Genomic DNA, 112,797 nt, shown 5'->3' with positions numbered 1-112,797 from the left:
CGAATCGGACGCGCGCCCTCGCGGCGCTGGTCGCGGCGGCCGGCGCGGCCCTCCCCGCCGCCCCCGCCCGCGCGGCGGTCCCCGGCATCACCGGTCCCTCCTTCCACCTCGTCGCCAGCGCCGACTTCGTGAGCCAGCCCGACGGCGCCTCGATCTACGCCTTCGGCTACGGCTGCGACGGCGCGCCCGCGGGCTTCCTGCCGGCGCGCCCGAACGGCGCCCAGGGCCCCGCCCCCACCTGCCCGCAGACCATGCAGCTGCCCGGGCCGACGCTCATCGTCACCCAGGGACAGTCGGTGACGGTGACGCTGCGGAACGCCCTGCCCCCGGCCGCCGGCAACACCTCGATCGTCTTCCCCGGCTTCCAGGTGACGAGCGCCGGCGGCGTGGCCGGGCTGCTGGCCCAGGAGGCGCCGGGCGGCGGGACGGTGACCTACACCTTCGTGGCGAGCACGCCGGGCACGCACGCGTACCACAGCGGCACCCAGGCCGACCTGCAGATCGAGATGGGGCTCTACGGGGCGATCGTGGTGCTCCCGGCGACGCCGCCCGGCGGCTGCGTCCGCGGGCCGTTCTCGCTCGCGCCCGCCGCGTACGGCCACGCCGCCACCTGCTACGACCGCGAGTACCTGTTCCAGCTGAGCGAGCTCGACTCGCGGATCCACGACCAGGCGCTGGCGCAGGTGCAGGCCTGCCCGGTGGGGCCGTGCCCCGCGATCCAGGCCGTCACCGAGCCCTACCACCCCAACTACTTCCTCCTGAACGGCCGCTCGCTGCCGGACGACATGGACACGCCCTACGCGGCCGGCTACCCGCACCAGCCCTACAACGCCAACCCGCACATGCACCCGGGCGAGAAGGTGCTGATGCGGATGGTGGGCCAGGGGCGCTGGCAGCACCCGTTCCACTTCCACGGCAACCACGCCCGCGTGCTGGCGCGCGACGGCAACCTCCTCCTGAGCGCCGCCGACGGCACCTCGCTCGCCGGCCCGCTGCTCTTCACCACGCCCACCGTCTCCGGCCAGACGCAGGACCAGATCTTCACCTGGACCGGCAAGGGGCTGAACTGGGACGTCTACAACCACCGCGCCGGGGACGGCAGCCGCTGCATCCCCGACGCCTCCGGCTACCACGCGATCAAGACCGACCCGAACGCCGGCGAGTGGTGCGCCGATCACCTGAAGCCCATCCCGGTGACGCCGCCCGATCCGACCATCGTCGCCATCGGCCAGTGGTACGGCGGGACGCCCTACCTCGGCATCCAGAGCACCGGCTCCTTCACCGGCACCAACGAGCCGCCCGGCACGCTGAACCAGAACCCGCAGGCCGGCTACGCGTACATGTGGCACTCGCACAACGAGCGCGAGATCACGACGAACGACGTCTTCCCGGGCGGCATCATGTCGATGCTGCTCATCGACCCGCCCGCCTGGTTCATCGACGAGACGCTCTAGCGCCCTTCGGCCGAGGAGATTCCCATGCTGCGCAGCCTCCCTCGTGGTGTGAGCCGGGCGGCCCTCGCGGGCGCCGCGGCGATGCTGGTCACAGGCGTCTCGTGTGAGCGGTCCGGGACCCGGAGCTCCCAGGCGACGCCGCTCGCGGCGACGGCGAAGGCCGCCGCGCGCCTCACCGTCGCCAACGTGAACGGCACGGCCATCGCGCTCACCGCGCGCCGGATGACCACCGGCCTGCGCGACGGCACCCCGGCGCCGATGTGGGGCTACTGCGCCACCGGCTCGTGCGGCACCGACTGGGCGCCGGGCCCGACCATCGTCGCCGCCGCCGGCGACTCGCTCCAGATCACGCTCACCAACGAGCTCCCGGTCCCGACCTCCTTCGTGATCCTGGGCCAGCTCGGCGGCGGCGTCGGCGCGCCGCAGATGATGGACGGCCCGGTCCACTCCGGCCAGGCCTTCACCACCTTCCCCGGCAACGCCCCCGCCCCGGCGCCCTTCGTGCCGCCCGCGCAGGGGCAGCGCGTGCGCTCCTTCGGCGCCGAGGTGGCGGCCGCGAGCACGGCCACGCTCACCTGGCCGAGCCTGCGCCCGGGCACCTACCTCTACGAGACCGGCACGCTCCCCTCGCTCCAGGTGCCGATGGGGCTCTACGGCGTGCTGGTGGTCACCGCGGGGCCGGGCCTCGCCTACCCCGGCGCCGCCTACGACGCCGACGCCGCGCTGCTCTTCAGCGAGCTCGACCCGGTGCAGAACGCCGCGGTGGACGCGGCGGCGCAGGCGAGGACCGACGTGAACCTCCGGTTCGACGACCCCACCTGCAAGCCCAGCTGCTACCCGGCGGCGGTCAACTACGCCCCCACCTACTTCATGATCAACGGGGCGTCGTTCGACCGGACCGCGCCCGGCAAGTCGGCCTTCTCCCTCGCGAGCGGCGCCGCGTACTCGAGCGGCAACGCCCTGCTGCGGCTCCTCAACGCCGGCTCCCGCACCCACGTGCCGGCCGTGGTGGGGCTCCCCATGTCGCTCCTCGCCGAGGACGGCAACCCGGCCCCGGGCCTGCCCAAGGTGCAGAACGAGGTGCTCCTCACCGCCGGCAAGACCTTCGACGTCCTCGTGAAGCCGGCGGCGAGCGCCGACGGCAAGTCGTTCGCCCCCGCCACCTACCCCGTCTTCGACCGGCAGCTCAGCCTCAGCACCGCCAACCACCCCGACGGCGGCATGCAGGGGTTCCTGCTCGTGAACCAGGCCGGCGCCGTCGCCGCCGCGGGCGGGCTCACCATCCCGGGCACGCCGGGCAACCTGCCGGTGGCGATCACCCCGGCCGCCAACCCGGACGCCTTCAAGGTGCCCTACAACACCGCCATCTCCGGGAACGTCACCGCCAACGACGTCGGCGTCTCGCGCGTCGCGCTGGTGACCGGCTCGGGCCCGAGCCACGGCGTGCTGACACTGAACGCCGACGGCAGCTTCCAGTACGCGCCCGCCCCCGGCTACAGCGGGACCGACGGCTTCACCTACTTCGGCAACGGCGTCGCCACGCTCACCGCGGCGGTGACCCTGACCGTCGGCGCGAAGGGCGCCGCCCCCACCGCCAACGCCGACGCCTACACGAGCGCCCTCCTCGGCCGCTTCACCACCCCGCGCCCCGGCGTGCTCGCCAACGACGTCGATCCGGGCGGCTACGCCCTCACCGCCGGCGGCGTCACCGGCAGCACCTGCGGCACGGTCTCGCTCGCCGCCGACGGCTCCTTCACCGCCACCGGCAGCGGCGCCTCGTGCAGCTTCTCCTACGTCGCCACCAACTCGCAGGGGACGCCGAGCGCCCCCGCGACCGTCACCGTCACCTTCGGCGCGCCGGGCAGCGTGGCCGGCCTGCCGGTGACCGTGGCCGACGCCTCGACCGGCGCGGCCCTCGGCGACTACCGCTGGACGATGCAGGAGGACCTCACCTTCCAGCACGACACCAGCGCCACCCCCGCCCTCTCCACCCGCACGCTGGCGACGAGCTTCCACCGCAGCCACATGACGGTGGTGGCGACCGGCTGCGTCGGCCCGACGAGCTGCGGCAGCGGCCAGTCGGTCCTCGACCCCGCCAGCGGGACGCGCCACGTGGTCACCGACGCCGAGGCGCTCGCGAAGCAGGCGACGCCGGACCAGGCGGCCCTCGATCCGACGAAGCGCTACTACCTCTCGATCCTCCCCGGCGACGGCAGCCCTCCCGGCCACACCATGGGCGGCGCGCAGGTGCGGTTCGTGAATGGCAAGTGGGCGGCGCTCAAGGTGAAGCTCCAGGCGACCCCGCTGCCCACCGCGCAGATGAGCATCTACGTCTACGAGGACTCCTCCCCCACCAACGGCCAGGACGAGCCGACCGAGAGCGGCCTCGGCGGCTTCAACATCATCCTCAACGACCCCGCCGGGCGCACCGGCGACGTCGCCGGCCAGCAGACCTACGACGCCTTCAACATGCCGCTCTCGAACGCGCTGCTCGGCCGCCCCGGCTGCCCGGACGACCAGAACCGGGCCACCAACGGCACCGGCACGAGCGCGACCGGCAACCTGGTCGGCGTGGTCTACACCTGCCCCAACCCGCCGCCCGGCTACACCGGCGACCCCGCGGTCTACGCCCTCGCCGGCCACGCCCTCATCAAGAACCTCACCCCGGCCCGCTACGACGTCATCGCCCACCCCGGCGCGGCGCGCGAGGGGGCGGGCGAGGTCTGGTGGCAGACCGAGACGCTCGAGGGCACCCAGGCGCAGGACGCCTTCGTGGGCGTGAACGAGCCGGTCTACTTCCAGGAGTTCGGCCCGCCCGGCCCGCACGTCACCATCGGCTTCGTGAACCCGGCCCACGTGGCGAGCTACGCCGCGGCGAACGGCTTCCAGGGCACGGGCGTCGTCACCGGCAAGGTGACGAACCAGCACATGTCCCGCCCCTCCGACGTCACGCTCTGGGACTCGGGCTCCTACGACCTCCTCGCCTCCACCACCTGCCAGGTGGTGCTCAACTCGCAGGGCGGGAACGGCCCGGCGGTCGCCGCCGCCCAGTGCGACCCCGACGGCAACTTCAGCCTCGCGGGCGTGCCGGCCGGTAGCTACGACCTGGCCGTCTTCGACCAGTGGCTCGACCAGATCATCCAGAACGTCGCGGTCACGGTGCCGCCGAACACCACCACCGTCGCGCTCGGGAACATCCCGGTGCTGAGCTGGTTCACGCAGTACGACCAGAACATCTTCATGGACGCGAACGGCAACGGCCGCTTCGACGCCGGCGAGCAGGGCATCTCGAACGTGCCGCTCACGGTCCGCTACCGCAACGGCGCCCCCTCGAACGCCACGCTGACCGACAGCAACGGCAACGGGCTCCTGGCCGAGCTCTTCCCGCTCTTCAACTGGTACGTCGCCGAGGCGGACACGACCCGCTTCAAGCAGACCGGCGTGCACATCTACGTGGACGGCGGCGGCAAGCCCGACGCCTCCGGCCCGGGCGCCGGCCTCTGGACGTCCACCTACGCCTACGCGCCCGACGGCACGTCCGAGCGGGTGGAGCAGCCCGGCGCGCTCAGCTACGGCCTCCAGGGCTTCATCAGCCAGCGCTCGCGCGTCGAGTGGGGCCGCGCTCCCTACGCCGTGGGCGAGAACGGCGGCATCCAGGGGACGGTCGTCTACTCCTCCACCCGCCCGTTCGACGACATGCGGTTCAACGTGCAGACCATCTGGGAGCCGCTCGTCCCGCGCGTCACCGTGAACCTCTACGCGAAGCAGACCCTCGCCGACGGCTCCGAGACGCTGGCGCTCGTGGACACCACCCGGACCACGAGCTGGGACGACTACGTGAACCTGGTGCAGGGCGCGAACGGCCAGCAGTACCTGCTCGGCTCGGACGGCCTGCTGCGCGTCCCCGCCACCGGCGCGGTCGCGCCCGCCGCCGCCTACCCGGCCGGCGCGCAGGTCAACCTCCAGTGCCCCGGCCAGAGCCCCACCGATCCCTTCACGCAGTACACGCTCGGCGGCACCGACCGGAAGCGCTGCTACGACGGCTGGCACTCCTGGAACCAGGTGCAGGCGGCGCCGTACGACGGCCGCTACACCTTCCCGAGCGCCGCCTACGTCGCCGCCCACCCGCTCACCGCGGCGCAGAAGGCCGCCGGCCAGACGCTGGTGAGCCTGCCGCCGGGGACCTACGTGGTCGAGGCGGTCACGCCGCCCGGCTACGAGGTGGTGAAGGAGGAGGACAAGAACATCCTCATCGGCGACACCTTCGTCGCCCCGGCCACCCAGCAGTTCGGCGCGCTGGCGAGCATCTTCATCCTCCCCGACCAGGCCACGCTCGGTAACGCCAACCCGAACAACCCCGGCACCGGCGACCCCGGCTTCCAGAGCGATCCCACCACCAACCTGGGGTCCTTCACGGTGAGCAACGCCGCCACCTTCCCGGAGTGCGTCGGCAGCCTCCACCGCGTGCCCGACTACCTGAGCCTCTTCCCGCAGGCGCAGCAGGTGGCGCCCTTCGCCGGGATGGACCGCCCGCTCTGCGACCGCAAGAAGGTGGTGCTGAACGATCAGATGCAGTCGAGCGCCAACTTCTTCGTCTTCACCGAGGTGCCGGTGGCCTCGAACAACACCGGCATCATCCTCGACGACGCCACCTCCGAGTTCAACGCGTTCGCGCCCGACTTCGGCGAGAAGGCCTCCGTGCCCTTCGTGCCGGTGTCGATCAAGGACTTCACCGGGAACGAGATCGCCCGCACCTACAGCGACCAGTGGGGCGCCTACAACATGATGACCCCCTCGAGCTGGCTCGTGAACCCGCCGACGCCCTCCGGCTACGGCCCGAACATGCTCGTCACCTGCATCAACGACCCGGGCCCCATCGCCGACCCGGCGACCGGGAAGATGATCACCGACCCGAGCTACAACCCGGCCTACAGCAACTTCTGCTACACGAACCCGTACATGCCGGGGCAGACGACCTACCTCGACACGCCGGTCGTCCCCATCGCCGCCTTCGCCGCCGGGTACAACCCCGCCGACTGCGCCTACCCCGACGCCACCCCGGCCGTCCTCCGCGTGGACGGGAGCAGCGGCTTCGGGCCCTGGGTCCCGGCCGCCGGCGGCACGCTCACCATCCTCGCGCTCGGCGACCAGCGGGTCCCGAACCCGGCCTACGCCGGCCCCTTCGCGACGGGCGGGCTCGCGAGCCAGGCCACCGTGACGCGCCACTACGGCTTCGGGAGCGCGCGCGGCCAGCTCAGGATCGGCGCCCGCGACCTCACCGCCAGCGTCAGCGCCTGGAGCGACGGCGCCATCACCGTCCGCGTCCCCGCGGGCACGCCCACGGGCGAGCTCTCCATCACCACCGCCGCCGGCAAGTCCACCGTGGACGCGGTCACCGTCACCGTGGGCGGCCGCGCGCCGACCTACGTGAGCGCCGCCGCCGGGCAGACCATCCAGGACGCCATCGACCTGGCGCGCCCGGGCGACCTCATCCTGGTGGACGCCGGCACGTACAACGAGCTGGTCATCATGTGGAAGCCGGTGCGGCTGCAGGGCGTCGGCGCCGCCTCGGTGGTCATCAACGCCGCCAAGTACCCGACCTCCAAGCTCGACCAGTGGCGCCCCCGCATCAACCAGCTCTTCAACGTGGACCCGATCACCGGCAACCAGCTCGGCCCGGCGCAGGTGGACCCGCTCCCGACCCAGGAGATCACGGGCGGCGTGGTGCTCCTCGAGCCGACCGTGCTCGGCAGCGAGGAGGGCGCCGGCGTCACCGTGCTCGCGAAGAACCTGCCGGCGAGCGACTGCGGGTCGGCCGGGACGGTCGGCTCGGAGAGCAACTTCCTCTGCGCCCCCTCCCGCATCGACGGCCTGAGCGTCACGGGCGGGGACGCCGGCGGCGGCGTGTACGTGAACGGCTGGGCCCACGGGCTCGAGATCGCGAACGACCGGATCTACGGCAACGCCGGCGCCTTCAACGGCGGCGTGCGGGTGGGCGTCCCCTACCTGGAGCTCGAGGCCCTGCCGAGCGACGCGGCCGGCCGGGTGCTCCTGCACAACCAGCGGATCGCCGGCTTCGGCTACGACGTGGGGGTCCGCATCCACCACAACGCCATCACCAAGAACGGCACGGTCGAGGGCCCGAACGGCTTCGGCGGCGCGGGCGGCGGCGTCTCGATCTGCACCGGCACCGACGGCTACAGCCTGGACCACAACTTCATCTGCGGGAACTACAGCGCCTCGGACGGCGGCGGCGTGGGCCACCTCGGGTTCAGCCAGGGCGGCGTCATCGCCAACAACCAGATCCTCTTCAACCAGAGCTTCCAGCAGACCGGCGCCACGCACGGCGGCGGCATCTTCGTGGGCGGCGAGCCGCCGGTGGCCGGGACGGTCTCGCTCGGCGCGGGCGACCTGACCATCGACGCCAACCTCATCCGCGGCAACCTCGCAGAGGGCGGCCAGGGCGGCGGCCTCCGGCTGCAGCAGGTCAACGGCGCCGACGTGACCGCCTTCCCCCAGCCGGCGCGCTGGCACCGGGTCACGGTCACCAACAACCTCATCGTGGACAACATCGCCGCCTGGGCCGGCGGCGGGATCTCGCTCGCCGACACCGTGCGCGCCTTCGTGGACAACGACACCATCGCCGGCAACGACAGCACCGGCACCGCCGGCGTGGTGCTCGCGGGCGGCGTGCCGCTCCCGGCGGCCACCACCGGCACCGCGGGCGTGGGCCGCCCCGGCCCCTCCGGCATCGTCTCCGAGCCCACCAGCCCGGCGCTGCTGGCCCAGTTCGCGACGAGCGGCCTGCGGAGCTCGAACGCCATCTCGCAGCCGGAGCTGTTCAACGACGTCATCTGGCGCAACCGGTCGTTCTTCTACTCGGGCGACGGCCGGCTCTGCGTCGGCAACAGCCTCGCCGACGTGCGCGCCGGGTGCACCGTCCTGGCCGACCAGGCGACGAGCGGCCAGTGCCCGGCGGGCGCGAAGTACTGGGATCTGGGCGTCCTCGGCGACGCCGCCGCGGCCACGCCCGGCACGCGCCGGCTGGCGCCGTCCTTCGCGGTGCTCACCAGCACGGCCGGCTACGCCGGGAGCGGGAACACCTCCGGCGACCCGCGCCTCGTGACCCCGTACTGCAACGGCGCGCGGGCCGCCCCCGAGCTCCCGAGCGTCATCGACCCGCCGAACGTGAAGAACCTGCAGGTGGCCGCCACCGTGGACGAGGGGAACAACTACGTCACCCTCCGCTTCGGGCCGCTCTACCTCGCGAGCCCGGTGACCGGGACCGCGTTCGGCGACTACCACCTCTCCGGGACCGCCTCCTCGGCCTACAACGCCGGGACCGCGAACGGGTCCGTGCCCAACCACGACTACGACGGCCAGCCCAGGCCGCTCGCCGGCGCCTACGACATCGGGGCCGACGAGTACCAGGGCGCGGCGCCGCTCGTCGCCGCGGCGAACCGGGCGGCGGGGGTGGTCCGGTGAGCGCCGGCGGCGCGGCGGGGCTGGCGGGGCTCCTCCTCCTGCTCGCGGCCCCGACCGCGGGCGCCGGGGCCCCGGCCCGCTCCGGCGGGGCGGGGGCGCTGCCCGGGTCCTCGTCGGCGACCGGCGCCGCCGCGGCCTGGCGCGCCCGCCGCGGCCGGCAGCTCCAGCGCAGCTGGGGCGTGGACGTGGTCGGCGTCCGGCGGGTCGCCTCCGGCTCCATGCTGCGCTTCGACTACCGGGTGGTGGACCCGGCGCGGGCGGCGGCCCTCACCGACCGGCGGACGCGGCCGTTCCTCATCGACGAGGCCACCCGGACCGCGCTCGCGGTGCCGGCGATGGAGAAGGTGGGCGAGCTGCGGCAGGTCGCGCCGCTCGAGCGCCACCGCACCTACTTCATGATCTTCGGGAACCCGGGCGGCCTGGTGAAGCGGGGCGGCCGCGTCACCCTCGCCGTGGGCGACCTGCGGGCGGAAGGGCTGGTCGTGGAGTAGCGCCGCGGGCCGGCCGGCGCCGCGCCCGCGGGACACGCAGACGGAGCACATCGGGAGCCACTCACCATGCCAGGACGCCTCTCGCAGCACCTTCACCCCGCCGCCGCGCTCGTCCGCCTCGCCGCCCCGCTCGCGCTCCTCGCCGCGGGCTGCCACCTCTCACGGGACGAGCGGGAGGCGGCCACCATCGCCGAGCGGAACGCCGCCGCGCGCGGCGGGCTCGCCGCCTGGCGCAAGGTCCGCGCGCTCTCGATCTCGGGACGGCTCGAGGCCGGCAGGCCGCGGGACCCGGCGCGCCTCGCGAGGTCCTACCTGCCGTCGCAGGCCCGGCTCGAGCCCGGCGCGAGGCGCGCGCTGGCGCGGCGGGGGGACCCGGAGCGGCAGGTCCAGCTCCCCTTCGCGATGGAGCTGAAGCGGCCACGCATGTCGCGCGTCGAGGTGAAGTTCCAGGGCCAGACGGCGGTGCAGGTCTTCGACGGCACCCGGGGCTTCAAGCTGCGCCCGTTCCTCGGCCGCCGCGAGGTCGAGCCCTTCACCGCCGAGGAGCTGCGCGTCGCCTCGCAGCAGTCGGAGCTCGAGGGGCCGCTCCTCGACTACGAGGCGCAGGGCAGCCGGGTGCGGCTCGTGGGCACCGAGCCCGTGGACGGGCGGGACGCCTACAAGCTCGCGGTGACCTCGCGCGACGGCGAGGTGCGGCACGTCTGGGTGGACGCGAAGAGCTACCTCGACGTGAAGGTCGAGGGGAGCCGGCGGATCGACGGCAAGGTGCGGCCGGTCTTCACGTACCTGCGCGACTACCGCGCCGTGGACGGGCTGCTCTTCCCGATGGCCCTCGAGACGACCGTGGAGGGCGCGCCCGGGTCCGAGAAGCTCACCGTGGAGCGCGTGGCGGTGAACCCGGAGCTCGACGACGCCCGCTTCGCCAAGGCCGATTGACCCGAACCCCCGAGGTGCCTGCCATGAGCCGCTCCGCGCATCCCCTCTTCTTCTCCGCCCTCGTCGCCGCTGCCCTGGCTCTCCCGGCCCGCGCCGCCCGCGGGGAGGACGGGGCCGAGCCTCCCTGCCACCACGGCGGGTCCCAGGAGCTGAAGCGGGCCCGGCGCTCCACCGCCGACTACGTCCTGCCGCGCGTGCCGCTCGTCCGCGACGACGGCAAAGTGGTCACGCTGCCCGAGGAGCTCGACGATGGCCGGCCGGTGGTCCTCGACTTCGTCTTCACCACCTGCACCACCATCTGTCCGGTGATGAGCCGGACCTTCGCCCAGCTCCAGCAGGCGCTCGGGCGCGACCGCGACCGCGTGCACCTGGTGTCGATCTCCATCGACCCGGAGCAGGACACCCCCGAGCGGCTGCGCGCCTATGGCAAGAGGATGGGGGCCGGCCCGCAGTGGCGGCTCTACACCGGCACGGTCGAGGCGAGCGTCGCCGCCCAGCGGGCCTTCGACGCCTGGCGCGGTGACAAGATGGACCACACGCCGGCCACCTTCCTGCGGGCGGGTCCGGGGCGGCGCTGGGTGCGCCTCGACGGCTTCGCCACGGCCGAGGAGCTGGCGCGGGAGCTGCGGGAGCTCCTCGCGGCGCGGTGAGCGATGCGGCCGCCGACCTCCCCCGCGGCCCGGCGCGGCCCCGGCGCGAGGCCGGGGCTCCTCGCCCTGCTCGCGGCGGCCGGCCTCCTCGCGCCCGCGGCGGCCGGCGCCCGCCCCGCCGCGCCTGCGCCCGCCTCGCCCGGCGCCGGCGAGCGCATCTACCGCGAGGGGCTGCTGCCCTCGGGCCGGCCGGTGCGCGGCGCGCGGGAGGGCGGCGGCGGCGTGGAGGGCGCGCTCGCGGCCTGCGCCACCTGCCACCGGCGGAGCGGCCTCGGGAGCTGGGAGGGGCAGACCGTCATCCCGCCCATCCTCGGCCGCTATCTCTTCCGGCCCGGCGCGCGGAACGTGGACGACCTCGACCTCCCGCACGTGCAGGGTTACGTGGCGCGGCGGGGCGCCTACACCGACGCCACGCTGGCCCGCGCCATCCGCGAGGGCAAGGATCGCGAGGGCCGGCCGCTCGGCTACCTCATGCCGCGCTACGCGCTCGACGACGCCAGCATGGCCTCGCTCATCGCGTATCTGAAGCAGCTCGGCGCCGCGCCCGAGCCGGGGGTGACGCGCGACACGCTCCACTTCGCCACCATCGTCACGCCCGACGCCGACCCGGTGGCGCGCCAGGGGATGCTCGACGTCCTGCGCCAGTTCTTCCACGACAAGAACGCCGGCTACCGCGGCGCCACCCCGCCCATGCAGTCGTCGCGCGGGATCATGTACCGGGTGAACCGCAAGTGGCAGCTCCACGTCTGGGAGCTGTCGGGGTCGCCCGACAGCTGGGAGGCGCAGCTCCACGAGCGGCTCGCCGCGGAGCCGGTGCTCGCCGTGATCTCGGGGCTGGGCGGCCGGACCTGGGCCCCCGTGCACCGGTTCTGCGAGCGGGCCGCCCTCCCCTGCCTGTTGCCCAACGTGGACCTGCCGGTGGTCGCGGAGGGGGACTTCTACCCGGTCTACTTCTCGAAGGGCGTGCTGCTCGAGGCCGCGCTCCTCTCGCGCGAGCTGGCGCGGGAGCAGGAGCGGGCGGCGGTGCGGCGGCTCGTGCAGGTGGTCCGGCCCGGCGACGTGGGCGAGGAGGCCGCCGCGGCGCTCGCGAAGGCGGCGCCGCCGGGGCTCGCCTCGGTGACGCGGACGGTCGGTGCGGGCGAGCCCCGGGCCGCGCTCGCGGCGGCGCTCACCGGCCTCGGGCCGGGCGACGCGGTGGTGCTCTGGCTCCGCCCCGGCGACGTCGCGGCGCTCCCCGCCGATCCCGGCCCCGTCGCCGCCGTGTACGCCTCCGGCCGGATGGGCGGCCTGGAGCGGGCGCCGCTCCCCCCCGCCTGGCGCGCCCGGGCGCGGCTCGCCTACCCGTTCGACCTGCCCGAGGAGCGGCGGGTGCGCATGAGCTTCCCGCTCGGCTGGTTCCAGGTGCGGCGCCTGCCGGTGGTGGCCGAGCGCGTCCAGACCGACACCTGGCTCGCCTGCGCCATCCTCTCCGAGACCCTCGGGCACATGCTCGACAGCTTCGTGCGCGACTACCTCGTGGAGCGGATGGAGGCGCTCCTCAGCCACCGGCTGGTGAACGGCTACTACCCGCGCCTCGGCCTCGCGCCGGGGCAGCGCTTCGCCTCGAAGGGCGGCCAGGTGGTCCGGTTCGCGCAGGGCGCCGGGACGCGGGTGGTCTCGGAGGGCGGGTGGGCGGTGCCGTGAGGCGGGGCCGCGTCGCTGGGCTGGGCGGCGGCCGGGTGCAGCGCCCGCCCCCTAGAACCGGTGCACGAACAGCCCGCTCCGCAGCTTCGGCTCGAACCAGGTGCTCTTGGGCGGCATGAGCAGCCCGGCGTCGGAGACCGCGATGAGCTGCTCGATGCGGGTCGGGAAGAGGTGGATGGCCATCGACCAGCCCTCCTCCTTCACCCGCCGCTCGAGCTCGCCGGCGCCGCGGATGCCGCCCACGAAGTCCACGTTCTTGTCGCGCCGGGGATCGGCGATCCCGAAGATGGGCGCGAGGAGCTGGTCCTGCACGATGGAGCAGTCGAGCGAGGCGACCGGGTCCTTGGCGTCGTAGCTGCCGGGGCGGACCCGGGCGCGGTACCAGCGCCCCTCGACGAAGAGCCCGAAGGAGAGCGGCGCCTCGGGCGCCGGCGACGACGCGGGCGCCACGTCCATCACCTTGCCCACCTCGGCGAGGAGCTCGGCCGGCGCGCGGCCGCGCGCGTCCTTCACGAGCCGGTTGTAGGCCAGGATCTGCATCTGGTCGTGCGGGAAGACCACGGCGAGGAAGGCGCCGTGCTCTCCCGGCTGGCCGGCCCGCTGCGCGTGCACGCGGGCGGCGGCGGCGGAGCGGTGGTGGCCGTCGGCCACGTAGAGCGCCGGCACCTCGCGGAAGAGCGCCTCGAGCCGCGCTCCGGCCTGCTCCGGCACCACCCAGAGCTGGTGGGCCACCCCGTCCTTCGTGACGAGGTCGTACTCCGGCGCGGCGCGCTTCACCTCCTCGACCAGCGCGTCGATCTCGCCCCTGGCGCGATAGGTGAGGAACACCGGCTCGTCGTGCGCGCCGAGCACGTCGATGTGATGGGTGCGGTCGTCCTCCTTGTCGGCGCGCGTCTTCTCGTGCTTCTTGATGACGTCGTCCACGTACTCCTGCACCGACGCGCAGGCGACGAGCCCGGTCTGGCGGTGCGCGCCCATCCGCTGCGCGTAGACGTAGAAGCGCGGCGCCGGGTCCTCGCGGAGCACCCCGCGGGCCAGGAGCTCCTCCAGGTTCTCCTTCCCCTTGGCGTAGACCCGCTCGTCGTGCTCGTCGGTCCCCTCGGGGAGATCGATCTCCGGGCGCGACACCCGCAGGTAGCTGTCGGGGTTGCCGGCGGCGAGGGCGCGGGCCTCGGCGGTGTTGATGACGTCGTAGGGCGGCGCGGCGACGCGCTCGGCGTTCTGGGGAGCGGGGCGGAGGGCGCGGAACGGGCGGAGGGTGGCCATCACGTTCTCCTACACCAACGCCCGGCCCGGCGCGACGCCCCCGGACGCCCCGCATCGGCTAGGATGCCGCGGCTTGGACGCGACCTCCTCGCCGCTGCCCCCGGTCCCCCACGCCTCGCCGGCGCGGGCCCGGCTCGCGCTCGCCGGCGGGCTCCTCGCCCTCCTCGCGGCCGCGGCCGCGCTGCAGGCCTGGACGCCCATCCCCTGGGACGCCGACACCGCCTACCACGTCGCCGTGGCCCGGCTCATCCGGGCGCAGGGGCTCCTGCACGCCTTCCCCTGGACGCCCTTCAGCTGGCTGGCGCGCCACTACGCCGACAAGGAGCTGCTCTTCCACCTGCTGCTCGTCCCGCTCTCCGGGCTCGACTGGGTGACGGACGCCAAGGTGGTGGGCGCGCTCTGCGGCTTCGCCGCCCTCTCCTCGCTCTACCTCGTGCTCCGGGCGGAGCGGGTGCGGCTCGGCGCCGTCTGGGCGCTCGCCGCGCTCGCCTCCTCGGGCTACTTCGCGATGCGGCTCGGGCTGGTCCGGCCGCACCTGCTCTCGATGGCGCTCGCGCCCGCGGTCACCTGGGCGGCGGCGCGCCGTCGGCACGGGCTCCTCTTCGCGGCCTGCGTCGCCTACCCGCTCGCCTACACCGCCTGGCACACCGCCCTCGGGCTCGTGGCGCTGGCCGAGCTCGCCCGCGTCGCCGCCGGGCAGCGGCCGCGCTGGGGCGCCCCGCTCGCCGCCGCGGGCGGGCTCGCGGTCGGGCTGCTCGTCCACCCGAACTTCCCCGCCATCCTGTCCTTCTTCTGGATCCAGAACTTCCAGATCCTGATGGGCACCGCCTGGACGGGCATGGCCGGCGTGGAGCTCGGCACCGAGTACCTGCCCTTCACGCCGGCCGAGGCGCTCCGCTTCGCCCTCCTCCCGGGCCTGGCGGCGCTCGCGGGCGCGGCGCTCGCCTGGCGGGAGCGGCGCGAGGGCTGGGTGCCGCTCGCCTTCGCGCTCCCGGCCCTCGCCTTCGGCGCGCTCACCTTCCGCACCCAGCGCTTCGTCGAGTACTTCGTGCCGTTCTCCTTCGCGGCGCTGGCGCTCGCGCTGCGCGGCCGCGGCGGGCGCGCCCTCCCGGCGGCGGCGCTCGGGATCGCGCTCGCCTTCACCGGCCTCGTCGGCCGCGGGCCGCTCGAGCTGATGCGGCTGCGCCTGCGGGACTTCTCGCCGGAGGTGGAGGCGCACCTGCGCGCCCGCATCCCCGAGGGCGCCCAGGTCTTCGCCTGCGACTGGCTCACCACCGGCGAGCTCATGCTGGCCCTGCCGGAGCGGCGCTTCCTCGTGGCGCTCGACCCGGTGCTGTTCCTGAAGAACGATCCGGAGCGCTACCGGCTCTGGTGGCAGCTCGACCACCAGCCCCCGCCGCACCCGGCCCTCGCCATCCGCGAGGGCTTCGGGGCCGACTTCGTGGTCTGCGACACCGGCCACCCCGCCTTCTGGCCGCTCTTCGACGCGCTACAGGCCGACCCCGGCGCGCGGCTCCTGCACCGGAGCCCGCTCTGGATCGGCTGGGATCTGCGCCCCGGCCCCGCGCCGGCCCCGAACGGTCCTTGACGCTCCGTGTCGAGTGGGCCAAGGGAAGCCCCGGAGGGAGAGCCATGCTTCCGTCGCGCACCCACGCGGCGCGCCTCGCCGCCCTGGCGGCGCTGGCGCTCGCCGCCTGCCGCTCCACCGGCGCGCCCGACCCGGCGCGGGCCGGCGCCGCCCCGGCCTGGGAGCGCGACAACCCGCTCCGGCCGCTCCCGGCGGCCCCGCTCGGCATCGAGGTGGACTGGAAGGCCGGCCAGGTGACGGTCACCCCGGAGAAGGTCCGGCTCGGCCGCTGGCTCTTCTACGACCCGCGCCTCAGCGCCGACGGCACCGTCTCCTGCGCCACCTGCCACAAGCCCGAGCACGCCTTCTCCGAGACCACGCCCCACTCCACCGGCATCGCCGGCAAGACCGGCACGCGCAAGTCGCCGAGCTTCGTGAACGGCGCCTTCCCCGTCTACCCCCGGTACTTCTGGGACGGCCGCGCCGCCTCGCTCCAGGAGCAGGCCAAGGGGCCGATGGTGAACCCGGTGGAGATGGGCCGGCCCTCGCACGACGAGGTGGTCGCGACCGTCTCGCGCATCGGGGGCTACCGGCGCTACTTCGCCGAGGCGTTCGGGGACGAGCGGATCACCCTCGACCGCGTGGTCGACGCGCTCGCGGCCTACGAGGCGACGCGGCTCTCGGGCAACTCCGCCTTCGACCGGTTCGACGCCGGCGACGAGGCGGCGCTGACGCCCTCGGCGCGGCGGGGGCTCGCGATCTTCTTCTCCTACGGCCGCTGCAACCAGTGCCACCTCGGCCAGAACTTCACCGACGGCAGGTTCCACAACCTGGGCGTGGGCTGGAAGGATCCCGGGCCGGGCCGGCCGGCGCTGGAGGGGTTCGCCGACCGGGGCCGCTACGAGGTGACCCACGACCCGCGCGACCTCGGTGCCTTCAAGACCCCCACCCTGCGCGACTGCTCGAGGCACGCGCCCTACATGCACGACGGGTCGATGGCCACGCTGCGCGAGGTGATGTTCCACTACGCCCGCGGCGGGACCCCGAACCCCGGGCTCGACGAGGCGATCTTCCGCTTCCCGCTCTCGGAGCGCGACGCCGACGACCTCGTCGCGTTCATGGAGGCGCTCGACGGCGAGGGGTACGCCGACGCGGCCCCGGCGCACCTGCCGCAGTGACTGTCAGGGGGAGGATCGATACTCCTCTCCGTGACGCGCTACCTCGTCCTCGACCTCGAGACGGTGCCCGACGAAGCGCTGGTGCGCGCGGTGGACGGCGAGCCGGAGCGGCCCTACGCCGAGCAGGTCCGGCGCATCGTGGCCGACCGGCGGGCGCGCGGCGGCCGGAGCGACTTCTTGCCCCTGCCCTTCCACCGCCCGGTGGCGGCCTGCACGCTCGAGGCGGTGGAGCGGGACGGCGTCCTCGAGGTGCGGGACCTCGCCTGCTGGACCGACCGGCGCGGCGGCGCGGGCGAGCGGGCCTTCCTCGAGGAGCTCTGGGCGCGGCTCGCGGGCGCGACCACGGTCACCTTCCACGGGCGGGGCTTCGATCTCCCGGTGCTGGAGCTCCGCTCGCTCAAGCTCGGCGTTCCGGCCCCGGCCTACTTCCGCGAGGCGCGCGGCGAGGGCGCCGCCGGTCACGTGGACCTGCTCGAGCGGCTCAACTGCGACGGGGCGGCCACCTCGGCCCCGCTCGACCTCTACGCCAAGCTGGTGGGGCTCCCCGGCAAGTCGGGGGTCGGGGGCGCGGACGTGCAGGGGCTCTACGCCGCCGGCGCCCACGGCCGCATCGGCGCCTACTGCATGACCGACGTCCTGCAGACCTGGCTCATCTACCTGCGCCACCGGCTCGTGGACGGCACGCTCGCGCCGGAGGGCTACGAGCGGAGCGTGGCGCAGGCGCGCGACGCCGTCCCCCGGCTGGCCGCGGCGCGGCTCGCGCCGGAGGAGCGGGCGCTGGTGCTGGAGTTCCTGGAGCGCTGCGCGCCCTTCTTCGGCGAGGAGCCGGAGCGGGCGGCGCGGGTCGGCTGAGCGCCCCCTCCCCGGCCCTCCCCCGCTTCGCGGGAGAGGGTGACCCCGCGATTCCTCACGCAGTGCTGGCGAGATGACCCGCGGCACTCCCTCCCCGCCCGCGCGGGGAGGGCGGGGGAGGGGCGGCCACGCGGACCTGGCTTACTTCGCCTTCTTGGCCGACCGGCGCCGCTTGAGGCCGAGGTTGCGGTTCCGCTTGGCGGCGGTGCGCTTGAGCTTGCTGCGGTTCGAGACCTTCTTCTTGCTGCGGTTGGTGCGCTGGACGGCCATTGGGGTTTCTCCTGAAAGTTTCCTGAGGTGGCGCGCAGTCTAGTCAGGCCGCGCGCCGCGTCAACCGCGCCCGCTACTCGAGCCAGTCCCGGTCCTTGAGCTTCTTCGGCAGGTACTCCTCGGTGATGAAGCTGATCCCGCGGCGCGACAGCGCCTCGAGCTCGTACTTCATCCCCGAGCTCACCATCTCGGCGATCTCGCGCTGCCACTTCGCGTGCTTGAACCAGGGGTACGCGAGCATCTGCTTCGCCCGGGCGTTGTCCCCGTCGTCCATCTTGATGGCCACGTTGTCGGGCAGCTTGTACTTCTGCTTGTCGAACGACGAGAGCCCCACGAAGCGCGCGTCCGGCACCGCCATCCGCATCGACTCGTAGGCCAGGTTGATGGAGCCCTGCTTCATCACCGAGTAGATGTAGAAGCCCCAGGGATCGTTGTCGACGAGCACGTAGACCGGCAGCTTCAGCTCCGAGTGGAGTCGCTGCACGAGGCGCCGCACCCCGCGCGGCGGCTGGCCTCCGCCCTGGAGGATGATGCACCGCTCCCGCTTCCAGAACTTGTCCTCGTTGAAGCGGGTCCAGACCGCGTCCTTCTCGATGAGCAGGATGTACTTCGCCTCGTGGCGGACGAACTGGATGATGTTCTCCTCCACGATGGAGGGCACCGCCCAGCCGCCCGAGCCCATGCGGCGCAGGTCGATGGTGTCGCCCGAGTCGCGGATGGTGATGGGGCCGACCATCGAGCCCTTGCGCGAGGCGAAGAGGTGCAGCTCCTCGCGCAGCGAGTCGAGCGCCACCTCGAGGTCCTCGATGATGGGGTCCGACTCGTCCTGCTCCTCGAAGGTGTTCTGCTTCGTGTCGCCGATGGTGTGCTTCGTGACGTAGTACAGGTCACGGATGCTGGTGGTCTTGCCGGACTCGACGAGCTCCTTGCAGGCGTCCGAGACCAGGAACGTCTGCATGAACTTCTTGGCCATCGAGACGTTGAAGAAGTAGCGCTTCTGCCGCTGGTTCCCGAGCTCGACGAGCCGCTTCTTCTCGCTCCACCTCACGTTGGCGAGGCTGCGGATGGGGATCTCGACGAAGGGGTTGTTGCCCCCCTTCACCGTCCGCATCACCGCCTCCGCCAGCTTCTCGATCTTGGCGGCGGTCTGCTTCGAGACTGCGTCCATGCGTGCCATGCCTTACTCCGCCTCCTCGTCGCTGCGCCGGCGCGGGCGCCTGCTCGTCTTCTCGCTGGCCTCCTCGAGCTCGCGGTCCTGCTCCTCGAGCTCGGTGGCCGTCACCTCGCGCGCCACCTTCACCAGGTCGCGCTTGATGGGCAGCGGGCTCTTGCCGGTGATCTTGCCGAGCGCCTGCGCCACCTCCTCGATGTAGAGCTCGAACAGGCTGCGCCGCTTGGCCTCGTAGTCGGCGTGCTGCCGCTTGCGGATGTGGGCCGCCAGCTTGCGGCCGCACTCCTGCGCCGCGAGCTGGATCTCCCGGATGATCTCCGGGTAGTGCGCCACCGCCTCCTTCGACTCGCTCGTGAACGGCACCCAGACGCTGGCGATGTGGACGAGCAGCGCCATCGGCCCGACCGGCAGCGAGTTCTTGGGCTGCGACAGGAGGTAGTTGCGCCAGTCGGTCTTCACCACCGCCTCGGTGACCCCGCAGGCGCCGCGCTGGAAGAGCAGCGGCACGCGGTTCGCGAAGCGGAAGAGCTCGATCGACTTGTCGGCCGGCCAGCTGCCGCCGTAGGCGAGCCCCACCTCCACCTGGAAGGGGTTGCCGCGGTAGACCTTGGGCGGCCGGGTCACGGTGGCGATGAAGTAGTTGTGCCCCTTGATCTTCTCGACCCCCTCCTCCGGCGGCGCGTCGGGGACGAGCGGCGCCTCGGCCCTGGCCTGCTTCTCCTTCTTGGAGGCCTTCTTCTTGGCCGCCTGGTCGAGGTCGAGCTGCTGGTCCTCCTCCGGCCCCTCGGTCTCGATGACCGAGAGGAAGGAGACGAGCCCCTTCTTCATGAGGGCGTCGCCGATGGGCGAGAGGCAGTTGGTGGGCGGCGCCATGATCTTCGTCGCCTGGATCGCCTTCTGGAGCCCCTCGGCCAGATCGCGGTCCTCGGCGAGGTCGCGCGGCCGCACCTTCTTCTTCCAGCCGGTGCGCTTCAGGATCTCGTCCGCCACCATGGGCGAGACGCGGCTGAACGCGCTCGTGAGGAAGCCCTTCACGTCGTGGCTCTTCGACTCGGCCGCCATGAGCATCAGCGAGCCGAGCTCCACGCCGTGCGGGTGCGGCTTGATCTCGGCCGCCTCCTTGGGGAGCTCGTCGGTGGCCCGGGGGAAGCTGAGCCGCTGCTGCTTCGGCCGGACGTAGTGGACGGTGGCGTGCGGGTTCGCGAGCGCGGTGTGCTCGACGTAGCGGTTCACGAACCGCTGCCCCTGCTGCCAGTTGGCGACGATCTCGAGCTCGACCCGGGTGCCGTGCTCCTGGTGCCACTCGGCGAGCTTGTCGTCGCGGGTGACCACCGGGTTGTTCTTCCGGGTGTCGATCTGGATCTCGAAGTAGTGGGTCGGCTTGCCCTTCCCGGTGCGGCTCGTGACCGCGATGGGCTGCCCGGTGGTGAGCTGGCCGTACATGGCGGCCGCGCTGATGCCGATGCCCTGCTGGCCGCGGCTCTGCTTCAGCCGGTGGAACTTGGAGCCGTAGAGCAGCTTCCCGAAGATCTTGGGGGCCTGCTCCTTCACGATGCCCGGGCCGTTGTCCTCGATCACCACCCGGAAGCGCCCCTCGCCCTTGGTGAGCTCCGAGTCCGCCTTCCCGGCCTGCTCGAACCCGAGGTCGTGCACCTCGATGGTGATCTCCGGGAGGATGCCGGCCTCCTCGCAGGCGTCGAGCGAGTTGTCCACCGCCTCCTTGATGGTGGTGAGGAGCGCCTTCGACGGGTTGTCGAAGCCGAGCAGGTGCCGGTTCTTGGTGAAGAACTCGGAGATCGAGATCTCGCGCTGCTTCGACGCCATCTGCTCGGCGGTGGCGCGCCGCTTCTGCCTCGGCGCCGGGGCCGGCGCGGCCTCCACCGCCGGCTCCTCCACCACCTCGGCCGCCGCATTCCGGGGCGAGCGGGCCACCGGGACGACCACCTTCTCGGACGCCCGCTTCCGCGTTCCGCCGCCCCCCGGGACCAGCTCGAGCTGCCCCGGGAGCACGTCGTCGCCCCGCCCCGCCACCCGCTCCGCCTTGGACCTCTTCACGCCCATCTCCCACCTCTGCGATATCGCGGTCTCGCATCTAGCACGGAAGGGCCAACCGCGCGAGATCGCGGGCCTCCTTTCGCCGTGTGACGGGCGCGTGACGGCCGGCGCGCCGCCTGGCCGCCGGTTGGCGTTTGACCCGGCCCCCTGGCTGGTTATGTTGCGCGCATGGCCTGGGACGAAGCGACTGCAGTCCGCGGCATGCCCCGCTCGATGGGGGTCGGCCGCAACTACTTCAAGACGGCGCTGCTGATGAGCTTCCTCATCGCGCTGCTCGCCATCGGCGGGTACGCGTTCGGCGGCGGGGGCGGGATGCTGCTCTTCGGCGGCATCGGGCTCGTCTTCAACTTCGTCTCCTACTGGTTCTCCGACCGCATCGCGCTCATGATGCACCGGGCGCAGGAGGCCACCCGCGAGCAGCTCCCCGACGTGTACGAGATCGTGGAGCGGCTCACGCGCAAGGCCGGCATGCCCATGCCGCGCATCTACGTCATCCCCTCGATGACCCCGAACGCCTTCGCCACGGGCCGGAACCCGTCGCACGCGGCGGTGGCGGTCACCGAGGGCATCCTGCGGCTCCTCGACAAGCGGCAGCTCGAGGGCGTGCTCGCGCACGAGCTCTCCCACGTCCGCAACCGCGACATCCTCATCTCCACCATCGCCGCCGCGGTGGCCGGCCTCATCTCCTCGCTCGGCTACGCGGTGCGCTGGGGCGCCATGCTCGGCGGGATGCGCCGCGACGACGACCGCGGCGGCAGCATGTTCGAGATGCTCGCCTGGGCCATCCTGGCGCCGCTCGTGGCCATGGTGATCCAGCTCGCCGTCTCCCGCTCCCGCGAGTACGGCGCCGACGCCTCGGGCGCCGAGCTGGTGGGGGACCCGGAGCCGCTCGCCGAGGCGCTTCTCGCGCTCGAGCGCGGCAACGAGGTGCAGCCCTACGAGTACGGCGGCCCGGCCACCGCGCACCTCTTCATCGTGAACCCGTTCCACGGCATGGGCGCGAGCATCATGAACCTGCTCTCGACCCACCCGCCGATCGAGGAGCGGGTGCGCCGGCTGCGCGAGATGCGCCGCGGCGTCCGCTACGCGTAGCGGCGCGGTCCGCTAGGGCAGGAAGCGGGCCCGCTCGTCCGGGCCCGGCAGCGCGCAGGCCGCCGGCCCGAGCCGGTGCCGGTGCGCCGCGACGAGCCGGTAGCCGGCGTCGGCGAGCGGCCGGGGCGCGAGCCGCAGCGCCCGGCCGGCGAGCGCCCACCCGCCGCCGAGGGCGCCGAGGGCGCGGGCGATCGCGGCGCTCCGCTCGTGCACCGCCGCCGCGCCGCCAGGGCCGACCTCGACGAGCAGCACGGTCTCGAGTTCGCGCGGGGCCACCCCGAGCGCCCGCGCGGTCTCGCCCTGCAGCGGCGCGAACCGGAGCCGGCCGCGGGGATCGCGCGCCAGCAGCCACCGCACCGACCGCCGGCAGAGGCCGCACTCGCCGTCATACAGCACGAGCCGCGTCCCCTGGGGGAGCGCGGCTCGGAGCGCCTCGGGCACCGACGGCCCGGCCAAGGTTCACCCGCCGGCCGCTAGATGCTGCAGCTCGTCGAGCCCGACGCGGCCACCACCTGCACGGTGCCGGCCGAGATGAAGTTGCCGGCCTTGTCGCCGATGATCTGCACGTCGTAGGCGCCCGGCGCCGGGACGTTGCCGATGATGCTGCAGGTCACGCTGTTGAACTGGAAGCCGCAGGAGCCGGTCTCGGCGCAGCTGCGGGTCTCGTCGCACGTGTAGAAGGTGGTGTTCACCTCGAGCGCGCTCCCGTTGAACTCCGCCTGGCAGTGCGGGTTGGTGTCCGCGCAGGACGGGCAGAGCTGCACGTGCAGCGTCGCCTGCGCGCCGGTCTGGAGCGTGCAGGACTGGATGGTCTTGTTGGCCGGCGGCGCGGGCTCGGTGACCGGCCCGGAGCAGCTCGCGGCCTCGCTGCCGCACCCCGCGAGCGAGAGCGCCCCCACCACGGCGAAGAAAGCGATGACCTTGTTCATGTCGTCCGTTCCCCTTCCCGCTGTACTACCACTTCGGCCCGTCCCCGTTCCGACGAACCCGGCCCGGCCGGCATTCACCCGCCGCGCGCCGGCTGGACCGGGATTCTCTCACCGCCGGCCGGCGACGCGCCGGCCCTGGGAGGGGCGAGCGGCGCCGAGGGGAGAGGTGCCGCCCCGGCCGCCTCCGGTCCGCCGGCCCCGCAGGTCGCGAAATGTAGGCCTTTTCCCGCATCCGGGCTTTCCTTGCCACGCGCGGGGGCGGAGCGCTAAGGCTGGAAAGGGACCGGCTTCAGAGGGGAGCGACGCCAGCATGTTCGACCTCGAGAACGTGGCGGTGATCGGGGCGGGGACGATGGGGCACGGCATCGCCCAGGTCGCCTCGCTGGCCGGCTTCTCCGTCCGGCTCTGCGACGAGCGGCAGGAGGCGCTCGACGGGGCGGTCGCCCGCATCCGCGACGGCGTCGAGCGGGCGCTCGAGAAGGGGCGCCTCACCCCGGCGGAGAAGCAGCGGACCCTCGACGGCATCCTCGTCACCACCGATCTCGAGGAGGCGGTCACCAGCGCCGACCTCGTCGTCGAGGCCGTCCCGGAGGACCTCGCGCTGAAGCGGGCCCTCCTCGCGCGCGTCGCCGGCCTCTGCCGCGCCTCGGCGCTCATCGCGAGCAACACCAGCTCCATCGCCATCGCCGACCTCTCGGCCGGCCTCCCGCAGCCGGGCCGCTTCCTCGGGCTCCACTTCTTCAACCCGGTGCCGGTGATGGAGCTCCTCGAGATCGTGCGCGCGCCGGACACCGCCGCCCACGCCGTCGAGGCCGCCCGCGCCTTCGCCGCGCGGCTCGGCAAGACCGCCATCGAGGTGCGGGACTCGCCGGGGTTCGCCACGAGCCGGCTCGGCGTGGCGCTCGGGCTCGAGGCGATGCGCCTCCTCGAGGAGGGGGTCGCCAGCGCCGCCGACATCGACCGGGCGATGGAGCTCGGCTACCGCCACCCGATGGGCCCGCTGCGGCTCACCGACCTCGTCGGCCTCGACGTCCGCCTCGCCATCGCCGAGTACCTCCACCAGAAGCTCGGGAGCGCCCGCTTCGAGCCCCCCGCGATCCTGCGACGCCTCGTGGCCGAGGGGAAGCTCGGCAAGAAGTCGGGACGGGGGTTCTACGAATGGTGATCCGGGTGGACGTCCTGCCGCTGCTGCTCGAGGCCCGGCGCGTCTTCGTCGCCGAGGTGATGGGCGGCTTCTTCGGGCAGGCCCAGCTCGGACGCTGGTGGCTCCCCTGCGATCTCCTCCGCGAGGGCGAGCAGCCGCGCGAGGCGGCGGCGCGCGTCCTCGCCGGGCAGCTCGGCCTGGAGCTCGAGGACGTGCAGGTGGTCGGCACCCGCCAGCACCAGGTCGGCCCGGACTGGCACCTCGCGCTGGTCCTGGCGGGCGCGGTCTCGGGCGGCGAGCCGGAGCCCCACCCGCCCCTCTCCGGCTACTCGGCCCGGCCCGTGGGCGAGCTGCCCGACCAGACCGGGTTCTACCACCGGGACGAGATCGCGCTCCTGGCGAGCCGGTACGAGAAGCTGCGCGGCTGAGCCGCCCGCCGCCCGCGGACCCGCGACGCGCATCGACACGGCGGGTGAACGCGTCGGGCCCGCGAGAGTCGTGCGTCCCGCCCCGCCCGGCGCTAGAGCCAGGGAATGACCGCCCCGCTGCTCGCCATCCTCCTCGGCGCCTCCCCGCTCAAGGCCGGCGACAAGGCCCCCGACTTCACGCTGCCCGACACCGAAGGGCGGCCGGTCACGCTCTCGAAGCTGCTCGCCGAGGGGCCGGTCATCCTGGCGTTCTACGTGAAGGACTTCACCCCCGGCTGACGGCGCGAGCTCTCGGCGTACCGGGACCGGTACGCGGACGTCGCGACGAAGGGCGCGCAGGTGGTGGGCATCTCCACCGACTCGATCGAGAACCAGAAGAAGTTCAAGGAGGAGCTGAAGCTCCCGTACCCGCTCCTCTCGGACGACGGCGGCAAGGTGGCGAGGCAGTACGGCGGCACCATCCCGGTGGTCGGGCTCGCCAACCGCGCCACCTACGTCGTGGCGCAGGACGGGATGGTCAAGGAGGTGCGCAGCGGGTCGGACGCCATCGACCCCGCGGGCGCGATCACCTCCTGCCCGATGCGGGGGCGCTGAGAGAGCGGCGTCGGGGGCCGCTGGCCGCCCCTCCCCCGCCCTCCCCGCCCGGCGGGGAGGGAGCGCCGCGCGATCCTGCGGGGACCGAGCGCCGCGCGATCCGGCGGGGAGGGAGCGCCGCGCGCTCAGGCTGCGGCTCGAGGTCCCGACCGGCCCACCCCGCGCCCCTCTTCCCCTCTCCCGCGCAGCGGGGGAGGGACAGGGAGGGGGCGCGCCGGCCGGGCCAAACGCCCCGTCCAGTGACGACGTTCCTCCGCATGGAGGAGCGAACGCGATGAGAGCCGTCGTCTGGAAGGGGCCGGGCAAGGTCTCGGTCGACAAGGTGGACGATCCCCGGATCGAGAGCGCGACCGACGTGCTGGTGCGCATCAGCACCGCCGGGATCTGCGGGAGCGACCTGCACATGTACGAGGGGCGCACCGCGGCCAAGCCCGGCGTGGTGATGGGCCACGAGAACATGGGGGTGATCGAGGAGGTCGGGAGCGCGGTCCAGCAGCTGCAGAAGGGCGACCGGGTGGTCCTCCCCTTCAACGTCTCCTGCGGCACCTGCTTCAACTGCGCCCGCGGCTACAGCAACGCCTGCCTCGTCACCAACGACGAGGCGGCCGGCGCGGCGTACGGGTACGTGGGGATGGGACCCTACCGCGGCGGGCAGGCCGAGCTCTTGCGCGTGCCCTGGGGCGAGGCCAACTGCATCAAGCTGCCGGGCACGCCGGGCGACGAGCTGGAGGACGACTTCCTCCTCCTCTCCGACATCTTCCCCACCGGCTACCACGCCGCCGAGCTCGCGAACGTGAAGCCGGGCACCACCGTCGCCATCTTCGGCGCCGGACCGGTCGGGCTCCTCGCCGCGTACAGCGCCATGATCCGCGGCGCGGCCGAGGTGTACGTGGTGGACGCCGTCCCGGAGCGGCTCGAGAAGGCGCAGCGGATCGGCGCCATCCCCATCGACTTCACCAAGGGGCCGCCGGCGGAGCAGATCCGGAACATCCGCATGCAGAACCCGCTCGTGCGCGGCGCCATGCGGCGGGGCGAGGAGAAGATGGCCGGCGTCATGTGCGGCATCGACGCCGTCGGCTACCAGGCGAAGGACTTCGAGGACCCGAGCAAGGAGTCCCCGATGTCCCTCACCGAGCAGCTCGTGGACATCATCAACCCGACCGGACACCTCGGCTTCATCGGCGTGTTCCTGCCGCAGGACCCCGGCGCCAAGGGGCGCGCCGCGCAGAACGGCGAGTTCCAGCTGCCCTGGGGTCAGCTCTGGCAGAAGGGGATCCAGCTCGGGATGGGGCAGACGCCGGTGCGGGCCTACAGCCTGCTCCTGCGCGACCTCATCATCGCGGGCCGCGCCCGGCCGAGCTTCATCGTCTCGCGCCGCATCCCGCTCAGCGAGGCGCCGGACGCCTACCAGAAGTTCGACCGCCGCGAGCCGGGGTACACCAAGGTGCTCATCAAGCCGGGCCTCGCGGCGGGCGCGGGCGCGGCGGCGAGCTGAACGCGCCACCGCGCCGGGCGCTCGCCGGTCAGCAGGGCGCGCCCCGCTCGACGGGCAGCCCGTCCTCGACCACCACGCGCGTGACCGTCGCCTCGCCCCCGGCGCAGCCGAGCCGCTCGCCTTCCTTCCAGTGGGCCCGGCGAACGTAGCCCAGGCCGATGCGCCCCTCCGGCGCGTCGGCGGCGCTCGTCACCTGCCCCACCTCCTGCCCGTCCGCGGTGAGCGGCGCGCCGGCCGCGGCGCCGGGCGGGAGGGCGAGGGCCACGAGGCCGCGCTGCAGGTGGCCGCGGACGGTGGCGCGGATCACGATCTCCTGCCCCTGGTAGCAGCCCTTGCCGAAGTGGATCGCGGCGCGCGTGAGCCCCGCCTCCATCGGCAGCCGCTTGCCGTCGAGCTCCGCGCCCCAGCGCGCCACGCCGGCGGCGACGCGCAGCACCTCGAGGTCGGCCTCGTCGAGCGCCGCCGCCCCGCCCTCGAGGAGCGCGGCCCGGAGCCGCTCCGCCGCCTCGGGCGGGACGAGGAGGTCCAGGGCCGGGGCGCCGCGGCGGGGCTCGGCGATGGCCGGCGCCTCCGGGGCGAGCGCGCGCGCCCGCTCCACGCCGGACGGCCCGAGCGCGGTCAGCACCCGGAAGGCCTCCGAGGCGTCCTCCACCACCACGTCGTCCATGATCACGAACTTCTCGAGGTGGGCCCGCGCCCCCGCGAGCGCGGCCGGATCCACCGCGAGCAGGAGCGCCTCCGGGAGCACGAGGAGGAAGCCCTCCGCGACGAGGTGCCCCTTGGCCTCGAGGACGGCGGTGTAGGCCGACTGGCCGGGCCGGAGCGAGGCGACGTCCTGCGTCAGCATCCGGTGCAGGTAGTCCTGGCGGTCCTGGCCGGTGAAGCGGAGCACCCCGCGCCGGGAGATCGGGGCGACGGCGGCGCAGGCGCGAGCGGCGGCGAGCTTCTCGGTGAGCGTCATGGCGAAAGGCATCCTAGTCCGGTCCCGGCCCCGCCGCGGCGGGATCGAGCCGCGCGAGGGCGAAGCGGGCCGCCGCGCGAACCCCCTCGAACGGGCTCGCGAGGAGCGGGCGCAGGAGCGGCACGCGCCGGGCGTCGCCCGCCTGCGCCGCGGCGAGGGCGGCGTTGCGCACGAGCCCCTCGTAGCGGGCCCGCGCGAGCGAGGTCCCGTAGAAGCGGGCCCGGTACTCCTCCTCCGTGAGCCGCAGCACCGCGTCGAGGTCGAGGGCCGCCCGCCCCTCGCGCGGCAGGAGCTCCGGGTCGCAGCGCTCGCCGGCGGCCAGGTTCCAGGGGCAGACCGTCTGGCAGTCGTCGCAGCCGAAGCCCCAGGGGCCGAGCCGCGCGGCCACCTCGGCGGGCACGTCGCCGCGCCGCTCGATGGTCCAGAACGAGAGGCAGCGGCGCGCGTCCACGAACCCCGGCTCCGGGATGGCGCCGGTGGGGCAGGCGTCGAGGCAGGCGGCGCAGGAGCCGCAGCGCTCCGGGTGCGGAGCGTCGGGCTCGAGCTCGCGGTCGATGATGAGCGCGGCCAGGAGCACCCAGCTCCCGAGATCGGTGGTGAGCAGGCAGCCGTTCTTCCCCACCCACCCGATCCCGGCGCGGGCCGCCCAGGCCTTCTCCATGATCGGGCCGAGGTCGGCGCCGGCGAAGGTGCGCGCCTCCGGGTCCCGCTCGGCGAGCCGCGCGCGGAAGGCCTTGAGCTTCTTCTTGAGGACCGCGTGGTAGTCGCGGCCGCGGGCGTAGCGCGCCACCCGCCCGAAGCCCTCCTCCGGCCCGACGAGGCCCGGCACGGCGTAGCCGACCGCGAGCGCCACCACGCTCCGCGCGCCGGGGAGGAGCTTCGCCGGGTCGAGCCGCACCTCGCGCTGCGCGCCGAGCCAGGCCATGTCGGCCTGCCAGCCGTGCGCCAGGAAGCGGTCGAGCGGCCGGGGATCGAGCGGATCGGCGCGGGCGACGCCCACCTTGTGGAAGCCGCACTCGAGCGCGGCCCGCTTCACGAAGGCGGCGTCGAGCGCGGCCAAGCTCAGTGCTCCCACCCAGGCATCTAGGCGGCCTCCGCGCCCGGCCGCTTCTTCTTCGCGGCGAGCCGCTGCTCGGGCCGCACCAGCCGGCGCATGACGAGCTCCGCGATCCAGCCGGCGAGCGAGCCGACGATGGCGCCGAGGACCACGCCGCCCACCGCCGGCCCGACGGCGCCGCTCGGCGTGGCGTTGAAGGCGACCAGGAGCCCGAACGAGAGGGACATGCCGGAGGCCACCGCGGTGTTGCCCTTGAGCCCGAAGCGCGCGTCGGCCGCGGCGGCGAGGAGGAGCGCCGCCGCGCAGAGCGCGAGCAGGAGGCCGTGCGGCAGGAGGTCGCGGTAGCCCGCCACCAGGAGCGGCCCCGCGAGCTGGCCGTTGAGCCGCGTGAGCTTCAGCTCGCGCGTGCCGGGCGGGATGGAGGCCTCGAACCAGTCGGCGGTGTGGTCGTGCGCGACCCGGGCGCGCCCGCTCCGGCCCACGCGCGCGGTGCTGAAGGTGCGCTCGAGCTTGCCGTCCACCGGCTCGGCGGCGCCGGAGATGCCGAAGCTCACCTGCGGCTCGCCGCCCTGGCGCAGCGGGCCGGCGACGAGCAGCCGCGCCTTCCCGGAGAAGCCGTCCGGCAGCGCCATCGCGTCGCCCTCTCGCGCGAGCTCGCCCCGGAAGAGCGGCTCCCCGGGCGCCACCGCCGAGAGGGCCGGCCAGGCGGTGAGGACGAGCGTCGCGAGCGCGGCCGCGGCGACGAGCCCGCGCGCGAGCGAGGAGTGCCCGCCCTCGCCGAGCGGGCGCAGCATGAAGAAGGCCGCCGCGAAGGGCGCCGCCACCACCACCACCGCTCCGGTCGCCTGCTCCGAGAGGACGCCCGCGAAGGAGAGCAGCCCCGCGATGACGGCGATCGCGAGCGCGGCGAGCGGCAGGATCCAGCTCGTGAGCGCCTCCTCGAGCCAGTAGGCCAGGGGCGAGGGTCCGGTGGGGTCGGCCATGTCGAGGTTCTCCAGGGAGGGCGGGGGCCCGAAAAGGCGGGCGAGAATAGCGGCTCGCGGCAGGAAATTCGACAGGATCGATATCGCCCATATCCTGGGTTGACCATGGCGAGACGGCTCGACCTGCACGACTGGAACGACCTCCCGAACACCTCCCGCGCCGGCCAGAGCTGGGCGCTCGTGGAGGGGGACTGCATCGCCGCGCTCGAGCGCCTGCCGCCTCGCTCGGTGGATCTGATCTTCGCCGACCCCCCGTACATGCTCTCCAACGGCGGCACCACCTGCCAGGGTGGCAAGCGGGTGAGCGTCAACAAGGGCGAGTGGGACGCGTCGCGCGGCCTCGAGGGCGACCTCGACTTCCACACCCGCTGGCTCGCCGCCTGCCGCCGCGCGCTCAAGCCCTCGGGGACCATCTGGATCTCCGGCACCCAGCACGTGATCTTCGGGGTCGGGTACGCCATGCAGCGGCTCGGCTTCCACCTGCTCAACACCGTCACCTGGTACAAGCCGAACGCCTCGCCCAACCTCGCCTGCCGCTTCTTCACGCACTCGACCGAGCTCCTGCTCTGGGCGAGCCCGATGAAGTCGAAGCCGCTCGCCCACCGCTTCAACTACCGGGACATGAAGGCCGAGAACGGCGGCAAGCAGATGCGCGACCTCTGGTCGATCTGCGAGCGGCCGGAGCCCGAGGGCGAGCAGGTGGTCTGGGGCATCCCCACGCCCGGCCCGCGCGAGAAGCTGCACGGCCGCCACCCGACGCAGAAGCCGGTGGCGCTGCTCGAGCGCGTGGTGGCCGCGAGCGCCGCGCCGGGCGACCTGGTCCTCGACCCGTTCTGCGGCTCCGGCACCACCGGCGTCGCCGCGGTCCGCGCCGGCTGCCGCTTCCTCGGGCTCGAGATGGACCCCAGGTACCTCGACCTGGCGGCGCGGCGCCTCACCGCCGTCGAGGCGGGCGACGAGACGCTCGGCGCGCTGCCCCGGCCGGCGCTCGCCGTCGCCGGCAGCGACTTGCGGCCGTAAGGCTCGCGCGCGCCCCGCGGTCCTCCGGAGCGGCCCCGAGGCGCCCGGCCCGTGAACCTCCTCCCTCTCCCGCTCCGCGGGGGAGGAACAGGGAGGGGGCAGCCCTGCTGCCCGGGCCGGTTCGCCCTACCTTGTCCGCGTGACCGGATCTTCCCTGGGCTCGCTCGCGCCGCTCCTCGCCATCGCGGTGGCGCTCTTCGGGACGCTCCTCGTCTTCGCGGCCCGCTGCGCGCTCCTCGGTCGCCCCCACACCCCGGCCGTCGAGTCGCGCGGGCCGTCGCCGTTCGGCAAGTGGCTCCAGGAGTGGTGGATCTGGCTCTTCGATCCGCTGGTGCGCCTCTGCGTGCGGGCCGGCGTCGGCCCCGACGCCATCACGGCGTCGAGCGCGGTGGTGGTGGCGGTCGCCGCGGTGCTCCTCGCCACCGGCGACCTGCCCACCGGCGGCTGGATCTACCTCTTCGGCGCGAGCCTCGATCTCGTGGACGGTCGCGTGGCGCGCGCCACCGGCCGCGCGACCCGCGCCGGCGCGTTCCTCGACTCCACGCTCGACCGCGTCGCCGAGCTGCTCGCGTTCGGCGGGCTCGCGGTCCACTTCCGCGGCTCGCAGATCCTCTACGCGGCGCTGGCGGCCGCGTTCGCCTCGGTGCTCGTCTCCTACGCGCGGGCCCGCGGCGAGTCGCTCGGCGCCGGGGAGGCGGCACGGGTGGGCGGGATGCAGCGGCCGGAGCGGATCGCCTTCACCGGCCTCGCCTGCGTGCTCTCGCCCCTCGCCGAGGCGTGGGCCGGCCCGGGCGGTGCCCGCACCTTCGTGGGCGCGGCGCTCACGGCCGTGGCGGTGCTCTCCGCCGGCACCGCCCTGCGGCGCGCGGTGAGCATCCACGGCGCGCTGTCCGCGCTGGAGCGGACCGACCGGGGAGGCTCGCGCGCCCCCACGCTGAGGCTGGTCGAGCGGCGCGACGCCCGCTACGGTCCGTGAAGGCCTGCACCCCTTTTCGGGCTGGTCCGCCCGAAGGTCGCATGCTAAGCCAACCAGGGTGAGAGGCCCGCCTGCGCGACACGAGGAGCCGAAGGAACAGCTTCCCGCGGTGGAGGGAATCATCGCCGATGCGGTCGAGCTGAAGATCAACGACCGGGTCGTCTATCCCAACCAGGGCGTCTGCCGGATCACCGGCCGCTCCACCAAGGACATCGCCGGCCAGCACCTCGAGTTCGTCGAGATGGCGCGCGAGGAGGACGGCGCCGTCGTGATGGTGCCGCGGGGCAAGGTGCCCTCCATCGGCCTGCGCCGGGTCGCCTCGAGCGACCAGATCGAGGGCGTCTTCCACTACCTCGCCGCCCAGTACGACGACCCGGAGCTCGACTGGAAGGTCCGCCACCGCGACAACGCCGACCGGCTCATCGCGGGCGGCGTGCTCGGCGTGGCCGAGGTGGTGAAGGGGCTCCACGCGCTCTCGCGCATCCGCCCGCTCCCGACCAAGGAGCGCGAGCAGTACGACAACGCGCGCCACCTGCTCGTCCACGAGGTGGCCGTGTCGCTCAACGTGGAGCCGACGCTCGCCGAGGACTACCTCGACTACGCGCTGATGCCGCCCGCCGGCACCGTGTTCAAGCTCAAGCCGCCACCCAAGCCGGTGGTGCTCCCGGTCCGCCCGCGCCACAAGGTCGTCCGGACCGACGCCGAGGACGAGGCGCTCGATCTCGGGGAGCTGGGCATCCCGGGGCTCGAGGACATCCCGGAGCCCGAGGGGCTGGGCGGCGCCGGCGTGCCCGACGAGGAGGCGAAGGAGGGCGCGGCCGACGCCGAGGAGCCCGCCGAGGCGGAGGACGAGGCGGACGAGGACGAGGAGGCGGCGGAGAAGGCCGTCGCCCCTCCCCGCCCGGCGCCGAAGCCGGCCAGGGCCGCCGCCGCCAAGGCGACGCCCACCAAGGCGACGCCCGCCAAGGCTGCGCCCGCGAAGAAGGCGCCCCCGCCGAAGAAGCCGGCGCCCAAGGCGCGCGAGGAGAAGCCGGAGAAGAAGCCGGCGCCCACCGCGAAGAAGGCGGCCGCGAAGCCCGAGAAGAAGGCGGCGTCCCCCGCGAAGAAGCTCGCCCCGAAGAAGACCGCGCCCAAGCCGGAGAAGAAGCCGGCCAAGGCGGCCAAGGGGAAGAAGAAGTGATCCGCATCGTCACCCTCGAGCCGTACGACCCCGAGGACCTCGCCGCGCTCTCGCGGACGCTGTTCCAGGCCTACGGGCTCGGGACCGAGCACGCCGGCTCGAAGCCGCTGCCGGCCGAGGCCGAGACCAACGACGGGCGGTACGACGCCGCGCGGATCCTGTCGGAGGTCGAGCCCATCAAGACCTTCGCCGACGACAAGGTGCTCTACCTCACGAGCGCGCCGATCCGCGTGAAGCCAGGCCCGCTGGGCGAGCCGCCGAGCTGGTGCTACGCCGTGTTCGGCGGCGACCGGGCCGTGCTCTCGACCGGCCGCATCCCCGCGCGCGGCGCCACCGAGGCGTCGATCGAGGACTACCGGCAGCGCCTGGCGCGCGAGGCGATCCACTCGGTCGGTCACCTGTGGGAGCTGCACCACTGCTACGACCCGCGCTGCGCGATGCACCCGTCGTGGTCGCCGAACCTCCCGGAGCACCCGGAGCAGCACCTCTGCACCTTCTGCCGCGAGAAGAGCGAGCGGCGGATCCGGATGTCGAAGACGTAGGGCCGTGAGGTGGCCCGCCGCCGCCTTCGCGCTCCTCGTCGGCGCGCTCGGCGCGCACGGGCTCTGGTTCCAGGCCACCATCCCCCGCCGTCTCCCCACCGAGGCCGACTGGCGCGCCGTCGCCGCTGCGGTCGCGCGCGAGGGCGCGCCGGGCGACGCGGCGGCGCTCGCGCCCTGGTGGGCGGAGCGGGGGCGGCTCTACCTCCCCGAGCGGCTGCCGGTGCTGGCGCTCCCCGGGTACGAAGGGGAAGACCTCGCGGGCGTCCGCCGGGTGTTCCTGGTGGAGCTCCCGGAGGCGCCGCGGTGGGACGGGCGCGAGGCGCGGGAGCTGCGCGCGCGCGGCGAGGTCGCGGGAGCGCCGCGGCGGTTCGGGGCCCTGCGGCTCACGCGCGTGGACCTGCGCGAGCCGCTCCTGCCGCTCGCCTTCCTGCCCGACCTGCTCGAGGGGGCGGAGGTGACGCTGGGCGGCCGGCCCTGCCCGGCGGGCGGCGCGGGCGGCTTCCGCTGCCCGGGACCACCCTGGCTCCGGGTGGCCGCGGAGACCCGCGAGATCGCGCTCCGGCCGCGCGCCTGCATCCTGGCGCACCCGGCGGCGGGGGCGCCGCTGCGGATCCGCTTCCCTCGCGTGCGACTGGGGCGGGCGCTCCGAGGGCACGTCGGCATCATCGGCGAGGCCGCGTACGACGGCGCCGCGCCGGTGCGGCTCGAGGTCGCCGTCGCGGGGAGGCCGCTCGGGGCCGCAGAGGCGTCGCCGCGCCGGCTCGGCTGGCAGGGCTTCTCGTTCGACACCGCGGGGCTCGCGGGCCGGGAGGCGGCGGTCGCGTTCACCGTGACGAGCGCCGACCCGGCGCGGCGCTGGTTCTGCTTCGACGCGATGACGGTGGGGGCGCGGTGAGCCGCCCGGAGCCCATGGCCGCCCCTCCCCTGCCCTCCCCGCCCGAGCGGGGAGGGAGAGCCGCTCGGTGCTCCTCGGCGCTGCCCACCTCGCGCCCCTCTTCCCCTCTCCCGCGGAGCGGGGGAGGGACAGGGAGGGGGCGCTCGCCATGAGGCGGCTCGCGCTTCCGCTCGCCTGGGCCGCCCTCACCATTGCGGTCGCCTGGACCACCGCGCCGGCGGTCGGCTTCTCGCGCGACGAGGGGATCTACTTCGTCGCCGCCGAGTCCTACGCGAGCTGGTGGCGCGGCGCGCTGGCGCACCCCTCGGGCGCGCTCGGGCGCATCGACGCGCGCTACGCGGTGAACCACGAGCACCCCGCCCTCGCGAAGGGGCTCTTCGGGCTCACGCACGCGGTCCTCACGGATGGGCTCGGCGTGGCGAGCCACGCCCAGGGCTTCCGCGCCGGCGCCTTCCTCTTCGGCGCCCTGCTCTCATTCCTGCTCGCCCGGGCCGGCGGCGAGCTCGCAGGGTGGCCGGGGGCGCTCCTCGCGCCCGCGCTCTTCTGGTGCGCCCCGCGCCACTTCTACCACCTGCACCCGGCCGTCTTCGACCTCGCCATCGCCGCGCTCTGGTTCGCGGTGGTGGAGGCCTACCGGTGGTCGCTCCGGGGCGGCTGGCGGCGCGCGCTCGTCCCGGCGCTCGCGTTCGGCGCCGCGCTCGGGGTGAAGCACAACGCCTGGTTCCTCCCGCCGCTGCTCCTCGCGCACTGGGTCGCGCTCCGGCTGCTCGACCGCGAGCGCGCGCCGCCCTTCCCTCGCGCGATCCCGCTCATGGTGCTCCTCGGGCCGGCGGTCTTCGTCCTCACCTGGCCCTGGCTCTGGCACGACACCCTGGCCCGCGCGCAGGCGTACCTGGCGTTCCACCTGCACCACGAGAACTACGCCTGGCTCTACTTCGGGACGCTCCTGCGCGAGCCGCCCTTCCCCGTCGCCTATCCGTTCGTGGTCACCGCGCTCACCGTGCCCGGGGCCGTGCTCGCGACCTACGTCGGCGGCCTCGCCCAGGCCGCCTGGCGCGCCGCGCGCGGCGCCGGCGACTGCTCGCTCGAGCTCCTCCTGGCCCTGAACGCGCTCTTCCCCATGGCGCTCATCGCGTGGCCCACCGTGCCGCACTTCGGCGGCGTGAAGCACTGGCTCCCGGCGATGCCCTTCCTGGCGCTGCTCGGGGCGCGGGCGCTCGCGGAGGCCGGGCGGGCGCTCGCGCCGCGGAGGGCCGCGCTCGCCACCCTCTCGCTCGCCGCGCTGGCGCTGGCGCCCGCCGCCTGGTCGGTGGCGCGCCAGCACCCCTTCGGCACCGCCTCCTACGGCGATCTCGCCGGCGGCCCGCCCGGCGCGGCCAGCCTCGGCCTGCAGCGCCAGTTCTGGGGCGACGACGTCCGCGCCGTGCTCCCGGCCGTGAACGCCCACGCCGCGCCCGGCGCGCGGATCTGGTGGCAGGAGGCGACCTCGCTCGACGTGCGCGCGTACCGGCGCGAAGGCCTCTTGCGGCCCGACCTCCGGGAGGCGGAGGGGCCGGAGGACGCCGACCTCTCGCTCTGGCAGCACCACCGCGAGTTCATGGACAAGCAGTTCCGCACCTGGACCGAGCTCGGCACGCGCCGGCCGGTCGCAGGCGCCTGGCTCGAGGAGGTGCCGCTCGTCGAGGTCTACGCGCGCGAGGGCGCCTGGCGCTGAGCGGGCGGAGCCGGGCGGCCCTACTCGCTCGGCGCCTGGACGTCCACCGTCTCCGGCTTCTCCACCGCCGGGAGCCGCTGCTCGAGCTCCCGGCTCGGGTGCCGGGTCCGCTCAACCGGCTCCACGTTCACCGGCCGGTGCTCGCGCGCCGAGCGGAGCACCGCCTCGATGACCCGCACGTCGGCGAGCCCCTCCCACCCGGACGGCTCCGGCTCGCGGTCGCGCAGGATGCAGTCGGAGAAGTGGAGCAGCTCCGGCGCGAACTGGTCCTTCTGCCGGTAGGGCTTGCGCGAGGTCTTCTTCTCGCCGAGAGAGAGGTAGCGGACGAGCTCGCCCACGTACTCGTACGCCGGATCGAGGTGCAGCTCGCCCTGGGTGCAGACGAGCCGGTAGTTCCCCGTGGCCGCCGCGCCGAAGCTGCAGGTGAACGCCGCGAGCCGCTCCTCGGGGAACCGGAGCAGCGCCGACCAGGCCTCGTGCACGCCCTCGAAGCGCCGGATCCGAGCCGGCCGCCGCCATCGCCATCACCTCGACCGGCTCGGCGCGGAAGAGGTAGCGGGCGGCGTTGATGCAGTAGACGCCCAGGTCCCAGATGGCGCCGCCGCCCAGCTCCGCCTCGATGCGGACGTTCCCCGGCTTCACCTGGTAGCTGAAGGTGGAGCTGAAGAAGCGCGGCGTGCCGATGCGGCCCGACCAGGCGACCTGCTGCGCCTCGAGGTTGGCCGGCTCGAAGTGGAGCCGGTAGGCCACCATCAGCTTCACGTCGCTCTCCTCGGCGGCGCGGATCATCTCGAGGCACTGCGCCTCGCTCGTGGCCATGGGCTTCTCGGTGAGCACGTGGACGCCGGCCCGGGCGGCGCGGACGGCGCAGTCGTGGTGCATGCCGTTGGGCAAGGCCAGGTAGACCGCGTCCACGTCCTCACGCGCCAGCACCTCGTCGAGATCCTCGTACCGGAACGCCGGGGCGCCGTACTGCTTCCCGAGCGCCTGCCGCTTCTTGGAGTCGCCCGACACCAGCGCGGCGAGGCGCGAGTTGGCGCGCGCGTGCTGGAAGGCCGGCAGGACCGCCACCTGGGCGATGTGCCCGAGCCCCACCACCGCGTACCCCACGCTCCGCTGCTCCCGCCGGCTCCCCGTCCTCGTCGCGCTCGCCAAGGGCCACCTCCGCGGTCACTTTCCGCACGGCGGCGCGGGGCCGCAACGCCGCCGGCCCGCGCTGCGAACGCCCGCCGCCGGGCCCCTCCCCGGGCCCCCGCCGCCGCCCGCTCGGCCGCCCTCCCGGCGCGTTCGTGGGCGAACGGCTCACGTTGAGGTAAGGTCCGCGCCATGAGAAACGAACCGGGCGATCACCGCATCGCCCTCTTCATCGACTTCGAGAACCTCGTCACCCGCACCGGGCTCGCGCCAGAGAAGTTCGACATCCAGCCCGCGCTCGACCTCCTCCTCGAGAAGGGGAAGGTCGTCTACCGGCGCGCCTACTGCGACTGGAGCCGGTTCGGCGGGGCGAAGCAGAACCTGCACGACCGCGGCGTGGAGCTCATCGAGGTGCCCCCGTCCACGCGCGCCGGCAAGAACGGCGCCGACATGCGGCTCGTCATCGACGCCCTCGAGCTCGCCTACCTGCGCGAGCACATCGACATCTTCGCCATCGCCTCCGGCGACTCCGACTTCTGCCCGCTCGCGTACAAGCTCCGCGAGAACGGCCGGTACGTCATCGGGCTCGCCGTGAAGGAGGCCACGAGCCCCCTCTTCGTGAAGGCCTGCGACGAGTTCGTCTACCTCCGCCCGCCCGAGCGGCAGCGGCGCCAGGGCGAGAAGAAGGAGCAGCCCAAGGCGAAGCCGCAGGAGATCCCCGAGATCGCCCGCGAGGCCGTGTCGTCGATCCTCGGCCGCGCCACCGGGCCCGTGAACCCCTCGGCCATCAAGGAGGCGATCGTCCGCAAGGAGCCCGACTTCGACGAGCGCGAGCACGGCTTCTCGAGCTTCACCCGCCTCCTCGAGGCGATGGAGAAGGAGGGGCTGCTCAAGGTCGAGGTGGGTCAGAAGGGGCAGCGGTACGTGAGCGCGGTGTAGGCGCCGGGGGCTGAGCCCCAGACGCCTCGCCGGGCGCTGAGCCCACCTGGCGTCCCTGGGCGCGTGCTCCCCGTTCCCGCGTGCGCCGCGGGCTTGGCAGGTGAGCCGCGACCGGCGGGCGCCCTCGCGGCCACCCCCTCCCCGCTCGGGCAGGGAGGGCTGGGGAGGGGCGGCCAGGAGTCCCCGCTGCCTCTACCGCTCGGAGTGGATGTCCTTCCGCAGCTTGCTCTTCCCCTTCCGCCCCTTCTTCCGGGCCTTGTCCCGGTGGGACGCGGCCGAGTCCTTCGCGTCCTCGACCCTGTCGCCCAGGTCCTCGCCCCCTGGCTTGTGCTGCCGTACCGCTTTGCGGGTGTCGTGCTCCGCCTGATCGGCGGAATCCTTCAGGTCTCCCCCTGCCGCTGGCAGCGCAAGCGAGAGGCCGAGCAGCAAGCAGAGCGAGCGGACGAGTCGCTTGTGGTTCACGCGGTCTTCCCCCTCCCTGAAACTTAGGCACCCGCTCGCCGCGCTTGACGTGTCCCCCCCGGGCGTTACATGAAGGGCAGGTTCGTCATGGGGGCGAACTGGCTTCGACGGAGGATGGAAGGCGCAGGGTGCGAGCCGTGGTTGGTCACGAGGCCACGTAAAAACGGGACCAAGCAGAAACGCGAACGAGCCCATGGCTCTCGCGGCCTAAAAACAGGCCGTGCGTTCCCCCGCAAGCGCCGGGTAGCGGGTGTGGACGTCAGCTCCGGCTGGTCTGAAGCGGGAAGCGAACCGCCTTGCTTCGGACGAGATCAAAGGGCGAGGACGTGAACGGTTGCAGGCCCGGAGGTTGCCGTTCACGTATCCACTCCGGGATACGCTCGTAGGACCTTTCGCTAGAAGTCTTTCGGACCCGGGTTCGATTCCCGGCGCCTCCACTCAAAAGCCCGCGGGAACGCGGGCTTTCTCTTTTCTGGCCGCGAGCAGGTCCCTGACGAACTTCGTGAGGGCGCGTTTTAGGAGCACGCGGGGGCATCGTCATCAGTGCCGCAACCCGCGGCCCTGCACCCACAGTGCCCCTTGGCTGAACCCATGTTCGCTTGAGGCTGGTCGCCCGACTGCGGGTGGCACGCCGGAGCGTCAACGGCCATCTGGAGAATGGCTGCGACCTCTTTCCTCTCCTCCGAAGAGAGGGACATAACAACACGCGCGTTGTCCCCGAGCATTCGCTTGGCAAGGTTCGGCGCGAGCTGAAGGAACGAAGGGCCCTTCGTCCCCAGCCACACGTAATGATCGAACGTCACGATCTTGCCGCGCCATCCCCGGCCGCCGGTCCAAGACTTGGGACCGATCCCGATCCACAGAACCTTGCCGTCCAAGCTGTGAGAAATCGGCTCTCGGCCTACGCCCCCGACACCGACCACAGCGTCGTAGTCCCTATCGCGCACCTCGCCCATGCAGTCCTGCCTGCCCCACGCGGGCACTGAGGCCGACTCGTCGGACTCGGGCTGAGGATCACCGGGGTGAGTCATCTTGTAGATGAGCGGCTGCAGCACACGGGTGTCCATAGATCCACCTCCCCTTCGACGACCGTCAATTATTCCCAGCTAGGCATGGTGTGGAAGCGCGGCGACACCGACCCTGGGAAGCAGGGTCACTCGCCTACATCGAGGGCCCGGGCCTCGGAAGTAGGCAGCGAAGTTGACGCTGCTGGAGGTGCCGGAGCCCTCTGTCGAATGCCGATGGCGCTTACGAGCGCGGCGCCACCGCTAATGCCGGTTGCGGCCGCGAACAGTACCAGCATCCCGCTGCGCTCAAGATCTGAGAGCTGCTCAAGAGAATGGCCCGGAACACCCTGCAGGCAAAAGGCGAGATAGCGAAGCGAAAGCCCGATCCCAACTACAGCGATCACCGCCATCCCGGCGCGACCGATCAGAGCCTGAACCGCCACGTCCCCACCAGTTCGGGACCAGTGCCGGAGTGACACGACAAGGAGCAGGACGATAGCAACGAGGGAGAAGAGGCGGACGCTGATCCAGGCCTCGATCATCTCTCCGAGTCTTGCCGGGAGGTCAGGCATCGTTCGTCCGCTTCGCCACTTCGCCAGCGCCTGCGCCAAGCGTGGCGCCCACAACGGCGCCCCAGGGCCCCAGCAGCGCGCCAAGTGCCCCACCGATCAAGAGCCCCGCCCAGACGGAACCGTTCGAAGGCCCTGAGGCGGCGACGTGCCCGCTCTCGTCGCAGAAGAAGCTTCCGTCGGGCCGCACTACAACCCAGCGGTGCGTTCCGTCGTCCTGCTCCAAGACGTAAATGGGATAGCCGTCTGCGCTTTGCTTGACCGGTCCCGGAAGGTAATGTGACACGGACGGAAGGTACCACCGACAGACTCATGATCAAGCGGCTCTTATTCGGGAGGGTAGCTCCGTACTCCCATGGCGCATCACAGACTGTCAGTCGTCCCATACCCTGCTAAGCTGCAGCCCGCTTAGCTCACCAGCTCTTTGGGGACAGCTCGCACATGGTGAACGGTCTCGTGATGTGGGACGGCACCGCATGGCAGAAGCGGATTCAGATGCTTCTCAGCTTGCGGTATCAACCCGGCGCATATCAGCCGGTTCCGGACCGCCACAAGGGCGACTGCGGCATCGAGGGGTTCTCGTCAGACGGGAACGCCTACCAGTGCTTCGCTGCGCAGGAGCCGCTCTCCACCGTGGCCCTTTACCAGAAGCAGCGTGGGAAGATCACGACCGACATCAACAAGTTCATCAACAACAAGCAGCGCCTGACCAATGTGCTTGGCTCGGTCGCAGTAGAGTTTTGGATTCTCCTTGTACCGCGCTTCGAAAGCGCGAAGCTACTTGAACACGCCACCGCGAAGTCGCTCCAAGTACGGGCGGCAGGACTACCGTATGCGCATCCACAGTTCACGGTTCGCGTGGCCACGGAAGAACTGTTCGCAAAGGAAGCCGCGGCTCTCGCGTGCGCCGGAGCCCTCAAGCTTAATCTTCCTCACGAGGAGCCTGAAGCAACGTTTCTCGGCAAGTGGTCCCAAGAACATGTCGGGCTGATCAACAATATGGAGACCAAGATCAAGAAGCTCCCGACGGTGGCCACGCCCGAGAAGCAACTTGCGCTCCGCGACTTCTTGATTAAGCGCTATCTATCTGGACAGAACGTTCTAGAGCTAATGCGCGAACGCTACAGCGAGCTGTATGCGCTAGTGGCTGAAGCTAAGCGTAGGCGCGAGATTTTTTTGGCGGGTGAGACCTTGGTTACCGCCGCTCCCGCCGACCAGACCCTCGCGAGACAACGTGAGCTGTTCCTCACGGAGCTGCATGATTCGGTCGGCAACGTTGTGCATGATCAGGCCGAGGCGCTGACCTGGGAGGCCATCGCTGATTGGCTGATGAGGTGTCCGCTTGACTTCTAGACCATCTCCATTTTCGCTGGACGATTCCGGCATCAGGGTGCCGTTCACGTTCCGGAGCCGACCGACTCCGGTGCCCACGGACCTCCGGCCGATTTGGCGCATTTGCCTTGCTCTGCTCGTCCTCGAGAAGAGTTGTCGGGGAGGAGCTGCTTCCTTACCCCAACTGCACCTGCTCAACTGGGCGGTCAGGAGCGAGGACTCGCGCGAGCGCTTTCGCGCCATTCGAGCCCGCAAACTGAGCCCGAAGGACATGGTTGTGCGGTTCGACCCGACACTGAACCGCGCGATGGAGTACGCGGTCGCCGAGGGGTTGGTCGAGCGCATGTCAGAGGCGCGGGTAAAGATAACTGACAAGGGGCGCAAGCTTGCGCGCGACATCGACCGCAGCACCGATTGTCTCGCGGCTGAGCGAGCCTTCCTCGATGAAATAGGGAAGTCGGTGACGGACAAGTTTGTGCGTGAGTTGCTTATCCAAGGGGCGCGAGGATGAGCCTACACCTTCGACATTTGAGATTGCGGGCGACTACGCCGGATGGCGTATTCGGAACCGACATTTCGTTCACTCCCGGACTGTTCATTCTTCGTGCCGATAACACAAGCGGCAAGTCAACATGCCTGCAAGCCATCATCTATGCCCTTGGGCTTGAAGGGATGTGGGGACCGAAGCACGACGTCCCCTTGCCGCACGCCATGACCGCCAAAGTCTCGGACGGCCATTCTGAGCACCCCGTCATCGAGTCTGAGGTGCTTCTGGAAATCGAGAACGGGCGTGGTGAAGTCCTAACAGTAAAGCGGCCCGTCAAGAGCATTACGTCGTTAAATCTCATCTCAACATGGAACGCCCCACTTCTCACGGTCCCAGGCTCGTCCGGCGCCCAGACGGATTACTTTGTCCGCGAGAAGGGCGCAGCAGTTCGAGGCGTCGGATTTCATCACATGCTGGCCCGCTTCATCGGGTGGACTCTTCCAAGTGTTGCTCGTTATGCGGGCGGAGAGTCGCCGTTATACCTGGAATGCATCTTCCCGATGCTGTTCGTGGAGCAACGGCGGGGTTGGACGCTTGCCATTCGCTACCCCACGCACCTCGGTATCCGCGAGGTGGGGCGACACGTGGTCGACTTCCTTCTCAAACTGGACGTTGAACGCATTGACGCTGAGAAGCGACGGTTGCGGGAGCTGGAAAGAGACCTAGTAACACGCTGGCAGAAGGCCGCAGGAGAAGTTGGAACAGCCGCAGGCATGATCGGAGCTGTGGTCGAGAGCCTTCCGACGCAACCGACTACCTCCTGGCCACCCGCCGCTCTGCCGACGCTTGTAGTCCATCGCAACGACACTTGGGTGCGGGTGGACGATGTTATCCAAGCCGATGAGGAACTGCTTCAGCGGCTCGCCGCTGGGCCGGTGCCGACGGTTCGTGAAGATGCGCCTGCACTGGCTGCGAAGCTAAAGGATCTTGAAGATGCGCTCGCCCAACTTGATGCGGTCGCATCCGGCGCCGTCGAAGACGTAGAAACCGAAACCGCCGAGCTTCAGTCGGTTCGTTCTCGCATCAGTTCTATAGACAAGGAGTTGCAGCGAAACCGCGATGCGCTGAAGTTGTCCAAGTTGGGCTCGGTGCAGGCCCTCGCACTGTCGGGTCATTCATGTCCCACTTGCCAGCAGGCGGTCTCCGACGACCTGCTTCCCCAGGTACTGAAGCATGAATCCATGCCGCTTGCCGAAAACATCGCCTTCCTTGATGAACAGCGAAAGCTTGCTTCGTTAGTTGCGGCGGATTCGGAAGCCATACTGCGTGGGAAGCAGCGTGAGCTCACGATCATACGCGAGCGAGCGGATGCGCTGCGCTCCGAGATACGCGCGGTGCGTACGACGTTGACCTCCAACGAACAATCGCCTTCCGTCGCCGCTATCGAACAGCGGCTCCGTATCGAGGAGCGGGTTGCACGGTATCGCCGAGCTATCGACGAAGTGTCGATTTTGATCGCAGGATTCGAGGAGCTTGTAGCTGAGTACAAACACCTTCTTTCCGCTCGCGCCGAGCTGCCGAAGGAAGCCCTGTCTCATCGCGACCAGGCTAAGCTTGGATTATGGGAACAGCGGTTTGTGGAATACTGCGAACGGTTCGGACTAAAGAGTGTGGAGCCGCGCTCGCTCAACATTTCCCGCGAAACATATCGTCCTGTACACGAGGGCTTCGATCTAGACTTTGTTCGCAGCGAAAAGCCAAAAGAGATGGAACTGGAATTTGACTTTTCTGCGAGTGACACCATTCGAGCGGTCTGGGCGTACCTGCTCGGAATGATGTCCGTAGACCACACGTTCACTACGAACTACCCTAGGCTTCTCGTCTTTGACGAACCACGGCAACAGAGCACTGCAAGCGAGAGCCTTGGAGAGTTTCTCAAGATCGCGGCGCAGCAGGCTCAAGGCGGCAGGCAGGTTCTCGTAGCTACAAGCGAGACACTGCCTGATCTGGAGCCAATGCTGAAAGGCGTTCCGCACTCGCTCCTGTCGTTCGAAGGTAGAATTCTAAAACGTGTTCCGTCGTAACTCGGCGCACCAATGTCCGTACACTCGCGCAAGCACCTGAACGCGCCGCACATGGCGCAAGCAGGTCGACACGCGAAGCAGTGACGGGGCCTCTCGCCGTAGGCTCTGCACCCGCCGCTCGGCCAACCAGTGCCGCCGGACGCTGCGCCGCCGGAACGCCCTCGCCTGCCCGCCCGCAGGACAGGCTTCCTTGCGCCGCGACCCCGCACGGGTCCAGCGCGTAACGCCGAACGGCGCCGCCCGAACTAGCAGAGTAGCTATTTCGGGAGACGACCATGAGGAAGCGCAAGGGACTGCTGGGCGTCTGGTTTGGTGTGGTCTGGCTGGCCTGGCCCGCCGCCAGCCTCGCAGCCGGGAACGGGCCGGGGGGCGTCGAACAGGAGCACACGAGCATGCGGAGCTACGTGAAGCCCTCCGACGCCCAGCTCCGGGAGCGGCTCACGCCCGAGCAGTACCGGGTGACGCGGCAGGAAGGTACGGAGCCGGCGTTCCGGAACGCCTACTGGAACGAGCACCGCGCCGGGATCTACGTCGACGTGGTCTCGGGCGAGCCGCTCTTCAGCTCCCTCGACAAGTTCGACTCCGGCACCGGCTGGCCGAGCTTCACTCGCCCGCTCGAGCCTGACGCGCTCACCACCCGGAGCGATCGCCAGTTCCTCATGACGCGAACGGAGGTCCGCTCCCGGCTCGCCGACTCCCACCTCGGCCACGTCTTCGATGACGGGCCTCCGCCGACCGGGTTGCGCTTCTGCATCAACTCCGCGGCCCTCCGGTTCGTCCCCGCGGAGCGGCTCGCGCAGGAGGGGTACGGGCAGTATGCGCGGCTGTTCGAGGCGACCGCCCAGGGCGGGAGGGTCCACCCGTGAAGGCCGCGCTCGTGGTGGGAGCTCTCGCGCTCGCCGGCGCGGCGCGGCTCTGGATTCCCGCGTTGGCTGGCCCTGCCAAAGGCATGGGAGGCGACATGATCGGCAATCCGAGCGTCGGGAAGCGGCCGGGGCACGTCGGACACGGGACGCCGCTGGCGGCGGCAGCGGGGAACGAGCTCGCCATCTTCTCCCAGGGGTGCTTCTGGGGCGTCGAGGAGCGGTTCCGCAGGGTCCCTGGCGTGGTGGCCACGGCGGTCGGCTACACCGGAGGGAAGGAGCGGGACCCGAGCTACGAGGCGGTGAGCGCCCACCTGACCGGCCACGCCGAGTCGGTCCTGGTCGAGTTCGACCCGCGCAAGGTGACCTACGCCAACCTGCTCGAGGCCTTCTGGGAGACGCACGACCCGACGAGCGGCGACCGTCAGGGACCGGACCGCGGGCACCAGTACCGCTCGGCGATCTTCACCTTCGGCCCCGAGCAGCAGGCCGCGGCGCTCGCCTCCCGCGACGCGCAGCAGGCGCGGCTGATGGACCGGATCACGACCGAGATCGCCCCGGCAGGCCCATTCTGGCTCGCCGAGGACTACCACCAGCAGTGGGACGAGAAGCACGGGTCCCGGTCATGCCCGCTGCCTCATCGGCCACGAGCGAAGTCGTGAATCCAAGGGAGGAGCAGATGGGTGACGTGGTCTACAGGTCGGAGGCCAGGATCGAGCGGGTCGCGGGTCCGCTCCGGCGCGCATTCCTGCCCGGCGAGAAGGAACCGGTGGCGTTCGGGGTGCACGGCGCCATCGCCGAGCACTATGGGCGGGCGCCCGGGACCTACGATCCGCACGCGACGACGATCGACTACGTCGTCGCTGCGACGGCCGGTTGACTGACGGGCACCTTCGGAGGCGCGCTGGAGGCGCGCCAGATCCCGGCGGGGGAAGGAAAGCTGGTCGGCGTGGCGACCGGCGAGGTCGAGCTCGAGGGCAAGGTGCTCGTGCTCCGGCGTATCCACGTGCGACTGGAGTTGCACGCCGGGGCGGAGCATCACGAGACCGCCCGGCGCGTGCACGGGTTCTTCGCCGACTCCTGCCCGCTCTACCGCAGCCTGAAACCCGCCATCGGCATCACCACGGAGCTCGTCCTCTCCGGCTGATCGCGCATCAAGCGCTTGCCGTGCGCGGCGCTCGCGTGACGACGCTCGCGACCGCGACGGCGAGGAGGACCCCGCCCACGTGAAAGGCCAGCAGGTGCGGGGTGTACGCATGTGCGGCGCACGTCACCTGGAGCGCCGCGTCGCCCGCCAGCGCCCCGGCCGCCGCTGCGACCACGAGCGCGGAGCGCGCCGGCGACGTGGCGCCGCCGCGGGCGACCAGCCAGGCTGCCAATACGACGACCGCCGCCGACGCGAGCTCCGTCGCGACGCACTCGAGCCCGATCGATGGAACGAGCGGGCCCGCCCCTCCGGAGAGGGCCGCGGCGGTCCCCGAAGCGGCCACGGCGATGACCGTGGCGAGCAGCGGCTTCCTGCTCGCCGCCAGGGCGACGACGAGGGCGAGCGCCCACATCGCGGCCGCGAGCGCCCAGTCGGCCGGGGACTGCGCGCGCGTCCGCGCGAACCCCACGAAGATCAGAGCCGAGATGCAGACCGCCCCGACGGACCCGCCGAGGCGCCGCCACGACTCGCGCCGGCGCGCGTTACGGACCTCGCGGGATACCCGCTCCAGGGCTCCCGCCGGCAGCGGCTCGGGCTCCAGCTCCGCCAGGAGCACCTGCAGCCGCCCCGCCTCGCGCAGCGCACGCTCGCACCCGGGACAGCCGCGCGCGTGGGACGTCGCCGAGACCAGCTCGGGGTCGTCCGGGAGGAGCGCGGCGAGGCCCGGCGCGTCGGCGCGGATGCGATCGCACTCGGCGCTCATCGCTCCTCCTCGACCAGGTATGCGAGCAGCTTCCGCAGGGCCGCATAGGCCCGGAAGGCGCGCACCCGGGCCGCTCCCTCGGAGATGCCGAGGACCCCGCCGATCTGCGCGAAGCTCATCCCCTCGAACCGGTGCAGGTGGACGAGCACGCGCTGTGGCTCCGGGAGCGCGTCGAGCGCCTCGCGGACCCGCGCCGAACGCTCCTGCGTCGCCGCGGCGTCGGCCGGATCCTCGCGGGGGTCGCGGGCGCTGGCGACCTCCTCGTCCAGCTCCGCCTCGGCGCGCCCGTGCCTTCGCAGCCAGTCGACCCGCACCCGGGCGGCGATCGTGAAGGCCCACGGGCGCACCGCCTCTCCGCGGCGCCAGCGGCCGCGGGCCGCGTGGATCTTGAGGAAGGTCGTCTGCAAGAGATCCTCGGCGACGGTGCCTCGCCCCATCGAGCGCACGAAGAACGCATGGATCGAGGGGCCGAGCGAGCGAAAGAGGCGCTCGAACGCCTCCACGTCACCCTCGACGTAGGCCTCCATGAGGCCCTCCTCGTCTGCCTCTCGCCGCATCCGCGAGGAGGTTACCTCGACGCGAGCCCCCGGACCCATGCCGTCGCCCCTGCTTCCTGTCCCCAAGCTCGACCGAAGCGACACCGTGGATACGCCCGCCGTCCCCCTCCTGCACGAAGATGACCGCGCGATCGGCACCCTGCGCTCCGGGGAGCTTGACGCGACCCGAGAACGACCCGCTTCCCGAACCGACCGCCGAGACGGCGCGCGCGATGGCGACGTGCTCGAGCCTGCGCCCCGCGTTCTCGCCGCGCTCCACCAGACTGACCGCCCGATCCTGGACGAGCGCGACGAGCACCTGGGCCTGGATTCCGGCCGGCCAGCGCGCCGCCACCTCCAGCTCCGTCCCGGCGCCCGGCACGACGCGCGCCGACACTTCGCCCCCCGGCTCGCGCGCGGCGGTCTCGATGGCGGCTCGCGCGCCCTCTTCCTTGCTCCCGACGAGGTGGACCGCACCGCCGATCACCAGCTGCGGCGTGTAGACGCCTCCCGACGGGAGCCGGCGCGCGTAAGCCTCCTGCCGCCGCGTGAAGGCCCTGGAAGAGAAGGGATCGCGCCATCCGAGCCCGTCCCAGTAGTCCACGTGCTCCGAGAGCGCGATGATCCGCACACCGGCGATCGGCTGGTCGCGAAGCAGGCGGCTCAGGGCAGCGTCTGCCGGCGGACAGGACGAGCACCCTTCCGAGGTGAAGAGCTCGACGAGCACCGGCACGCGCGTGGTGTCCGCCGCTCCGACGGTGCCGGCCAGCGACGCCGCGACCGCGGCGACCAGCCCCTTCCAGGCCAGGCGCCCTGCGCGAGGAGCAGGACGGGTCTGGGTGCCGCTCATGCCGAGGTCGCGCATACAGTCGAGTACGCGGAGAGGAGCGCGCCGTTACAGCATCCTTCGTCCCGGGGGTCCGAAGAGGAGCACCGATGAACAAGGGTCGGCTCGAGGCGTTCAGCGACGGCGTGATCGCCATCCTCATCACGATCATGGTCCTCGAGCTCAAGATTCCACGCGGCGCCGAGCTCGAGGCGCTGCGGCCGCTCCTGCCGGAGTTCCTGACCTACGCTCTGAGCTTCGTCATGCTCGGGATCTACTGGAACAACCATCACCACATGCTTCACGCAGCGTCGCGCATCAACGGCAAGATCCTGTGGGCGAACCTGCACCTGCTGTTCTGGCTCTCGCTGGTGCCCTTCGTGACCGGGTGGATGGGGGAGAACCATTTCGCGCCGCTGCCGACGGCCGCGTACGGTGTCGTGCTGCTCCTGTCCGGGCTCGCGTACGTGATCCTGCAGGCGGCGCTCATCGCCGACCAGGGAAGGGACTCCCGGCTGGCCGCGGCGGTGGGCAGGGACCTGAAGGGCAAGCTGTCCGCCGCAATGTACGCGGTCGCCATACCCTTGGCCTTCGTCCACGCGCGGATCTCGGACGCGATCTACGTGATCGTGGCGCTCATGTGGCTCATCCCTGACAGGAGGATCGAGTTGCAATTCTAGGAGATGCCTTCATCGAAGCAGGGATCGGTACGCGAGGTTCAAGGGAAGGGTCCACCACATCCCGACCGGTGAGCGCCGCAGTCGCCGCGAGAGGCGGGCCAGCGAGTAGAAGCGCTGATTTACCCGCGGGAAGCCGGCCAGCAGCTCCTCGCACTCTGAGATCTTCGTTGACTGTCGGACGCGCTCGCCCAGGCAACGGGCGTCCAGTCCGGCCCAGGCCGTCAGGGCTTCGCCGCGAGAACAGCTTCCGGTGTGCGACGGAAGCTGATGGCGAGTCGGTTGTACGCATTCATCAGGCTGATTGCCATGGTCAGGTCGGCCAGCTCCTTCTCACCGAAGACGGAGGCGGCAGCCCGGAAGGCTTCATCCGGAACGCCAGTCTCTGCCACCCGCGTCACCGACTCCGCCCATGCCAGTGCTGCCTGTTCACGAGCACTGAACAGATTGCCGGCCTCACGCCATGCCTGGACGAGCGCCAGCTTCTCGATGCTCATCCCCTTCTTGACGAGGTCGCGGGTATGCATGTCGAGGCAAAAGGCGCATCCGTTGATCTGGCTGACGCGCAGGTAGACCAGCTCGACCAACCCCTCGTGAAGCCCGGACTGCATGATGTACGCATAGACACCGCCGAACGCCTTCACTCCGCCCGGCGCAACCTTCGTGTAATCCAGTCTCTCGCTCATCTCAGAACCTCTGATTTCATCGTGATGTACAGCCATCCGCCCGGCTACAGCGACCGCGGTGGACGATGCGCTCGCGGACCCGCCGACTCACGGGATCGAGACGGAAAGGGTTTCCTTGGCGAGCACCGATCGATCGTCCACGGCCGGACGTTCGGCAAATCGGTCCAACGCGTAGGAGAGACGCGCCTTCACCGTGTACTTCCCGGGCGCCAGCGCCGGTTCCCAGTTCAGAACCCGCTCTTCGCCCGCCCGGATGTTGGCCTCATGGGGCCCCTGTGCGTCGCCCCGAGCCAGAGCAGCGCCGGCGGCGCCGAGCTTCTCGTCCTGCTGGAGAAATGCCTTGTCATCGGGGCGATCCCCCTTGAACGGAGCGAACATCCATTCCTTGCCGCCGATGGAATTCCCCTTCATGTCCAGCACTTCCACGCGCAGATAGACCGCACGCCGGGCCATCCCAGTCGGCACCGAGTGCCCCGCACCGATGTTGCTCACATGGAAGGAGAGCTTGCGCGACCCCACCTGCTCACGCACGACAGTCAGGCTCAGCGACCCCAGGTGGCGCTGACGAGAGCAGCCGCCCGTCCAGAGATGCCGCGCGACGGCCCGCGGCGGGACATCGAAGCCCTCGGCTCTCTTACGCAGTGTGCGCGGCATGTGACAGTCCTGACACTGCTGCTTCCCCAGCCCAGGCTGGAAGTAGTCCCGCTGCCACTCCAGGAAGGTCTGCATCTCCTTCCCAACGATGCGCTCACCCGTCTCGTAGAAGCCGTGGCACTGGGCGCACAGTGCCGAGCTCTGCAATGCCGGGTCGACGACGGTTCCGTGCGGAGCGTTCACGTCGCGCACGGCTCGAATCCCTCCGTCCTTCGTGAGGTGACACCCCGCGCAGGTGAGGGCACCCTTCGTGGCGTGTCCCGCGTGAGGGGGCGCCTTGCCCGCCAGATCCATGCCCGGAATCTCGAACGACCTCGGAGAGTGACAGCCGTTGCAGGAGGGGGTCGCTTCCGCGCTCACGCCTGCTATCGGGGACCCGCTCCCGGCGTGGGCGCTGCGGGAAGAGGAGACATCGGCCGGCTTGCCGGGAGTGACTGCCGGGCTCGGTGAGGGCCGAGCCGCGTGCGTATCGCCGCCGACTCCGAACATGTACTCGCGATAGATGGCACCGTGACACTCGCCGCACGCTTCCGGCGGAGTCGCGGTTCCCAGGGGGAACGTGACCGCCGGCGCGGGCTCACCGGTCTTCGCGCCCGACCGCTCGCCCTGCCTGGCGCCGCGCGCCGCCAGCGAGCTGCGCGGGTCCTCGAGTGCGCTTCCACCAGCGGTGCTGCCGCGAGTGGCCTTCGCTGCAAGAAGCGCGACGAGCAGGGCCGCGCCGGAGATCAGCCTGATGTGAACGATCATCCTTCCCTTCTTTGCGTTTGGGACCTTCGTGTCCTGTCGGTGGCCGCCGGCGGAGCCGACGGGTGCTCACCAGCACGCGTCGGACTATGCGATCATCGAGGTTCACGAAACAGAACCAGAAACGCGTCTTCCCGATGTACCAGCAGGCACGCATCGAGGGTCCGGTGCGACCACCCCGCTGCGGGCGAAGTGTCCAGCGCTCGTGCCCACGCCCTCCCGCACGGTTGGCGGCCGGGCACAGGTAGACGCGCTCGGCCGCCAGCTGTGACTCTGGGATGGATCAGGATGCCGATCCGTTACGTCGGGCCAGAATCCCCGCTTGTTGGTGTACGAGGGACATGTCGAAGACTTTGAATCTGCAGTTGGACCGGGCGTCGAAGACGTCTTTGGCGGAACAGATCCGCCGTGGCATCACCGCTGCCATCGACGGCGGCGTGCTCGCTCCAGGCGCAAGGCTGCCCTCCTGGCTCGACCTCGCAGCGCAACTGGGCGTGGCACGGGGCACCGTCAAGACGGCTTACGAGCGGTTGGTCGATGAGCAGCTGATCACGGCGTCACGCTCGGGCGGCACCAGGGTCGCCCATCGTCCCGCGAAGCGCGCAAGGCCCGAGCCGTCTGCAGGAACAGATCTGTTGCCTGCGCTCTACCAGGATGTTCTTTCTGGGCCGGCCATCTTCCAGAATGGCGTTCCCGCACCCGACTGCTTCCCGGTAGCGCTCTTCGCTCGGCTGCGCGCTCAGGCCGCGCGCGCCGAGGTAGTCGCTCCCGCGATCTATCCTGATCCTCGCGGCGAGCTCGAGCTCAAGTCCGAGATTGCGGCGCATCTGGCGCTGGCGCGGGGCATCGAGTGCCGTCCATCCCAGATATTCGTCGCGGCAGGCTTCTCCGGCGCGCTCGGCGTCACGCTCAGGGTACTGAGACCCGAAGGGCAAACTGCCTGGGTGGAGAATCCGGGGTTTCCGCCAAGCCGCAGAGCGCTCGAGATCGCCCAGATCTCCCCGGTTCCGATCCCCGTTGACGAAGACGGCCTCGACGTCTCCTACGGCTTGAAGCACGCGCCTGATGCCGCCGTGGCGCTCGTGACACCGGGGCAACAAGCTCCACTCGGTGGGACCCTGTCGCTCGCTCGTAGGATTGAGCTCATCGAATGGGCAACGCGCACGAGTGCGTGGATCATCGAGGATGACTACCTCGGCGAGCTTCAGCTGAAGCGACGTGCTGCCCCCAGCCTGGCATCACTGGACAGTGCCGGACGCGTCATCCATATCGGTTCGTTCAGCAAGACGATCAGCCCTACGCTTCGACTGGGCTTCGTCGTCGTGCCCGCCGCGCTGGTTGCGCAGTATTCCGAGGCAGTAGCGTGTCTCGCCCCTGCCCCCGGACCCGCTGTGCAGCTGGCAACTGCCGAGTTCATCCGGGACGGACATTACATGCGACATCTGCGCCGCATGAAGCGCGTGTACGCGGGCCGGAGCGATGCCCTGCGTGCGCAGCTGGAGGCCAAGGGGCTTTCCGCGCACCCGGCTGGCCTCGCACAGCTGCTCCCGCTGCCCGACGGCGCGCGCGATGACGTCATCGCCCGGGAAGCATTCGCCCATGGGTTGGCGCCTTCTCCACTTTCGACGTGGTTCAGTCCTGGCGGCAATCAACGCTCGGGGCTCATTCTCGGCGTCGCCACGGCTGTCGAGGACCAGCTTCCCGCGGCTTGCGATCGTCTGCATCAGCTGATCCGCAAGTTCTCCTGAGGCGGGGTGCGGGGCACGGCAACCGGCGTCGCGCGCGCCACCGGCTACTGGGAGACGTCGCTGACCGCGGAGGACTTCCGCCGCGCTCTTACGAGCTCGGCCTGAAGCCGCGCTGAGCGGGCGGCGCAAGCCGCCTCCGCCGTCACGTCGTGCCTGAGCTTCGAGCCTTCCTCGCGGAGCTCGCGCGACCGGCCCTCGCCGCATCGACCGGTCCACCGCCGTACTGCTTCAGCTTCCGCTTCAGCGTGGCGAGCCCGATCCCGAGGTTGGCGGCGGCGTGGGTCCGGTTGCCGCCCACGCTCTCGACGGCGGCGAGGATGTACTCGCGCTCGACGTCCTCGAGCGGCCGAGTCGGTCCCGATGGTCGCGCGCGGGGCATGGCCGCCCGCAGCTCCTCGGGAAGATCCTCCACCTCGACGCGGGTCCCCTGGCAGAGCGCCACCGCGTGCTCGACGGCGTTCTGGAGCTCCCGCACGTTCCCGGGCCACTCGTGGCGCAGGAGCTGATCGGCGGCGCGGGGGCTGAACCCGGTGACCTTCCGTCCCATTCGTCGCGCCGTGTCGGCCAGGAACACGCGGGCGAGCGGCAGCACGTCGTCGGGGCGGTCGCGGAGCGGCGGAACGCGCAGCTCGATGACCCGCAGGCGGTAATAGAGATCCTGGCGAAACCGCTGTGCGGCCACCTCGTCGGCGAGGTTCCGGTTCGTGGCCGCCACGATGCGGACGTCGACCGGCCGGGGCCGGTTCTCCCCCACTCGCCGGACCTCGCGTTCCTGGAGCGCCCGGAGCAGCTTCACCTGCATGCCGGTCGAGATCTCCCCGATCTCGTCGAGGAACAGGGTCCCGCCGTTCGCCGCCTCGAAGAGACCGGCACGCTCCCGGTCCGCCCCGGTGAAGGCACCTCGGGCGTGGCCGAAGAGCTCGCTCTCGAGCAGCGTCTCGGTGACCGCCCCGCAGTTCACGGCCACGAAGGGCCGGGGCGCTCGCGGCGACTCCTCGTGGATGAGGCGCGCCAGCCGCTCCTTCCCGACGCCGCTCTCGCCGGTGATGAGCGCGGTCGACTCCACCTTGGCGACCCGCAACGCGAGATCGAGCACGCGCCGCATCGGCTCGCTCCGAACCACGATCCCGGCGCGATCCTCGGCGCCGGGCGCGATCCGGGCCAGCTCCCGCCGGCGCGCCTCGAGACTCCGCTCCGCGGCGCGCAACGCCGCCGTCGCGCCCTCGAGCGCCGCGTCCACCCACTCCTTGCCGTAGGCCGCGAGCTGCGGGGCCACCTCCGGCCCCCACTCCTGCTTGAAGCGCCCGACGAGGTGACAGGCCGGGTCACCCTTGCCGCGGCAACGATCCTCGATGCAGTACACCTCGCGCCCGTTGGCGAACGACAGATACCCGCTCGCGAACCCCGCGAGCGTCCAGCACACGGGCTCATCCGAGCGGCCGACGTGCAGCAGGTGCTGCTCCGCCTCGTAGGACTCGTGCCAGATGGACTCGACGAACGGCTGCGGCGAGAGCGCCGAGCCCGGCGCGGGCTGCTCGATCACCACGGACCCGTTGAGCATGTGGAGACGGCCGCCCGCGACGCGCCACTCGTGCTCGTCCTGCCACGGGAACCCGGAGCGCATGCCCTCGGCGGTCCGCCACCCGTGTGCGTACCCGAACCTGGTCAGGATGCCCCGGGCGGCGGCGAGGCCGACGCTGTCGATGAGCTCCTTCCGGAGGAGCCCGAGGGCCACGGCGTCGAGGATGAGCGCCCGCTCACCGCCGAAGCGGATGATGCCGCCTCTCGGCTCGAAGCTGAGCAACTCGCGAAGGTCGAGGTCCTCTGCCCGCATGCGCTCCTCCAGGAATCGGTTCACCGGCCTGATCGAACTGAGCTGGGCCGTATCATAATGAGCTGGTTCCCGTTGCGCTGCCCCGAGCGGTCTGCCGTGATTTCGCGAGGTTACCCGGCGCTGCCACCTGGCCTCCGCGATGCAATCCCCATCGCCAGGACGAACCCACACTGGAGAACGAACATGGCGAACGAGAGCTGGCAGGTGGATGGCGCGCACTCCTCGGTGAACCTCACCGTGCGGCACATGGTGATCTCGAAGGTGCGGGGGCACTTCGCGAAGTGGAACGCGAAGCTGGCGCTCGACACGGCGGACCTCGCCCGCTCGTCGGTCGAGGTCGACATCGAGGCGGCGAGCATCGACACCGGAGTCGCCGACCGCGACAACCACCTCCGCTCTCCCGACTTCCTCGACGCCCAGAAGTACCCGGCGCTGCGCTACAAGAGCCGCCGCGTCGAGGCCATCTCGCCCGAGCGCCTGCGCGTCATCGGCGACCTGACCATCCGCGACGTCACCCGCGAGGTCCCGCTCGAGGTCGAGTACGGGGGCCAGGGCAAGGACCCGTGGGGCAACCAGCGCGTCGGCTTCACTGCGACCGCCTCGCTCAACCGCAAGGACTTCGGCCTCACCTGGAACCAGGCGCTCGAGACGGGCGGCGTGCTCGTCGCGGACCGCGTCGACGTCGAGATCGAGCTGCAGGCCATCCGGCAGGCCGCCGCGCAGGTGGGGTAGCGGAGCCGCCGATGACCCTCTGCCCCCCGCTCCGGCGCCTCTCGGCCGAGCACGCGCGCTGGCTCGCGGAGGTCGCGGGCTGGGCGAGCGCCGGGCAGGAGGACCGCACCTCGAGGCTGCTGGCGCTCTGGGACCTCGAGGTGCTCCCACACTGCCGCGCCGAGGAGGAGGTCCTCCTCCCCGAGCTCGCCGGGCGACTCTCGGAAGCCGACGCCGCCATCGTGTTCACGCTCAGCGACCACGTGGCGCTCCGGCGCCTCGCTCGCGAGCTCCGGGAGGCGCGCGGCGCCGCGCGGGCAGAGGCGCTCGCAGCCATGGAGAGGAAGCTCGTGGAGCACGCGCGCTTCGAGGAAGCGACCCTGTTCCCCGCCGTCCAGGAGGCCCTCGGCTGCGACCGCATCGCCGGGCTCGCGCCCGACCTCGCCGCCGCCGCCGAAGCCTCGAGACCACGGCCGACCTCGTCGGCCGCCCTGGCAGCATCCCACACAAGGAAAGGAAGGAAGTCATGAACCAGCTGAACCGCCTCACGCTCGTCACCGGCGCGGCCCTCCTCGGCGCGCTCCTCGCAGCGGCGCCCGCGCGCGCCGCGGAGAACAAGTGGCCCGGCACCAACGTCGGGGAGCCCACCCCGAAGCCGAAGGGAGTCCCCGCCGTGCTCGCGAAGAACCTCGCGAACTTCGACGACCTCGACTTCCGCGTCTACACCGGCCAGCAGTGGCAGGACCTGCACAGGAGCCACACCAAGGACGTGGTCGTGCACTGGCCCGACGGTCACACGACCAAGGGCATCGAGAAGCACATCGAGGACCTGAAGTACATGTGGACCTTCGCCCCGGACAACCGGATCAAGGAGCACCCGGTGCGCTTCGGCACCCAGGACGGCGAGTGGACGGCCGTCACCGGCTGGCTCGAGGGGACCTTCACGAAGCCGATGGTCCTCGCCGACGGGAAGACCATCCCGCCTACGGGCAAGGCCTACCGCATCCCGATGGCGACCATCGGCCACTGGAACAAGGATGGGATCATGTTCGAGGAGTACCTGTTCTGGGACAACGGGGAGTTCATGAAGCAGATCGGCCTGGCCCAGTAGCAGCGGATCGGCCGCGGCACCACCTTCGCGTAGCAGGAGGACGAACATGTCGGATCGCTCGACCAGGCCCGGGGAACCGGCGCGCATGCCCGTCCTGTTCATCGGACACGGCTCGCCGATGAACGCGATCGAGGACAACGTCTGGAGCCGGCGCTTCCGCGCGCTCGCGAAGGAGCTGCCGCGGCCGAAGGCCATCCTCGCGGTGTCCGCCCACTGGTACGTCGAGGGCACCTTCACGACCGCCGGCGAGCGGCCCGAGACGATCCACGACTTCGGCGGCTTCCCGGAGCCGTTGTACCAGGTCCAGTATCCGGCTCCCGGCGACGTCGCGCTCGCGAGGCGCGCGGCGGCCCTCCTCGCCGGGCGCGGAGCCTCGCTCACCACGGGCTGGGGGCTCGACCACGGCACGTGGAGCGTGCTCGTGCATCTCCGGCCGGCGGCCGACGTCCCGGTGGTCCAGCTCAGCATCGACGCGCGCCTCGAACCGGCGGAGCATCTCGCCCTCGGCCGCGCGCTCGCGCCGCTTCGCGACGAGGGCGTGCTCGTGCTCGGCAGCGGGAACATCGTCCACAACCTGCGGCACGCGTTCACGGCGCACGCTCGAGGCGAGACGGCCACGCCGGAGTGGGCCCGCACGTTCGACGAGGAGATCGCCTCCGCGCTGTCGCGCCTCGACGGCGACGCCCTCGTCCGCCTCCTCGACACGGACGAGGGGCGGATGTCGGCGCCGACCCCCGACCACTTCCTGCCCCTGCTCTACGTCGCCGGGGCGAGCGCGGAGACCGACGCGGTGCGCTTCCCCATCGAGGGGTTCGACTGGGGCTCGCTCTCGATGCGGGCCGCGCTCCTGGGATGACGTCGCCAGCACGCCAGCTACTGCGGAGCTCGCGCGCCGGCCCAGGAGCGGTCCCCGGTGGCTCGGCGCCTTTCAACCGCCATCCGCAGCGCGCTCACGGCCGCCGCGAGCATGCCCGCGTCGTCGACGAGGAGGATCTTCAAGGCGCGCTCGCCATCCGCTCTCGCGAGTCGAGGGACGCGAGCAGCGAGAGGAGCCGATCCGGGCCGCAGCGGCGGGCGAGCAGCGCGGGGGCGCGTCCGCGCGCGCGAAGCCAGCGCCGCGCGAGCCCGACGGCGGCGTGACTGTTCACGTCCGTGACGACCACCACCGCGTCGCAACGATCGACGAGGGATGCCAGCGCCGCCCGGCGGCGGCCGTGGACGAGCCCGTCGTGGAACTCGAGCTCGTGCCCGCGCGCGGCGGCGGCCCGAGCGAGGTGGCGCTCTGCGCGCTGTAGTCCGCCAACGATCCCGATCCGCATCGCTCGCCTCTCGCCGTCCAGAAAGCCCCGGGCGCCGGTCACTCGGTGCAAGGGGAGGCGCCCACCTCCAGCCCCAGGGACATGCACGTCCCGCGACCATCGGATGCATATCCGTTATAACGGACGTCCGTCAAGCCACGGGACTGGAATGCGCGGCCTCCGGCAGATGATCTGCTTTCGCGGACACCATGCCGGCTTACCGGACAGCCGTCACACCCGTCCTCAATAGCCCGCCAGACCGCGACCTTTAATTCCAAACGACCATCTGTATTGACGGACGTTCGTCCGTCATGCAGGATGTTTCTCGAACATGCCCTCCACTGCTCGCCCTGGCACCGGGCGCCGCGCCGCGGCGTCCCGCCCGACCGTTCGCCGTCGCCGACCGCGACCCGACCCCGCCGCCGCGCTGAAGGCGGAGCTCTCGGCCTACGCTCGCGCTCACGGCGCGAGCGTGATCGGCTTCGCCCCCGTGACGCGCTGGGCCGACGCCGGCGAGGTCCCTCCGCCCTACCGTCCCGACGCGATCTGGCCGCGCGCCCGCACTGTCGTGACGTTCGGCGCGCCGATGCTCCTGCCGCTCGTGGACTCGACACCGTCGATTCACCACCAGGAGCTCTACGACACGGTGAACCGGCTGCTCGACGATCTCGCCTACCGCCTCTCGGTGTGGCTGCTCGACCGCGGCCACGGCGCGGTGAACCTCGCGCGCGATGGCTACGGCAGCCTTGAGGCGCTGCTGAAGGAGCGGTTCGGCGCGTTCAGCCACGTGATGGCCGGGAAGTACGCGGGGCTCGGCACGCTCGGCGTCTCGCACAACCTCGTCACGCCGGAGTACGGCCCGCGCCTCCGGCTCGCCTCCGTCTTCACCGACGTCGCGCTGCCGGGTGACCCGCTTCTCGACGAGGACGTCTGCAACGGCTGCGGCGTCTGCGTCCGGCTCTGCCCCGCCAGCGCGCTCGCACCGCGCAAGGACGCGCTCCTCGCCGAGCTCGACAAGGACGCCTGCACGCGTCACCACATCGTCCTGCGCGACGAGAAGCGCTGGCCGTGCGGCGTGTGCATCAAGGTCTGCCCGATCGGCCGCGACCGCGCCGTCTTCGGCGGCCTGAAGACGAAGGACTACCTGGGCGAGAGGGCCGCGCTCGCCGCCGACCCGGGCGATCCGCGCTACGCCGGCCTCGTCCACCTCCGGCGCCACGGCTCGCTCGGCGACTGCCTCTCCTGAGGACCGCGCGAATGATCCGGATCTCCCACGCATCGAAGCGGTACTCCGGCGGCCTCGTCCTCGCGCTCGACCGCGTGGATCTCCAGGTCGCGAAGGGCGAGTTCCTCGCGCTCCTCGGCCCGAGCGGCTGCGGGAAATCGACGCTCCTCCACGCGATCGCCGGGCTCGTCCCGGTGAACGGCACGATCGCGGTGAGCGGCGCGCGGGTGGAAGGCCCCGGCCTCGAGCGCGCGATCGTCTTCCAGGACTACGCCCTCTTCCCCTGGCGCACGGTGCTCGACAACGTGGCCTTCGGCCTCGAGGTCCGCGGCGTACCGGCCCGCGACCGCGCGCAGCGCGCCCGGGAGCACCTCGCGCTCGTCGGCCTCGAGGAGTTCGCGGAGCGCTACCCGGCGCAGCTCTCTGGCGGCATGAAGCAGCGCGTCGCCATCGCCCGCGCGCTCGCGTGCGACCCGGACGTGCTGCTCCTCGACGAGCCGTTCGCGGCCCTCGACGCGCAGACGCGCGAGACGCTCCAGGCCGAGCTCCTCGGGATCTGGGAGCGCACAGGCAAGACGATCGTCTTCGTGACGCACGCCATCGAGGAGGCGGTCTTCCTCGCGCAGCGGGTCGCGGTGTTCACCGCCCGGCCCGGGCGCATCAAGGAGATAGTCCCCGTGGACCTGCCGCCAGACCGGGCCGGGCGCGACGTGCGCGGGACGCCCGAGTTCGCCGCGATACGCCACCGGCTCTGGGTGAGCCTGTCCGACGAGGTGCGCCGCGCGAGCCAGGAGCAGCGCGCCCACCCGGGCGCGCCCGCGCCGGGCGACGTTCGCCCGGGCATCCTGGGCGCGCTTCACCGGGTCCTGCGCCGGGGGCTCGCGTGAGGACGCTCGCCCTCCGCCTGTCCGCCGCGCTCGCGGTCCTCGCCCTGTGGGAGGCGCTCCCCCGTCTCGGGATCGTGAACCCGAGCTTCCTCACGCCGGCGTCCGAGGTGCTCGCGGTCCTCCGTGACCTCGCGACGAGCGGCGAGCTCGCCCGGCACGCCGCCGTGAGCCTTCGCCGCATCGCCGCCGGGCTCGCCGCCGCGATCGCCCTCGGCGTGCCGGTGGGCCTCGCGCTCGGCTCGTCCCGCACGTTCGAGCACGCCTTCGACGGCCCCTTGCAGGCCGGGCGCCAGGTGTCGGCGATCGCGCTCTTCCCGGTGTTCATCCTCTTCTTCGGCATCGGCGAGCTCTCGAAGGTCGTCATCATCTTCTGGGCCTCGATCTGGCCGGTGCTGCTGAACACCGTCGCCGGCGTGAAGGGCGTCGATCCGGTGCTGGTGAAGTCCGCGCGCTCGATGAGCGCCCGTGGCTGGAGCCTCTTCCGCAAGGTCATCCTGCCGGCGGCGGCGCCGTCCATCTTCACCGGGGTCCGGCTCGGCGCGGCATACGCGTTCATGGTGCTCGTGGCGGCCGAGATGATCGGCGCCAACGCCGGCCTGGGCTTCCTGGTCCTGAACTCGCAGGAGACGTTCGCGATCCCGCGGATGTACGCCGCCATCGTCGCGCTCGCCACGTTCGGGCTCGCGGTGAACGGCCTGCTCCGGGTCGCCGAGCGTCACACCACGTCCTGGCGCGACGCCGCCGGGAGCTGACACGCCCGGCGCGCGACGCCGGGCCTCGACGCGCCTCCGCCGAGGCGCCACAAGACTGGAGGGATCGTGAACAAGCTGCTCGCGCTCGTCCTGCTCGCCGCCGGCCCGTCGCTCGCCGCCGCGGAGACGTTCAAGGTGAAGTACCCCAACATCCAGTGGTTCGACCCGGTCTACGTCGCCGACGAGAAGGGCTGGTTCAAGGAGGAGGGGCTCGAGATCCAGTGGGTCGGCGAGGTCCCCGCCGCCCAGCTCGTCCCGGCGGTCGCCGCCGGCTCGGTGGACTTCGCGAACCGGCACACGCCGCTCGTCCTCACCGCGAACGCGGGCGGCGCGAAGCTGAAGATCGTCGCCGCCGGCGCGCGGACCACGCCGGAGCGGCCGCACATGAAGTACCTCGCGCTCCCGGACAGCCCGATCCGCTCGGTGAAGGACTTCAAGGGGAAGAAGATCGCCATCAACAGCTTCGGCGCGTGCTCCGAGTACGTGCTGAAGGAGCACCTCCGCCGGAACGGCCTCGATCGAGACGTGCAGTTCGTCGTGATCCCGGATCCGAACCAGGAGCAGGCGCTGAAGCAGAAGCTCATCGACGTGAGCGTCGTGCACTCGCCCTTCTACGAGAAGGTCACGAAGACCGGCGAGGCGCGCGAGCTCTTCAACGACTCCGTCGTCGATGACGGGCTCTCGGGGATGCTGCCGTACTTCACGAACGAGAAGTTCCTCGCCGCGCACCCCGACATCGTCCGCAAGTTCGTGAAGGTGCTGGTGCGCGCCGCGGACTGGACGAATGCCCACCACGACGAGGCGGGCCAGATCTTCGCGAAGCGCCGCGGCCTCGATCCGCGCTACGCCGGGAGCTGGGAGTACTACGAGCACGGCCTCGTCCCGGGCGACGCGCAGGTGCAGTGGTGGATCGACCTCCTCGTCCGCGAGGGCAAGCTGAAGCGGGGCCAGATCCAGGCGAAGGACGTCTACACGAACGCGTACAATCCGTACGCGGTCGCCGCGCGGCGCTGACCATGCGCTCCGCTCGCGCCGGCCACCGGGCGGCGCGCGTCCTCCTCGCCTTCCTCGTGGCATGCTCGGCCGCGCGCGCCGCCGCATCCTGCTGCGTGTTCGAGGACCCGCTCGTCGCGATCTCCGACGCCTCCGCCCGCGGAGGCGATCTCCGCGTCGGCCTCGACGTGGAGACGCTCTCCTCACGCGCCGCGATGGCCGGGATGGGGCACCTGGAGGAGGTCCGGCAGCGCACGCTCCGCCTCACCGCGAGCTACGGCCTGCTCGACCGCGTGAACGTCGTCCTCGCCGTGCCGTTCGCCTCGCGGGAGTGGAACGCCGAGAACGTCTCGTCCCACGCGACCGGCCTGGGCGACCTCGAGGCGGGCGTCCGCGTCGCGGTCTGGCGCCGGGTTGACTTCGTCCCCCACCCGACGCTCTGGGGCGTGCCGCGCGCCCAGGCGCTCGCGCTGTCCGCTGGCACGAGCCTGCCCACCGGCGAGAGTGACCTCCGCCGAGGCGGCGTGCGGCTCGACGAGCACGCGCAGCTCGGCACCGGCGGGTACGGGCCGTACCTGGGCGCGCTCTACCGACTCCAGCAGGATCCGTGGGAGCTCGTCGCGTCCGCGAGCGCACGCGTCCGCACCGTGAACGCACACGGCTACCAGTACGCACGCGGCCTCCTCGCCGGCGCCGAGGTCCAGCGCCGCGTCGGCGAGCGCTTCTCGTTGGGCGGGGGCCTCGACGTGCGGTGGGCGAGCGCGGACCGGCAGGATGGCGTCGCCGTGGAGAACAGCGGTGGGGTGCTCCTCTCCGGGATCGTGAGCGCGTCCGTGCGCATCACGGACCGCGCGTCGCTCCGGCTGCGCGCCGCGGCGCCCATCGCGTCCCGGCTGGATGGCGACCAGCGCCCGCAGCTCTCTACTTCCGCCGGCGTACAGCTCGACCTGTGACGTGCCCCCCGGCCGTCCTCTCGCAGCGCCCCGGCTGGCGGGCGCCGGACGCTTCCTGGTGCGCCGGGCGGTCGCCACGGCTAGCACCTCATCGTCTGGTATCCCCTGCTTCACGCCGAAACGGAGGACGACCCGATGGCCCAGAACACGATCTTCCTCTGGTACGACAAGGACGCCGAGGCCGCGGCCCGCTTCTACACCCAGACCTTCCCGGACAGCGCCATGGGTCGAATCGTCCGCGCGCCTGGCGACTACCCGAGCGGCAAGAGGGGCGACGTGCTGGTGGTCGAGTTCACCCTGGTCGGGGTGCACTGCGCCGGCCTGAACGGCGGGCCCGCGTTCGAGCACGACCAGGCGTTCTCGTTCCAGATCGCGACCGACGATCAGGCGGAGACCGATCGCTACTGGAACGCGATCGTCGGCAACGGCGGCGAGGAGAGCGCGTGCGGCTGGTGCAAGGACCGGTGGGGCCTCTACTGGCAGATCACGCCGCGGATCCTGACCGAGGCGCTCGCGGCCGGGGGCGAGGAGGCGCGGCGCGCCTTCGAGGCGATGATGCCGATGAAGAAGATCGACGTCGCCGCCATCGAGGCGGCGCGGCGCGGCTGAAGCGCTCACGTCCCCCGGTCTCCGCCAGGCGGACCCGCCTGGCGCGCGAGGCCCGGGGCTGCCCGCTGCGCGACGATGCTCTCCGCCGCGGCCACGACGGCCTCGTGCGGGTCGCGCGCCGTCCAGCCGAGCACGCGGCGCGCCTTCTCGTTCGAGGTCCTCTTCGCGTACCCGAGATCGGGGGCGATCGCCCGGAACCGCGCGGAGAAGAGCGCGCCGAGCCGCACCACGAGATCCGGGATCGCGCGCGTCGGCACGCGCTTCGCCGCCTCGCCGAGCTCCGCGCGGATGGTCGCGCCGATCTCCTTCATCGCGATCGCCGGCCCGTTCGAGAGCAGGAACCGCTCGCCGGCGGCGCCGGCGGCCTTCATCGCGAGGACGTGCGCGGCGGCCACGTCTCGCACGTCGACGATCGGGATGAACAGGCGCGGGAACCCGGGCATCTTGCCGTCCAGCATCATCGCGACGATGTGGTTCGCGCCGGAGATGTCCCTCCCCATGACCGGCCCCATCACGGCGACGGGGAGCATCGTGGCGAGCTCCATCGTTCCGCCCTCCCTCGCCATGAAGTCCCACGCCGCGCGCTCGGCGAGGGTCTTGCTCCTGCCGTAGGCATCGACCCCGGGGCCGTCGAGGACGGTCCAGTCCTCCTCGGCGAAGGTGTGGTCGCCGTGCGGATGCCCCCAGCTCACGGCATGGAACGCGGACGTGAGCACCACCCGCTTCACGCCCGCGTCGCGCGCCGCCCGCAGCACGCGCAGCGTCCCCTCGCGGGCGGGGACGATCAGGTCGTCCGGGTCCTCGACGTGCCCGGGCCGGACCGGGGAGGCCACGTGGAGCACGAAGTCGATGCCGGCCACGGCCTCGTCCCAGCCATCGTCGCGGGTGAGGTCCGCCGGGGCGAAGCGGAGGTGGTCACCGTTCACCAGGCCCGCCTCGTCGAGCACCGCGCGCACGGCGCCCTCCTTCGCGAGGGCTCGCACGGTGGTGCGGACGAGATGGCCCTGCTCGAGCAGCTGCAGGATGCAGTGCCCGGCGATGAACCCGGATCCGCCGGTCACGAGGACGCGGGCGGGGGTGACGTGGGAGGCTCCTTCGTGGCTCATGCTCGCTCCTCGTCCTCGACGTCGCGAGGACGGCGCTTCGGGGTGGGTGTCCTCAGGCCCGGCCCTGCTGCGCGCGCCAGCGCAGCGGCGTGGTCCGCTCCCAGGCGCGGAAGGCCCGGGCGAACGAGTTCGGCTCGACGAAGCCGAGCAGCATCGAGATGGCGACCGGGTCGAGCTCGGTGTTGGCGAGCAGCCGCGTCGCCGTGGTGCGCCTCACGGTGGCGAGCTGCTCGTGGAAGCTGGTCCCGCTTCCCTCGAGCCGGCGCTGGAGCGTCCTTGCGCTGGCCGCGAGCCGGCGCGCCACGCCCGCGAGGCTGGCCCGGCGCCCTTCGCTGAGCTGCCTGGCGATCGCCACCCGCACCTCGCCGACCAGGGCGGGGAACCCCTCCCCGGAGCGGAGCCGCCTCTCGAGCCCCGCGACGATGCGCGCGAAGGCGCCTCCGTCGGCGGTCACGAACGGCACGTCGAGCGCGCCGCGCTCGAACACCAGCGCGTCGTGCGGCGCGGCGAAGACGACGGGACAGCCGAAGTGGCGCTGCAGGAGCGCGCGATCCCTGGGCCGTCGCGCCAGCTCGAGTCGCACCGGCTGGACGCGACCCGCCGTCCCGCGCGACGCCAGCTCGCGCAGCGCGGCGGTGGTCGTGTCCACGAGCAGCCGCGGCACCTCGCGCGTCGCCTGGAGCCAGCGGTAGCGCACGATCGCGTCGTCGCCTTCGAGCTCCAGCTCCACGCGCTCGGGGCAGGTCAGCCGCTTGTAGCGCGCGAGGGCCGCGACGGCGCCGCGGAGGTCGGGCGCGTGCAGCGCGACCGTCGAGCCCACCCCGTAGCCGCGGGCGAGCCCTTCCGCCCCGAGGCGGAGCCCCGCGGCCGGGTCGCCGATCAGGTCCTCCGCCGCCGCCCAGAGGCGGAAGAACTCGTCCGTGCGGAACGCCGCCGACGGCGCCACGCCGGCCCGCTCGCACAGGCGCTCCAGGGAGGGGATGCCCGCCCGCGCGAAGACGCGCGGCGAGATCGCGAACGTGTCGGGTGCCGACATGCCGCGATGATAGGCAGCGCGGGCGCCGCCCAACAAATCCGATCACGCCAAACGTACGCGGGTCCGCTTCCCGCGCTCGGCGGGAGGCCGGCCCGTCGGCGCGGTCACGACGCCGGGCTGCGCCGGCCACGGCCCGCCGCCCGAGCCGTGCGAGGCGCCCGCCGCGCCGCCGCTCCCTGCTCCGCGACGACCCCGCGGAGCTCGCCGAGCGCCGCGCGAAGGTGGTGCGCGAAGTCGCGGCGCCCCGCGTCCTCGAGCCAGCGCTCGAACCCGACCTTGAAGATGGCGATGCCCGCCTCGGCGGTCAGGCTGGCGCCCGGCTCGCGCACGCCCCGGGCCCGGAGCGCCGCGGCGATCGCCGCGCCGAGGGAGGTGAGCTTCATCACCTCGCGCTCGCGGAGCTCGGCGTTGGCCTGGATGAGCGCGTGGCGCACGCGCGCCCCCTCGCGCCGCTCCTCGAAGACCGCGCCGGCGGCGGCGAGCGCGGCGACCACGGCCTCGAGCGGCGCAGCGTCGGCCGGGGCGGCTGCGATGCCCTCCACGATCGAGCGCTCGAGGAGGGGGGCTCCCCAGAAGAGCACCTCCCGCTTGTCGGCGAAGTAGCGGAAGAAGGTGCGCTCGGTGAGCCCGGCGCGGGCGGCGATCTCCGCGACCGTGGTCTCGGCGAAGCCGTGCTCCCGGTAGAGGTTCATCGCGGCCTGCTCCAGGCGGCCCCGGGCGTCTCCCTGCCATCGACCCATGCGGTCATCCTAGCTGATTGCAGTCCCTGACATCGCCTGTTATACCGATGACAGCAACTGACATCAGCCGCACTTCGGGAGGTCACATGCGTGTCTTCGTCACCGGCGCGTCCGGGTTCATCGGCTCCGCCGTGGTTCCGCAGCTCCTGTCGGCGGGCCACCAGGTCCTGGGGCTCGCCCGCTCCGACGGCTCGGCCCAGGGCGTGGCGGCGATGGGCGCCGCGGTGCACCGGGGCGACCTGAACGACCTCGAGAGCCTGCGGGCGGGAGCGGCCCAGTGCGAGGGCGTCGTCCACCTGGGGTTCATCCACGACTTCGACCACTTCGCGGCCTCGGTCGAGACGGATCGGCGGGCGATCGAGGCCATGGGCGCGGTCCTCGAGGGCTCGGGCCGGCCCCTCGTGATCGCCTCGGGGACCGCGGGGTTGGCGCCGGGCCGGGTCGCGACCGAGGACACCCCCTTCGCGCCCGGCACGCACCCCCGCTTCGCGACGGCGGTCGCGGCCCTCGGGCTCGCAGAGCGCGGCGTGCGGGTGTCGATCCTGCGCCTCCCGCCCACCGTCCACGGCCCCGGCGATCGCCACGGCTTCGTGCGGAGGCTCGTCGAGATCGCCCGCGCGAAGGGCGCCTCGGGCTACGTCGGCGATGGGTCGAACCGGTGGAACGCGGTCCACCGGCTCGATGCCGCGCGCCTCTTCGTGCTCGCGGTCGAGAAGGCCGCCCCGGGCTCGATCCTCCACGCGGTCGCGGACGAGGGCGTGCCGGCCCGCACCATCGCGGAGCTCATCGGCGAGAAGCTCGGCCTGCCGGCGGTCTCGATCCCGCCCGACGGCGCGGCGGCCCACTTCGGCTGGCTCGGGATGTTCTTCGCGATCGACCAGCCGGCCTCGAGCGCGCTCACCCGCGAGCGCATGGGCTGGACGCCGACCCACCCCGGGTTGGTCGAGGACCTCGAGGCGGGCCACTACTTCGACTGAGCGCGCCCCACGTCGGGGGACCGGCCGAGCCCCGCGTCGAACCCCCAGGTCAGGCCGGCCCGCAGCTCGGTCGCCGAGACGCCGCCCTCGCGCGCGACGCGGAGCCCGGCGTCGAGCGAGACGCCGTCCCGCAGGCGCCAGATCGCGCCGGCGAGGCCGGAGACGACGGTCGGCTCGTCGCGCTCGCCCTGCACGCGCACCTCCGCAACCGGGCGGAGCGCCCAGGCGTCGTGCACCTCGAAGATGGCGCCGCCCGCGAGGCCGGGCCGGTGCGCGCGCGTCCACGTGGCGGCGCCGTTCAGGTGGACGGTGAGCTCGGGCCAGCGCCGGGAGGCGATGACCGCCAGCTCGGCGCCGACGCCCCCGTCCGTCGCGGGCAGCAGCGCGCTCAGCTCCGACGCGACGCTCACGCCGGCCTGCTCCTGCAGGCTCCCCTCCCGCAGCACGGTCTTGAAGGAGAGCGCGACGTCGTCCACCCGGGAGCGAGGCCCGTCGATCCGGTCGCCGAGCTGGATCACCTGGCGGCCCTCGAGCACGAGCTCGGCCCGCCCGGTGACCCCGAGGTTCAGCACCGCGCTCGGCGCCACCAGCGTCCGGCTCGGGCCGTCCTTCTCGAACCCCACGGGCCCGAGCTCGAGCTCCACCTCCCCCTTCGCCGCGACCGCGGCGTCGGTACCGTCGAACGGCCGGTAGGCGAGCGCGGGGAGCGGGCAGAGGACCACCACCGCGAGGGCTGCCGGGAGCAGCCCTCGCGGGAACAGGCCGGAGACCCCGCTCATCCCTAGCGCGCCTTCACCTGGACCGGGAGGGTGGCGCGAGAGATCTCGCGCTGGTCGCCCTGGAAGCCGCGATCGTTGTAGCGGTTCAGGTCGTACGTCATCACCGCCTCGACCGTGTAGCTGCCGCCCTCGACGTCGGGCGCCCAGGTGAGCACCCGCTCCTCGCCGGCGCGGATGGGCGCCTCGTGCGGTCCCTGCTCGTCGGCCTGCGTCGCGGCGATCCGGTCCGGGCGCGCCGCGTCCTCCTTCAGGAACGCGCGGTCGTCGGGGCGCGGGCCGTACCAGGGCGCGATGAGCCACTCGCGCGACGCCACCTGCTCCCCCTTCGCGTCGAGCGCCCGGGCCACGAGCCAGATGCCACGCCGGTTCGAGCCGGTGGGCACCGAGTGACCGGCGCCGACGTTGACGAGGTGCAGCTCGACATCGGACCGGTCCGCCCGCGGCTGGACGAGCACCATCGAGAGCGCGCTCCCGAGCCGCTGGCCGGAGTGGCCGCCGGTCCAGAGGTGCCGCGCGACCGCGCGCACGGGGCCGGCCCCGTCCTCGGCCACCTTCCGCAGCGTGCGCGGCATGTGGCAGTCCTGGCACTGCTGCTTCCCGAGCCCGGGCTTGAAGAAGTCCTCACGCCACTCGAGGTAGGTCTGCGTCTGCTTGCCGGCGACGCGCTTCCCCATCGCGTGGCAGTAGGCGCACATCTCCGAGCTCTGCATCCGCTCGTCGGCGACCGTCTGGTGCGGCGCCTGCACCGCGTGCGGACCGCGGATCCGGCCGTCGGTCCCGAGGTGGCAGGCAGCGCAGGTGATGCCCTCGCCCTGCGCCTCGGCGCGCGGCGCGGGCTTCGCGATCTCGGCGGTGGCGCGGTCGGGGATCGAGAACGGCTGCGGGAAGTGGCACACGTTGCACTTCTTCCCCTCCTCCTCCGCCTCGCGCGCGTGGACCGGCCAGGGATCGACGCCGGCCGCGGCGTGCGCGCTCGCCGACACGGAGGTGCCGGCGGGCAGCTGGAGCACCGGGTCGCCCTTCGCGCGGAGCGTCTGGCCGGGGTACCTCATGTCGCTCCCGAAGCCGCCCGCGTACTCGCGATGGATCGCCTGGTGACAGGCGCCGCACTCGGCCGAGGGCGTGGCGGTGCCCTTCGGGAAGTCCTTCGACGGCGTGATCTTCTCGGCCAGCGTGGGGACCGGCGGCGGGGTGGGCTTCTGCTGCGGCGCCTGCGCGGCGGCGCTCGACGCGGCGAGGAGCGCGGCCACGGCGGCGGTCAAGGCTCGGTGTTGCATGCGGGGGCTCTCCGGGTTCGGCGAGTGGTGGCGTCCATCGATCGACGGCCGAGAGCATGCCCGCACCTCGCGCGGACGCGTCCTGACGTCTTCCTGACGCCCCCGTCAGGATCGGGCGCGGGGCGCGCGCTATACTTCGCGTCGTGCCCGGCGACGCCCGATCCAGGATCCTCATCGTGGAGGACGAGGCCAAGGTGGCGCGAGCGCTCGCCGACGGGCTCGCGGCGGAGCGCTTCGAGACGCGCGTCGCGGCCACCGGCGAGGAGGGGTTCTTCCTCGTCACCGGCGAGGCGTTCGACCTCGTGCTGCTCGACCTCATGCTCCCGAACCGCGGCGGCCTCGAGATCCTGGCGGCGCTGCGCGCGCGCGGCCTGCGGACGCCGGTGCTGGTCCTCACCGCCAAGGACACCGTGGAGGACCGCGTGGCCGGGCTCGACGCCGGCGCGGACGACTACCTCGTGAAGCCGTTCGCGTTCCCGGAGCTCCTCGCGCGCATCCGGGCGCTGCTCCGCCGCGGGCGGCTGGACCCGGCCGCGAAGCTCCGCCACGACGACCTCGCGCTCGACCCCCTGCGCCGCGCGGCGTCCCGCGGCGGCGCGCCGCTCGAGCTCACGGCGAAGGAGTTCGAGATCCTCGAGTACCTGCTCCGGCACCAGGGCCGCGTGGTGTCGCGCGAGATGCTGGCGCGCGACGTCTGGAAGGTCACCGCGCGCGCGACGCCGCTCGACAACGTGATCGACGTGACCATCGCGCGGCTGCGGCGGAAGGTGGACGACCCGTTCCCGCGAAAGCTCGTCCACACCATCCGCGGGGTGGGGTTCCTGCTCGGCGGCGAGCCGTGAAGCTGCGCCCGGGCAGCGTCCGCACGCGCCTCGCGCTCTGGCACGCGGGCGCCCTCACTCTCATCGTCTGCGGCTTCTCCGCGGCCGTGTTCCTGATCGCCCGCGCGCAGCTCCTCCGCGACCTCGACGCCAGCCTGGCCCGGGACGTGGCGACCATCGAGCGGACCTACCGGCAGGCCGACTACGACCTAATCGAGGTGGAGACCCGGGCCGGGGTCGAGCTGTTCGAGGTGACCCGCGACGGGCGCGTGCTCTACCGGACCGCGGGCTGGAGCCGGCTCGAGCTCGACCCGGCGGCGTCCGCCGGCGCGGGGCCGGCCACCTGGCGGACGGCGGACGGGCGCTCGTATCGGGTCGCGACCCGCTCGTGGGACGGGCTGCGGATCTCCGCCGCGGTGGACGACTCGGCGACCCGGAGCGCGCTGGACCGGCTCGCGCTCATCCTCGCGCTCGGCATCCCGTGCGCGGCCCTGGCCGCGCTCGGCGGCGGGCTCGTGCTCGCGGGCCGGGTGCTCGCGCCGGTGGGCGCGATGGCGAAGCACGCCCGGCGCATCAGCGCGGAGTCCCTCGACGACCGACTGCCGGTGGAGGATCCTCGCGACGAGTTCGGCCGGCTCGCCAGCGTGTTCAACGACACGCTCGGCCGCATCCAGGACGCCTTCGAGCGCCAGCGCCGGTTCACCGCCGACGCGTCCCACGAGCTGCGCACCCCGCTCACCGCGATGCGCAGCGTCGGCGAGGTGGCCCTCCAGCGAGGGCACGGCGCCGCGGACTACCGCGAGGTGATCGGCAGCATGCTCGAGGAGGCGGACCGGCTGACCGCGCTCGTGGAGGGGCTGCTCACGCTGGCCCGGGCCGACTCGGGCCGGATCCCCGCCACCCGCGAGCGGGTGGACCTCGGCGCGCTCGCGAGCGGGGTGGTGGAGCACCTCCGGGTCCTCGCCGAGGAGAAGGGTCAGGCGCTGACGCTCGACTGCCCCGCCGGCGTCGCCGCGCGCTGCGATCCGGCGCTCGTCCGTCAGGCGCTCGTGAACCTCCTCGACAACGCGATCAAGTACACGCCGGCCGGGGGCGCCATCCGGGTCGGCGCGGCGCTCCTGCCGTCGGGCGAGGCGGGGCTCCAGGTGAAGGACGACGGCCCGGGGATCGCCGCCGCCCACCTCGAGCGGATCTTCGACCGCTTCTATCGCGTGGACCCCGCGCGCTCGAAGCAGGAGGGCGGCATCGGCCTCGGGCTCGCGATCGCGCGCTCCGTGGCCCTCGCGGGCGGCGGGCGCATCGAGGTGGAGAGCGCGCCGGGGAGCGGGAGCCTCTTCCGCGTCGTGCTGCCCGCGGCGTGAGGGCGAGCAGGTCCGCCTCGCGGGCCGTTGATGTCCGTCCCGTCGAGGGACCCCCACGCGCCGCTTGCCCGCGCCCCCCCGTCCGGCTATTCGGGACGCGTGGATCGTGCCCGCTAGCGCCTGAGTCGCCGCGTGTCCCCGCCGAACGGCAGGTGACGCGCCCGTCCGGAACCCGCCCCGCCCACCGTGGGGCGCGGTTCCCGTTCGTCACTCGCGCTCTCGAGGTACGTCGTGGTCCATCCCGAGCTCATCGGCTTCGGTCCCTTCTTCTCTTCCCAGCTCTCGCTGGAGGAGCTCCAGTCCTCCCTCGTCGGTCGCGCGGTCGCGGATCGCGGCCGCGGCCTCCTCGTCCTGTTCCCGGACGGCGCCCACCCGGTCGTCCTCCCGGGCCGGCTGCGCGCCGAGGGCGTGCTCCCGGTGGTGGGCGACTTCGTCGTCGCGACCCCCGGGCCCGATCGCACCGTCACGCGCGTCCTCGAGCGCCGCACCTGGCTCTCCCGGAACGTCGCCGGCAGCGCCACGGCGGAGCAGGTGCTCGCCGCCAACGTGGACGTCGTCTTCGTCGTGCAGGGGCTCGACGAGGGCCCGAGCCCGCGCCGCCTGGAGCGGACGCTCGCCGCGGTGCACGCGGGCGGCGCGGAGCCGGTGATCGTCCTCACCAGCCCGACCGGACCGAGGACCTCGCCGGCGCGCTCGACCTGGCCCGCGCCGCCGCGCCCGCCGCCGCGGTCGAGGTCGCGTCCGGGCTCACGGGCGAGGGGGTCGCCGCGCTCGCGGCCCGCCTGAGCCCGGGCCGGACCGGCGTCCTCGTGGGCCCCTCCGGCGCGGGGAAGTCCACGCTCACCAACGCGCTCCTCGGCCGGGCGGCGCAGCGCACCGCGCCGGTGCGGGCCTCCGACGAACGCGGCGTCCACACGACCTCGGGCCGCGAGCTCTTCCCGCTCCCCGGCGGCGGTGCGCTGGTGGACGGTCCGGGGATCCGCGAGCTGCGGCTCTGGGACGCGAGCGGGCTCGACGCCACGTTCGAGGACCTCTCCGCGCTCGCGGCGCGCTGCCGGTTCCGGGACTGCTCGCACGGGGCCGAGCCGGGGTGCGCCGTCCGGGAGGCGATCGCGGGCGGCCGCATCGACCCGGCGCGCGTCGAGAGCCACCGCAAGCTCGCGCTCGAGCTCGCGCGGCAGGCGAAGCGGCGCGAGGGGGGCGCGGCGCGGGCGGAGCGCGAGCGGTGGAAGGCGGTGTCGAAGGAGCTGCGCCGGCTCTCGCGCGAGCGGCGGCGCTGAGCCGTGCCATCCGCCTTCGCTCACAGCAGCTACGGTGGGCTTGCGCGGCCGGACGTGGCCGACTATGACTGAGTACCTACTCACGCACCGACCGCCGATGGCCCGCCCGCTCAGCGACGAAAAGCGCAGCGCCCTCCTCGACGCCGCGATCGACCTCTTCTCCGAGAACGGGATCGACGCGACGCCGACGGCGGCCATCTCGAAGGCGGCGGGCGTCGCCGAGGGCTCGCTCTTCACCTACTTCCGCTCCAAGGACGGCCTCGTCAACGCCCTCTATCTCGAGCTCAAGGCCGAGCTCGCGCAGGTGCTCATGCAGGGGCTCCCGCGCCAGGGCTCGATCGCCAAGAAGCTGGAGCACCTCTGGAATCGCCACCTCGCGTGGTGCACCGGATCCCCGAAGAAGCTGCGGACCCTCGAACGGCTGCTCCTCTCGAATCGCCTGGACGACACATCGAGAGCGCAAGGCGCCGAGCCCTTCCGCGAGCTCGACGACGCCGTGCAGCGGGCGGTGGACGACGGGACCCTGCGCGACCTCTCCCTGCCCTACCTCCACCAGGTCTTCCAGGCCATGGTCACGGCCACGCTGCAGATGATCGCGAGCGACCCCGCCCGTGCCGCGAGCTACCGCCGGGAAGGGTTCGAGATGCTCTGGAACGCCGTCCGCCGGTGAGTTTTTTTTTCGAGCAACGAATGAGTGCGCACTCACGCAACCAGGAGGTAACCACATGAACCGCTGGAGCTTCGCCGACATCCCGGACCAGACCGGTCGCACCGCCCTCGTCACCGGCGCGAACACCGGCATCGGGCTCGAGACCGCCCGCATGCTCGCGCTGAAGGGCGCGCGCGTGGTGCTCGCCTGTCGCAACCTCGACAAGGGAAGGGCCGCGCTCGAGCTCATCCAATCGGAGGAGCGGCCCCGCGGCGGCGCGACGATCGCCGCCCTCGACCTGTCGGATCTCGGCTCGGTGGCGGATTTCGCTGCGACCTTCGCCGCCTCGCACGAGCGGCTCGACCTCCTCATCGCGAACGCGGGGATCATGGTGCCGCCGCTCGGGCGCACCAGGCAGGGCTTCGAGCTGCAGCTCGGCACGAACCACCTCGGCCACTTCGCGCTGGTGGGGCGCCTGCTCCCGCTCGTGCTGCGCACGGCCGGCGCGCGGGTCGTCGTCGTCTCCAGCACTGCGCAGAACTTCGGCCGGATCGACCGGAGCGACCTGAACTGGGAGCGCCGTCCCTACCGGCCGTGGGCCGCCTACGGCCAGAGCAAGCTCGCGAACCAGCTCTTCGCGCTCGAGCTGCACCGCCGGCTGTCGGCGACCGGGTCTCGGGTGCGCGTCACCTCCGCCCACCCCGGCTACACGGCCACCGATCTGCAGCGCACGTCTCTTGCGCGCCTGTTCAACCCGATCTTCGGCATGAAGCCGCCGGACGGTGCGCTCCCGACGCTCCGGGCAGCGACCGATCCTTCCGCGGCGAGCGGCAGCTACTGGGGCCCGCGAGGCCTCTTCGAGCTGAGCGGACCGCCCGCCCCGGCGCGGATCTCCGCGCGCGCGCTGGACCCCTCGACCGCGGCGTGGCTCTGGGAAGAGAGCGAGAAGCTCACCGGGGTCTCGTTCGGGCTCGCGCCGACTGCCGCGTGACGCGCGGTCGTCTCTCGCTGGGAGCTCCGGGACGAGCTTGTGATCCCGTCCGCATGGATCGATGACTTCGTGCCCACGGACCTGTAGGCTCGAACCATCTCGAAGGGGGCAGCGACCGTGAACACGAGCAACGACATCCCGAACACTGGTGGCCTCGAGGCCGTCCTGCAGCGCATGGTGGTCGCGCTGCGGGAGGGGCGCGCGCCCACCGTCGCCCCGGAGGAGATCCCGTGCTTCGCGCCGGCGGCGCTGGCGGACGATCCGGTGATCACGCCGGAGTCGCTCGGGACCGTGCTGGTCTCCCTCGGACGTGAGGATGTGCCGACGCTCGAGCGCGCCCTCGCGGCCATGAAGGCCGACGAGCGCGCCTGGCTCGGCTTCAAGCTCGTGACCGATCCCGCCGCGGCCCTCGACAGCGAGGACACCGACGTGGTGGGCGTGCGCGGCAAGGGGATGGGCAGCGCCGACGCGCGGCCCGGGGTCTTCCTGGTGCTGAACCCCACCGGCCAGCGCGAGGACGCGGAGCTCGTCTTCTCGCGCCCCCCGAGCTCGCGCGACAGGTTCCAGATGTTCGACGTGACCCGCGGCCCCCAGGTGCACGACCAGCAGTACGCCGGGGTGGCGTGGCGGTCGGTCCCGCTCTTCCGCCGCTCCCGGGTCTTCATCCTGGGCGCGGGGACGGTCAGCGTGGAGCTCGAGCGGCTCGCCCACGGGGTCGATTTCGAGACCATCGTGGTGGACCAGGACCGAGCCTACCTCACCCCGGAGCGCTTCCCGCTCTCCCACCGCGTGCTCATCGAGAGCTTCGACGCCATCCCCCACCTCGGCGTCACCGCCGACGACTACGTCTGCGTGCTCACCCGGGGTCACATGCACGATCCGCAGGCGCTCCTGTACGGCGTCCGGTCGGGCGCGCACTACGTGGGCATGATGGGGTGCGCCGAGAAGAACGAGCGGGTCTTCCAGCTCGCGCAGGCCTCCGGCGTGGAGCGGGCTGCGCTCGAGGCCACCCACACGCCCATCGGCCTCAAGTTCGGGGCGAAGACCCCGGCCGAGCTGGCGATGTCCATCACCGCCGAGCTCATCCAGGTCCGGCACGCGCGGCGCAAGGCGCGCCGCTGAGGCGGGTGGCGCCCGCCCCGGGGAGGCCCGCCCCGGGCCGCGCCTTCACTTCCGCTTCGAAGGCGTCCGCTTCCTCTTGCGGGTCGCGGGCTCCCAGATGACCGCCTCGACGTTGTTCCCGTCGGGATCGAACGCGAACGCCGCGTAGGCGGCGTAGCCTTCGCGCGGCCCGGGCGCGCCGTTGTCCTTCCCGCCCGCCTTGAGCGCCGCGGCGTGGAACCGGTCGATGGCGGCCCGCGTCCTCGCGAGGAACGCGAGGTGCGTCGGCGTCCCGGCCTCACCGGCGGTCACCCAGAAGTCGTGCCGCCCGGCCTCGTCCTTGAAGCCGAAGGCGTCGCCGTACTTCAGGTCGCAGACGTACCCGAGCGGCTTCAGTGCGCGCTCGTAGAACTTGCGGCTCGCCTTCGGATCGCTACACCGCAGGCTCACGTGCTCGATCATGTCGTCCCCCCTGCCCTGCCCTGCTTCAGTCCTTCAGCGTCGCGTCGCCGTACGACGGCTTCCCCTTGGGCCGATACGTCAGGATCGCGAGGCCGGTCGCCGTGGTGCGCGAGGCCGCGAGCGCGAACGCCGCCGGGACGGTGCCCTCCCCGAAGAGCCGCTTGCCGCTGCCGAGCGTGAGCGGCGCCACCACGAGGTGGAGCTCGTCCACCAGCCCCTCGCGCAGCAGCGTCTGGGCGAGGCCGGGGCTCCCGTGGACCTGGAGCTCGCCCGCGCCGAGCTCGCGCTTCAGGCGCGGGACGTCGGCGGCCGCGTCTCGCACGAGGGTCGTGCCGCTCCAGCCGGCGCGCGCCAGGGTCCGGGACGCGACGTACTTGGGGAGCCGGTTGAGCGGGCCCGCCACCGGGTCGTCCGGATCGGTGATCCGCGGCCAGTGCGAGGCGAAGATCTCGTAGGTCCCGCGCCCCAGGAGGAAGGCCCCGGCGCGCGCGAAGACGCCCACGATGAACTCGCCGAAGCCCGGATCGGCGAGCGGCATGAACCAGCCGCCGTGCGCGAAGCCGCCCGAGGTGTCCTCCTTCGGGCCGCCGGGCGCCTGCATCACGCCGTCGAGGGTCACGAAGGAGGTCATCGAGAGCCTGGCCATCGGGGGTCTCCTCGGGGTGTGCCCGGTGCTGCCGGGATATAGGGCCTCAGTCCCCTCCCCGCTCGAACCCGTTCAGCACCCCCAGGACGTTGCCCCCGATGTCGGCCACCGCGTAGCCGCCCTCCTGGACGATCACGGTCGGCAGCCGCAGCGACGCCAGCCGCGCGCCGAGGAGCGGAAAGTGCTCGGCCCCGAGCGCGATGGGGCTGATGGGATCGCCGGCGAAGGTGTCCACGCCGAGCGACACGACCAGGGCGCCGGCGCCGAACCGGCCGACCGCCTCGAGCGCCTCCTCGAGCGCGGCGGCGTACTCGGGCCACCGCGCGTCGCGCGGCAGGGGGAGGTTGCGGGTGAAGCCCTCCCCGGCGCCGGCCCCGCGCTCGTCGGCCCAGCCGAGGAAGTACGGGTAGTCGGTCTCGGGCGTGCCGTGGAGCGAGACGTAGAGCACGTCGGCCCGCTCCCAGAAGATCTCCTGGGTGCCGTTGCCGTGGTGCGCGTCCACGTCGAGCACCGCCACCCGGGCGAGGCCGAGTTCCCGGAGCCGCTGCGCCGCCAGCGCGGCGTTGTTGAGGAAGCAGTAGCCGCCGTAGACGGCGTGGCCGGCGTGGTGCCCGGGGGGCCGGCAGAGGGCGTAGGCGCTCGGGGCCCCCTCGGCCACGAGCTCGGCCGCCGTCACGGCGCAGCCGGCCGCCGCGAGCGCGGCGTCCCAGGTGCCCTCCACGATCGGCGTCCCCGGGTCGAAGCAGTAGAAGCCCATCCTGCCGTTGAGGCCCGCTGGCACGCGGTCCTGGCGCAGGCCGCGCGCGGGGAAGGCGCTCGGGATCATGAACCCCTCCTTGCCGGCGGCGCGCCACTCGGCGTGCGCGGTCCGCAGGAAGTCCACGAAGCCGGCGTCGTGCACGCCGAGGAGCTCCTGCGCGGAGAGGGCCCTGGGCTCGCTCACCTCGAACCCGGCGCGCCGCACCGCCTCGAGGATGAGCTCCGCTCGCGCCGGCGACTCGAAGCAGGGCACGAGCTCGCCGCGGTGGAGCTCCTTCCCGCCCTGGTGGCGGGCGTGCAGCGGGGAATGGACGACTCTCATGGCGTCAAGCCTCCACGGCGGCCGGCACCTGCGCGGCCCGCTCCTTGGCCCGCAGCACGAGCACCGTCCCCGCGAGCACCAGCACGAGGCCGCCCACCGCCGCGGCGCTCCACTGGTAACCCTCGAAGAGGGTCGAGGCGACCATGGCCACCACCGGGATCACCGCCGCGGTGTAGCCGGCGCGCCCGGCGCCGATGCGCTGCAGGAGCGTGAGGTAGGAGATGAAGGCCACCACCGAGCCGAGCAGCGCCAGGTAGAGGAGCGACAGCACGTACGCGGGGCGCCAGTCGAAGGCCAGGGGCACGCCGCGCACCAGGCACCAGGCGAGGACCTGGAGCGACGCGTAGGCCATGGCCCAGGCGGTCCCCGGGACCACGCCGACGCCGCGAGCGAAGAGCCGCTGCGACCAGAGGTTGCCGCCGGAGGCGACCATGGTGCCGAGCGTGGCGTAGACGATCCCGAGCCCCTGACCGGCGCCGGTTCGCAGGCTCGTCACCTCCGGGAAGAAGAGGAGCCCCACCCCGATCACGCCGAGCGCCGCGCCTCCCACCACCGCGCGAGGCGCGGGCGTGCCGAAGAAGACGCGGGCGCCGAGCAGGTTCCAGAAGACGATGAAGGCGAAGAGCACCGCCACGAGGCCGGAGGTGAGCGAGCCCTCGGCGAGGTAGACGAGCACGTAGTTGAGGCCGAAGAGGAGGAGGCCGAGGAGCGCCAGGTGCAGGTGCTCGCGCGCCCGGAAGCGGAGCGGGATCCCCCGCAGCGCGCACCAGCCGAAGAGGAGGAGCGCCGCGAGCGCGAAGCGCCAGGCCACCGACGCCTCGGGCGCTACCACGCCGAGCTGGAACTTGATGACCAGCCAGGTCGTCCCCCAGATGAACGAGGGAATGGTGAAGAGCAGCAGCGCGGAGGGCGGCGCGGGGCGGGGGGAAGGCATGGGGGCGGACACGATAGCGCGCCGCCGGGCGAGTGGGGGACTTCTACGTATCCCGAGCGCCGGTGAGGCTATCCCGGCAACGTCTCCCCACCCTGCCTTCGCGGCAGCTCGAGGACGTACGCGGTCCCCGCCCGCGTCCGCACCCGGGCCAGGTGGCCGCCGTGCTGCCGCGCGATCCGGAGCGCGGCGAGGATGCGCAGGGTGCCGACGGCGTCGTCCGCGCCGTCGGGCTGCACGCCGTGCTCGAAGCAGGTCACGAGCTGATCGCCCCGCTCGAGCGGGCGCGGGTACTGGACGCGCAGCGCCACGACGCCCTCGTGCTCCCGCCACCGCACCGAGACGAGGTCGGTCTCGCGGGTCCGCTTGAGCGCGTCCTCGAGCAGGATGGTCACGGCGTAGGTGACGCGGCGCGGGTCCCACTCGCCGGCGCCCTCGCGGCCGGCCTCGGGATCGGGCGCGTACGCGATGAGGCGGTTCGGGAACCTCGCCGCGACGTCGTCGAGGGCGCTGCGGCACACGGCGGCGAGCGTCGTCTCGCGCAGGTCGAGCGGGAACTCCTCTTGACCGCCAGGGAGGGAGGCGCCCGGCCGCCGCCCTGCGGTCCCCGCGGCGCGGCCGCGGTCGCTCGTCTGCATCCCGTGCTCCATCTCGCTCGCCTCGATCACGTCGTCTCCCGTCTCGCGTTCGGTCTCTTCTCGGCCGGGAACCGGCCCGTGTAGGTGAATGCGGGACGAGGTGCGAACATTCCAGGGGACGCGCCGGACCCGTCCGGGCCGTCCAGCTCAGGCCCCCTCGCCCTCCAGCGGCGACGCCCCGACGACGCGGCCGTCCACGAGGTGCACCCGCCAGACGGCGCCGTTCCGGACGACCGGCGGCGCCGGGAGCGCGCCGCCGCCGAGCGCGGCGAACAGGAACGCCCGCATCACGCCCCCGTGCGTGACGAGCAGGGCCGGCGCGTCGAGCGCCTCGCAGGCGCGGTGGATCGCCGGGACCACGCGCGCGAGCAGGTCCTCGATGGACTCCCCGCCGGGCGGCGCCACGCGGGGATCCGAGGCGTGGCGCGCCCAGTGCTCCGGGTACCTCGCCTCGCACTCTCCGCGGGTGAGCCCCTCCCAGCGGCCGTAGGCGCGCTCGCGCAGGTCGGGATCCACGAGCCCCACCTCGAGCCCGAGCGCCTCGCCCACGATCTCGGCCGTGCCGCGCGCGCGGCAGAGGTCGCTCGACGCGATGGCGCGGACGCGGTGGGCGCGCAGCCGCTCCGCGAGCGCCCGCGCCTGCGCCCGGCCCGTCGCGTTGAGCGGCACGTCGGTGTGCCCCTGCCAGCGACCGCAGGCGTTCCAGTCGGTCTCGCCGTGGCGGACGAGGAGGAGGTGTCGCTCCGGCGACGGGGACGGCATCACGCCACCCTCGCGCCCCGCGCCGCGAGCAGCTCCCGCAGCACGGATCGGTGGCAGCGGGCCTCGTCGGCGCAGTAGCACCCGACCGCGAAGTCGGCGGTCCGCGAGAGCGCGGCGAGGAGGTCGAGCGTGCGGCTCGCCTCGGGGCGCGCCATCTCCGCGCGGAACCGCCTCACGAACGCCGCCCAGTCGCGCTCCGTCCGCGCGGCCTGGGCGAGCTTCATGGTCGGGACGCTGGGGGCGAGGTTCGGGTACCAGACGTCGTACCAGTCGTCCTTCGCGAAGCGCGCCGCCGGCACCCCGCGCGGCGGCCGGCGCACGGTGCCGATCCGCAGCCCCTCCCCCGGGGACCGGGGCGTTCCGAGGCGGACGATGCGAACTCCCATGGCTCCCCCCTGTTTCGCGGGCGCGTCGCCGGCGCGGGCCTCGCGGCGGCTCTCCCCTCTAGGTAGACGATCCGGGCGCCTGCCGACAACCGGTACACGGTAAGCTCCGGGCGAAGGAGCCCGGCCACCCATGAGAGCAGTGATCTACGACGCGTTCTCCGCCCCTCCCCGCCTCGCCGAGGTCCCGGATCCGGTCCCGGAGCCCCACGGCGTCGTCGTGAGGGTCATGGCCACCGGCGTCTGCCGGAGCGACTGGCACGGCTGGAAGGGGCACGATCCCGACATCCGCCTCCCGCACGTCCCCGGCCACGAGCTCGCCGGCGTGATCGAGGCGACCGGCCGGGAGGTGCGGCGGTGGAAGGCCGGGGACCGCGTCACGGTCCCGTTCGTCTGCGGCTGCGGCGAGTGCCCGGAGTGCCGCACCGGCAACCACCAGGTCTGCGAGGCGCAGTTCCAGCCCGGCTTCACGCACTGGGGCTCCTTCGCCGAGTACGTCTCGATCCACCGCGCCGACGTGAACCTGGTGCGGCTGCCCGACTCCCTCGACTTCGCCACCGCCGCCAGCCTGGGCTGCCGGTTCGTCACCTCGTTCCGGGCCGTGGTGGACCAGGCGCGGACCACCGCCGGGGAGTGGGTGGCGGTCCACGGCTGCGGCGGGGTCGGCCTCTCGGCGGTCCAGATCGCGAGCGCGCTCGGCGCCAGCGTGGTCGCCGTGGACATCTCGGAGGAGAAGCTCCGGCTCGCCCGCGACCTCGGGGCCGTCGCGACCGTGAACGCGACCGCCGTCCCGAGCGTCGTCGAGCGCGTCCGCGAGCTGACCGGGGGCGGCGCCCACGTCTCGATCGACGCCCTGGGGCACCCCGCCACCTGCTTCGACTCCATCAGCAACCTGCGCCGGCGCGGCCGTCACGTGCAGGTGGGGCTGATGCTCGCGGAGCAGGCCAGGCCGGCCATCCCGATGGACAGGGTCATCGCGTACGAGCTCGAGCTCCGGGGCAGCCACGGGATGCAGGCGCACCGCTACGACGCCATGCTGGCGATGATCGCGTCGGGGAAGCTCGCGCCCGGAAAGCTGGTCGGGCGGACCATCGGCCTCGAGGAGTCGATCGAGGCGCTCACGACCATGGACCGCTTCGAGGGCTCGGGCGTCACCGTCGTCACCCGCTTCTGATCGTCCCGGCCAGCGCGGACGCCCCGCTCACCCGCCCACCCTCGCGCGCCAGGGAGCCGTCCTCTCCGGGCCTAGAGCGTCACCAGCTCGTACCCCTCCCGCACGAACGGCTCGATCCCGGCGTGGCCGCCCAGGTCTCGCAAGAGCGACACCCCGGCGGCCTCGGCGAGGTCGGCCACCTCGCGGGCCGGGTCGTCGCTGGCGCATCCGGAGGAGGCGCGAGCGCAGGCGCCCGGCCGCTCAGCCCGGGCCGGGCGCGTACGGGGGAGCGGGAGCGCTGGGAGCGCTGAGCCGAGGGAGGCCGTTCACCCTAGTAGTGGCAGTGCCCGCACCCGGCGTTGCGCCCCCACGGCACCGTCTCGCCCGAGAGGTGACAGGCGACGGTGCAGGTCTTGGCCGCGGGGTCGTAGCGGCCGGCCGCCACGTCCAGCGAGAGGGTCACGCCGTTGGTCGTCGCCACCGGCGGCGTGGTCGAGAGCTGGCGGGGCGACTCCCAGTAGGGCCGGCTGGGCTGGTCGGCGCCGGCCGGCAGCCAGGTGAAGCCGGTCGCGACCGTCAGCGACGTGCGCGGGTCGAGCACCACGTCTCGCGTCCCGTTCACGTGCCGGAGCGGCAGCACCCGCCCCGCGCCCGGCGGCGGCTTGCCGGCCGCGCCGGTGTGGCAGCTCGGGCAGGCGGGATCGCCGCTGTCCCCGGGCCAGGTGTAGTCGCCGGTGGTGTCGAGCCAGTAGAAGCCCGAGGGCCCGGCGCCGGCCGGGTCGGTGGTGGCGTAGTGGCAGGTCTGGCAGGTGATGGGCGAGGCGCCCATGTGCGTGGCCTGCCGGCCGTGGAGCGAGCCGTGCGACCACGACGGGAGGCCGCCGAAGTGGCCGCCGGGGTACCCGCTCGTCGGGTACAGGTGCGAGTTGGCGGTGTCGGCGCCGGCGCCGCCGCTGGCGTAGCGGGGCGGGTTGGCGTGACAGCCGTTGCAGCCGAGGTGCGCGCCCGAGCGCCAGCCGGGCGTCGCCGCGTACGCGGGCGCCCGCTGCCCGGAGCTGTGGCAGTAGACGCCGCTGCAGGTCCCGCCGGACCGCTCGTAGGCCGCCGACGGCGAGGCGCGCGCCTTGAGGCTCCCGGCTGGCGCCGCGGGGTCGTGGAGCTCCACCTCCACCTGCCCGTTCCCGTGCTTCGCGAAGTCGAGCGGGTGGCAGTTGCCGCAGCCGAACACGTACCCGGCGCCGCCACCGGGCAGGTAGTCCTGGAGGATGCGCGTGTCGGCGTAGAACGAGAGCGGGGGCGAGCGGGAGTCGCGGTAGTGGGCGAGGTGCGCGCCGGTCGCGGGCGGCGCGCCGTGGCAGTCGTCGCAGGGCCTGGCCCGGAAGCCGTCCTGGTGCGGGTGACAGAAGGCGCAGTCGCCGCGGTGCCAGGCGTCCACCGGCCCCGAGGCGGTCCAGCGGCTGGTGCGGGTGTGGCAGACCTGGCACGGCCCGCTGCCGTCCTGGTTGGCGTAGGAGCCGGTCGCCGCGCTCCCGCCCTGCCCGAAGCCGCCGCGGCCCCCGAACCTCACCGGCTGGTGCCCCTGGTAGCCGTTCACCGGGGGCGGAGCGATCTCGCCGCGCAGGAGGTGGGTGTTGCTGGTCCCGTGGACGTCGTGGCAGTCGCGGCAGTTGGTGGACCAGGAGCCGTACCGGCTGAGGCCGCTGACGCGATCGGCGGTGCTCTGGCTCCCGTGGCTCTTCACCGCGTGGCAGTCGGCGCAGAGCTGGCTCGAGCTCTCGCGCCCGAGCAGGTTGCCGTCGCCGCCGCGCGCGCTCACCACCAGGTCGATCGGGGCGGAGTAGATCGTGCCCGCGGCGCTGGTCGCGCGCGCCTGGAGGAGGTAGCTCCCCGGCGCGAGCGTGAGCGTCTTCTCGTAGACCCCGGCGTTCGCCCCGGCGGCGGCGCCGTACCGGGGGTTCTGGGCGAGGAGGTAGGGGAAGGTCGCGCCGTCCGTGCCGAGCTCGACGCAGGGCTGCGCCCCCGCGCCGCAGGTGGCGGTGAGCGCGAGCGGGCTGTGGACCTGGACCTGTACCCGGAAGGTCCGGCCGGTCGCGGCGCCCCGCCCCGGGTTGAGGATCGAGACCGAGGGCGCGTGGGTGCTCGCGGCGGTGCTCCCGGCCGGCTGCCCCAGCGGCGTTCCGGTCACTCGCAGCGTGCCGCCGGGCGCGGCCGCGCCGGGCGTGACCACGCTCGGCGCGAGGACCGCGACCTCCGCGGGCGCGAGCGAGGGGGTGAAGGTGGCGCCGGGTCGCGCGGCCGAGCCGACGCCGGCCACGAGGACGTAGCTCGTCGTCCCGACGGGAACGGAGAAGCCCGGGAGCGCGTACCTCGCGCGCAGGCGATCCCAGAGCGCGGTCCCGACGAGCGCGTCTCCGGCCGAGAGGGTCCCGCTCCCGTCCGCGTCCCGGTAGAGCAGCAGCGCGGTGACGTCCTGCCGCGGCGCGGCCGTCCCGTCCGCCGCCACCTGCAGGCTCGTCACCTCCACCTGCCCCACCGTCGCCTCCAGCGCGAAGCGCGCCACGGCCGCGCTGCTCGATCCCGGGGCGCCAGTCACGGCGCCGGCCTGGCCGAGCGGGTGCGGACGAAGCGTGAGGACGCCGCCGCCGGCGCAGGGCGGCACCACCATCGGCCCGGCGACCGGGCTCGCCCCGACCACGCCGTCCGGATCGGTGAAGCTCGCGCGGTACCAGTAGACGCTCCCGGGCGTCACCAGGACGTCGTCGCAGGTGCGCGGGCTCGGGCCGGCGACGCTGCCGCACCCGCGGACCGGCGTGAACGGCCCGGCCGCCGCGCCGGCGCGCTCGAACGCCACCGCCCCGGTCGCGTTGGAGTCGCCGAGGAAGGACGCCTTCGCGGTCACGAGCGCGCAGGAGCCGACGGTCACCGTGAGCGCCTGGGGGACGACGAGATCGCAGGCCGTGGTGACGTACGGGCCGATCACCTGCGTGGCCGGGCCGCTCACCCCGTCGGGATCGGAGGTGGTGACGCGGTACCAGTAGGAGGTGGACGGGAGCAGCGCCGCGTCGGCGCAGCTGCGCGGCCCCGCGCCCGTGGCGGTACAGGCGGGCGCCCAGGGGCCCGTGGCCGCGGCGCCGCGCTCGAAGGTGGTGGCGCCGTCGCCGTTGGCGTCGAACGACACCGGCGCGGCGACGTCGGCCCGGATGCAGGACGGCAGCGCCGCGCTCGCCACACCGGCGGCGCTGCAGCGGGTCGGCGTGGCGGTGACGAGCTGCGAGGCGGCGCCGGCGACGCCGTCGGCGTCGAGCCAGGTCACCTCGACGTCGTGGCTCGCGCCGCAGGCGAGGCCGGACGCCGTGAACACGTAGGGCGAGGGCGCGTGGCCGAGCGTGGTCGCTCCGGACCAGGCGCCGGTGCCGGACGGCGTCCGGATCCGGTAGGAGAGCCCGTTGTTCGCGCCCGAGTCGGACGAGTAGCTGGCGGAGACGACGAGCGAGGGCGTGGCGCCGAGCCCCTGCGTCACCGTGACCGCGCCCGCCGCGGTGCAGTCGGTCGAGCCGCCGCTCACGCCGGTGACGTAGAGGTAGCCGGGGCTGCCGCCCGAATCGAAGAAGTACAGCCTCACGTCGTACAGCGCGCCGAGGGCGAGGTCGGGGATGGTGAAGACGTAGGGCGAGGCCCGGTGGCCCGCGGTGGCCTGCGTCAGCCCCGTCCACTGGGCCGCGCCGGCCGGGCTGGTCGAGAAGTAGAGCGAGTTGTTCTGGTCGTCGTCGCCCGAGTACGGCGCCGTGACCGTGAGGACGCCGCAGCGGCCGGTCGCGCTGGGCACGCCGGCCACCGTGGCCGTCCCGGCGCGCGCCGCGCCCGGTCCGGCGAGCAGCGCCAGCGCGAGCGCCACCCTCCGCCAGAGGGCGGAGCCGCCACGCGCCCCGTTCCACGCCCGGCGCAGGCCGGGCCAGCTCTCGCAAGCCAATGTCGAACCCCCCTCGCGTGCGCCGCCGGCCGGTCGAGGCGCCGTCCCCCGCGCCTCGGTCGCCGGCGTCTCGGCGCGACCCCTCGCGCCGGCGCCACGCCAGATGGCGAGCATACCCGGCCGAGGTGGGCGCGGGCGCGAGGAACATGCACCACAAATGCAAATCGTTGACCAGGCGTGATGGCGGGAGCCCGAAATACTCACTCGTTGGAGGCATCGCGCCCCCGAGAGCCGGGCTTCAAGGCGCTCCGGGCCCCGGGCGTCGCGCGATGGCGAGCGCCTTCATCCGCGACTTGAGCGTGGAAGGCCGCACCCCCAGGAGCTCCGCAGCCCCGCCCTCTCCACCCACGCGCCAGCCGGCCCGCGCCAGGGCGGCGAGCATGTTGTCGCGCTCGAGCCGGCGCAGGGCGTCCTCGCTCAGGATCTCCCCCGCGGGCGGGGGCGCGGGCGCGGCCGGCGCGCCGGGGTGGTCCCCCGGCAGCGACCGGTCGAGGTGGAGCAGGCCGTCGGTCGAGGTGATGAGGGCGCGCTCGAGCACGTTCCGCAGCTCCCGCACGTTCCCGGGCCACGGGTACGCCCGGAGCGCGGCGACGTCCTCGGGGCGGAGCGCGGGCACCGCCCGGCCCAGGCTCCGCGCCAGCCGGGTGGCGAGCGCCTCCGCGAGGACCACCACGTCGTCCTCCCGCTCGCGGAGCGGCGGGAGCCGGAGCGGGAAGACGCCGAGCCGGTAGTAGAGGTCGGCGCGGAACTCGCCGGCGCGCACCGCCTGGTCGAGGTCGCGGTTGGTGGCGGCGATCACCCGGACGTCCACCCGCCGCGTGCGCGAGCCGCCGACGGGCTCGAACTCGCCCTCCTGCAGGACCCGCAGGAGCTTCCCCTGCAGCGCGAGCGGCAGGTCGCCGACCTCGTCGAGGAACATGGTCCCGCCGTCCGCCAGCGCGAAGCGCCCCTCCCGGCGGTGGGTCGCGCCGGTGAAGGCCCCGCGCTCGTGGCCGAAGAACTCGCTCTCGATGAGCGTGGCCGGGATGGCGGCGCAGTTGACCTTTACGAGGGGACGATCCCGCCGCGGGCTCCGCTCGTGGATGGCGCGCGCGAAGAGCTCCTTGCCGGTGCCGGTCTCGCCCAGGATCAGGACCGACGCCGAGGTCGCCGCGACCTGGGTGACCGCGTTGAGCGCCGCCAGCATCGCCGGGCTCCGGGCCACCACGTCGCCGAAGCCGCGAACCTCGGCGATCTGCTCGCGCAGGTAGGCGGTGGTGGCCGCCAGGCTCTGGATGGTGCGCTCGGCCTCCACCCGCGCGTCCACGTCGCGGAGGATGAGCGTGAAGTAGGACCGCTGCCCGGCCTCGAACCGCGACAGCGTCGCCTCCGCCGGGAAGGACCGGCCGCCCTCCGGCTGGGCGACGAACCCGCCCGGGATCCAGAGGCTCCGCTCGGCCCCGCCGCGGTGCGCCAGCGCCTCGGCGAGGCCGCGCACCTGGTGGGCGGCCGGCTCGCCGAGGAGCCGGTCGATCGGCGCGCCCTGGAACGCGGCGCCCGAGACCCCGAACGCCTTCTCGGCGGCGGCGTTGAGGAGCGTGATGCGCCAGGCGGCGTCCACCTCCACGATGGCGTCGAGCGCGCTCCCGATGAGCCCGGCGAGCTTCTCCTGCCGCTCCCGCAGCTCGCCCTCGAGCCGGAGCCGGCGCATCTCCGCCACCGCCCGGCTCGCGAACAGCTCGAAGAGCGTGAGCAGGCGCTTGTCGTCGCGGATCGGCCGGACGTCCACCACCGCGAGGTGGCCGATGAGGTGCCCTTCCGCGCCGAAGAGCGGGATCCCGAGGTAGCTGACCACGCGCTGGGGGAATGAGATGGGGTCGTCGGGGTAGAGCTCGACCACGCGGTCGGGGATGTGGACCAGCCGCCCCTCGCGCACCGTCGTCTCGCACGGCGTGCCGGCGACGTCGTACTCGAAGGGCTCGACGAAGCGGTCGCCGAGCCAGAAGGCGAGCGCGCGCAGGCGCCCCGGCGCGCCCTCCTCGACCTCGGTGAGCCAGGCGCCGTAGGTGTCGAACGCGGCGGCCAGGTTCCGGACGAGCGCGCGGTAGAAGGCTCGCCCGGTCTCCGAGGCGGTGCCCTCCACGATGGCGCGCAGGGCCGCGTCCTCGTCGATCCGCCTCGCCCCCGCGACCGCCTCTCCGGGCATCCGGCCTCCGCGACGAGAACTCGACCTAACCGGCGCGAGCCCTCGTCGCCGACGAACCGTCGACGCGCCCGGCCGGGCCGGGGCCGGCACCGAGCTCGCGCCGGGCGCGCCCGGCCGCGCATCGCGCGGGCTGGCACGCCGCCTGCGAGGGAGGAGCACTGCCCGCGCACGACCGGCCCCCGGCCAGCGGGCGAGGAGGAACACGTGATCGAGACCAGCACCTCCACCGAGACCGGCCGCGCCGCGCCCGACGACGGCCACGGCGCCGCCTGGCGCCCCGACCCCGAGACCCTGGCGACGCTCCGGCGCGAGCTCCGGGGAGAGGTCTGCCTCCCCGGCGAGCCGGGGTACGAGCAGGCCCGGACGATCTGGAACGCCATGATCGACCGGCGCCCGGGCGCCGTCATCCGCGCCGCCGCGGCGGCCGACGTGGTGCGGGCGGTGGAGCTCGCGCGCGACCGCGGCCTGCGGCTCTCCATCCGCGGCGGCGGACACCACATCGCCGGGAACGCCGTCTGCGAGGGCGGGCTCATGCTCGACCTCACGCCGATGAAGGCGGTGCGGATCGACGCCGCGGCCCGGACCGCGCGGGCGGAGCCGGGCGTGGTGCTGGGCGAGCTCGACCAGGCCGCGCAGGCGCACGGGCTCGCGACGCCGCTCGGCATCAACTCGACCACCGGGATCGCCGGGCTCACCCTGGGCGGCGGCTTCGGGTGGCTGAGCCGCAAGCACGGGCTCACCGTGGACAACCTGCTCTCGGCCGACGTGGTGCTCGCGACCGGCGAGCAGGTGCGGGCGAGCGAGCGCGAGAACGCCGAGCTGTTCTGGGCGCTCCGCGGCGGCGGCGGCAACTTCGGCGTCGTCACCTCGTTCGAGTACCGGCTCCACCCGGTCGGGCCGCAGGTGCTGGCCGGCCTCGTCGTCCACCCGTTCTCGTCGGCGAAGCAGGTCCTGCGCGGCTACCGGGAGGCGGCGCGGCGCGCGCCCGACGACCTCACCTGCTGGGTGGTGATGCGCAAGGCGCCGCCCCTCCCCTTCCTGCCGCCGGAGGTCCACGGCCAGGAGGTGCTGGTGCTGGCCGTCTGCTACGTCGGCCCGCCGGAGGGGGGCGAGGCGGCCGTCGCGCCGTTCCGCGCGCTCGGGCAGCCGATCGCCGACGTGATCGGGCCGGCCCCGTTCACGGCCTGGCAGCAGGCCTTCGACCCGCTGCTCACGCCCGGCCGGCGCAACTACTGGAAGTCGCACGACCTGCTCGACCTGGGCGACGCGAGCATCGAGCTGCTCACCAGCTCGGCCGGCCGGCTCCCCTCCCCGGAGTGCGAGGTCTTCGTCGCGCAGCTCGGCGGGGCGGTGAACCGCGTCGCCCCGACCGCCACCGCCTACCCGCACCGGGACGTCGCGTTCGTGGTGAACGTCCACACGCGCTGGGGCGATCCGTCGGAGGATCGGACCTGCGTCGGCTGGGCGCGCGACCTCTTCGCGCGGCTCGCGCCCTACGCCACCGGCGGCGTGTACGTGAACTTCATGCCGGAGGACGAGGCGCAGCGCGTCAGCCTCGGCGCGTACGGGCCGAACTACGAGCGGCTGGCGAGGCTCAAGGCCCGGTACGACCCCGAGAACCTGTTCCGCCAGAACCAGAACATCCAGCCGGCGCGGGTCGCCGCGGACGGGTGAGCCGATCCCTCGCCGCCGGGCGGCGCGCGGGGCCGCGCTCGCCCGGCGCCGCTCCGGGCGCGGGGGCCTCAGCCCGGCTTCACGCCGCGCACGAGCACGCGCAGCGAGTCGATGCGGATCCCGCCGCCGGGCTGGGGCGCGGGGGCGAAGCTCCGGGACCGCCCCTCGAGCAGGCGCGCCCGGACCGCCGCCTTGGGCCGGTCGGGCGAGCCGCGGTCGAACCACTCGTCGAAGTCGAGCGCGAACGGCTCCTCGCGCAGCGACAGCGCCTCGAGCCCGGCCCGGGCGAGGAGGTCCACGAGCTCGCCGGGCGGGAGGTTGCGGGTGTGGGTCCGGTCGCGGGCCCGCTCGATCTCCTGGTGCCAGGCGGCGGCCGCCGGGTCGGGGTCGCCGGAGTGGTCGCAGGCCACGAGGACGCCGCCGGGCCGCAGGAGCGCCGCCTGGCGGCGGAGGAACGCGAGCGGATCCTCGACGTGGTGGAGCACGAAGCGCGACACGGCGGCGTCGAAGGGCCCCGCCGCGAGCCCGAAGAGCGAGCCCTGCGAGAAGGAGGCCCGCGCGCCGAAGCGGGCGCAGCGGGCCCGGGCCCGCGCGACCATGTCGGCCGAGAGGTCCACGCCCTCGACGGCGTAACCGGCCTCGAGGAAGGCCTCGGCCACGAGCCCCGGGCCGCAGCCGGCGTCGAGCAGGCGCGCGCCGGGGGGCAGGCCGGCGAAGGCGACGAGGCGCGCCAGGGCCGCCGGATCCGACTGCACCGGCGCGCGCTCGAACCTCGCCGCCTGGTCGTCGAAGGCGGCCGAGAGCGCCCGGTCGTGGTCCGCGCCGGCCGCCGCCGCGGGCGCGCCCGCGGCCTCCTCGTCGAGCCGCGCGGTGAGCCAGCGCGCCGCCAGGGCGAGGCTCTCGGGGGAGATGCCGTGCCCGAGCCCGGCGAGCTCGCGGTGCTCGAGGCGCGTCCCCAGCAGCGGCGCGAGCACCTCCCCCGCCTTGCGCCCGAGCTCGACCGGGACCACGTCGTCCTCCGTCCCGTGCAGGAGGAGCGCTCGCGCGCGGGAGAGCGCCTCGACCGACGGCTCCGGCCCCGGGAGGCGCGCCAGCCGGCCGGAGTGGGCCACCACGCCGCGCGCGGGGTCGGGGCGGGCGAGGAGCAGCGCCAGGGAGAGGATGGCGCCCTGGCTGAACCCGAAGAGCTGCGTGCGGGCAGGGTCCGTGCCGTAGGCGGCCGCCGCCTCCTCGAGGAACCGGGCCAGGAGCTCGCGGCTGGCGACGATCTCCGCCGGGTCGGCGCGCGGCGGGGCGGCGCTCCAGTCGATGGCCCACCAGCGGTAGCCCATCGGCTCGGCCAGGTGCGGCGCCCGCACGGAGACCACGTGGAAGCGGGGATCGAGCGACGGGACCAGCGGCAGGAGGTCCTCCTCGTCGGCGCCGATCCCGTGCAGGAGCACGAGGAGCGGCGGCCGCTCGGAGGGGACCCGCGGCGGGATCGACCGGTGGACGAGGACCATGCGCCGGTTCTACCCCGCCTGGTCCCCGGGCGCCTCCGGGACGGCGGGACGGCCCGGCGCCGCCGCCCGCTCGGGCCCCGGCGCGCGCGCGGGGAGGTCCGGCGCGAGCGCGCGGAAGCCGGCCGCGACCGCCCGGCAGAGGTTGTCCACGAGATCCTCCCGCGCGTTGAGGAGGTAGAGGTGCGGCCCGAGCGCGTAGACCTGCCGCACGAGCCGGCGCGGCCGGACCGCGCCGCCGAGCGCCGCCGCGAACATCGGCACCACCTTGTCCGCGAGCCGGAGCGCCGTGTCCATCGCGAAGAGCGCCAGGTCCGGGCGCACCGCCTCGACCCGCGCCAGGAAGGCGATCACCTCGCCGTCGGTGAGGTGCTTCGGCGGCGAGGACTTCGCCTCGAGGTAGAGGAGCCGCCCCTCGGCGGCCCCCACCACGTCGAGGTCGCCGCCCACGCCGGGCGCCCCCAGGCGGACGCCGGTCTCCACCTCGAACGCGAGCCGCTCGCGCAGCTCGCGCCCGAGCCACCACTCGAGCGTGCCGCCGAAGGTGCGGCACGGCCGGACGAGCCGGTAGCGCCCGCCGTCGAGCCGCTCCGCCAGGCCGAGCCGGACGAGGTCCTCGGCCTGCGCGCGCGCCGGCCGCTCCGCGAGGTAGCGGGTCGGCTCGGTCGGGGCGAAGCCGCCGGGGCGCAGGATGGCGCCGCGCAGGAAGAGCCGGAAGGCGTAGTGGCGCAGCCGGTCGGCCATGGCCGCGGCGAGCTCCGGGCGCGCGGCGTCGAAGGGGAGGTCCGGCCGCAGCGGGCGCGGCGTGAGCCCTCGCCGGCGCAGCATGCGCAGCGGCTCGGAGCCCTGCGCCGCGGCAGGGGCCGGCGCGGCCGGTCGCGCGGCGGCGCCGGTCTCCAGGTCGCGCGCGGTGCGCCGCCCGTGCATCCCCTTCTCCTAGCGGCGCGAGGGACCGGAAGCCTCGCCGCCACCTGCCTGGAAGGGGAGTCGCCCCTCCCGCGCTTGCCTGGAGCCGGGGACCGCCACATGACCGGAGCCTCCCCCGAGCAGGAGGGGCCATGCCGCCCACCGCGCGAACCGCCAGAGCCCGGAGCACGTCCTCCCCCGCGAAGCCCCGCCGCCGCCCACCCGCCGGCGGGCGGCTGGCGCTCCTCGTCGCGACGCGCAAGGGGGCCTGGATCTACCTCGGCGACCCGAGCCGCCGCCGCTGGGAGGTCCGCGGGCCGCACTTCCTCGGGCAGATCATCCACCACCTCGTGCTCGACCCGCGCGACCGGCGCACCCTCCTCGCCGCGACGCGCACCGGCCACCTCGGCCCCACCCTCTTCCGCTCCACCGACCTGGGGCGGACCTGGGCCGAGGCGAAGCGCCCGCCGGCGTTCCCGAAGGCGCGGGAGGGCGAGCCGGCCCGGGTCGTGGACCACACCTTCTGGCTCACGCCCGGCCACGCGAGCGAGCCCGGCGCCTGGTACGCCGGCACCTCGCCCCAGGGGCTCTTCCGGTCGGCCGACGGCGGCGACACCTGGGAGCCGGTGGCCGGCTTCAACGACCACCCGCGCTACGCGGAGTGGACCGGCGGCGCGCAGGGAGGCACGCCCAACGGGCCGAAGCTCCACTCGATCCTGGTCGATCCGCGCGACCCGGCGCACCTCTACCTCGGGATGTCGAGCGGCGGCGTGCACGAGTCGCTCGACCGCGGCGAGAGCTGGACGCCGGTGGTGGCCGGGATGGAGGTGGTCGAGGGCTTCGACCCGGCCAACCTCTCGTTCCACGATCCGCACTGCGTCCGCTACAGCCCGGCGCGCCCGGACCGGCTCTACCAGCAGAACCACTGCGGCATCTACCGGCTCGACCGGCCCTCGACCGAGTGGGTGCGCATCGGCCGCAACATGCCGCGGCGGGTGGGAGACATCGGCTTCCCGCTGGTGGTGCACCCCCGCGATCCCGACACGGCCTGGGTCTTCCCGATGGACGGGACCACGGTCTGGCCGCGCACCAGCCCCGACGGCAAGCCCGCCGCCTACGTCACGCGCAACGCCGGCCGCACCTGGCGCCGGCTCGACGGCGGCCTCCCCGAGCGCCAGGCCTGGTGGACGGTGAAGCGCCAGGCGATGGCGGCCGACGCGGGCGAGCCGGTCGGGCTCTACCTCGGCACCACCGCGGGCGAGGTCTGGGCGAGCCGCGACGAGGGCGGGCGCTGGGCCTGCCTGGCGCGCCACCTCCCGGAGATCTACGCCGTGGAGGCGGCAGAGGCGGACGGAGTCCGATGAAGGTGCTCATCCCGTCGCCGCTCCGGTCGTACACCGGCGCGAGCGAGGTGGAGGCGTCCGGGAGCACGCTCTCCCAGGCGCTCGACGACCTCGACCGCCGCTACCCCGGCCTCCGCTTCCGCATGATCGACGAGCAAGGGCGGATCCGGCCGCACGTCCGCGTGTTCGTGGACGGCGAGCAGGTGTTCGACCTCGCCCGGCCGCTCCGAGCCGGCGAGGACGTGCAGATCGTCCAGGCGCTGAGCGGCGGGTGACGGCGCGCCGGCGTCACCGCACCTTCAGCACCACCCGGAACCGCGCCGCGCCGGACAGCATCCGCGCGTAGGCCTCGTTCGCCTGCGCCAGCGGGAACACCTCGTTCCGCGAGGCGACGCCGCTCCGGAGGCTGAACGCCAGCGTCTCCTCGGAGTCCTTGGGCGTGCCGCTCGGCCAGCCCTGGATCCGCAGCCGCCGGCCGATGAGCTGCGCCGGCGCGACCTGCAGCGGGTCGGCCGACGCGCCGATCACGAGCAGCGTGCCGTTCCGGCCGAGGCCGGGCACGAGCGCCGACATGAGCTGCGCGTTGGGGGCGGTCGCCAGGATCACCCGGGCGCCCCCCAGCGCCTGCAGCGCCTGCGCGGCGTCGCCGGCCTCCTGGTCCAGGTACTCGTGCGCCCCGAGCTCCAGCGCCAGGGCCCGCTTGTCGGCGCCGCGCGAGACCGCCACGGTCCGGAAGCCGAGCTGCCGCGCGTACTGGATCCCGAGGTGGCCGAGGCCGCCGATGCCCTGCACCGCCACGAGGTCGCCGGCGCGGGCGCCGCTGTTCCGGAGCGAGTTGAAGGTGGTGACCCCGGCGCAGAGGAGCGGGGCCGCGGCCACCGGGTCGAGCCCGTCCGGCACCGCCGCGAGCGCCTCCTGCGGGGCCACGAGGTGCTCCGCGTAGCCGCCGTCGTAGGTGAAGCCGCAGACGAGCCCGCGCGCGCACTGGAGGAAGTCGCCCGCCCGGCAGGCCTCGCAGGTGCCGCAGTGGCCGCCGTGCCAGCCGACGCCCACGCGCTGCCCCTCGCGCCAGTCGGTCACGCCCGGGCCGAGCGCCTCCACGCGCCCGACCACCTCGTGCCCGGGCACCCGCGGGTAGGCGAGCCCCGGCCAGTGGCCCTCGCGCACGAAGGCGTCGGAGTGGCAGATCCCGCACGCCTCCACCGCGATCCGCACCTGCCCCGGGCCCGGCGCCCGCAGCGGACGATCCACGCCGGTGAAGGGCGCGCCCGGCTTCGGCACCTCGAACGCTCTCGTCGTCGCCATCGGATCCTCCCGGGCGTGACCGCGCCCCCCGCGGGCCGGCGCACGCCGCCGGCGCCAGGAAGCCTAGCGACGCGCTGAGCCACCGGCCCAGGATTCACCGGCCCGGGCTCGAGCCGGCCTCTCGCGAGCAGCCGCCCGTTCGTTGCCCGGCGCGACGCTCGCCCTACCTTGCGGGGTGGGAGGCCGCCAGGGACACGGCGCACGGCTCGACTGATGCTCCACGCCCGCTCGAGGACAGGACGCGGAGCGCTCGCCCAGGCGGCCCTCGGGCTCCTGCTCGGAGCGCTCACGGCGAACGCCCGCGCCGCGCCGCCGCCGTACTGCCCCGGCCCGAGCCTCGGCTCGGACGAGGGCCCGCCGTCGTCCACCCCGTGGAAGGACGCGAGCCAGCCGCCCGACGCGCGGGCCGAGGCGCTGCTCCGGGCCATGGCGCTCGAGGAGGAGATCGACCTCGCGACCGGCGAGCGCTGCCTGCTCTACGGCTACTACGACGCGCCGATCGCCCGGCTCGGCATTCCGGCGCTCACCATGACCGACGGCCCGGCCGGCATCCGCATCCCGTACCAGCACGTGAACGGCGGGAAGGCGACCCTGCTCCCCGCCCCCATCGCCCTCGCCGCGAGCTTCGACCCGGCCCTGGCCGCCGACCAGGGCGACGTGCTCGGCGCGGAGGCCTTCCTCACCGGCCACAACGTGCTCCTCGGCCCCACGCTCGACCTCGCGCGCGACCCGCTCGCGGGGCGCACCTTCGAGGGCTTCGGCGAGGATCCGCTGCTCGCCGCCCGGATGGCCGTCCCGCTCATCCAGGCCATCCAGAAGCACCCGGTGCTGGCCGACGCCAAGCACTTCGTCGCCTACGGCCAGGAGACGGACCGCTTCACCGTGGACGCGGAGGTGGACGAGCGGGCGCTGCGCGAGCTCTACCTGCGGCCGTTCCAGGCGGCGGTGGCCGACGCGTCGGTCGGCAGCGTGATGTGCGGGTTCAACCGGGTGAACGGGCAGTTCGCCTGCGAGGACCGGGCGCTCCTCACCGACGTCCTCAAGGGCGACCTGGGCTTCCAGGGCTACGTCCTGAGCGACTGGGCCTCGATCCACGGCACCCGGCTCGCGGCCGAGGCCGGGCTCGACCAGGAGCTGGCGTTCGAGAAGTACTTCGGCCACTCGCTGCTCGGGGCGGTGCAGGACGGCACCGTGGCGCGCGACGTGGTGGACGACAAGGCGCGCCGGATCCTCCGCTCCATGTTCCGCTTCGGCCTCATGGACCAGCCGGTGCAGGTGGGCCCCTTGCCCGACGCCGACCACGCCGGGCGCTCGCGGGCCATCGCCGAGCAGGGGATGGTGCTGCTCAAGAACGCGGGCGGGCTCCTGCCGCTCGGCGCGGGCGTGCGGTCGGTCGCCGTCATCGGCGCCGACGCCAACGACGCGGCCACCCAGGGCGGCGGCGCCGCGCGCGTCGAGCCCACCTATTCGGTGAGCCCGCTCGACGGGATCGCCGCGCGCGCCGGCCAGGGGGTGCAGGTGAAGTTCGCGCCGGGCGGCGACCCGGTCACCGCGGCCCACCTCCTGCCGGGGCCGCCGGCGATCCCCTCCTCCGTGCTCACGCCGGAGGGGTTCGACGACGGCACGCGCGGCCTGCGCGGCCAGTACTGGCTCAACCCGAGCTTCGCGGGGCCCCCCGAGGTGATCCGGGTGGACCACGAGGTGGCCCTCTCGCTCGGCTTCTTCGACTACCCGAGCATCAACGCCTCCTCGGAGCCGCAGCTCGAGGAGAGCTTCGCCCTGCAGAAGGTGTCGGCGCGCTGGAACGGCACGCTCACCGCCCCGGCCAGCGGGACCTACACGCTCACGCTCACCGACCGCGGGCAGGGCTGGGTCTGGCTCGACGGCCAGCTCGTGCTCGACCACTCCGGCACGCACGAGCTCGAGTCGAGGTCGGCGACGGTGCAGCTCGACGCCGGCTCGCGCCACGCGATCCGGGTGGACTACGTGGCCGACGCGGCCAGCATCGGGGTCGCGACCGACCGCGGCGGGGACGTGAAGCTGGGGTGGCAGGTGCCGCCGGGCACCGTGCTCGCCCCGGTGCGCGACGCGGCGGCGCTCGCGGCCGCCTCCGACGTCGCGGTGGTCGTGGCGCGCGACTACGGCTCCGAGGAGCGCGACCACCCCGACCTCGCCCTCCCCTCGCAGCAGGACGCGCTCATCGCCACGGTGGCGGCGGCGAACCCGCGCACCGTCGTGGTGCTCACCACCGGGCAGGGCGTGGCCATGCCCTGGCTCGACGCGGTCCCTGCGGTGGTCGAGGCCTGGTACCCGGGGCAGCTCCAGGGCGAGGCGATCGCGCGGGTGCTCTTCGGGGACGTGAACCCGTCGGGCAAGCTCCCGCTCACCTTCCCGCGGGCCCTCGACCAGACCCCCGTCGGCGCCGGGCCGCCCGCCGCGTCGGACGCGGTGGGCCCGGTGGTCGCCTGGTCGGAGGGGCTGCTCATGGGCTACCGCTGGTACGACGCGAAGGGGGTGACGCCGCTGTTCCCGTTCGGCTTCGGCCTCTCCTACACCACCTTCGGCTACTCCGGCCTCGCGGTCGGGCCGGCGACGACCGACGGGAGCGGCCGGCGCACCGCGCAGGTGTCGTTCACGCTCGCCAACACCGGCGGGCGGGCCGGCGCCGAGGTGGCGCAGGTCTACGTCGGGCCGTGCCCCGGCGAAGCCGACCCGGTGCCGCAGCGGCTCGCCGGGTTCGCCAAGGTGGCGCTCGCCCCGGGCGCGTCGCAGCAGGTCACCATCCCGCTCGCGCCCGAGGCGCTCGAGCGCTGGGACGCGGCGAAGCACGCCTGGACGGCGCCCGACTGCGCCACGCCGGTCTTCGTGGGGAGCTCGTCGCGGGAGATCCTGCTCACCGGCGCGATCGGCGGCGCGGTGACGGCGCCCGGCCCCACACCCACTCCGACCCCCGGCGCCGGCCCGGTGACCGCGACGGCCAGCCCTGGCCACGGGGGCTGCGCTTCGGGGGGCGCGGGCGGGGCCGCCTCGCTCCTGGGGCTGCTCGCCGCCGCCGGGCTGGCGCGGCGGCGGCGATAGCTCGCGTCGCCGGCTGACCTCGGTGCTGGCGAGGTGCTCCCCTCTCCCGCGAAGCGGGGGAGGGCCAGGGAGGGGGCGCCGCCCCTACGGCCCCGCCGCCCAGACCCGGACCCAGTCCACGTCCATGTGCACCTGGCTCGCGCCGCGCGCGCCATAGCCGCCGGTCGGGACGTAGCCGGCCCAGGAAGCGTCCTCGACCTCGCAGGTGAGCATCACCTGCTCGCCGCGCTTCGAGAGCCCCTGGGCAAAGCTGTGGAGGAGCGCGCCGTCGGCGTAGAACCAGTAGCCCTGGTCGCTCCAGAGCACCGAGTAGGTGTGCCAGGCCCCCTGCACCGGGCTCCCGTCGGCGAGCGGCACGACGTGCTCGGGAGAGCTCTTCTCGCTGGCGCCGTAGCCGTCCCAGTGGACCTCCTCCTTCACGAGGTCGCGCAGCGCGGTCCAGCCCTTGGGGTCCGTCACCCGGTGCTCCACGATGTCCACCTCGGCCCCGGCGACGGCCGGGTCGCCAAGCGGGTTGCCGTTGTCCGGCGAGAGCAGCCAGAACGAGCACCACTCGCCGGGCGCGTCGTCGAAGCGGATGCGCGCCTCGAAGTACCCGTAGGTCGGCGCGAAGGCGGTCCCGGTGGTGAGGAAGCCGGTGTAGTGCGTCCCGCCCTCCGTGTAGGTCTCGAGCGTGACCATCCCGTCGTGGACCGAGACCGCGTCGGTGGTGCGCTGCGAGTCGCGGCGCGGGCCGGTGACCGCGGTCCACTTCGTCGGGTCGAGGCCGCCGCCGTCGAACTCGTCGTGCCAGACGAGGTGGTAGCCGGGGAGCGGCGACGGGATGGGCGTGCCGGTGGGACCGGGCGTGGGCGAGCCGGTGGGGGTCGGGACCGGCGTCGGCCCGGGCACGGGCGGCGGGGTGGGCGTCGCCGAGGGGGTGGACTGCTGCTTCTCGGGCGGCATGAGGCCGCAGCCGGCCGCGAGCGCGAGCCCGGCCACCGCCACCACGCTGGAACGCCAGCCGCCCATCGCCGCCTCCTAGAACGCCCAGTTGAAGCCGACCGCCAGGATGCCGTTCCCGCTCCGCGAGTCCGGACCCCAGTCGTAGTAGGTGAGGTAGAAGCTCCCCGGCCTCCAGCTCCAGCGCCCGAGGCCGTACATGACGCGCCAGCCGGGCGTGCCCACCGGCCCCTCGAACACGCCCGGCACGGTCCAGCCGAGCCCGCCCATCACGAACCAGTCCTTCCAGAAGGTCACGTTGACCCGGGCGTTGAGGTACGGGCCGCCGACGAACGGCGTCGTCACCCCGGCCACCGGCGAGGCGCAGAGCCAGCGCGTGGCGCAGAGGGTCGGCAGCCGGTAGCCCGCGTTCACCTCGGCGGAGTGGGTGAGGCTGTCCTCCATCCGGATCGGGCCCCAGTTGTCCACGTGGAGGTAGAAGGTGTCGTCGCGCCAGTCGTCGTAGCCGAAGCCCCAGAGGAACCGGCTCTTGCCGTAGTCGGAGCGCGGGGTGCCCTCGCCCCCGAACCGCAGGAAGGTGGCGCGGCCGATCCAGGCGGTGGCGACGCCGCCCGCGGTCGGCCCGTCGGTGCCGCGCCAGCCCGCGAAGAAGGTGCCGTCGAACCGCAGGAACCGCGGCTCGGAGACGAGCGGCGCCGAGAGCGGCGGCTTCGGCCCGAGCCCCACGTCGCCGCCGAGGGCGCCGCCCGCGCCGGCGAGCCGGGCCTCGGTCACCGCCGGGCAGCTCCGGGCCCGCGCCGGCAGGCGCAGCGGCCGGCCGCCGCAGCAGCCCGCCCCCGCCCCGCCGGCCTCGAAGGCGATCGCCTCCAGGATGACGGCGTTGGTGTTGGCGTTGAGCGACCGGTTGAGCCCGCCCCGCTCGAAGATCCCGGCGTACCAGCCGCGGGCGGGATCCTTGGCGTCCGCCACCGCCCGCCGCAGCACCTCGGCGTAGTCGTCGCCGGGGAAGAGGGCGGCGAGCGCGAAGGCCGCCTTCACCGAGAGCCCGCGGAGCTCCGGCGCCTCCTTCCCGTCGGGCGTCACCGTCCGCCAGGCGCCGCCGTCGGCCCAGATGGCGTCGTAGACGAACCAGGGCGCGCGGTCCACGTGGTCCTCGCTCGCGGCGGTCACGACGCCGCTCCGCTCCCAGCGCCGCTTCTGGACCTCGAACACCTGGCGCAGGAGCGGCGCGCGCTCCGGGTCGGGCCCCTGCTCCAGGGCGGCGAGCGCCCAGGGCTCGGTGACGAGCGCGTCCACGGCGCCGAACTTCCGGAAGTCGCGCCCGTCGCGCGCCACCGGCACGCCCAGGATCTCCTCCTGCCTGGAGAAGCGATCCCAGCGGCGCGCCCGCGCGACGTCGAGCCCGAGCGCCGCGAGCGGCTCCGCCGCGTACTGCTCGTACCCGAGCCGCCCCTCCTGCACCCGCTGCACCTTCCCGTCGCGGCCGCGCACCAGGCCGTGCAGCTCGCCGTCGCCCGCGAGCCGGCAGAGCCGCCAGCGCGCCAGCGCCCGCTCGATCCCGGGCCGGAGCCCGGGCCGGGCGCAGGCGAGGGCCTGGAGCGCGCCCAGGAGCCGCCCCAGGTCGAGCGCCGACACGCCGATGCCCTCCGGCGCGGGCCGGTTGGCGTAGTCGGCCATCCGCGCGGTCGCGGTGTCGTAGGCCTTGTTCGGGAGCTCGCCCTCGAAGAGCGGCAGCCGCTCCAGCGTGGCGACCACCTGGCCCGCGCGGGCGTCGAGCTCGCCCTCCTGCAGGAGCCCGAGCCGCTGCGCCGCCAGCATCGCGAAGAGCGACGAGCCCATGTCCCAGACCGAGGTGCTCGGGAAGCCCTCCACCGCGTTCACGAGGCCGGTGGCGCGCTGGGTGTTGCGCTGGAAGTAGGCCCAGGCGACGCGCGCGTCGTCGCGCTGCGCCTCCGAGGGCAGCGCCGGCGCGTCGCAGCGGTCCTGCGCCGCCGCCGCGCCCGCGCTCCCGGCCGCGAGCAGCGCCAGGGCGAGGAGCGCCCTCACCGCGCCACCTGCCGCGCCAGCCGGGCCGGCCGGCGGGAGAAGGGACCGTGGAGCCGGTAGGCGAGCGCCTCGAGCACCACCCCGTTGGTGTTGAGCGAGCGCGCCCGGTTCGGCGCGCCCCCCTCGTCGTAGCGGCCGGCGAGGATCCCGCGCGCCGGGTCCACCAGCGCGAGGGCCGCGTCGAGGAGCCGGTCCGGGTAGTGGCCTGCGAACAGCACCCCCCAGCCCAGCGCCGCCTTGGTGGAGAAGGTCGGCGGCGCCGGCGCCCCGTCGGGAGTGAAGGCGGTCCAGGCCCGACCGCCGTTGAGCACCGCCGAGTAGGCGAACCCGGGCGGCCGGTCGATCGCGTCCTCCGAGAGGGCCGTGAGCCGCCCCGTCGCCTCGGCGCGCCGCGCCTGGACCTCGAGCACGCGCCGCGCCAGCGCGAGCCCCACCGCGTCGAAGCCCTGCTCGATCCCGGTGAGGATCCAGGGCTCGGAGAGCACCGCGGCGTGGGTGCCGCCGTGGTCCTCCGGCCGGCGGTCGTCCACCGGGACCGCCACGCCGTACAGCTCCGCCGTCGAGAGGTGGTGCCGGTACTCGAGCGCGCCGGCCACCGCCACGCCCCACGGCAGGAGCGCGCGGGCCGCGTACTGCTCGTACCCGAGCCGGCCCTCCTGGTAGTGCCGCAGGGCGCCGTCGGCGCCGCGGGTCGCGCCGCGCAGCTCGGCGCCGTCCGACAGCGCCTCGAGGTCCCAGCGCGACGTCGCCCGCTCGACGAGCGGCGTGAGCTCCGGGAAGCGCCGGATCACGAGCGAGAGCGGGACGAGCACGCGCCCGAGGTCGAGCGCCGACCACCCGATCCCCTCCGGCGCGGACCGGTTCGAGTAGTCGGTCATGGCGAGCGTGCGGGTGTCGTAGGCCTTGTTCGGCAGCCGGCCGTCGCAGAGCGGCAGGGCCGCGAGCGATCGCAGCGCCCGGTCGAGGCGGCGGCGCGCCTCGGCGTGGGTGGCGAGCTCCAGGTCCTCCGCCGCCAGCACGCCCATGAGCTGCGAGCCCAGGTCCCAGAGCGTGGTCGAGGGGTAGCCGGCCACCGAGCGCGCGAGCCCGGTGACCGGGTCGGTCTCGCGCTCGAGGTAGTCCCAGGCCGCGCGCGCGAGGGCGCGCTCCCGGGGCGCGAGCGGTCCGGTGGGGCGCAGGGGCAGCGCGGTCGCGTCCGCCGCCGCGAGCGGGGCGGGCGTCGCGGCGGCGCGCCCGAGGCGGGAGGTGAACCGGACCACGGCCACGGCGGCGGCGAGCCCCAGCAGGAAGGCGAGGTGCGAGCGCGCGGCCAGCAGCCCCCGCAGGAAGCTCACGGCGCCCCCCGATCCCGCTCGCGCGCGAGCGGCAGCGCCAGCGCGGCCACGATGAAGGGCGCGAAGCAGAGCGCGGTGTGGGCCGCCCAGAAGACGTTGGAGGCGAAGGCCGCGGTCTGGAGCGGCCCGCCGGCCGCCGCGAGCCGCGAGGCGCGCCAGGCGACGCCCAGCGCCGCCGCGGCGAGGAAGGCGAGGTGCGGCGCCACGAGGCGCAGCGAGCGCTGCCGGGCCCGCGCCTTGGGCGTCACCTGGAACCGCAGCGGCCGCCCGGTGACCACGTGCACGAGCGCCTTCAGGTACAGCCAGGAGGAGGCGAGGTGGAACTGCTCGGAGCGCCACGTCGGCACCCGCCAGGCCCGCACCGCGAAGGCGACGCGGCTCGCGAGGAGGAACGGCGCGAGGTGGCCGAAGAAGGTGACGTCGAAGGCGCGGACCGGCGTGACCCCGGTGAAGAAGTAGGCGAGCGGCGCGAGCAGGAGCGGGATGGTCCAGAGCGGCGCCAGGTAGGCGTAGATGGTCGCGCCGTACATCACCTTCTGCCAGGGGGTGAGCCCGTCGAGCCGGAGCGGGTTGTCGCGCCAGGCGATGTCGAGCGTGCCGCAGGCGTACTTGAAGCGCTGCACCGTCCAGGCGGCCAGGTCCTGCGGCGAGAGCATCCGCGTGAGCGCGCGCGGGTGGTAGACCGACCGCCAGCGCCGCTCGCCGTCGGCGTGGATGGCGATGCTCGTGTAGATGTCCTCGGAGACGTGGAAGCGGTAGGGCGTGAGCTCGAGGTGGCGCGCCGCCTGCCCGGCGAGGGCGCGCGAGAGGTCCCGCCGCAGCCCCGGGTCGGAGACCCCGGCGGCCCAGGGCCGGACGGCGGCCGCGACGCGCGCCCCGAAGTCCTTGAGCGCCGCCTCCATCACCGCCTCGCGCCGGTGGACGCTGCCGGCGCCGCAGCAGAAGGAGGCGTTGCACCAGTTCCGGCAGCGCTGGACGATCTCGTAGAAGGCGAGCGGGTCGGCCGCGAGCGGGTCGGCGCCCACCGCCACCGGCCCCACCAGCGCCTCGGCGACGCGCCCCAGCCCCCGGCCCAGGGGCCCGAGGCGGGCCGTCCGCGCCAGCCACTCCGGCAGCCGCGTCCCCGGGTTCACGTCGTAGAACCACTGCGGCGTCTGCACCCAGGCCACCGTCGGGTCGCGGAAGTAGCCCAGGGTCTCGCGCAGCAGCCCCGGCAGCGGGCGGGTGTCGGCGTCGCAGATGACGATGAGGTCGCCGTCGGTGTGCTCGAGGCCGTTGCGCAGGTTCCCCGCCTTGAACCCGGCGTTCCCCTCGCGCGCGAGGTAGCGGACGCCCTCCTCCGCCGCCATGCGCGCCATCGCCGGGCGGCGGCCGTCGTCGAGCACGTGGACCTTGAGCACGAGCGGGTGCGGGTACTCGATCCGCGCGGCGTCGCGCACCGAGAGGCGCACCAGCTCCACCGGCTCGTCGTAGGTGGCGATGAGCACGTCCACCTTGATCGGGCGGTCCGCGGCGAGCGGCTCGGCCCGCAGGTCGTTGACCGTGCGCGGCGCCGGCGGCCGGGGCGGGTCCTCGATCCGCCAGACCGAGAGGAAGAACAGCGTCGCCCCCACGAAGGCGAGGGTCTCGGCGAGCGCGACCACGACCGAGAACCCCAGCGCGTCCGGGTTGAGCGACGCGGCCCAGCGCCAGGCCAGGTAGTGGACGCCGAGCAGCGTCGCCAGCACGGCCAGGGCCTGGAAGACGAAGTCGCGCGCCGGGCTCGCCGGCAGGGGCTCCGGCGGCAGGCGATCCTCGTAACGCGCGAAGTACCAGCCCTCGCGCCGCTCTCGATCCGGTGCGCTCATCGGGGGAGGGCGGCGGCGGCGTCCTCGAAGAGCGGGAAGACCTCGTCGAGGTGGGTGGCGTGCAGCACGGCCCGGACGCGCGGCGGCACGGCGGCGAGCCGCAGCTCGCCCCCCGGGGCCATGCGCTTCCACACCGCGACCAGCCCCGCCAGCCCGGAGGAGTCCACCTCGGAGACGCGGTCGAGCGACATCACCACCAGCGCGCGCCCCCGCGCCCGCTCCCCGACCAGCTCCCGCAGACCGGGAGCGGCCTCGGCGTCCAGCGCCGGGACCTCCGGCGTGACCAGGAGCGCGCCCTGCCTCTCCTCGAACCGCGCCTGCAGCATCTCCCCCGCCCCCCCGCGACGGCTCGCCTACTCGCCGCGCCAGAAGGACGATGAGCCCCGGGCCTGCGCTTCGCAACCCAACGGGGAGTCGAGGGACGTCACGCTCAGAGGCCCCCAGGGCACCCACCCGGCCTGGCGCTGCCGGCGCCCGGAGCTCGAGCGGGGCGCCGGCCGCCCGGCCGCGCGCCCCGCTCCCGGACCGGCCTCGCCCGCTAGAAGGCGACGCGCGAGAGCAGGTACGCCACCACCGTCGAGACGCTCACGCCGATGAGGCCCGGCATCATGAAGCTGTGGTTGAGCAGGTACTTGCCGATGCGCGTGGTGCCGCTCCGGTCCATGTTGATGGCGGCGAGATCGCTCGGGTAGAAGGCGAAGAAGAAGTAGGCGTAGCTCGCCGGCATGAGCCCCAGCATCAGGGTCGCCGGCAGCTTGAGCGCGATGCCGAACGGGATCATCACCGTCAGCGTCGCCGCCTGGCTCTTCACGAAGGCGGAGACGCAGAACATCGCCACCGCGAAGGTCCAGGGGGCGAACTGCACCATCCGCCCGATCTTCTCCACCAGGAAGCCCTTGTTGGCGCTCACGAAGGTGTCGCTCATCCAGGCGATGCCGAAGATCGAGACCACCGCGATCATGCCGGCCGTGAAGACGCTCGACTTGGCGATGTCCGCCGCCTTGATGTTCCCGGCGAAGAGGATGAAGGCGCCGAAGGAGAGCATCACGAACTGCACCACCGTGGTCATCGGCACCGGCTTGCCGCCGACGAGCGGGAGGATGTTCGGGAGGTGGTAGCCGGCGTTCACCGCGGTGTCGCGGAGCGCGATGAGCACGATGACGAGCACGCCGGAGAAGAAGAGCGCCACCGACGGCTTGGCGGTGCGGGGGAGCTTCTTGTCGAGGGTGGTGACGGAGACGTCGAGCGCCTCCTTGAACTTCGGGTCCTCCAGGCGCGCCAGGAACTCGGGGTCGGAGTAGAGGTCGCGCCCGCGGTTGAGGCTCCAGGCCGCCGCGGCGAGCACGCCGACGACGCCGGCCGGGAGCGTGATCTTGATGATGTCGTAGATGGTGACCGGGGTGCCCATCTTCGCCGAGTAGCCGAGGAAGGTGGTCACGGCGGCCGCCACCGGGCTCGCGGTGATGCCCATCTGCGAGGCCACGCTCGAGACGGCCATGGGGCGCTCGGGGCGGGTCTTGGTCCGCAGGGCCACGTCGGCGATCACCGGCAGGAGCGCGTAGACGGCGTGCCCGGTGCCGACGCAGACGGTGAGGAAGAAGGTGCAGAGCGGCGCGAGGATCGTGACGTACTTGGGGTGGGCGCGCAGCAGCTTCTCGGCGAGCTGGACGAGGTAGTCGAGGCCGCCCGCCACCTGCAGCGTGGCCGAGGCGGTCACCACCGCGAGGATGATGAGCATCACCGCGACCGGCGGCTCGGAGGGCGCGGCGCGGAAGCCCATCACGAGCACGGCGACGCCGAGGCCGCCGATGAGGCCGAGCGCCACGCCGCCGCGGCGGATGCCGAGGAGGATGGCCCCGAGCACGAGGAAGAACTGGATCCAGAACATCAACATGGTGAGCCTCCGTGCGCTGGGACCGGGCCCGGCGCGCACCTCCCCAGGAGCAAGCGGGATGCCGGAGCGGGCCGGGCGGCGAAAGCCCGCGCCGGGGCTGCGCTTTCCCCGCTCGAGCGGGCCCGGCGCGGCGGCGAAGGGGCATGAGCGCGCTCATGGCTCGGCGGAGGGGCCATGACTTTCCTCATGGCCCAGCGAGTCCCACCCCCTCCCTCACCCTCCCCCGCTCCGCGGGAGAGGGGAACGACGCGGCGCTACCCGCGGGACGTGCTCCCGAGCGGGAGAGGGGAAGAGGTCACCTGGGGTGGCTCCCTCCCCGCCGGGCGGGGAGGGATGGGGAGGGGCGGCCAGGAGCGCCCGAGGCCGCCCTCAGCCCCGCGCCGCCTTGAGCCGCTTGCTGAGCGCCGACTGCGTGATCCCGAGCAGCCGGGCGGCCAGGGTCTGGTTCCCCCCGGCCCGCGAGAGCGCCTCCTGGACCAGCAGCTCGACCGCGTCGTGGATGGTGGGGAGCTGCTCCACCGGGGCGAACGGGTTGGCGGCCGGCGCCGCGCCCGGCGACGCCGCCCCGCCGCCGCGCTCGATGGCGGCCACGAAGGCGTCCATCGAGAGCACCTTCTCGCGGTGCAGGCTGACCGCGTCGGCCACCATCGCCCGCAGCTCGCGCACGTTCCCGGGGAAGGCGTAGGTGCCGAGGAGCGCCACGAGCTCCCTGGGCGCGGTCGGCCGCTTCTTGCCGAGCTCGCGCGCGGTCTCCTCGAGGAAGTGGTCGAGCAGCAGCGGGAGGTCGCCCTTGCGCTCGCGCAGCGGCGGGATGCGCACCTGGTGCGTGCAGAGCCGGTAGTAGAGGTCGCGCCGGAAGGTGCCGGCCGCCTGGCGCGCGGCCAGGTCCTGGTGGGTCGCCACGATCACGCGCGCCTGCAGCCGCCGCGGCCGGTCGCTGCCGAGCGGGAAGTACTCGCCCTCCTGCAGGAGGCGCAGCAGCTTCACCTGCGAGCCGGTGCCGAGGTCGCCGATCTCGTCGAGGAAGAGCGTGCCGTCCGCCGCCTCCTCGATCATCCCCCGCCGCGCCTGGTCGGCGCCCGTGAAGGCGCCGCGCGCGTGGCCGAAGAGCGTGTCCGCGAACATCGCCTCGTCGAGCCCGGCCGCGTTCACGGCCACGAGCGGCCCCGGCCTGCCGGAGAGGGCGTGGGCGGCGCGGGCGAAGAGCTCCTTCCCCACCCCGCTCTCGCCCAGCACCAGGAGCGGCTGCGGGCTCGGCGCCACCGCCTCGAGGTAGGAGAAGATCGAGAGCATCGCCCGATCCCGGGTGACGATGCCGGCGAAGGCCTCCGGGCGCGCCACCGTCCCCGAGAGCACCCGGCTCGCCATGTCGCGGTTCTCGCGCTCGAGCTCGAGCATGCGCACCGCGCGCAGCACCCCGCCGACGAGCCGGTCCTCCTCCGCCGTCTTCACGAAGTAGTCGAAGGCGCCGAGCTTGACGCAGCGGACGGCGGTCTCGACCTGGTTCATCCCGGAGACGACGATCACCGCCACGCCGGGGTGCTCGGCGGCGACCCGCGCCAGCACCTCCTCGCCGGAGAGGTGGGGCATGTTGAGGTCGAGGAGCACGAGCCCCACGTCCTCCCGGGCGAGGAGGGCCGGGAGCTCGCGGGCGTCCTGGCACGGCACGAGGTGGTCGATCCCGGCCCGCTCCAGCACCAGCGAGAGCGAGCGCAGCCAGGCCGGCTCGTCGTCCACGGCCACGATCGCGAAGGACGGGTAGCGCCCGCTCACGCCGCCCCCTCCTCGGCCGCGACCGGGAGCGAGACCACCGCGGTGGTGCCGGCGCCCTCGCGCGAGCTGAACCGCAGGGTGCCGCCGTGCTCGGTCACGATGCCCGAGGATACCGAGAGCCCGAGGCCGGTGCCACCGCTCTCCCGCTTGGTGGTGAAGAAGGGATCGGTCAGGCGGGACAGGTGCTCGGGAGGGATGCCCACGCCCTCGTCCTCGACCACCAGCAGGACCGCGCGCTCCCGCGGGTCGTGGCGCGTGCTGACGCGCACGGCGCGGCCGGGGTCCGGGAGCGACTGGCAGGCGTTCAGCACCAGGTTCACCACCACCTGCTCGAGCCGCTGGGCGTTGCCGCGCACCCGCGGCAGCCCGTCCGCGTACGACACCTCGAAGTGGCGCGTCGCCCCCTTGATCGAGTTGCCGACGAGCCGCAGCGCCGCCGCGACCACGCCGTTGAGCTCGAGCGGCGCGAGCCGCGGCGCGTCCTCCTGGCGGGCGAAGTCCTTCAGGTCCTCGACGATCCGCTTGATGCGCCGCGAGCCCTCGATCATCTCGCCGAGCATCTCCGGGAGCTCCTCCCGCAGCCGGGACCAGCGCAGGCCGCCCACCCGGAAGTCACCCTCGGCGCGGTAGCGCTCCTCGAGCGGCTCCACCGCGTCGAGGACCACGTCCTTCAGCACCGGCAGGTTGAGGAGGAGGTAGCCGTTCGGGTTGTTGATCTCGTGGGCCACGCCCGAGACCAGCACGCCGAGCGCCGCCATCTTGTCGGCCTGCACCAGCTGCGCCTGGTTGAGCCGCAGCTGCTCCACCGCCTGCTGCCGCTCCGCCACCTCGCGGGCGAGGAGCGCGGTCCGCTGCGCCACCTCGTGCTGCAGCGAGCGGGTCCAGACGACGGTGCCGCCGAGCACCACCACCACCGGCAGGAGCAGCACGGCGCCGTACCTGGCGTACTCGGCCCAGCTCGGCCGACCCTGCTCGAGCACCCCCAGCCACTTCTGCCGGATGGCGTCGTACCGGCCGGTCTTCTTCACGATGGCGAGCCCCTCGACGACGCGGGCCATGAGCTCGGCGTCGCCGTGGCGGGCCGCGTAGCCGTAGCGCTGCGAGGCGACGTCGTGGGCGACCGGGACGACGTTGTCGAGCTTGAGGGCGCGGGTGAGCCAGATCCCGGGCAGCTCGGCCACCACGGCGAAGTCGGCCTTGCCGGCCGCCACCAGCCGCAGCGCGTCGGCGGGGGTATCGGTCCGGCGCAGCTCCTGGCCGAGCCCCATCCCGGTGAGCGTCTCGTCCATGATGCCGTCCCGGTGGACCGCCACCGAGCGCCCGCGGAGCTCCTCCAGCGACAGCGCCGCCCGCCCGTCGCGCCGGGCGAAGATGGCGTGGGAGATGACGGTGTGGGGCGGCGACAGGTCGAACTCTCGCGCCCGCGCCTCCGACCAGGACATGCCCTGCAGGAGGTCGATGCGCCCCTCGCGGAGCGACTGCCGCGCCGCCGACCAGGCGCCGAGCTCGAACTCGACCCGCAGCCCCATCACCTCGGCGATGGCCCGGGTGAGGTCCACGTTGTAGCCGGCGGGCTTGCCGTCGGCGTCGAGGAACTCGTAGGGCGGGTAGTCCCGGTCGCCGCCGACGCGGAGCACGCGCTGCGACAGGTCGGCGGCGGCCGCGGCGGCGCCGGGCGCGAGGGCGAGGACCGTCAGGGCGAGCAGCGATAGCAGTCGTCGAGTCACGTGCCCCCTCCCCGGCCCTCCCCCGCTTCGCGGGAGAGGGTGGACTTCGAGGAGCGCCGGGGGTCGCCCTCCCCCGCTTCGCGGGAGAGGGTGGACTTCCAGGCCCCCGCGGCTGCGGAAGCTCGCGCGGAGCTCCGGGGTCCCCCTCCCCGCCCGGGCGGGGAGGGATGGGGAGGGGCGGCCAGGCGCGTCACGAGGCCGCCCTCAGGATCCCCACGAGGTCCTCGAGCGGGAGGGCCGCCGTGGCGAGCGGCCGCGCGGCCTCGACCAGGTCGGCGTCGGAGAGGCCGAACTCCGAGAGCCGCCGCGGCACGCCGAGCCGGTCGAGGAGCGCCGCCACCCCGCCCGCGGCGTCGGGCGCGCCGAGGGCGGCGGCGATCCGCGCCAGCGGCCCGGGCGCGCGCGGGGCGAGGTAGCGGAGCACGTGCGGCAGGAGCAGGCAGGAGGTCACGCCGTGCGGGATGCCGTGGCGCGAGCCGAGCCGCTTGCCGAGGGTGTGGGAGAGCCCGCGGGCGGCCGGCCCGGGCAGGAGGTAGGTGAGCCACGCGCCCAGCTGGCACTCGGTGCGGGCCGCCTCGTCGCCCGGCCGCGCGCGCACCGCGGGCAGGGCCGCCGCGAGCCGCCGCAGGCCGTCGAGCGCCGCCGCGTCGGGCAGCGGGTGCTCGCCCTCGGCGAGGAGGGTCTCGGCGGCGTGGTCCACGGCGCGGACTCCGGTGGACAGCCAGAGCGGCACGGGCGTCCGGACCGCCAGCCGGGCGTCGTAGAGCACCGCCGCCGGGCAGAGCGCCGGGGCCGAGACGCCCACCTTCTCGCGCGTCCCCTCCGCGCTGAAGCCGGCGCTGGAGGAGAGCTCGGCCACCGAGAGCGTGGTGGGCAGGGCGAGGTGCGGGAGCACCGGCCCGACGGTGGCCTCGCGGGCGCGGGCCGGCGCGTCGGGCGCGCGCAGGTCGAGCCCGGTCGCGAGCGAGAAGGCCACCGCCTTGGCGGCGTCCACCGGCGAGCCGCCGCCGAGCGACACGAGCGCGTCCGCCCGGAGGTCCCGCGCCGCCTCGGCCGCGGCCATCACCTCGCCCACCGGCGCGTGCTGCCCCACCACCGCCCGCCCCGCGAGCCGCTCGCCCAGGATCGCCTCGACGGCGGGGGCCAGGGCGGGGTCGGCGACCGCGCTCCGGGTGGTGACGAGGAGGACGCGCCCGGCGCCGAGGCGGCCGAGCTCTCCGGGGAGCCCGGCCGCGACGCAGCCCGGGCCCCAGTGGATCACGGGGGGGTTGGCGTAGCGGAAGGTCGGCATGCCCGGCCAATGTAACGCGCCCGGGCGCCGCCCCGCCCGCCCGCGTACACTCGTGGGCACATGCCCCCGAGCCCGCCCCCCGCCGCCCCCTCCGCGCTCCGCCGCGCCGCGGGCCCGCTCGCGGCCGCCCTCGCCTTCGGGGCCCTCTTCCTGGCGCACGCGGGGGAGCCCGCGGACCTCGTCTTCGACGAGACCCATTACGTCCCCGCGGCGAGGGCCCTCGCCCGGCTCGCCGGCGACCTCAACTGGGAGCACCCGCCGCTCGGCAAGTGGCTGCTCGGGCTCGGCGCGCGGCTCCTCGAGGCGCTGCACCTCGCCTCGGAGCCGGCCGCCTTCCGCGTCGTCGCCTTCGCCTTTGGGCTCTGGGCGCTCCTCTCGGTCGGCGGGCTCCTGCGCGACCTCGGCTTCGCGGGCTGGGCGGCGGAGGCGGCGGTCTGGCTCACCGGGCTGAACTTCCTCTGGTTCGTCCAGAGCCGGACGGCGATGCTCGAGCCCTTCTCGGCGGCCTTCGCGCTGGCCGGGCTCCGCCGGGTGCGCCGCGGCGGCGACGGCGCCTCGCCCTGGGTGGGCTGGGCGCTCCTCGGGCTCGCCATGGCGTCGAAGTGGTCGGCGGCGCCGCTCTGCGCGCTCGCGGCGCTCTGGTCGCCCTGGCCGCTCCGCCGCCGCGTCGCCGGGGTCGCGCTGGCGGTCCTCGCCTACGCCCTCCCCTTCGCCCCGCTCGCCCTGCTCGCGAAGGACGCCACGCCGCTCTCCGGCATCCCCGCCTACCAGCTGAAGATGCTGGAGGGCTTCAGCCGGGTGGACCTCTCGACGCACCCCTACCACTCGCGCTTCTGGCAGTGGCCCACGCTGCTGCGCCCGGCCTGGTACCACTTCCAGCGGGTGGCGGGCGGCGAGCGGTACGTCTGGGGAGGCGGGAACCCGCTCCTCTTCGCCCTGGCGCTGCCGGCGACGCTCTGGCTCGGGCTGCGCGCGCTATCGCGCCGCGCGAGCCGGGCGGAGCGGCAGCTCGCGCTGCTCTACTGGGGGCAGCTCCTCTTCTGGGCGGCGCTCCCGCGGATGCAGATCTTCTACTACTTCTACCCGGCCTCGCTCTGGCTCGGGCCGGCGGTGGTCTGGGCCCTCCTGCGGCTCGCCCCGGCGCGCGCGGCGCGGCCCGCGGCGGTCGCGCTCGTCGCAGCGTGCGCCGCCCTCTTCCTCTGGTTCTCGCCGCTCTTCGACGGGCGGCTCGAGCCGCCGGGGACCTACGGTCGCTACATGTGGACGGTGCGGTGGCGGTGAGTGCCTCAGCTCCGCGCCAGGTCCTGCGCCAGCGCGGCGCGCTGCGCCTCGGTGAGCGCCGTCTCGAGGGAGAGCGCCGGCAGGTCGCACCCGACCGCCACCGGCGCCTCGCCGCCCACCGGGAAGCGCAGGTACTGCACCGACGAGAGCCGGTCGTCGCCGACCTGCCGCCGGTCGTAGGTGGGGCGGACGAGCCGGCCGCCCGGGAGCCGCGCGTAGAGGCGCTCCGGGAGCCCGGCCCAGGCGCGGAGCTTCCGGTCGCGCTCCTCGGGGTCGGTGAGCTCGATGAGGAGGGTGCACCCGAGCTCGCCCGGCCCGCCGAGGAGCTCGTTGTAGGTGTCCACCTCGTGCTGGATCTCGGCGTCGCGGTAGAGCCGCTCCGCCCGCACCATCTCCTGCACCTGGTAGCGGACGGTGTCGGCGTTCTCGAACAGGAACGTGAGCGGCCCCGCGTGCACGCGCCGCGGCTTCTTGAGCTCCAGCACCTCGGCCCGGATGGCGGTGCGGCGGGCGTCGTACTCCTCCAGCTTCAGGATCTCGGACCGGCTGATCTTCATTCCTTCTCCTCGAGGTCGGCGAAGCCGTCCGGGCGCGTGGCGCGCGCGAGGATGGCGAGGGGGTGGAGCGGCTTGCGGCCGGCGTGCTGCGCGAACTGGAGCGCCGCCAGCGGGCAGTCGGTGGCCCAGACCCGGGCCTCCGCCTTCTTCATGCCGTCGAAGGCCTTCTTGCCGATGCGCTGCGACGGGCCGAAGCCCTCGACGGTCATGGCGTAGGTGCCGTCGTGGCCGCAGCACTCCATCACCGTCGCCGCCACGGTGACGCCCGGGATGCGCCGCAGCAGGTCGCGCCCCTTGAAGCCGACGCCCTGGGCGCGCAGGTGGCAGGGGGCGTGGTAGGCGACCTTGCCGCCCGGCGGCACGCTCCGGAAGCTCTTCACGAACCGCGGCTCGTCGCGGATGGACCAGAGGAACTCGGAGGGATCGCGCACCGCCGCGGCGAGCCGCGCGGCGCGGGACCGGTCCTCGCCCTCGAGCAGGTGCGGCCACTCCTTGCGCATCATCATCGAGCAGGTCGGGTTCACCACCAGCACCTTCGCCCCCGCGTCCACGTACGGGAGGAGGAGGTCGAGGTCCCGCCGCGCCTGCCGGCGCAGCGCGTCGAGATCGCCGTGCTCCCAGGCCGGCATCCCGCAGCAGGCGAGCCCCTTCACCACCCGCGCGTCCACCTGGCAGGCCCGGAGCACCTCGAGCGCGTCCTTCCCGAGCTGCGGCTCGTTGTGCTGCACGAAGCAGGTCTGGAAGAGCACCACCTCGCCGCCCGGCTCGGCGCGGACGTAGCCGTTCTCCTCCGCCCAGTCGTCGAAGGGCTGGCCGGCGAAGTCGGGCAGGAGCTTGTCGCGGTGGATGCCGACGGTCTTCTCCATGAGCAC

101 protein-coding genes, 1 other RNA gene and 1 pseudogene (2 of these 103 only partly in view) are annotated in these 112,797 nt (G+C 73.5%); 55 read left to right on the top strand and 48 right to left on the bottom strand.

Annotation, left to right across the window (positions count from 1 at the left end; all coding sequences use genetic code 11):
• The 6 genes from AMPC_RS20135 to AMPC_RS20110 all read left to right on the top strand — a co-directional run.
• A protein-coding gene (locus AMPC_RS20135; RefSeq protein WP_248343395.1) for a multicopper oxidase domain-containing protein crosses the window boundary here: on the top strand, window positions 1–1,454 show its 3' portion. Its footprint begins 13 nt before the window's first position; only the last 1,454 of its 1,467 coding nucleotides appear in the window; its start codon lies beyond the left edge, outside the window; its stop codon occupies window positions 1,452–1,454.
• 24 nt (window positions 1,455–1,478) lie between these two features.
• Entirely contained in the window at window positions 1,479–8,939 is a 7,461-nt protein-coding gene (locus AMPC_RS20130) for an Ig-like domain-containing protein (protein WP_248343388.1), read from the top strand.
• Entirely contained in the window at window positions 8,936–9,430 is a 495-nt protein-coding gene (locus AMPC_RS20125) for a hypothetical protein (RefSeq protein ID WP_248343387.1), read from the top strand. The genes AMPC_RS20130 and AMPC_RS20125 overlap by 4 nt, the downstream gene beginning before the upstream one ends.
• A gap of 66 nt (window positions 9,431–9,496) precedes the next feature.
• Window positions 9,497–10,366: a LolA-like protein gene (locus tag AMPC_RS20120; protein WP_248343386.1), complete on the top strand. Its 870-nt coding sequence runs from the start codon at window positions 9,497–9,499 to the stop codon at window positions 10,364–10,366.
• Window positions 10,367–10,389: 23 nt separating this feature from the next.
• A complete protein-coding gene (locus AMPC_RS20115; protein WP_248343385.1) occupies window positions 10,390–11,016 on the top strand; it encodes an SCO family protein in 627 nt (208 codons plus the stop codon).
• Window positions 11,017–11,019: 3 nt separating this feature from the next.
• Window positions 11,020–12,699, top strand: a complete 1,680-nt coding sequence (locus AMPC_RS20110) for a c-type cytochrome (RefSeq protein WP_248343384.1) — start codon at window positions 11,020–11,022, stop codon at window positions 12,697–12,699.
• Window positions 12,700–12,750: 51 nt separating this feature from the next.
• Here the strand turns inward: AMPC_RS20110 and AMPC_RS20105 are convergent, their stop codons facing one another.
• The gene (locus tag AMPC_RS20105; RefSeq protein ID WP_248343383.1) at window positions 12,751–13,965 is read right to left on the bottom strand and encodes a DUF1015 domain-containing protein; all 1,215 of its coding nucleotides are present in this window, start codon (window positions 13,963–13,965) and stop codon (window positions 12,751–12,753) included.
• Between the two features lie 73 nt (window positions 13,966–14,038).
• Here AMPC_RS20105 and AMPC_RS20100 point away from each other — a divergent pair, with 73 nt between their 5' ends.
• From AMPC_RS20100 to AMPC_RS20090, 3 genes are read left to right on the top strand one after another with little or no spacing between them, the layout of a single operon-like run.
• Window positions 14,039–15,553: a hypothetical protein gene (locus AMPC_RS20100; protein ID WP_248343382.1), complete on the top strand. Its 1,515-nt coding sequence runs from the start codon at window positions 14,039–14,041 to the stop codon at window positions 15,551–15,553.
• A 44-nt stretch (window positions 15,554–15,597) separates the two neighbouring features.
• On the top strand, window positions 15,598–16,710 hold the full coding sequence (locus AMPC_RS20095) for a cytochrome-c peroxidase (protein ID WP_248343380.1): 1,113 nt from the start codon (window positions 15,598–15,600) through the stop codon (window positions 16,708–16,710).
• 30 nt (window positions 16,711–16,740) lie between these two features.
• Entirely contained in the window at window positions 16,741–17,562 is an 822-nt protein-coding gene (locus tag AMPC_RS20090; RefSeq protein WP_248343379.1) for a 3'-5' exonuclease, read from the top strand.
• Between the two features lie 141 nt (window positions 17,563–17,703).
• On the opposite strand, the gene AMPC_RS20445 is transcribed toward AMPC_RS20090, so the two are convergent.
• The 3 genes from AMPC_RS20445 to AMPC_RS20080 all read right to left on the bottom strand — a co-directional run bounded on the left by AMPC_RS20445 (window position 17,704) and on the right by AMPC_RS20080 (window position 21,064).
• The gene (locus AMPC_RS20445; protein WP_256466089.1) at window positions 17,704–17,832 is read right to left on the bottom strand and encodes a hypothetical protein; all 129 of its coding nucleotides are present in this window, start codon (window positions 17,830–17,832) and stop codon (window positions 17,704–17,706) included.
• Window positions 17,833–17,905: 73 nt separating this feature from the next.
• Window positions 17,906–19,000, bottom strand: coding sequence for a DNA topoisomerase IV subunit A (locus AMPC_RS20085; protein WP_248343377.1), 1,095 nt, complete (start codon window positions 18,998–19,000; stop codon window positions 17,906–17,908).
• A gap of 12 nt (window positions 19,001–19,012) precedes the next feature.
• Entirely contained in the window at window positions 19,013–21,064 is a 2,052-nt protein-coding gene (locus tag AMPC_RS20080) for a DNA topoisomerase VI subunit B (RefSeq protein WP_404800623.1), read from the bottom strand.
• A gap of 162 nt (window positions 21,065–21,226) precedes the next feature.
• Between AMPC_RS20080 and AMPC_RS20075 the strand changes: the two genes are divergently transcribed.
• Window positions 21,227–22,150 (top strand): zinc metalloprotease HtpX, encoded by a 924-nt coding sequence (locus AMPC_RS20075; RefSeq protein ID WP_248343375.1) that lies wholly within the window; start codon window positions 21,227–21,229, stop codon window positions 22,148–22,150.
• 12 nt (window positions 22,151–22,162) lie between these two features.
• Here the strand turns inward: AMPC_RS20075 and AMPC_RS20070 are convergent, their stop codons facing one another.
• Window positions 22,163–22,606: a thiol-disulfide oxidoreductase DCC family protein gene (locus tag AMPC_RS20070; protein WP_248343374.1), complete on the bottom strand. Its 444-nt coding sequence runs from the start codon at window positions 22,604–22,606 to the stop codon at window positions 22,163–22,165.
• A gap of 17 nt (window positions 22,607–22,623) precedes the next feature.
• Window positions 22,624–23,079: a hypothetical protein gene (locus AMPC_RS20065; protein WP_248343373.1), complete on the bottom strand. Its 456-nt coding sequence runs from the start codon at window positions 23,077–23,079 to the stop codon at window positions 22,624–22,626.
• Window positions 23,080–23,389: 310 nt separating this feature from the next.
• On the opposite strand from AMPC_RS20065, the gene AMPC_RS20060 reads away from it, so the two are divergent.
• The 4 genes from AMPC_RS20060 (at window position 23,390) to AMPC_RS20045 (ending at window position 26,740) form a co-directional block, all read left to right on the top strand.
• Window positions 23,390–24,244 carry a 3-hydroxyacyl-CoA dehydrogenase family protein gene (locus AMPC_RS20060; protein WP_248343372.1) on the top strand — a complete coding sequence of 285 codons (855 nt, stop codon included), beginning with the start codon at window positions 23,390–23,392 and terminating at the stop codon, window positions 24,242–24,244.
• On the top strand, window positions 24,238–24,651 hold the full coding sequence (locus tag AMPC_RS20055; RefSeq protein ID WP_248343371.1) for an NUDIX domain-containing protein: 414 nt from the start codon (window positions 24,238–24,240) through the stop codon (window positions 24,649–24,651). The genes AMPC_RS20060 and AMPC_RS20055 overlap by 7 nt, the downstream gene beginning before the upstream one ends.
• A 105-nt stretch (window positions 24,652–24,756) precedes the next feature.
• Window positions 24,757–25,245, top strand: a complete 489-nt coding sequence (locus tag AMPC_RS20050; RefSeq protein ID WP_248343370.1) for a peroxiredoxin — start codon at window positions 24,757–24,759, stop codon at window positions 25,243–25,245.
• Window positions 25,246–25,519: 274 nt separating this feature from the next.
• On the top strand, window positions 25,520–26,740 hold the full coding sequence (locus tag AMPC_RS20045) for a glutathione-independent formaldehyde dehydrogenase (protein ID WP_248343369.1): 1,221 nt from the start codon (window positions 25,520–25,522) through the stop codon (window positions 26,738–26,740).
• A 28-nt stretch (window positions 26,741–26,768) separates the two neighbouring features.
• On the opposite strand, the gene ygfZ is transcribed toward AMPC_RS20045, so the two are convergent.
• The 3 genes from ygfZ to AMPC_RS20030 are packed head-to-tail and all read right to left on the bottom strand — an operon-like array spanning window position 26,769 to window position 29,741.
• A complete protein-coding gene (gene ygfZ, locus AMPC_RS20040; RefSeq protein WP_248343367.1) occupies window positions 26,769–27,701 on the bottom strand; it encodes a CAF17-like 4Fe-4S cluster assembly/insertion protein YgfZ in 933 nt (310 codons plus the stop codon).
• A gap of 13 nt (window positions 27,702–27,714) precedes the next feature.
• Window positions 27,715–28,761 carry a tRNA epoxyqueuosine(34) reductase QueG gene (queG, locus tag AMPC_RS20035; RefSeq protein ID WP_248343366.1) on the bottom strand — a complete coding sequence of 349 codons (1,047 nt, stop codon included), beginning with the start codon at window positions 28,759–28,761 and terminating at the stop codon, window positions 27,715–27,717.
• 23 nt (window positions 28,762–28,784) lie between these two features.
• Entirely contained in the window at window positions 28,785–29,741 is a 957-nt protein-coding gene (locus tag AMPC_RS20030) for a hypothetical protein (RefSeq protein WP_248343365.1), read from the bottom strand.
• Window positions 29,742–29,846: 105 nt separating this feature from the next.
• Between AMPC_RS20030 and AMPC_RS20025 the strand changes: the two genes are divergently transcribed.
• From AMPC_RS20025 to AMPC_RS20000, 6 genes are all read left to right on the top strand, one after another.
• Entirely contained in the window at window positions 29,847–30,761 is a 915-nt protein-coding gene (locus AMPC_RS20025; protein WP_248343364.1) for a DNA-methyltransferase, read from the top strand.
• A 139-nt stretch (window positions 30,762–30,900) separates the two neighbouring features.
• On the top strand, window positions 30,901–31,737 hold the full coding sequence (locus AMPC_RS20020) for a CDP-alcohol phosphatidyltransferase family protein (protein ID WP_248343363.1): 837 nt from the start codon (window positions 30,901–30,903) through the stop codon (window positions 31,735–31,737).
• 109 nt (window positions 31,738–31,846) lie between these two features.
• On the top strand, window positions 31,847–32,917 hold the full coding sequence (locus AMPC_RS20015; protein ID WP_248343362.1) for a CarD family transcriptional regulator: 1,071 nt from the start codon (window positions 31,847–31,849) through the stop codon (window positions 32,915–32,917).
• Complete coding sequence (locus AMPC_RS20010) at window positions 32,914–33,459, top strand: zinc metalloprotease (RefSeq protein WP_248343361.1); 546 nt, start codon at window positions 32,914–32,916, stop codon at window positions 33,457–33,459. The genes AMPC_RS20015 and AMPC_RS20010 overlap by 4 nt, the downstream gene beginning before the upstream one ends.
• 4 nt (window positions 33,460–33,463) lie before the next feature.
• On the top strand, window positions 33,464–34,354 hold the full coding sequence (locus AMPC_RS20005; protein ID WP_248343360.1) for a hypothetical protein: 891 nt from the start codon (window positions 33,464–33,466) through the stop codon (window positions 34,352–34,354).
• A gap of 148 nt (window positions 34,355–34,502) precedes the next feature.
• A complete protein-coding gene (locus tag AMPC_RS20000) occupies window positions 34,503–36,068 on the top strand; it encodes an ArnT family glycosyltransferase (RefSeq protein WP_248343359.1) in 1,566 nt (521 codons plus the stop codon).
• Window positions 36,069–36,088: 20 nt separating this feature from the next.
• On the opposite strand, the gene AMPC_RS19995 is transcribed toward AMPC_RS20000, so the two are convergent.
• Both AMPC_RS19995 and AMPC_RS20625 read right to left on the bottom strand, forming a co-directional pair.
• The gene (locus AMPC_RS19995) at window positions 36,089–36,550 is read right to left on the bottom strand and encodes a Gfo/Idh/MocA family oxidoreductase (RefSeq protein WP_248343358.1); all 462 of its coding nucleotides are present in this window, start codon (window positions 36,548–36,550) and stop codon (window positions 36,089–36,091) included.
• Between the two features lie 85 nt (window positions 36,551–36,635).
• Window positions 36,636–37,139: pseudogene (locus tag AMPC_RS20625) on the bottom strand (Gfo/Idh/MocA family protein); the annotation flags it as partial.
• Between the two features lie 255 nt (window positions 37,140–37,394).
• Here AMPC_RS20625 and AMPC_RS19985 point away from each other — a divergent pair.
• On the top strand, window positions 37,395–38,141 hold the full coding sequence (locus AMPC_RS19985) for an NYN domain-containing protein (protein ID WP_248343356.1): 747 nt from the start codon (window positions 37,395–37,397) through the stop codon (window positions 38,139–38,141).
• Between the two features lie 192 nt (window positions 38,142–38,333).
• On the opposite strand, the gene AMPC_RS19980 is transcribed toward AMPC_RS19985, so the two are convergent.
• The gene (locus AMPC_RS19980; RefSeq protein WP_248343355.1) at window positions 38,334–38,603 is read right to left on the bottom strand and encodes a hypothetical protein; all 270 of its coding nucleotides are present in this window, start codon (window positions 38,601–38,603) and stop codon (window positions 38,334–38,336) included.
• Window positions 38,604–38,692: 89 nt separating this feature from the next.
• Between AMPC_RS19980 and ssrA the strand changes: the two genes are divergently transcribed.
• Window positions 38,693–39,043, top strand: a transfer-messenger RNA (tmRNA) gene (gene ssrA, locus AMPC_RS19975).
• A 713-nt stretch (window positions 39,044–39,756) separates the two neighbouring features.
• Here ssrA and AMPC_RS19970 read toward each other — a convergent pair.
• The gene (locus tag AMPC_RS19970) at window positions 39,757–40,152 is read right to left on the bottom strand and encodes a hypothetical protein (protein WP_248343354.1); all 396 of its coding nucleotides are present in this window, start codon (window positions 40,150–40,152) and stop codon (window positions 39,757–39,759) included.
• 468 nt (window positions 40,153–40,620) lie between these two features.
• On the opposite strand from AMPC_RS19970, the gene AMPC_RS19965 reads away from it, so the two are divergent.
• From AMPC_RS19965 to AMPC_RS19935, 7 genes are all read left to right on the top strand, one after another.
• Entirely contained in the window at window positions 40,621–41,532 is a 912-nt protein-coding gene (locus AMPC_RS19965) for a hypothetical protein (RefSeq protein WP_248343353.1), read from the top strand.
• 70 nt (window positions 41,533–41,602) lie between these two features.
• Complete coding sequence (locus tag AMPC_RS19960; protein ID WP_248343352.1) at window positions 41,603–42,022, top strand: hypothetical protein; 420 nt, start codon at window positions 41,603–41,605, stop codon at window positions 42,020–42,022.
• The gene (locus AMPC_RS19955; protein WP_248343351.1) at window positions 42,019–44,082 is read left to right on the top strand and encodes a hypothetical protein; all 2,064 of its coding nucleotides are present in this window, start codon (window positions 42,019–42,021) and stop codon (window positions 44,080–44,082) included. Before AMPC_RS19960 ends, AMPC_RS19955 begins: the two co-directional genes overlap by 4 nt.
• A gap of 275 nt (window positions 44,083–44,357) precedes the next feature.
• Window positions 44,358–44,948 carry a peptide-methionine (R)-S-oxide reductase MsrB gene (gene msrB, locus AMPC_RS19950; protein WP_248343350.1) on the top strand — a complete coding sequence of 197 codons (591 nt, stop codon included), beginning with the start codon at window positions 44,358–44,360 and terminating at the stop codon, window positions 44,946–44,948.
• Between the two features lie 95 nt (window positions 44,949–45,043).
• The gene (gene msrA / locus AMPC_RS19945) at window positions 45,044–45,607 is read left to right on the top strand and encodes a peptide-methionine (S)-S-oxide reductase MsrA (RefSeq protein ID WP_248343345.1); all 564 of its coding nucleotides are present in this window, start codon (window positions 45,044–45,046) and stop codon (window positions 45,605–45,607) included.
• A gap of 17 nt (window positions 45,608–45,624) precedes the next feature.
• Window positions 45,625–45,825, top strand: a complete 201-nt coding sequence (locus tag AMPC_RS19940) for a hypothetical protein (RefSeq protein ID WP_248343344.1) — start codon at window positions 45,625–45,627, stop codon at window positions 45,823–45,825.
• Window positions 45,826–45,894: 69 nt separating this feature from the next.
• A complete protein-coding gene (locus tag AMPC_RS19935; RefSeq protein WP_248343343.1) occupies window positions 45,895–46,092 on the top strand; it encodes an OsmC family protein in 198 nt (65 codons plus the stop codon).
• Window positions 46,093–46,099: 7 nt separating this feature from the next.
• Here AMPC_RS19935 and AMPC_RS19930 read toward each other — a convergent pair whose 3' ends face one another.
• From AMPC_RS19930 to AMPC_RS19920, 3 genes are read right to left on the bottom strand one after another with little or no spacing between them, the layout of a single operon-like run.
• Window positions 46,100–46,855 carry a cupin domain-containing protein gene (locus AMPC_RS19930; RefSeq protein ID WP_248343342.1) on the bottom strand — a complete coding sequence of 252 codons (756 nt, stop codon included), beginning with the start codon at window positions 46,853–46,855 and terminating at the stop codon, window positions 46,100–46,102.
• Complete coding sequence (locus AMPC_RS19925; RefSeq protein WP_248343341.1) at window positions 46,852–47,382, bottom strand: RNA polymerase sigma factor; 531 nt, start codon at window positions 47,380–47,382, stop codon at window positions 46,852–46,854. The genes AMPC_RS19930 and AMPC_RS19925 overlap by 4 nt, the downstream gene beginning before the upstream one ends.
• The gene (locus tag AMPC_RS19920) at window positions 47,360–48,241 is read right to left on the bottom strand and encodes a DUF1223 domain-containing protein (RefSeq protein ID WP_248343340.1); all 882 of its coding nucleotides are present in this window, start codon (window positions 48,239–48,241) and stop codon (window positions 47,360–47,362) included. Before AMPC_RS19920 ends, AMPC_RS19925 begins: the two co-directional genes overlap by 23 nt.
• 86 nt (window positions 48,242–48,327) lie before the next feature.
• Here AMPC_RS19920 and AMPC_RS19915 point away from each other — a divergent pair, with 86 nt between their 5' ends.
• A complete protein-coding gene (locus AMPC_RS19915) occupies window positions 48,328–48,897 on the top strand; it encodes a TMEM175 family protein (protein ID WP_248343338.1) in 570 nt (189 codons plus the stop codon).
• A 221-nt stretch (window positions 48,898–49,118) separates the two neighbouring features.
• Here AMPC_RS19915 and AMPC_RS19910 read toward each other — a convergent pair whose 3' ends face one another.
• Window positions 49,119–49,580 (bottom strand): carboxymuconolactone decarboxylase family protein, encoded by a 462-nt coding sequence (locus AMPC_RS19910; RefSeq protein ID WP_248343333.1) that lies wholly within the window; start codon window positions 49,578–49,580, stop codon window positions 49,119–49,121.
• An 87-nt stretch (window positions 49,581–49,667) separates the two neighbouring features.
• Window positions 49,668–50,981: a hypothetical protein gene (locus AMPC_RS19905; protein WP_248343331.1), complete on the bottom strand. Its 1,314-nt coding sequence runs from the start codon at window positions 50,979–50,981 to the stop codon at window positions 49,668–49,670.
• Between the two features lie 338 nt (window positions 50,982–51,319).
• Here AMPC_RS19905 and pdxR point away from each other — a divergent pair, with 338 nt between their 5' ends.
• Complete coding sequence (pdxR, locus tag AMPC_RS19900; protein WP_248343330.1) at window positions 51,320–52,726, top strand: MocR-like pyridoxine biosynthesis transcription factor PdxR; 1,407 nt, start codon at window positions 51,320–51,322, stop codon at window positions 52,724–52,726.
• 142 nt (window positions 52,727–52,868) lie between these two features.
• Here the strand turns inward: pdxR and AMPC_RS19895 are convergent, their stop codons facing one another.
• Window positions 52,869–54,560 carry a sigma-54-dependent Fis family transcriptional regulator gene (locus tag AMPC_RS19895; protein ID WP_248346368.1) on the bottom strand — a complete coding sequence of 564 codons (1,692 nt, stop codon included), beginning with the start codon at window positions 54,558–54,560 and terminating at the stop codon, window positions 52,869–52,871.
• Window positions 54,561–54,743: 183 nt separating this feature from the next.
• Here AMPC_RS19895 and AMPC_RS19890 point away from each other — a divergent pair, with 183 nt between their 5' ends.
• The 4 genes from AMPC_RS19890 (at window position 54,744) to ygiD (ending at window position 57,238) form a co-directional block, all read left to right on the top strand.
• Complete coding sequence (locus tag AMPC_RS19890; RefSeq protein ID WP_248343329.1) at window positions 54,744–55,292, top strand: YceI family protein; 549 nt, start codon at window positions 54,744–54,746, stop codon at window positions 55,290–55,292.
• 11 nt (window positions 55,293–55,303) lie between these two features.
• A complete protein-coding gene (locus tag AMPC_RS19885) occupies window positions 55,304–55,801 on the top strand; it encodes a hemerythrin domain-containing protein (protein WP_248343327.1) in 498 nt (165 codons plus the stop codon).
• Window positions 55,798–56,382 carry an ester cyclase gene (locus AMPC_RS19880; RefSeq protein ID WP_248343326.1) on the top strand — a complete coding sequence of 195 codons (585 nt, stop codon included), beginning with the start codon at window positions 55,798–55,800 and terminating at the stop codon, window positions 56,380–56,382. The genes AMPC_RS19885 and AMPC_RS19880 overlap by 4 nt, the downstream gene beginning before the upstream one ends.
• A gap of 85 nt (window positions 56,383–56,467) precedes the next feature.
• Window positions 56,468–57,238, top strand: a complete 771-nt coding sequence (gene ygiD / locus AMPC_RS19875; protein ID WP_248343325.1) for a 4,5-DOPA-extradiol-dioxygenase — start codon at window positions 56,468–56,470, stop codon at window positions 57,236–57,238.
• 139 nt (window positions 57,239–57,377) lie between these two features.
• Here the strand turns inward: ygiD and AMPC_RS19870 are convergent, their stop codons facing one another.
• On the bottom strand, window positions 57,378–57,701 hold the full coding sequence (locus AMPC_RS19870) for a DUF2325 domain-containing protein (protein WP_248343323.1): 324 nt from the start codon (window positions 57,699–57,701) through the stop codon (window positions 57,378–57,380).
• 451 nt (window positions 57,702–58,152) lie between these two features.
• On the opposite strand from AMPC_RS19870, the gene AMPC_RS19865 reads away from it, so the two are divergent.
• From AMPC_RS19865 to AMPC_RS19840, 6 genes are all read left to right on the top strand, one after another.
• The gene (locus AMPC_RS19865; RefSeq protein WP_248343321.1) at window positions 58,153–58,926 is read left to right on the top strand and encodes a 4Fe-4S dicluster domain-containing protein; all 774 of its coding nucleotides are present in this window, start codon (window positions 58,153–58,155) and stop codon (window positions 58,924–58,926) included.
• Between the two features lie 11 nt (window positions 58,927–58,937).
• Window positions 58,938–59,792: an ABC transporter ATP-binding protein gene (locus tag AMPC_RS19860; protein ID WP_248343320.1), complete on the top strand. Its 855-nt coding sequence runs from the start codon at window positions 58,938–58,940 to the stop codon at window positions 59,790–59,792.
• Window positions 59,789–60,544, top strand: a complete 756-nt coding sequence (locus AMPC_RS19855; RefSeq protein ID WP_248343319.1) for an ABC transporter permease — start codon at window positions 59,789–59,791, stop codon at window positions 60,542–60,544. Before AMPC_RS19860 ends, AMPC_RS19855 begins: the two co-directional genes overlap by 4 nt.
• Window positions 60,545–60,610: 66 nt before the next feature.
• The gene (locus tag AMPC_RS19850) at window positions 60,611–61,558 is read left to right on the top strand and encodes an ABC transporter substrate-binding protein (protein ID WP_248343318.1); all 948 of its coding nucleotides are present in this window, start codon (window positions 60,611–60,613) and stop codon (window positions 61,556–61,558) included.
• 2 nt (window positions 61,559–61,560) lie between these two features.
• Window positions 61,561–62,490, top strand: a complete 930-nt coding sequence (locus tag AMPC_RS19845) for a hypothetical protein (protein WP_248343317.1) — start codon at window positions 61,561–61,563, stop codon at window positions 62,488–62,490.
• 135 nt (window positions 62,491–62,625) lie between these two features.
• On the top strand, window positions 62,626–63,099 hold the full coding sequence (locus tag AMPC_RS19840) for a VOC family protein (protein WP_248343316.1): 474 nt from the start codon (window positions 62,626–62,628) through the stop codon (window positions 63,097–63,099).
• Between the two features lie 5 nt (window positions 63,100–63,104).
• On the opposite strand, the gene AMPC_RS19835 is transcribed toward AMPC_RS19840, so the two are convergent.
• The 3 genes from AMPC_RS19835 to AMPC_RS19825 all read right to left on the bottom strand — a co-directional run bounded on the left by AMPC_RS19835 (window position 63,105) and on the right by AMPC_RS19825 (window position 65,981).
• A complete protein-coding gene (locus tag AMPC_RS19835; protein ID WP_248343315.1) occupies window positions 63,105–64,205 on the bottom strand; it encodes an SDR family oxidoreductase in 1,101 nt (366 codons plus the stop codon).
• A 52-nt stretch (window positions 64,206–64,257) separates the two neighbouring features.
• Window positions 64,258–65,241 (bottom strand): AraC family transcriptional regulator, encoded by a 984-nt coding sequence (locus AMPC_RS19830; protein WP_248343314.1) that lies wholly within the window; start codon window positions 65,239–65,241, stop codon window positions 64,258–64,260.
• 104 nt (window positions 65,242–65,345) lie between these two features.
• Window positions 65,346–65,981 (bottom strand): TetR/AcrR family transcriptional regulator, encoded by a 636-nt coding sequence (locus AMPC_RS19825; RefSeq protein WP_248343312.1) that lies wholly within the window; start codon window positions 65,979–65,981, stop codon window positions 65,346–65,348.
• 86 nt (window positions 65,982–66,067) lie between these two features.
• Here AMPC_RS19825 and AMPC_RS19820 point away from each other — a divergent pair, with 86 nt between their 5' ends.
• Entirely contained in the window at window positions 66,068–66,958 is an 891-nt protein-coding gene (locus AMPC_RS19820) for an SDR family oxidoreductase (RefSeq protein ID WP_248343311.1), read from the top strand.
• Here AMPC_RS19820 and AMPC_RS19815 read toward each other — a convergent pair.
• On the bottom strand, window positions 66,946–67,737 hold the full coding sequence (locus AMPC_RS19815) for a hypothetical protein (protein WP_248343310.1): 792 nt from the start codon (window positions 67,735–67,737) through the stop codon (window positions 66,946–66,948). The genes AMPC_RS19820 and AMPC_RS19815 overlap by 13 nt on opposite strands.
• Before the next feature lie 2 nt (window positions 67,738–67,739).
• Window positions 67,740–69,014, bottom strand: coding sequence for a hypothetical protein (locus tag AMPC_RS19810; protein WP_248343309.1), 1,275 nt, complete (start codon window positions 69,012–69,014; stop codon window positions 67,740–67,742).
• Between the two features lie 143 nt (window positions 69,015–69,157).
• On the opposite strand from AMPC_RS19810, the gene AMPC_RS19805 reads away from it, so the two are divergent.
• From AMPC_RS19805 to AMPC_RS19775, 7 genes are all read left to right on the top strand, one after another.
• Window positions 69,158–69,856, top strand: a complete 699-nt coding sequence (locus AMPC_RS19805) for a response regulator transcription factor (protein ID WP_248343308.1) — start codon at window positions 69,158–69,160, stop codon at window positions 69,854–69,856.
• Entirely contained in the window at window positions 69,853–71,196 is a 1,344-nt protein-coding gene (locus tag AMPC_RS19800) for an ATP-binding protein (protein ID WP_248343306.1), read from the top strand. Before AMPC_RS19805 ends, AMPC_RS19800 begins: the two co-directional genes overlap by 4 nt.
• A 231-nt stretch (window positions 71,197–71,427) precedes the next feature.
• Window positions 71,428–71,982: a GTPase RsgA gene (rsgA, locus tag AMPC_RS19795; RefSeq protein ID WP_248346421.1), complete on the top strand. Its 555-nt coding sequence runs from the start codon at window positions 71,428–71,430 to the stop codon at window positions 71,980–71,982.
• Entirely contained in the window at window positions 71,895–72,476 is a 582-nt protein-coding gene (rsgA, locus tag AMPC_RS19790) for a ribosome small subunit-dependent GTPase A (protein WP_248346366.1), read from the top strand. The genes rsgA (AMPC_RS19795) and rsgA (AMPC_RS19790) overlap by 88 nt, the downstream gene beginning before the upstream one ends.
• Window positions 72,477–72,573: 97 nt before the next feature.
• Entirely contained in the window at window positions 72,574–73,146 is a 573-nt protein-coding gene (locus AMPC_RS19785) for a TetR/AcrR family transcriptional regulator (RefSeq protein ID WP_248343304.1), read from the top strand.
• Window positions 73,147–73,201: 55 nt separating this feature from the next.
• Window positions 73,202–74,116: an oxidoreductase gene (locus AMPC_RS19780; protein WP_248343302.1), complete on the top strand. Its 915-nt coding sequence runs from the start codon at window positions 73,202–73,204 to the stop codon at window positions 74,114–74,116.
• A 117-nt stretch (window positions 74,117–74,233) separates the two neighbouring features.
• On the top strand, window positions 74,234–75,238 hold the full coding sequence (locus AMPC_RS19775) for an XdhC family protein (RefSeq protein WP_248343301.1): 1,005 nt from the start codon (window positions 74,234–74,236) through the stop codon (window positions 75,236–75,238).
• Window positions 75,239–75,283: 45 nt separating this feature from the next.
• On the opposite strand, the gene AMPC_RS19770 is transcribed toward AMPC_RS19775, so the two are convergent.
• From AMPC_RS19770 to AMPC_RS19740, 7 genes are all read right to left on the bottom strand, one after another.
• Window positions 75,284–75,679, bottom strand: a complete 396-nt coding sequence (locus tag AMPC_RS19770; protein ID WP_248343300.1) for a VOC family protein — start codon at window positions 75,677–75,679, stop codon at window positions 75,284–75,286.
• Between the two features lie 25 nt (window positions 75,680–75,704).
• Entirely contained in the window at window positions 75,705–76,325 is a 621-nt protein-coding gene (locus tag AMPC_RS19765) for a dihydrofolate reductase family protein (protein WP_248343299.1), read from the bottom strand.
• A gap of 46 nt (window positions 76,326–76,371) precedes the next feature.
• The gene (locus AMPC_RS19760) at window positions 76,372–77,406 is read right to left on the bottom strand and encodes a histone deacetylase family protein (protein WP_248343297.1); all 1,035 of its coding nucleotides are present in this window, start codon (window positions 77,404–77,406) and stop codon (window positions 76,372–76,374) included.
• Between the two features lie 4 nt (window positions 77,407–77,410).
• Window positions 77,411–78,340, bottom strand: a complete 930-nt coding sequence (locus AMPC_RS19755; protein ID WP_248343295.1) for a DMT family transporter — start codon at window positions 78,338–78,340, stop codon at window positions 77,411–77,413.
• A gap of 68 nt (window positions 78,341–78,408) precedes the next feature.
• On the bottom strand, window positions 78,409–79,005 hold the full coding sequence (locus AMPC_RS19750) for a histidine kinase (protein WP_248343293.1): 597 nt from the start codon (window positions 79,003–79,005) through the stop codon (window positions 78,409–78,411).
• A gap of 117 nt (window positions 79,006–79,122) precedes the next feature.
• Window positions 79,123–79,737 (bottom strand): histidine phosphatase family protein, encoded by a 615-nt coding sequence (locus tag AMPC_RS19745; protein ID WP_248343292.1) that lies wholly within the window; start codon window positions 79,735–79,737, stop codon window positions 79,123–79,125.
• Window positions 79,737–80,123, bottom strand: coding sequence for a DUF488 domain-containing protein (locus AMPC_RS19740; RefSeq protein ID WP_248343290.1), 387 nt, complete (start codon window positions 80,121–80,123; stop codon window positions 79,737–79,739). The genes AMPC_RS19745 and AMPC_RS19740 overlap by 1 nt, the downstream gene beginning before the upstream one ends.
• Window positions 80,124–80,253: 130 nt before the next feature.
• Here AMPC_RS19740 and AMPC_RS19735 point away from each other — a divergent pair, with 130 nt between their 5' ends.
• A complete protein-coding gene (locus AMPC_RS19735) occupies window positions 80,254–81,294 on the top strand; it encodes a zinc-dependent alcohol dehydrogenase family protein (protein ID WP_248343289.1) in 1,041 nt (346 codons plus the stop codon).
• Between the two features lie 310 nt (window positions 81,295–81,604).
• Here AMPC_RS19735 and AMPC_RS19730 read toward each other — a convergent pair whose 3' ends face one another.
• Entirely contained in the window at window positions 81,605–85,168 is a 3,564-nt protein-coding gene (locus AMPC_RS19730; RefSeq protein WP_248343284.1) for a CxxxxCH/CxxCH domain c-type cytochrome, read from the bottom strand.
• Between the two features lie 313 nt (window positions 85,169–85,481).
• Window positions 85,482–87,428 (bottom strand): sigma-54 interaction domain-containing protein, encoded by a 1,947-nt coding sequence (locus tag AMPC_RS19725; RefSeq protein ID WP_248343282.1) that lies wholly within the window; start codon window positions 87,426–87,428, stop codon window positions 85,482–85,484.
• A gap of 204 nt (window positions 87,429–87,632) precedes the next feature.
• On the opposite strand from AMPC_RS19725, the gene AMPC_RS19720 reads away from it, so the two are divergent.
• A complete protein-coding gene (locus tag AMPC_RS19720; protein WP_248343279.1) occupies window positions 87,633–89,102 on the top strand; it encodes an FAD-binding oxidoreductase in 1,470 nt (489 codons plus the stop codon).
• A gap of 68 nt (window positions 89,103–89,170) precedes the next feature.
• Here AMPC_RS19720 and AMPC_RS19715 read toward each other — a convergent pair whose 3' ends face one another.
• Both AMPC_RS19715 and AMPC_RS19710 read right to left on the bottom strand, forming a co-directional pair.
• Window positions 89,171–90,604, bottom strand: coding sequence for a methyltransferase domain-containing protein (locus AMPC_RS19715; protein WP_248343277.1), 1,434 nt, complete (start codon window positions 90,602–90,604; stop codon window positions 89,171–89,173).
• Window positions 90,605–90,613: 9 nt separating this feature from the next.
• Complete coding sequence (locus tag AMPC_RS19710) at window positions 90,614–91,528, bottom strand: hypothetical protein (RefSeq protein ID WP_248343275.1); 915 nt, start codon at window positions 91,526–91,528, stop codon at window positions 90,614–90,616.
• A gap of 131 nt (window positions 91,529–91,659) precedes the next feature.
• Here AMPC_RS19710 and AMPC_RS19705 point away from each other — a divergent pair, with 131 nt between their 5' ends.
• Together AMPC_RS19705 and AMPC_RS19700 are read left to right on the top strand one after the other, a co-directional pair.
• Entirely contained in the window at window positions 91,660–92,871 is a 1,212-nt protein-coding gene (locus AMPC_RS19705; protein ID WP_248343274.1) for a WD40/YVTN/BNR-like repeat-containing protein, read from the top strand.
• Window positions 92,868–93,125: a MoaD/ThiS family protein gene (locus AMPC_RS19700; protein WP_248343272.1), complete on the top strand. Its 258-nt coding sequence runs from the start codon at window positions 92,868–92,870 to the stop codon at window positions 93,123–93,125. The genes AMPC_RS19705 and AMPC_RS19700 overlap by 4 nt, the downstream gene beginning before the upstream one ends.
• A gap of 13 nt (window positions 93,126–93,138) precedes the next feature.
• Here the strand turns inward: AMPC_RS19700 and AMPC_RS19695 are convergent, their stop codons facing one another.
• A complete protein-coding gene (locus AMPC_RS19695) occupies window positions 93,139–94,155 on the bottom strand; it encodes an alcohol dehydrogenase (RefSeq protein WP_248343270.1) in 1,017 nt (338 codons plus the stop codon).
• A 213-nt stretch (window positions 94,156–94,368) separates the two neighbouring features.
• On the opposite strand from AMPC_RS19695, the gene AMPC_RS19690 reads away from it, so the two are divergent.
• Window positions 94,369–97,233 carry a beta-glucosidase gene (locus AMPC_RS19690; RefSeq protein ID WP_248343269.1) on the top strand — a complete coding sequence of 955 codons (2,865 nt, stop codon included), beginning with the start codon at window positions 94,369–94,371 and terminating at the stop codon, window positions 97,231–97,233.
• Between the two features lie 84 nt (window positions 97,234–97,317).
• Here AMPC_RS19690 and AMPC_RS19685 read toward each other — a convergent pair whose 3' ends face one another.
• From AMPC_RS19685 to AMPC_RS19645, 9 genes are all read right to left on the bottom strand, one after another.
• Window positions 97,318–98,244, bottom strand: coding sequence for a glycoside hydrolase family 16 protein (locus tag AMPC_RS19685; RefSeq protein WP_248343268.1), 927 nt, complete (start codon window positions 98,242–98,244; stop codon window positions 97,318–97,320).
• Between the two features lie 9 nt (window positions 98,245–98,253).
• Window positions 98,254–100,221: a DUF3131 domain-containing protein gene (locus AMPC_RS19680; RefSeq protein WP_248343267.1), complete on the bottom strand. Its 1,968-nt coding sequence runs from the start codon at window positions 100,219–100,221 to the stop codon at window positions 98,254–98,256.
• The gene (locus AMPC_RS19675) at window positions 100,218–101,555 is read right to left on the bottom strand and encodes a DUF3131 domain-containing protein (protein ID WP_248343265.1); all 1,338 of its coding nucleotides are present in this window, start codon (window positions 101,553–101,555) and stop codon (window positions 100,218–100,220) included. Before AMPC_RS19675 ends, AMPC_RS19680 begins: the two co-directional genes overlap by 4 nt.
• The gene (locus AMPC_RS19670; RefSeq protein ID WP_248343264.1) at window positions 101,552–103,402 is read right to left on the bottom strand and encodes a glycosyltransferase; all 1,851 of its coding nucleotides are present in this window, start codon (window positions 103,400–103,402) and stop codon (window positions 101,552–101,554) included. Before AMPC_RS19670 ends, AMPC_RS19675 begins: the two co-directional genes overlap by 4 nt.
• On the bottom strand, window positions 103,399–103,728 hold the full coding sequence (locus AMPC_RS19665) for an STAS domain-containing protein (protein ID WP_248343262.1): 330 nt from the start codon (window positions 103,726–103,728) through the stop codon (window positions 103,399–103,401). The genes AMPC_RS19670 and AMPC_RS19665 overlap by 4 nt, the downstream gene beginning before the upstream one ends.
• Window positions 103,729–103,940: 212 nt before the next feature.
• The gene (locus tag AMPC_RS19660) at window positions 103,941–105,296 is read right to left on the bottom strand and encodes an anaerobic C4-dicarboxylate transporter (protein ID WP_248343260.1); all 1,356 of its coding nucleotides are present in this window, start codon (window positions 105,294–105,296) and stop codon (window positions 103,941–103,943) included.
• A gap of 369 nt (window positions 105,297–105,665) precedes the next feature.
• Window positions 105,666–107,069 carry a sigma-54-dependent transcriptional regulator gene (locus AMPC_RS19655; RefSeq protein WP_248343258.1) on the bottom strand — a complete coding sequence of 468 codons (1,404 nt, stop codon included), beginning with the start codon at window positions 107,067–107,069 and terminating at the stop codon, window positions 105,666–105,668.
• On the bottom strand, window positions 107,066–108,796 hold the full coding sequence (locus AMPC_RS19650; protein ID WP_248343257.1) for a transporter substrate-binding domain-containing protein: 1,731 nt from the start codon (window positions 108,794–108,796) through the stop codon (window positions 107,066–107,068). Before AMPC_RS19650 ends, AMPC_RS19655 begins: the two co-directional genes overlap by 4 nt.
• Before the next feature lie 190 nt (window positions 108,797–108,986).
• Window positions 108,987–110,087, bottom strand: a complete 1,101-nt coding sequence (locus tag AMPC_RS19645) for an iron-containing alcohol dehydrogenase (RefSeq protein WP_248343256.1) — start codon at window positions 110,085–110,087, stop codon at window positions 108,987–108,989.
• Window positions 110,088–110,147: 60 nt separating this feature from the next.
• Between AMPC_RS19645 and AMPC_RS19640 the strand changes: the two genes are divergently transcribed.
• A complete protein-coding gene (locus AMPC_RS19640) occupies window positions 110,148–111,368 on the top strand; it encodes a phospholipid carrier-dependent glycosyltransferase (protein ID WP_248343255.1) in 1,221 nt (406 codons plus the stop codon).
• Between the two features lie 5 nt (window positions 111,369–111,373).
• On the opposite strand, the gene AMPC_RS19635 is transcribed toward AMPC_RS19640, so the two are convergent.
• The gene (locus AMPC_RS19635) at window positions 111,374–111,925 is read right to left on the bottom strand and encodes a DUF3501 family protein (protein WP_248343254.1); all 552 of its coding nucleotides are present in this window, start codon (window positions 111,923–111,925) and stop codon (window positions 111,374–111,376) included.
• Window positions 111,922–112,797, bottom strand: the 3' portion of a protein-coding gene (locus AMPC_RS19630; RefSeq protein ID WP_248343253.1) for a heterodisulfide reductase-related iron-sulfur binding cluster. Its footprint extends 486 nt past the window's final position; the window shows 876 of its 1,362 coding nt (coding positions 487–1,362); its start codon lies off the right edge, out of view — the gene reads right to left on this strand; its stop codon occupies window positions 111,922–111,924. The genes AMPC_RS19635 and AMPC_RS19630 overlap by 4 nt, the downstream gene beginning before the upstream one ends.

The organism is Anaeromyxobacter paludicola (assembly GCF_023169965.1).
In the GTDB taxonomy this organism is placed as follows: Bacteria; Myxococcota; Myxococcia; order Myxococcales; family Anaeromyxobacteraceae; genus Anaeromyxobacter_B; species Anaeromyxobacter_B paludicola.
The sequence above is the reverse complement of the archived record's forward strand: the minus strand, read 5'-3'. Positions and strand labels throughout refer to the sequence as shown.

Bases quoted from the DNA above. Each gene is read 5' to 3' on its own strand.
- AMPC_RS20130 (WP_248343388.1), top strand. From the start codon at position 1,479: ATGCTGCGCAGCCTCCCTCGTGGTGTGAGCCGGGCGGCCCTCGCGGGC.
- AMPC_RS20120 (WP_248343386.1), top strand. From the start codon at position 9,497: ATGCCAGGACGCCTCTCGCAGCACCTTCACCCCGCCGCCGCGCTCGTC.
- AMPC_RS20115 (WP_248343385.1), top strand. From the start codon at position 10,390: ATGAGCCGCTCCGCGCATCCCCTCTTCTTCTCCGCCCTCGTCGCCGCT.
- AMPC_RS20110 (WP_248343384.1), top strand. From the start codon at position 11,020: ATGCGGCCGCCGACCTCCCCCGCGGCCCGGCGCGGCCCCGGCGCGAGG.
- AMPC_RS20105 (WP_248343383.1), bottom strand. From the start codon at position 13,965: ATGGCCACCCTCCGCCCGTTCCGCGCCCTCCGCCCCGCTCCCCAGAAC.
- AMPC_RS20095 (WP_248343380.1), top strand. From the start codon at position 15,598: ATGCTTCCGTCGCGCACCCACGCGGCGCGCCTCGCCGCCCTGGCGGCG.
- AMPC_RS20445 (WP_256466089.1), bottom strand. From the start codon at position 17,832: ATGGCCGTCCAGCGCACCAACCGCAGCAAGAAGAAGGTCTCGAACCGC.
- AMPC_RS20085 (WP_248343377.1), bottom strand. From the start codon at position 19,000: ATGGACGCAGTCTCGAAGCAGACCGCCGCCAAGATCGAGAAGCTGGCG.
- AMPC_RS20080 (WP_404800623.1), bottom strand. From the start codon at position 21,064: ATGGGCGTGAAGAGGTCCAAGGCGGAGCGGGTGGCGGGGCGGGGCGAC.
- AMPC_RS20075 (WP_248343375.1), top strand. From the start codon at position 21,227: ATGGCCTGGGACGAAGCGACTGCAGTCCGCGGCATGCCCCGCTCGATG.
- AMPC_RS20065 (WP_248343373.1), bottom strand. From the start codon at position 23,079: ATGAACAAGGTCATCGCTTTCTTCGCCGTGGTGGGGGCGCTCTCGCTC.
- AMPC_RS20060 (WP_248343372.1), top strand. From the start codon at position 23,390: ATGTTCGACCTCGAGAACGTGGCGGTGATCGGGGCGGGGACGATGGGG.
- AMPC_RS20055 (WP_248343371.1), top strand. From the start codon at position 24,238: ATGGTGATCCGGGTGGACGTCCTGCCGCTGCTGCTCGAGGCCCGGCGC.
- AMPC_RS20045 (WP_248343369.1), top strand. From the start codon at position 25,520: ATGAGAGCCGTCGTCTGGAAGGGGCCGGGCAAGGTCTCGGTCGACAAG.
- ygfZ (WP_248343367.1), bottom strand. From the start codon at position 27,701: ATGACGCTCACCGAGAAGCTCGCCGCCGCTCGCGCCTGCGCCGCCGTC.
- AMPC_RS20030 (WP_248343365.1), bottom strand. From the start codon at position 29,741: ATGGCCGACCCCACCGGACCCTCGCCCCTGGCCTACTGGCTCGAGGAG.
- AMPC_RS20025 (WP_248343364.1), top strand. From the start codon at position 29,847: ATGGCGAGACGGCTCGACCTGCACGACTGGAACGACCTCCCGAACACC.
- AMPC_RS20000 (WP_248343359.1), top strand. From the start codon at position 34,503: ATGAGGCGGCTCGCGCTTCCGCTCGCCTGGGCCGCCCTCACCATTGCG.
- AMPC_RS19985 (WP_248343356.1), top strand. From the start codon at position 37,395: ATGAGAAACGAACCGGGCGATCACCGCATCGCCCTCTTCATCGACTTC.
- AMPC_RS19970 (WP_248343354.1), bottom strand. From the start codon at position 40,152: ATGATCGAGGCCTGGATCAGCGTCCGCCTCTTCTCCCTCGTTGCTATC.
- AMPC_RS19965 (WP_248343353.1), top strand. From the start codon at position 40,621: ATGGTGAACGGTCTCGTGATGTGGGACGGCACCGCATGGCAGAAGCGG.
- AMPC_RS19955 (WP_248343351.1), top strand. From the start codon at position 42,019: ATGAGCCTACACCTTCGACATTTGAGATTGCGGGCGACTACGCCGGAT.
- msrB (WP_248343350.1), top strand. From the start codon at position 44,358: ATGAGGAAGCGCAAGGGACTGCTGGGCGTCTGGTTTGGTGTGGTCTGG.
- msrA (WP_248343345.1), top strand. From the start codon at position 45,044: ATGATCGGCAATCCGAGCGTCGGGAAGCGGCCGGGGCACGTCGGACAC.
- AMPC_RS19940 (WP_248343344.1), top strand. From the start codon at position 45,625: ATGGGTGACGTGGTCTACAGGTCGGAGGCCAGGATCGAGCGGGTCGCG.
- AMPC_RS19930 (WP_248343342.1), bottom strand. From the start codon at position 46,855: ATGAGCGCCGAGTGCGATCGCATCCGCGCCGACGCGCCGGGCCTCGCC.
- AMPC_RS19925 (WP_248343341.1), bottom strand. From the start codon at position 47,382: ATGGAGGCCTACGTCGAGGGTGACGTGGAGGCGTTCGAGCGCCTCTTT.
- AMPC_RS19920 (WP_248343340.1), bottom strand. From the start codon at position 48,241: ATGAGCGGCACCCAGACCCGTCCTGCTCCTCGCGCAGGGCGCCTGGCC.
- AMPC_RS19915 (WP_248343338.1), top strand. From the start codon at position 48,328: ATGAACAAGGGTCGGCTCGAGGCGTTCAGCGACGGCGTGATCGCCATC.
- AMPC_RS19910 (WP_248343333.1), bottom strand. From the start codon at position 49,580: ATGAGCGAGAGACTGGATTACACGAAGGTTGCGCCGGGCGGAGTGAAG.
- AMPC_RS19905 (WP_248343331.1), bottom strand. From the start codon at position 50,981: ATGATCGTTCACATCAGGCTGATCTCCGGCGCGGCCCTGCTCGTCGCG.
- pdxR (WP_248343330.1), top strand. From the start codon at position 51,320: ATGTCGAAGACTTTGAATCTGCAGTTGGACCGGGCGTCGAAGACGTCT.
- AMPC_RS19895 (WP_248346368.1), bottom strand. From the start codon at position 54,560: ATGCGGGCAGAGGACCTCGACCTTCGCGAGTTGCTCAGCTTCGAGCCG.
- AMPC_RS19890 (WP_248343329.1), top strand. From the start codon at position 54,744: ATGGCGAACGAGAGCTGGCAGGTGGATGGCGCGCACTCCTCGGTGAAC.
- AMPC_RS19885 (WP_248343327.1), top strand. From the start codon at position 55,304: ATGACCCTCTGCCCCCCGCTCCGGCGCCTCTCGGCCGAGCACGCGCGC.
- AMPC_RS19880 (WP_248343326.1), top strand. From the start codon at position 55,798: ATGAACCAGCTGAACCGCCTCACGCTCGTCACCGGCGCGGCCCTCCTC.
- ygiD (WP_248343325.1), top strand. From the start codon at position 56,468: ATGCCCGTCCTGTTCATCGGACACGGCTCGCCGATGAACGCGATCGAG.
- AMPC_RS19870 (WP_248343323.1), bottom strand. From the start codon at position 57,701: ATGCGGATCGGGATCGTTGGCGGACTACAGCGCGCAGAGCGCCACCTC.
- AMPC_RS19860 (WP_248343320.1), top strand. From the start codon at position 58,938: ATGATCCGGATCTCCCACGCATCGAAGCGGTACTCCGGCGGCCTCGTC.
- AMPC_RS19845 (WP_248343317.1), top strand. From the start codon at position 61,561: ATGCGCTCCGCTCGCGCCGGCCACCGGGCGGCGCGCGTCCTCCTCGCC.
- AMPC_RS19840 (WP_248343316.1), top strand. From the start codon at position 62,626: ATGGCCCAGAACACGATCTTCCTCTGGTACGACAAGGACGCCGAGGCC.
- AMPC_RS19835 (WP_248343315.1), bottom strand. From the start codon at position 64,205: ATGAGCCACGAAGGAGCCTCCCACGTCACCCCCGCCCGCGTCCTCGTG.
- AMPC_RS19830 (WP_248343314.1), bottom strand. From the start codon at position 65,241: ATGTCGGCACCCGACACGTTCGCGATCTCGCCGCGCGTCTTCGCGCGG.
- AMPC_RS19825 (WP_248343312.1), bottom strand. From the start codon at position 65,981: ATGGGTCGATGGCAGGGAGACGCCCGGGGCCGCCTGGAGCAGGCCGCG.
- AMPC_RS19820 (WP_248343311.1), top strand. From the start codon at position 66,068: ATGCGTGTCTTCGTCACCGGCGCGTCCGGGTTCATCGGCTCCGCCGTG.
- AMPC_RS19815 (WP_248343310.1), bottom strand. From the start codon at position 67,737: ATGAGCGGGGTCTCCGGCCTGTTCCCGCGAGGGCTGCTCCCGGCAGCC.
- AMPC_RS19810 (WP_248343309.1), bottom strand. From the start codon at position 69,014: ATGCAACACCGAGCCTTGACCGCCGCCGTGGCCGCGCTCCTCGCCGCG.
- AMPC_RS19785 (WP_248343304.1), top strand. From the start codon at position 72,574: ATGGCCCGCCCGCTCAGCGACGAAAAGCGCAGCGCCCTCCTCGACGCC.
- AMPC_RS19780 (WP_248343302.1), top strand. From the start codon at position 73,202: ATGAACCGCTGGAGCTTCGCCGACATCCCGGACCAGACCGGTCGCACC.
- AMPC_RS19770 (WP_248343300.1), bottom strand. From the start codon at position 75,679: ATGATCGAGCACGTGAGCCTGCGGTGTAGCGATCCGAAGGCGAGCCGC.
- AMPC_RS19765 (WP_248343299.1), bottom strand. From the start codon at position 76,325: ATGGCCAGGCTCTCGATGACCTCCTTCGTGACCCTCGACGGCGTGATG.
- AMPC_RS19760 (WP_248343297.1), bottom strand. From the start codon at position 77,406: ATGAGAGTCGTCCATTCCCCGCTGCACGCCCGCCACCAGGGCGGGAAG.
- AMPC_RS19755 (WP_248343295.1), bottom strand. From the start codon at position 78,340: ATGCCTTCCCCCCGCCCCGCGCCGCCCTCCGCGCTGCTGCTCTTCACC.
- AMPC_RS19745 (WP_248343292.1), bottom strand. From the start codon at position 79,737: ATGCCGTCCCCGTCGCCGGAGCGACACCTCCTCCTCGTCCGCCACGGC.
- AMPC_RS19740 (WP_248343290.1), bottom strand. From the start codon at position 80,123: ATGGGAGTTCGCATCGTCCGCCTCGGAACGCCCCGGTCCCCGGGGGAG.
- AMPC_RS19735 (WP_248343289.1), top strand. From the start codon at position 80,254: ATGAGAGCAGTGATCTACGACGCGTTCTCCGCCCCTCCCCGCCTCGCC.
- AMPC_RS19725 (WP_248343282.1), bottom strand. From the start codon at position 87,428: ATGCCCGGAGAGGCGGTCGCGGGGGCGAGGCGGATCGACGAGGACGCG.
- AMPC_RS19715 (WP_248343277.1), bottom strand. From the start codon at position 90,604: ATGGTCCTCGTCCACCGGTCGATCCCGCCGCGGGTCCCCTCCGAGCGG.
- AMPC_RS19710 (WP_248343275.1), bottom strand. From the start codon at position 91,528: ATGCACGGGCGGCGCACCGCGCGCGACCTGGAGACCGGCGCCGCCGCG.
- AMPC_RS19705 (WP_248343274.1), top strand. From the start codon at position 91,660: ATGCCGCCCACCGCGCGAACCGCCAGAGCCCGGAGCACGTCCTCCCCC.
- AMPC_RS19700 (WP_248343272.1), top strand. From the start codon at position 92,868: ATGAAGGTGCTCATCCCGTCGCCGCTCCGGTCGTACACCGGCGCGAGC.
- AMPC_RS19695 (WP_248343270.1), bottom strand. From the start codon at position 94,155: ATGGCGACGACGAGAGCGTTCGAGGTGCCGAAGCCGGGCGCGCCCTTC.
- AMPC_RS19690 (WP_248343269.1), top strand. From the start codon at position 94,369: ATGCTCCACGCCCGCTCGAGGACAGGACGCGGAGCGCTCGCCCAGGCG.
- AMPC_RS19685 (WP_248343268.1), bottom strand. From the start codon at position 98,244: ATGGGCGGCTGGCGTTCCAGCGTGGTGGCGGTGGCCGGGCTCGCGCTC.
- AMPC_RS19670 (WP_248343264.1), bottom strand. From the start codon at position 103,402: ATGAGCGCACCGGATCGAGAGCGGCGCGAGGGCTGGTACTTCGCGCGT.
- AMPC_RS19665 (WP_248343262.1), bottom strand. From the start codon at position 103,728: ATGCTGCAGGCGCGGTTCGAGGAGAGGCAGGGCGCGCTCCTGGTCACG.
- AMPC_RS19660 (WP_248343260.1), bottom strand. From the start codon at position 105,296: ATGTTGATGTTCTGGATCCAGTTCTTCCTCGTGCTCGGGGCCATCCTC.
- AMPC_RS19645 (WP_248343256.1), bottom strand. From the start codon at position 110,087: ATGCCGACCTTCCGCTACGCCAACCCCCCCGTGATCCACTGGGGCCCG.
- AMPC_RS19640 (WP_248343255.1), top strand. From the start codon at position 110,148: ATGCCCCCGAGCCCGCCCCCCGCCGCCCCCTCCGCGCTCCGCCGCGCC.
- AMPC_RS19635 (WP_248343254.1), bottom strand. From the start codon at position 111,925: ATGAAGATCAGCCGGTCCGAGATCCTGAAGCTGGAGGAGTACGACGCC.